Origin of the sequence: Sediminibacterium ginsengisoli (assembly GCF_900167075.1) — a bacterium.
Taxonomy (GTDB): Bacteria; Bacteroidota; Bacteroidia; order Chitinophagales; family Chitinophagaceae; genus Sediminibacterium; species Sediminibacterium ginsengisoli.
In genome coordinates, this window is the sequence record NZ_FUWH01000008.1 from 1 (window position 1) to 115,343 (window position 115,343).

General features: G+C 45.5%; 98 protein-coding genes, 1 tRNA gene and 1 other RNA gene (1 of these 100 running past the window's edge). 38 read left to right on the top strand and 62 right to left on the bottom strand.

Annotation, left to right across the window (positions count from 1 at the left end; genetic code table 11):
• A partial coding sequence (locus B5D42_RS12955; protein ID WP_139367153.1) for a transposase occupies nt 1-316 on the top strand: 316 nt, incomplete at its 5' end.
• Nucleotides 317-442: 126 nt separating this feature from the next.
• Here the strand turns inward: B5D42_RS12955 and B5D42_RS12960 are convergent.
• The 4 genes from B5D42_RS12960 to B5D42_RS12975 all read right to left on the bottom strand — a co-directional run bounded on the left by B5D42_RS12960 (nt 443) and on the right by B5D42_RS12975 (nt 6,775).
• Nucleotides 443-1,888, bottom strand: coding sequence for a TolC family protein (locus B5D42_RS12960; protein WP_078831949.1), 1,446 nt, complete (start codon nt 1,886-1,888; stop codon nt 443-445).
• Nucleotides 1,881-5,054: an efflux RND transporter permease subunit gene (locus tag B5D42_RS12965; protein WP_078831950.1), complete on the bottom strand. Its 3,174-nt coding sequence runs from the start codon at nt 5,052-5,054 to the stop codon at nt 1,881-1,883. The genes B5D42_RS12960 and B5D42_RS12965 overlap by 8 nt, the downstream gene beginning before the upstream one ends.
• Before the next feature lie 102 nt (nt 5,055-5,156).
• Nucleotides 5,157-6,284, bottom strand: coding sequence for an efflux RND transporter periplasmic adaptor subunit (locus B5D42_RS12970; RefSeq protein ID WP_078831951.1), 1,128 nt, complete (start codon nt 6,282-6,284; stop codon nt 5,157-5,159).
• 80 nt (nt 6,285-6,364) lie between these two features.
• Complete coding sequence (locus B5D42_RS12975; RefSeq protein WP_078831952.1) at nt 6,365-6,775, bottom strand: hypothetical protein; 411 nt, start codon at nt 6,773-6,775, stop codon at nt 6,365-6,367.
• Nucleotides 6,776-6,969: 194 nt separating this feature from the next.
• On the opposite strand from B5D42_RS12975, the gene B5D42_RS12980 reads away from it, so the two are divergent.
• On the top strand, nt 6,970-7,446 hold the full coding sequence (locus B5D42_RS12980; protein WP_078831953.1) for a GlcG/HbpS family heme-binding protein: 477 nt from the start codon (nt 6,970-6,972) through the stop codon (nt 7,444-7,446).
• A gap of 69 nt (nt 7,447-7,515) precedes the next feature.
• Here B5D42_RS12980 and B5D42_RS12985 read toward each other — a convergent pair whose 3' ends face one another.
• From B5D42_RS12985 to B5D42_RS12995, 3 genes are read right to left on the bottom strand one after another with little or no spacing between them, the layout of a single operon-like run.
• Nucleotides 7,516-8,769, bottom strand: coding sequence for a TlpA family protein disulfide reductase (locus B5D42_RS12985; protein WP_078831954.1), 1,254 nt, complete (start codon nt 8,767-8,769; stop codon nt 7,516-7,518).
• Between the two features lie 24 nt (nt 8,770-8,793).
• Nucleotides 8,794-10,590: a M56 family metallopeptidase gene (locus B5D42_RS12990; RefSeq protein WP_078831955.1), complete on the bottom strand. Its 1,797-nt coding sequence runs from the start codon at nt 10,588-10,590 to the stop codon at nt 8,794-8,796.
• Nucleotides 10,587-10,952, bottom strand: coding sequence for a BlaI/MecI/CopY family transcriptional regulator (locus tag B5D42_RS12995; protein WP_217698824.1), 366 nt, complete (start codon nt 10,950-10,952; stop codon nt 10,587-10,589). Before B5D42_RS12995 ends, B5D42_RS12990 begins: the two co-directional genes overlap by 4 nt.
• Before the next feature lie 183 nt (nt 10,953-11,135).
• Here B5D42_RS12995 and B5D42_RS13000 point away from each other — a divergent pair, with 183 nt between their 5' ends.
• Both B5D42_RS13000 and katG read left to right on the top strand, forming a co-directional pair.
• Nucleotides 11,136-11,858, top strand: a complete 723-nt coding sequence (locus B5D42_RS13000) for a 3-ketoacyl-ACP reductase (RefSeq protein WP_078831956.1) — start codon at nt 11,136-11,138, stop codon at nt 11,856-11,858.
• 267 nt (nt 11,859-12,125) lie between these two features.
• On the top strand, nt 12,126-14,411 hold the full coding sequence (gene katG / locus B5D42_RS13005) for a catalase/peroxidase HPI (protein ID WP_078831957.1): 2,286 nt from the start codon (nt 12,126-12,128) through the stop codon (nt 14,409-14,411).
• 17 nt (nt 14,412-14,428) lie between these two features.
• On the opposite strand, the gene B5D42_RS13010 is transcribed toward katG, so the two are convergent.
• The 7 genes from B5D42_RS13010 to B5D42_RS13040 all read right to left on the bottom strand — a co-directional run bounded on the left by B5D42_RS13010 (nt 14,429) and on the right by B5D42_RS13040 (nt 20,255).
• Nucleotides 14,429-15,352 (bottom strand): DMT family transporter, encoded by a 924-nt coding sequence (locus B5D42_RS13010; protein ID WP_078831958.1) that lies wholly within the window; start codon nt 15,350-15,352, stop codon nt 14,429-14,431.
• 34 nt (nt 15,353-15,386) lie between these two features.
• Nucleotides 15,387-15,938, bottom strand: a complete 552-nt coding sequence (locus B5D42_RS13015) for a GNAT family N-acetyltransferase (protein WP_078831959.1) — start codon at nt 15,936-15,938, stop codon at nt 15,387-15,389.
• Entirely contained in the window at nt 15,935-16,465 is a 531-nt protein-coding gene (locus B5D42_RS13020) for a GNAT family N-acetyltransferase (protein WP_078831960.1), read from the bottom strand. Before B5D42_RS13020 ends, B5D42_RS13015 begins: the two co-directional genes overlap by 4 nt.
• Before the next feature lie 6 nt (nt 16,466-16,471).
• Nucleotides 16,472-17,473, bottom strand: a complete 1,002-nt coding sequence (locus B5D42_RS13025) for a phosphotransferase enzyme family protein (protein WP_078831961.1) — start codon at nt 17,471-17,473, stop codon at nt 16,472-16,474.
• A gap of 375 nt (nt 17,474-17,848) precedes the next feature.
• Nucleotides 17,849-18,304, bottom strand: coding sequence for a GyrI-like domain-containing protein (locus tag B5D42_RS13030; RefSeq protein ID WP_078831962.1), 456 nt, complete (start codon nt 18,302-18,304; stop codon nt 17,849-17,851).
• 83 nt (nt 18,305-18,387) lie between these two features.
• A complete protein-coding gene (locus tag B5D42_RS13035) occupies nt 18,388-19,266 on the bottom strand; it encodes a class I SAM-dependent methyltransferase (RefSeq protein ID WP_078831963.1) in 879 nt (292 codons plus the stop codon).
• 62 nt (nt 19,267-19,328) lie between these two features.
• Nucleotides 19,329-20,255 (bottom strand): hypothetical protein, encoded by a 927-nt coding sequence (locus B5D42_RS13040; RefSeq protein WP_078831964.1) that lies wholly within the window; start codon nt 20,253-20,255, stop codon nt 19,329-19,331.
• 177 nt (nt 20,256-20,432) lie between these two features.
• Between B5D42_RS13040 and B5D42_RS13045 the strand changes: the two genes are divergently transcribed.
• The 3 genes from B5D42_RS13045 to B5D42_RS18230 all read left to right on the top strand — a co-directional run bounded on the left by B5D42_RS13045 (nt 20,433) and on the right by B5D42_RS18230 (nt 25,824).
• Nucleotides 20,433-20,930, top strand: coding sequence for a DinB family protein (locus B5D42_RS13045; protein WP_078831965.1), 498 nt, complete (start codon nt 20,433-20,435; stop codon nt 20,928-20,930).
• Between the two features lie 99 nt (nt 20,931-21,029).
• Complete coding sequence (locus tag B5D42_RS13050; RefSeq protein WP_217698825.1) at nt 21,030-24,542, top strand: RecQ family ATP-dependent DNA helicase; 3,513 nt, start codon at nt 21,030-21,032, stop codon at nt 24,540-24,542.
• Nucleotides 24,496-25,824: a 3'-5' exonuclease gene (locus B5D42_RS18230; RefSeq protein WP_217698826.1), complete on the top strand. Its 1,329-nt coding sequence runs from the start codon at nt 24,496-24,498 to the stop codon at nt 25,822-25,824. The genes B5D42_RS13050 and B5D42_RS18230 overlap by 47 nt, the downstream gene beginning before the upstream one ends.
• A 69-nt stretch (nt 25,825-25,893) precedes the next feature.
• On the opposite strand, the gene B5D42_RS13055 is transcribed toward B5D42_RS18230, so the two are convergent.
• The 3 genes from B5D42_RS13055 to B5D42_RS13065 form a co-directional block, all read right to left on the bottom strand.
• Complete coding sequence (locus tag B5D42_RS13055) at nt 25,894-26,964, bottom strand: hypothetical protein (RefSeq protein ID WP_078831966.1); 1,071 nt, start codon at nt 26,962-26,964, stop codon at nt 25,894-25,896.
• Nucleotides 26,965-27,127: 163 nt separating this feature from the next.
• Nucleotides 27,128-27,763, bottom strand: coding sequence for a DUF2306 domain-containing protein (locus B5D42_RS13060; protein ID WP_078831967.1), 636 nt, complete (start codon nt 27,761-27,763; stop codon nt 27,128-27,130).
• The gene (locus tag B5D42_RS13065) at nt 27,760-29,649 is read right to left on the bottom strand and encodes a YARHG domain-containing protein (RefSeq protein ID WP_078831968.1); all 1,890 of its coding nucleotides are present in this window, start codon (nt 29,647-29,649) and stop codon (nt 27,760-27,762) included. Before B5D42_RS13065 ends, B5D42_RS13060 begins: the two co-directional genes overlap by 4 nt.
• A 257-nt stretch (nt 29,650-29,906) precedes the next feature.
• Here B5D42_RS13065 and B5D42_RS13070 point away from each other — a divergent pair, with 257 nt between their 5' ends.
• Together B5D42_RS13070 and B5D42_RS13075 are read left to right on the top strand one after the other, a co-directional pair.
• The gene (locus B5D42_RS13070) at nt 29,907-30,701 is read left to right on the top strand and encodes a hypothetical protein (RefSeq protein ID WP_078831969.1); all 795 of its coding nucleotides are present in this window, start codon (nt 29,907-29,909) and stop codon (nt 30,699-30,701) included.
• Nucleotides 30,702-30,705: 4 nt separating this feature from the next.
• A complete protein-coding gene (locus B5D42_RS13075) occupies nt 30,706-31,488 on the top strand; it encodes a hypothetical protein (protein WP_139367155.1) in 783 nt (260 codons plus the stop codon).
• 120 nt (nt 31,489-31,608) lie between these two features.
• On the opposite strand, the gene B5D42_RS13080 is transcribed toward B5D42_RS13075, so the two are convergent.
• Nucleotides 31,609-34,056, bottom strand: a complete 2,448-nt coding sequence (locus B5D42_RS13080; RefSeq protein WP_078831971.1) for a bifunctional YncE family protein/alkaline phosphatase family protein — start codon at nt 34,054-34,056, stop codon at nt 31,609-31,611.
• Nucleotides 34,057-34,261: 205 nt separating this feature from the next.
• On the opposite strand from B5D42_RS13080, the gene B5D42_RS13085 reads away from it, so the two are divergent.
• Complete coding sequence (locus B5D42_RS13085; protein ID WP_176113011.1) at nt 34,262-35,794, top strand: serine hydrolase; 1,533 nt, start codon at nt 34,262-34,264, stop codon at nt 35,792-35,794.
• A 1,767-nt stretch (nt 35,795-37,561) separates the two neighbouring features.
• Nucleotides 37,562-39,319: a serine hydrolase domain-containing protein gene (locus B5D42_RS13090; RefSeq protein WP_139367156.1), complete on the top strand. Its 1,758-nt coding sequence runs from the start codon at nt 37,562-37,564 to the stop codon at nt 39,317-39,319.
• Nucleotides 39,320-39,471: 152 nt separating this feature from the next.
• On the opposite strand, the gene B5D42_RS13095 is transcribed toward B5D42_RS13090, so the two are convergent.
• The 8 genes from B5D42_RS13095 to B5D42_RS13130 form a co-directional block, all read right to left on the bottom strand.
• A complete protein-coding gene (locus B5D42_RS13095) occupies nt 39,472-40,740 on the bottom strand; it encodes an McrC family protein (RefSeq protein WP_078831974.1) in 1,269 nt (422 codons plus the stop codon).
• Nucleotides 40,733-42,691 (bottom strand): AAA family ATPase, encoded by a 1,959-nt coding sequence (locus B5D42_RS17920; RefSeq protein ID WP_078831975.1) that lies wholly within the window; start codon nt 42,689-42,691, stop codon nt 40,733-40,735. The genes B5D42_RS13095 and B5D42_RS17920 overlap by 8 nt, the downstream gene beginning before the upstream one ends.
• Entirely contained in the window at nt 42,688-43,752 is a 1,065-nt protein-coding gene (locus tag B5D42_RS13105; RefSeq protein WP_078831976.1) for a hypothetical protein, read from the bottom strand. Before B5D42_RS13105 ends, B5D42_RS17920 begins: the two co-directional genes overlap by 4 nt.
• The gene (locus B5D42_RS13110; RefSeq protein WP_078831977.1) at nt 43,752-45,299 is read right to left on the bottom strand and encodes a restriction system-associated AAA family ATPase; all 1,548 of its coding nucleotides are present in this window, start codon (nt 45,297-45,299) and stop codon (nt 43,752-43,754) included. The genes B5D42_RS13105 and B5D42_RS13110 overlap by 1 nt, the downstream gene beginning before the upstream one ends.
• Nucleotides 45,280-46,905 (bottom strand): restriction endonuclease subunit S, encoded by a 1,626-nt coding sequence (locus tag B5D42_RS13115; RefSeq protein WP_078831978.1) that lies wholly within the window; start codon nt 46,903-46,905, stop codon nt 45,280-45,282. Before B5D42_RS13115 ends, B5D42_RS13110 begins: the two co-directional genes overlap by 20 nt.
• Nucleotides 46,905-48,365 (bottom strand): type I restriction-modification system subunit M, encoded by a 1,461-nt coding sequence (locus tag B5D42_RS13120; protein WP_078831979.1) that lies wholly within the window; start codon nt 48,363-48,365, stop codon nt 46,905-46,907. Before B5D42_RS13120 ends, B5D42_RS13115 begins: the two co-directional genes overlap by 1 nt.
• A 30-nt stretch (nt 48,366-48,395) precedes the next feature.
• On the bottom strand, nt 48,396-51,650 hold the full coding sequence (gene hsdR / locus B5D42_RS13125) for a type I restriction-modification system endonuclease (RefSeq protein ID WP_078831980.1): 3,255 nt from the start codon (nt 51,648-51,650) through the stop codon (nt 48,396-48,398).
• A gap of 256 nt (nt 51,651-51,906) precedes the next feature.
• Nucleotides 51,907-51,979, bottom strand: a tRNA-Lys gene (locus tag B5D42_RS13130).
• 170 nt (nt 51,980-52,149) lie between these two features.
• On the opposite strand from B5D42_RS13130, the gene B5D42_RS13135 reads away from it, so the two are divergent.
• Together B5D42_RS13135 and B5D42_RS13140 are read left to right on the top strand one after the other, a co-directional pair.
• On the top strand, nt 52,150-52,956 hold the full coding sequence (locus B5D42_RS13135) for an SDR family oxidoreductase (protein ID WP_078831981.1): 807 nt from the start codon (nt 52,150-52,152) through the stop codon (nt 52,954-52,956).
• Nucleotides 52,957-52,985: 29 nt separating this feature from the next.
• Entirely contained in the window at nt 52,986-53,801 is an 816-nt protein-coding gene (locus B5D42_RS13140; protein ID WP_078831982.1) for an SAM hydrolase/SAM-dependent halogenase family protein, read from the top strand.
• 386 nt (nt 53,802-54,187) lie between these two features.
• On the opposite strand, the gene B5D42_RS13145 is transcribed toward B5D42_RS13140, so the two are convergent.
• Nucleotides 54,188-55,216: an aldo/keto reductase gene (locus tag B5D42_RS13145; protein ID WP_078831983.1), complete on the bottom strand. Its 1,029-nt coding sequence runs from the start codon at nt 55,214-55,216 to the stop codon at nt 54,188-54,190.
• Nucleotides 55,217-55,356: 140 nt separating this feature from the next.
• Between B5D42_RS13145 and B5D42_RS13150 the strand changes: the two genes are divergently transcribed.
• Nucleotides 55,357-56,184, top strand: a complete 828-nt coding sequence (locus B5D42_RS13150) for a ThuA domain-containing protein (protein ID WP_078831984.1) — start codon at nt 55,357-55,359, stop codon at nt 56,182-56,184.
• Here B5D42_RS13150 and B5D42_RS13155 read toward each other — a convergent pair.
• Together B5D42_RS13155 and B5D42_RS13160 are read right to left on the bottom strand one after the other, a co-directional pair.
• Nucleotides 56,181-57,530 carry an MATE family efflux transporter gene (locus B5D42_RS13155; RefSeq protein WP_245825677.1) on the bottom strand — a complete coding sequence of 450 codons (1,350 nt, stop codon included), beginning with the start codon at nt 57,528-57,530 and terminating at the stop codon, nt 56,181-56,183. The genes B5D42_RS13150 and B5D42_RS13155 overlap by 4 nt on opposite strands.
• Before the next feature lie 43 nt (nt 57,531-57,573).
• Nucleotides 57,574-57,873, bottom strand: a complete 300-nt coding sequence (locus B5D42_RS13160) for a hypothetical protein (RefSeq protein WP_078831986.1) — start codon at nt 57,871-57,873, stop codon at nt 57,574-57,576.
• 140 nt (nt 57,874-58,013) lie between these two features.
• On the opposite strand from B5D42_RS13160, the gene B5D42_RS13165 reads away from it, so the two are divergent.
• The 3 genes from B5D42_RS13165 to B5D42_RS13175 are packed head-to-tail and all read left to right on the top strand — an operon-like array spanning nt 58,014 to nt 59,460.
• The gene (locus B5D42_RS13165) at nt 58,014-58,517 is read left to right on the top strand and encodes a GNAT family N-acetyltransferase (RefSeq protein ID WP_078831987.1); all 504 of its coding nucleotides are present in this window, start codon (nt 58,014-58,016) and stop codon (nt 58,515-58,517) included.
• On the top strand, nt 58,510-59,016 hold the full coding sequence (locus B5D42_RS13170; protein WP_078831988.1) for a MarR family winged helix-turn-helix transcriptional regulator: 507 nt from the start codon (nt 58,510-58,512) through the stop codon (nt 59,014-59,016). The genes B5D42_RS13165 and B5D42_RS13170 overlap by 8 nt, the downstream gene beginning before the upstream one ends.
• Nucleotides 59,017-59,049: 33 nt before the next feature.
• Nucleotides 59,050-59,460 carry an SET domain-containing protein gene (locus B5D42_RS13175; protein WP_078832095.1) on the top strand — a complete coding sequence of 137 codons (411 nt, stop codon included), beginning with the start codon at nt 59,050-59,052 and terminating at the stop codon, nt 59,458-59,460.
• On the opposite strand, the gene B5D42_RS13180 is transcribed toward B5D42_RS13175, so the two are convergent.
• Nucleotides 59,432-60,613, bottom strand: coding sequence for a sensor histidine kinase (locus B5D42_RS13180; RefSeq protein WP_078831989.1), 1,182 nt, complete (start codon nt 60,611-60,613; stop codon nt 59,432-59,434). The genes B5D42_RS13175 and B5D42_RS13180 overlap by 29 nt on opposite strands.
• A gap of 87 nt (nt 60,614-60,700) precedes the next feature.
• Between B5D42_RS13180 and B5D42_RS13185 the strand changes: the two genes are divergently transcribed.
• The gene (locus B5D42_RS13185) at nt 60,701-61,099 is read left to right on the top strand and encodes a response regulator (RefSeq protein ID WP_078831990.1); all 399 of its coding nucleotides are present in this window, start codon (nt 60,701-60,703) and stop codon (nt 61,097-61,099) included.
• 18 nt (nt 61,100-61,117) lie between these two features.
• Here B5D42_RS13185 and B5D42_RS13190 read toward each other — a convergent pair whose 3' ends face one another.
• The 3 genes from B5D42_RS13190 to B5D42_RS13200 are packed head-to-tail and all read right to left on the bottom strand — an operon-like array spanning nt 61,118 to nt 64,297.
• On the bottom strand, nt 61,118-62,284 hold the full coding sequence (locus B5D42_RS13190) for a nucleotidyltransferase family protein (RefSeq protein WP_078831991.1): 1,167 nt from the start codon (nt 62,282-62,284) through the stop codon (nt 61,118-61,120).
• 1 nt (nt 62,285) lies between these two features.
• The gene (locus tag B5D42_RS13195) at nt 62,286-62,543 is read right to left on the bottom strand and encodes a hypothetical protein (protein WP_078831992.1); all 258 of its coding nucleotides are present in this window, start codon (nt 62,541-62,543) and stop codon (nt 62,286-62,288) included.
• Nucleotides 62,540-64,297 carry an ABC transporter ATP-binding protein gene (locus B5D42_RS13200; protein WP_217698827.1) on the bottom strand — a complete coding sequence of 586 codons (1,758 nt, stop codon included), beginning with the start codon at nt 64,295-64,297 and terminating at the stop codon, nt 62,540-62,542. Before B5D42_RS13200 ends, B5D42_RS13195 begins: the two co-directional genes overlap by 4 nt.
• A 299-nt stretch (nt 64,298-64,596) precedes the next feature.
• Between B5D42_RS13200 and B5D42_RS13205 the strand changes: the two genes are divergently transcribed.
• The 3 genes from B5D42_RS13205 to B5D42_RS13215 are packed head-to-tail and all read left to right on the top strand — an operon-like array spanning nt 64,597 to nt 67,906.
• Nucleotides 64,597-65,034 (top strand): response regulator, encoded by a 438-nt coding sequence (locus B5D42_RS13205; protein ID WP_078831993.1) that lies wholly within the window; start codon nt 64,597-64,599, stop codon nt 65,032-65,034.
• Between the two features lie 21 nt (nt 65,035-65,055).
• Nucleotides 65,056-65,643 (top strand): biliverdin-producing heme oxygenase, encoded by a 588-nt coding sequence (locus B5D42_RS13210; RefSeq protein ID WP_078831994.1) that lies wholly within the window; start codon nt 65,056-65,058, stop codon nt 65,641-65,643.
• 7 nt (nt 65,644-65,650) lie between these two features.
• Complete coding sequence (locus tag B5D42_RS13215; protein WP_078831995.1) at nt 65,651-67,906, top strand: ATP-binding protein; 2,256 nt, start codon at nt 65,651-65,653, stop codon at nt 67,904-67,906.
• A gap of 16 nt (nt 67,907-67,922) precedes the next feature.
• On the opposite strand, the gene rfbD is transcribed toward B5D42_RS13215, so the two are convergent.
• From rfbD to B5D42_RS13235, 4 genes are read right to left on the bottom strand one after another with little or no spacing between them, the layout of a single operon-like run.
• Entirely contained in the window at nt 67,923-68,792 is an 870-nt protein-coding gene (rfbD, locus tag B5D42_RS13220; RefSeq protein ID WP_078831996.1) for a dTDP-4-dehydrorhamnose reductase, read from the bottom strand.
• A 42-nt stretch (nt 68,793-68,834) separates the two neighbouring features.
• Nucleotides 68,835-69,812 carry a UDP-glucuronic acid decarboxylase family protein gene (locus tag B5D42_RS13225; RefSeq protein WP_078832097.1) on the bottom strand — a complete coding sequence of 326 codons (978 nt, stop codon included), beginning with the start codon at nt 69,810-69,812 and terminating at the stop codon, nt 68,835-68,837.
• A gap of 10 nt (nt 69,813-69,822) precedes the next feature.
• Nucleotides 69,823-71,124, bottom strand: coding sequence for a UDP-glucose dehydrogenase family protein (locus tag B5D42_RS13230; protein ID WP_078831997.1), 1,302 nt, complete (start codon nt 71,122-71,124; stop codon nt 69,823-69,825).
• Between the two features lie 2 nt (nt 71,125-71,126).
• A complete protein-coding gene (locus tag B5D42_RS13235; RefSeq protein WP_078831998.1) occupies nt 71,127-72,257 on the bottom strand; it encodes a DegT/DnrJ/EryC1/StrS family aminotransferase in 1,131 nt (376 codons plus the stop codon).
• A 143-nt stretch (nt 72,258-72,400) separates the two neighbouring features.
• Here B5D42_RS13235 and B5D42_RS13240 point away from each other — a divergent pair, with 143 nt between their 5' ends.
• Nucleotides 72,401-73,669, top strand: coding sequence for a 3-deoxy-D-manno-octulosonic acid transferase (locus B5D42_RS13240; protein WP_078831999.1), 1,269 nt, complete (start codon nt 72,401-72,403; stop codon nt 73,667-73,669).
• Here the strand turns inward: B5D42_RS13240 and B5D42_RS13245 are convergent.
• Nucleotides 73,642-74,340, bottom strand: a complete 699-nt coding sequence (locus tag B5D42_RS13245) for a DUF8457 domain-containing protein (protein ID WP_078832000.1) — start codon at nt 74,338-74,340, stop codon at nt 73,642-73,644. The genes B5D42_RS13240 and B5D42_RS13245 overlap by 28 nt on opposite strands.
• Nucleotides 74,341-74,419: 79 nt before the next feature.
• On the opposite strand from B5D42_RS13245, the gene B5D42_RS13250 reads away from it, so the two are divergent.
• Together B5D42_RS13250 and B5D42_RS13255 are read left to right on the top strand one after the other, a co-directional pair.
• Nucleotides 74,420-74,986, top strand: a complete 567-nt coding sequence (locus B5D42_RS13250) for a thymidine kinase (RefSeq protein WP_078832001.1) — start codon at nt 74,420-74,422, stop codon at nt 74,984-74,986.
• Nucleotides 74,949-75,635 carry a heme exporter protein CcmB gene (locus B5D42_RS13255; protein WP_245825680.1) on the top strand — a complete coding sequence of 229 codons (687 nt, stop codon included), beginning with the start codon at nt 74,949-74,951 and terminating at the stop codon, nt 75,633-75,635. Before B5D42_RS13250 ends, B5D42_RS13255 begins: the two co-directional genes overlap by 38 nt.
• On the opposite strand, the gene B5D42_RS13260 is transcribed toward B5D42_RS13255, so the two are convergent.
• Nucleotides 75,632-76,402, bottom strand: a complete 771-nt coding sequence (locus B5D42_RS13260) for an AMP nucleosidase (RefSeq protein WP_078832003.1) — start codon at nt 76,400-76,402, stop codon at nt 75,632-75,634. The two genes, B5D42_RS13255 and B5D42_RS13260, sit on opposite strands and share 4 nt — an antisense overlap.
• Nucleotides 76,403-76,488: 86 nt before the next feature.
• Here B5D42_RS13260 and B5D42_RS13265 point away from each other — a divergent pair, with 86 nt between their 5' ends.
• Nucleotides 76,489-76,923 carry a type I restriction enzyme HsdR N-terminal domain-containing protein gene (locus tag B5D42_RS13265; protein WP_078832004.1) on the top strand — a complete coding sequence of 145 codons (435 nt, stop codon included), beginning with the start codon at nt 76,489-76,491 and terminating at the stop codon, nt 76,921-76,923.
• Between the two features lie 65 nt (nt 76,924-76,988).
• Here B5D42_RS13265 and B5D42_RS13270 read toward each other — a convergent pair whose 3' ends face one another.
• The 3 genes from B5D42_RS13270 to ccsA form a co-directional block, all read right to left on the bottom strand.
• Nucleotides 76,989-78,410 (bottom strand): Glu/Leu/Phe/Val family dehydrogenase, encoded by a 1,422-nt coding sequence (locus B5D42_RS13270; RefSeq protein ID WP_078832005.1) that lies wholly within the window; start codon nt 78,408-78,410, stop codon nt 76,989-76,991.
• Nucleotides 78,411-78,490: 80 nt separating this feature from the next.
• Nucleotides 78,491-78,706: a CcmD family protein gene (locus B5D42_RS13275; RefSeq protein WP_245825683.1), complete on the bottom strand. Its 216-nt coding sequence runs from the start codon at nt 78,704-78,706 to the stop codon at nt 78,491-78,493.
• Nucleotides 78,699-79,382 (bottom strand): cytochrome c biogenesis protein CcsA, encoded by a 684-nt coding sequence (gene ccsA / locus B5D42_RS13280; RefSeq protein ID WP_078832099.1) that lies wholly within the window; start codon nt 79,380-79,382, stop codon nt 78,699-78,701. Before ccsA ends, B5D42_RS13275 begins: the two co-directional genes overlap by 8 nt.
• Before the next feature lie 173 nt (nt 79,383-79,555).
• Here ccsA and B5D42_RS13285 point away from each other — a divergent pair, with 173 nt between their 5' ends.
• Together B5D42_RS13285 and queA are read left to right on the top strand one after the other, a co-directional pair.
• Nucleotides 79,556-81,271, top strand: a complete 1,716-nt coding sequence (locus B5D42_RS13285) for an ABC transporter ATP-binding protein (RefSeq protein ID WP_078832006.1) — start codon at nt 79,556-79,558, stop codon at nt 81,269-81,271.
• An 80-nt stretch (nt 81,272-81,351) separates the two neighbouring features.
• The gene (gene queA, locus B5D42_RS13290; RefSeq protein ID WP_078832007.1) at nt 81,352-82,401 is read left to right on the top strand and encodes a tRNA preQ1(34) S-adenosylmethionine ribosyltransferase-isomerase QueA; all 1,050 of its coding nucleotides are present in this window, start codon (nt 81,352-81,354) and stop codon (nt 82,399-82,401) included.
• Between the two features lie 220 nt (nt 82,402-82,621).
• Here the strand turns inward: queA and B5D42_RS13295 are convergent, their stop codons facing one another.
• From B5D42_RS13295 to sppA, 3 genes are all read right to left on the bottom strand, one after another.
• Entirely contained in the window at nt 82,622-83,113 is a 492-nt protein-coding gene (locus tag B5D42_RS13295; RefSeq protein WP_078832008.1) for an SRPBCC family protein, read from the bottom strand.
• Nucleotides 83,114-83,115: 2 nt separating this feature from the next.
• Complete coding sequence (locus B5D42_RS13300) at nt 83,116-84,222, bottom strand: ABC transporter permease (RefSeq protein ID WP_078832009.1); 1,107 nt, start codon at nt 84,220-84,222, stop codon at nt 83,116-83,118.
• Nucleotides 84,223-84,290: 68 nt separating this feature from the next.
• Nucleotides 84,291-86,051 (bottom strand): signal peptide peptidase SppA, encoded by a 1,761-nt coding sequence (sppA, locus tag B5D42_RS13305; protein WP_078832010.1) that lies wholly within the window; start codon nt 86,049-86,051, stop codon nt 84,291-84,293.
• A gap of 59 nt (nt 86,052-86,110) precedes the next feature.
• Between sppA and folK the strand changes: the two genes are divergently transcribed.
• The 3 genes from folK to B5D42_RS13320 are packed head-to-tail and all read left to right on the top strand — an operon-like array spanning nt 86,111 to nt 88,532.
• Nucleotides 86,111-86,590: a 2-amino-4-hydroxy-6-hydroxymethyldihydropteridine diphosphokinase gene (gene folK, locus B5D42_RS13310; protein ID WP_078832011.1), complete on the top strand. Its 480-nt coding sequence runs from the start codon at nt 86,111-86,113 to the stop codon at nt 86,588-86,590.
• Nucleotides 86,591-86,637: 47 nt separating this feature from the next.
• Entirely contained in the window at nt 86,638-87,267 is a 630-nt protein-coding gene (locus B5D42_RS13315; protein ID WP_078832012.1) for a deoxynucleoside kinase, read from the top strand.
• Nucleotides 87,268-87,287: 20 nt separating this feature from the next.
• Nucleotides 87,288-88,532: an MFS transporter gene (locus B5D42_RS13320; RefSeq protein ID WP_078832013.1), complete on the top strand. Its 1,245-nt coding sequence runs from the start codon at nt 87,288-87,290 to the stop codon at nt 88,530-88,532.
• Here B5D42_RS13320 and B5D42_RS13325 read toward each other — a convergent pair whose 3' ends face one another.
• Nucleotides 88,533-90,767 (bottom strand): monovalent cation:proton antiporter family protein, encoded by a 2,235-nt coding sequence (locus B5D42_RS13325; protein ID WP_078832014.1) that lies wholly within the window; start codon nt 90,765-90,767, stop codon nt 88,533-88,535. It lies immediately after the preceding gene.
• A gap of 66 nt (nt 90,768-90,833) precedes the next feature.
• Complete coding sequence (locus B5D42_RS13330; protein WP_245825686.1) at nt 90,834-91,316, bottom strand: YkgJ family cysteine cluster protein; 483 nt, start codon at nt 91,314-91,316, stop codon at nt 90,834-90,836.
• 149 nt (nt 91,317-91,465) lie between these two features.
• Between B5D42_RS13330 and gcvP the strand changes: the two genes are divergently transcribed.
• Nucleotides 91,466-94,342, top strand: a complete 2,877-nt coding sequence (gcvP, locus tag B5D42_RS13335; protein WP_078832015.1) for an aminomethyl-transferring glycine dehydrogenase — start codon at nt 91,466-91,468, stop codon at nt 94,340-94,342.
• Between the two features lie 95 nt (nt 94,343-94,437).
• Nucleotides 94,438-95,223, top strand: a complete 786-nt coding sequence (locus B5D42_RS13340; RefSeq protein WP_078832016.1) for a M90 family metallopeptidase — start codon at nt 94,438-94,440, stop codon at nt 95,221-95,223.
• Nucleotides 95,224-95,228: 5 nt separating this feature from the next.
• On the opposite strand, the gene B5D42_RS13345 is transcribed toward B5D42_RS13340, so the two are convergent.
• Together B5D42_RS13345 and B5D42_RS13350 are read right to left on the bottom strand one after the other, a co-directional pair.
• Nucleotides 95,229-96,272 (bottom strand): Gfo/Idh/MocA family oxidoreductase, encoded by a 1,044-nt coding sequence (locus tag B5D42_RS13345; RefSeq protein ID WP_078832017.1) that lies wholly within the window; start codon nt 96,270-96,272, stop codon nt 95,229-95,231.
• A 72-nt stretch (nt 96,273-96,344) separates the two neighbouring features.
• Nucleotides 96,345-99,131, bottom strand: coding sequence for a S9 family peptidase (locus tag B5D42_RS13350; RefSeq protein WP_078832018.1), 2,787 nt, complete (start codon nt 99,129-99,131; stop codon nt 96,345-96,347).
• A 204-nt stretch (nt 99,132-99,335) separates the two neighbouring features.
• Here B5D42_RS13350 and B5D42_RS13355 point away from each other — a divergent pair, with 204 nt between their 5' ends.
• Together B5D42_RS13355 and B5D42_RS13360 are read left to right on the top strand one after the other, a co-directional pair.
• On the top strand, nt 99,336-99,704 hold the full coding sequence (locus B5D42_RS13355) for a hypothetical protein (RefSeq protein ID WP_078832020.1): 369 nt from the start codon (nt 99,336-99,338) through the stop codon (nt 99,702-99,704).
• Between the two features lie 59 nt (nt 99,705-99,763).
• Entirely contained in the window at nt 99,764-100,213 is a 450-nt protein-coding gene (locus B5D42_RS13360; protein ID WP_176113012.1) for a DUF1569 domain-containing protein, read from the top strand.
• 57 nt (nt 100,214-100,270) lie between these two features.
• Here the strand turns inward: B5D42_RS13360 and B5D42_RS13365 are convergent, their stop codons facing one another.
• From B5D42_RS13365 to B5D42_RS13390, 7 genes are all read right to left on the bottom strand, one after another.
• Entirely contained in the window at nt 100,271-101,317 is a 1,047-nt protein-coding gene (locus B5D42_RS13365) for an NAD(P)-dependent alcohol dehydrogenase (protein WP_078832022.1), read from the bottom strand.
• 89 nt (nt 101,318-101,406) lie between these two features.
• Entirely contained in the window at nt 101,407-102,651 is a 1,245-nt protein-coding gene (locus B5D42_RS13370) for a serine hydrolase (RefSeq protein ID WP_078832023.1), read from the bottom strand.
• Between the two features lie 195 nt (nt 102,652-102,846).
• A complete protein-coding gene (locus tag B5D42_RS13375; protein ID WP_078832024.1) occupies nt 102,847-103,218 on the bottom strand; it encodes a type II toxin-antitoxin system VapC family toxin in 372 nt (123 codons plus the stop codon).
• Nucleotides 103,205-103,369, bottom strand: coding sequence for a hypothetical protein (locus B5D42_RS17925; protein WP_176113013.1), 165 nt, complete (start codon nt 103,367-103,369; stop codon nt 103,205-103,207). The genes B5D42_RS13375 and B5D42_RS17925 overlap by 14 nt, the downstream gene beginning before the upstream one ends.
• A 191-nt stretch (nt 103,370-103,560) precedes the next feature.
• Nucleotides 103,561-104,163 carry a hypothetical protein gene (locus B5D42_RS13380; protein ID WP_078832025.1) on the bottom strand — a complete coding sequence of 201 codons (603 nt, stop codon included), beginning with the start codon at nt 104,161-104,163 and terminating at the stop codon, nt 103,561-103,563.
• Between the two features lie 23 nt (nt 104,164-104,186).
• Entirely contained in the window at nt 104,187-105,008 is an 822-nt protein-coding gene (locus tag B5D42_RS13385) for a hypothetical protein (protein WP_078832026.1), read from the bottom strand.
• A 175-nt stretch (nt 105,009-105,183) separates the two neighbouring features.
• A complete protein-coding gene (locus tag B5D42_RS13390) occupies nt 105,184-105,465 on the bottom strand; it encodes a hypothetical protein (RefSeq protein ID WP_078832027.1) in 282 nt (93 codons plus the stop codon).
• A 264-nt stretch (nt 105,466-105,729) separates the two neighbouring features.
• Here B5D42_RS13390 and B5D42_RS13395 point away from each other — a divergent pair, with 264 nt between their 5' ends.
• The gene (locus B5D42_RS13395) at nt 105,730-106,134 is read left to right on the top strand and encodes a hypothetical protein (protein WP_078832028.1); all 405 of its coding nucleotides are present in this window, start codon (nt 105,730-105,732) and stop codon (nt 106,132-106,134) included.
• A gap of 52 nt (nt 106,135-106,186) precedes the next feature.
• On the opposite strand, the gene fsa is transcribed toward B5D42_RS13395, so the two are convergent.
• Both fsa and ffs read right to left on the bottom strand, forming a co-directional pair.
• Nucleotides 106,187-106,837, bottom strand: a complete 651-nt coding sequence (gene fsa, locus B5D42_RS13400; protein ID WP_078832029.1) for a fructose-6-phosphate aldolase — start codon at nt 106,835-106,837, stop codon at nt 106,187-106,189.
• Between the two features lie 62 nt (nt 106,838-106,899).
• Nucleotides 106,900-106,998: signal recognition particle sRNA small type (gene ffs, locus B5D42_RS13405), an RNA gene on the bottom strand.
• A gap of 96 nt (nt 106,999-107,094) precedes the next feature.
• Here ffs and B5D42_RS13410 point away from each other — a divergent pair.
• The gene (locus tag B5D42_RS13410; RefSeq protein ID WP_078832101.1) at nt 107,095-108,192 is read left to right on the top strand and encodes a lipase family protein; all 1,098 of its coding nucleotides are present in this window, start codon (nt 107,095-107,097) and stop codon (nt 108,190-108,192) included.
• Here the strand turns inward: B5D42_RS13410 and B5D42_RS13415 are convergent.
• A complete protein-coding gene (locus B5D42_RS13415) occupies nt 108,189-109,469 on the bottom strand; it encodes a type IX secretion system plug protein (protein WP_078832102.1) in 1,281 nt (426 codons plus the stop codon). The two genes, B5D42_RS13410 and B5D42_RS13415, sit on opposite strands and share 4 nt — an antisense overlap.
• A gap of 196 nt (nt 109,470-109,665) precedes the next feature.
• Here B5D42_RS13415 and B5D42_RS13420 point away from each other — a divergent pair, with 196 nt between their 5' ends.
• Nucleotides 109,666-110,898 carry an ABC transporter permease gene (locus B5D42_RS13420; RefSeq protein WP_078832030.1) on the top strand — a complete coding sequence of 411 codons (1,233 nt, stop codon included), beginning with the start codon at nt 109,666-109,668 and terminating at the stop codon, nt 110,896-110,898.
• A gap of 2 nt (nt 110,899-110,900) precedes the next feature.
• Here the strand turns inward: B5D42_RS13420 and B5D42_RS13425 are convergent, their stop codons facing one another.
• Nucleotides 110,901-111,626: a TrmH family RNA methyltransferase gene (locus tag B5D42_RS13425; protein ID WP_078832031.1), complete on the bottom strand. Its 726-nt coding sequence runs from the start codon at nt 111,624-111,626 to the stop codon at nt 110,901-110,903.
• A 101-nt stretch (nt 111,627-111,727) separates the two neighbouring features.
• Between B5D42_RS13425 and B5D42_RS13430 the strand changes: the two genes are divergently transcribed.
• Nucleotides 111,728-114,040 (top strand): BamA/TamA family outer membrane protein, encoded by a 2,313-nt coding sequence (locus B5D42_RS13430; protein ID WP_176113014.1) that lies wholly within the window; start codon nt 111,728-111,730, stop codon nt 114,038-114,040.
• On the opposite strand, the gene truB is transcribed toward B5D42_RS13430, so the two are convergent.
• Nucleotides 114,029-114,712, bottom strand: a complete 684-nt coding sequence (gene truB, locus B5D42_RS13435; protein WP_139367158.1) for a tRNA pseudouridine(55) synthase TruB — start codon at nt 114,710-114,712, stop codon at nt 114,029-114,031. The two genes, B5D42_RS13430 and truB, sit on opposite strands and share 12 nt — an antisense overlap.
• A gap of 26 nt (nt 114,713-114,738) precedes the next feature.
• A protein-coding gene (gene proS / locus B5D42_RS13440; RefSeq protein ID WP_078832034.1) for a proline--tRNA ligase crosses the window boundary here: on the bottom strand, nt 114,739-115,343 show its final stretch. 874 nt of this gene lie beyond the right edge of the window; the window shows 605 of its 1,479 coding nt (coding positions 875-1,479); its start codon lies off the right edge, out of view; the stop codon is at nt 114,739-114,741.

The window sequence follows — 115,343 nt, forward strand, 5'->3', positions numbered from 1 at the left end:
GAAGGCTGAGGATGTGACGGAAGTATACCGCCGAAGGTGGGATATTGAAGTCTTTTTCAAATTCATCAAGCAATTATTCAATTTCAGTCACCTGGTGAATAGAAGTGAAAATGGGATTAAGGTTGTTCTCTATGTCACAATGATCGCAGCCATTTTATTAAGCGCTTATAAAAAAGAAACGAAACAACCGGGATATAAAATACCCAGGCTGAAGTTCGCCGCTGATCTCGAAGCAGAGATAATTAAATATCTGATTATCAAGTGCGGCGGTGATCCCGAAAAAATGAACGCTATTTTATTGTGTAACTCCTCATAAATATCTTTCGAACACCTGTGGTCAGGCGACCAACAACAGCAGCGAAAACTGCCAATAACGGCACAAATAAAACAACGGGCCGACATATCTCTATGCCAGCCCGCCTATCATAAACCAAAACTGCGCCTATTTCCAGCCCCCGCCAAGGGCTCTGTACAACTGTACCAAACCTACCCTCACGTTCTTCCTTGTTTCGTTCAATTCAAATTCTGCCTGCAATACACTTTTCTGCGCGGTGATCACTTCAAGGTAGGAAGCATAGCCCGCCACATAAAGATCATTGGCGGTGGCTACGCCGGATTGCAGTTCAGCCACTTCAAGTTCTTTCAGCTTTTCTACTTTGCGCTGGTTATCGATATGGTTAAGGCCCGTGTAAACTTCGTTGAAACCGTTGAGCAGGGTTTGCTGGTAACGGTAAAACGCTTCGCGCTGTGCTGCACCGGCAAACTGGTAATCGCTTTTGATCGCTTTACGATTGAGCAATGGAGCGGTAAGACCACCGATCATTCCATAAGCGACAGAGGCAGGATTGAACAGGACGCTGCTTTTGAAAGCATTCAGGCCGATATATGGCGTCAGCGTAAGTGCAGGCAATGCTGCGGCTTTGGCTACAGCTACATCGAGCTTGCCGGCTTCCAGTTCCAGTTCTGCCTGCTGTATATCCGGGCGGCGTGCGATCATGGCGGAAGGAATGCCGGAATGGATCACATCCGGTAATAACTGCGTGAGCGTTGTGCTGTCGCGGCGGATTTGTTGCGGATAACGACCGAGCAGATAGTTGATGCGGGTTTCCACGTCGATGATCTGCTGGCGCGTTGTATGCTCGTAACTCTCCGTGTTGTAAAGTTGTGCCTGGAATTGCTGCACTGCCAGTGCGGTACCACGGCCCGTTTCCAGCATCACTTTCACGATACCGAGCGCATCCTGCTGGTAACGGATATTCCGGCGGATGATCTGCAATTGGTTATCGAGCGCAAGCAGGCTGTAATAATTGCCGGCTATATCCGCGATCAGTGATGTGACCACGAACTGGCGCCCTTTCTCCGATGCAAGCAAACGTGCAGCAGATGCTTTTTTTGCGTTCTTCAGTTTTCCACGCAGATCAACTTCCCAACTGCTCCGCAGTCCCGCGAAATACTCCTGCACCAGCGGCTGTGTTACTTTCTGTTTCTCGTCGATATTGGGCGACAGATTCGTATCGAAATTACCAACGCCCGACATGGTGTATTTACCAAACTTGTCGAAGCCTGCAGTTACCACAGCATCTACAGAGGGTCTCAATGCCGCGTCATCTCTCATAAAACGCGCTTTTGCCGCTTCCATGCGCTGCCAGGCAATGAGCATATCCTGATTGTTTGCCAATGCAGTATCGATCAGGTTTACAAGAATCGTATCGTTGAAATAATTGCGCCATGGAATATCGGCAATACTGCTGCTGTCTTTAACCTCGCCTGCAAAAACTGCCGGTAGAGGTTTCTCCCCCGGCATGGTAACCGGCTGAAAGGTTTTACATCCGGATGCAAACGCAAGCATTCCGATACAACCGGCTATATATGGTTTTATCTTAATCATGAGTATGAGATGTATTTTCTGTTGAATCAATCACCGCTGCTGTTTGCGGTACTTTATTTTGCCGCTTTCCCATCATTCCTGCAAACAGTACATACAACCCCGGTATCAGGATCACCCCGAAGATGGTACCTGCAAGCATTCCACCTGCCGCTGCGGTTCCGATAGAACGGTTGCCCATTGCACCCGCACCGTTCGCAATGCATAAAGGGATCAGTCCTGCAATGAATGCGAAGGATGTCATCAGGATCGGACGTAACCTGGCCCTTGAGCCCTGTACGGCTGCTTCCAATAAAGCCACGCCGTTCTTTCGCTGCAGTTCCGCGAACTCTACGATCAGGATCGCATTTTTGCCTAACAATCCTACCAGCATAACCAGTGCCACCTGTGCGTAGATATTATTCTCCAGGCCCAATATTTTAAGGAAGAAGAATGAACCGAATATCCCTACCGGTAAAGAAAGGATCACCGCCAGCGGCAGCAGGAAACTTTCATATTGTGCAGCCAGCAGCAAATACACGAACAAGAGACAGATCGCGAAGATGAACACGGCCTGGTTACCGCTTTCTACCTGCTCCCTCGTCATACCGCTCCATTCAATGGAATAACCACGCGGTAGTTTTTCTTTGGCCAGTTTTTCTATGACCTGTATCGCGTCGCCGCTGCTGTAACCTTTGGCTGCATCACCGGTGATCATAGCCGATGTATACATGTTGTAACGCGTGATCTGTTCCGGGCCTAACACTTTTTCAAGGCGGATGAAAGTAGAAAATGGAACCATCTCCCCTTTATCATTTTTCACATACAACCGCATGATGTCTTCCTCCGTATTCCTGTAACCCGGAGCTGCCTGCAGCATCACTTTGTACATCTGGTTGAAACGGATAAAGTTGGTTGCATAATAACTTCCCAGCAAGGTTTGCAGTGTACTCATGGCATTATCGATACTCACACTTTTCTTCGCTGCCATATCCTGATCTACATGGATCACATATTGCGGGAAGTTGGGATTGAAGCTTGTATATGCACCGCCAATGGCCGGATGATCGTTCAGTGTTTTTACAAACTCTTTGGTCACGGCTGCTGTTTGTGAAAGGCTGTTGGTTTTATTCCGGTTCATCAACCGCAGCTCGAAACCACTCGCATTACCAAATCCTGGTACAGTAGGCGGCGCGAAATATTCGATCGAAGCATCGGCGATATGTTTGGTTCGTTTATTCAGCAGGTCGATGATCTCACTGATCCCTTCCTTACGCTGGTCGTTCGGTTTTAAGTTGATCATAGCCATACCATAGGATGCACCCGAGATCTCGCTCATCAGGCTGTAACCTGCCAGTGTACTGATATTATCCACCTGGTCCATATTACGCACAGACAATTCCACCTGGTCCAGGATCTTCTCCGTACGGTCTACGGTTGAACCCGGAGGCGTTGTTACATTCACATAGATCATGCTCTGATCTTCCGTTGGAATAAAACCTGAAGGCAATATGCGGCTGATCAATCCCGTCGCGGCACAGAATCCTATAAAGATCAATAGGGTTACCAGCCTTCTGCTCGCCACTGCTTTTACAAGACCGGCATATTTGTTCTCGGTCTTGTCATACCCTTTGTTAAATCCACCCAGGAAACGTTGCAAGAGATTTTTCTTTCCGGGTTTTATATTATGCTTCAGCATCAGGGCGCAAAGTGCCGGTGTAAGCGTCAATGCATTGATACCCGAGATCACAATTGAAATGGCTAATGTTAATGAGAACTGCCGGTAGAACACCCCGACCGGTCCTGACAGAAACGCCACCGGTACAAATACGGCCGACATTACCAGCGTGATCACCAGGATGGCACTGGTAATTTCTTTCATCGCTGCAATGGTTGCTTCCATCGGCGGCATATGGTGCTCCGTCATTTTTACGTGCACTGCTTCAACCACCACGATCGCATTATCAACCACAATACCGATCGCAAGCACGAGTGCGAAGAGCGTAAGCATATTCAGCGAAAAGCCAAGCGCCTGCATAAATGCCAGTGATCCGATCAGCGCAACAGGCACTGCAAGCGCCGGGATCAGCGTTGAACGGAAATCCTGCAGGAAGATGAATACCACGATAAAAACGAGTATAAACGCTTCTACAAGTGTGCGCAATACTTCATTGATACTTGCATCGAGGAAGCGTGATACATCGTAAGCATAGTTATAGGTCATGCCCGGCGGGAAAGAAGTTTCCTGCAGCTCGCTCATCTTTGCTTTGATATTGTTGATCACGTCCCGCGCGTTACTGCCTGGCCTTTGTTTGATCATTACTGATGCGGAAGGCCGGCCATCGGTCTTGGACGACATATCATAACTCTCCGTTCCAAATTCAACATTCGCAATATCTCTCAGTCTCAGGATCGTTCCGTTCGCATCTGCGCGCAGTACAACGTTCTCATATGCTTCAGGTGTATTGAACTTGCCGGTGTATTTCAATACAAATTGCGCAACCTGTCTGTCTTTCCCGGAATTCTCACCGATCACGCCCGGCGCCGCTTCAATATTCTGTGCACGCAATGCTTTGATCACTTCTTCGCTGGAAATATTGTAAGCCACCATGCGGTCGGGTTTCAGCCACACACGCATGGCATAATCGCGTACACCCATGATATCCACGAGGCCTACCCCGTCGATCCTTTTCAGTTCCTGCAATACATTGATGTCTGTGAAATTGTATATAAACTCTTCATTCGCTGTTGAATCCCTGCTGAATACATTCAGGAACAACAGCATACTGTTCACTTCTTTTTCGGTGGTCACACCTGCACGGATCACTTCCTCGGGAAGTTCATCCAGTACAGTGGTTACACGGTTCTGCACATTTACTGCCGCCTGGTCGGGATCCGTTCCTACCTTGAACATCACCTGCACCAGTGTAACGCCGTTATTACTGCTCACCGAGTTCATGTAAGTCATGCCCGGCACACCATTGATGGCACGCTCCAGCGGAATGGATACTGCATTCGCACATACTTCGGCATTTGCGCCGTTATAAACTGCCGTTACTACTACAGAGGGCGGTACGATATCCGGGAACTGCGTAACCGGCAGGCTGAACAATGCCAGTACCCCTACCAGCACCATCAGCAACGATATTACCAACGAAAGGACGGGCCTTCGGATAAACTTTTCAATCATTGAAAAATGCTTTAGAAAGATGATTCAATACCACGGACAGGCAGCACTGTAAACAATGCAGCTACTGTTCGCTGATCACAATAAGATGACAAAATGAGCGGCTCAGCGCATTCCCATCAGGCTGTCGGTTGCCAGCATGTTGGGTTCGATACGCATTCCGTCTTTGATGTTCTGGACACCCTCGTACACAATCCGGTCGCCTGCTGTAAGGCCGGATTCCACCACGAAATATTCATCGATCCGTGTGCGGGGTTTGAAAGTCTTCATTTTCACGGTGCCGTCGGTATTCACCACAAACACATAATTCTGGTCCTGTATATCGAATACCGCTTTCTGCGGAACGAGCAATGCATCCGCAACACGTGTTATGAGATTGATCTTTCCAGTTGAACCATGTTTCAGCATCTGGTCGGGGTTAGGGAATCTTGCGCGGAAAGCAATGGAACCGGTTCCCTGGTCGAATTCTCCTTCCAGTGTTTCGATCTTTCCCTTGCTTCCGTATACCGATCCGTCTGACAGGATCAGCTGCACGCCATTGCTGCCGGATATCGCTGCGGCTTTACTGTTCTTGCGCGCATATTCCAGGTATTCGTTCTCTGAAACATTGAAATAGGCATGTACTTCACTGAGATCCGATACCGTTGTGAGCAATGCACCTTCATTGACAAGGCTTCCCAGTTTCAGCGGGATACGATCCAGCACACCGCTGAACGGCGCACGGATCAAGGTATAAGACATACGGAGATTGGCATCATCTTCCAGTGCTTTGGCCTCGTTGAGACGGGCCTGCGCTCCTTTCAGTTTCGACTGTGCAAGATCAAGCTCGGTTCTGGAAATCACTTTTTTATCAACCAGCAGCTGGATCCTTTTGATCTCAAGTTCTGTAGCATGCACGTCTGCAGCGGCACTCGCCACTCCTGCACTGGCTTTGGCAAGGTCGAGCCTGAACTGCTGATCGTTGAGTTTGAATAATGGCTGGCCTTTGGTCACTTTACCACCTTCATCTACATAGATCTTTTCCAGGTAACCCTGTACTTTGGAACGGATCTCTACATTCTGAACGGCATGTATATCGGCCACATAACCCTGCTGCAGACTGGTATCGGCTGCTTTCAGCTGTATAACGGGTAAAACGGGAAGCTCTTCTTTTTTGGTATTGGTACTGTTACCGGAAGAACAACCGGCAACTGCAAGGATTACAAGGGATCCTGCAAAACTTTTCAGGTTCATTGTCACGATTTTTAAATGAAAAATGCCTGTACCCCAGCATGTGGGATAAACAGCAATGGTATCGGTATGTACAATGAAACTCAGAAGGGCGTTAGCCGGAAGAGGAAATGGTGATGTGGCGGAAGGCTGAATCTGCGGTTACTGCCCTCCAGTTTATGCTTGTGCACAATATCTGCCGAATAACAGAACACATCGAAATTGTGCTTCTCGATATCCTGCGCAAAACGGATCTGCTGGGAAGATAAACGTTTGTCTGTTTTGTAGTAAAACAACTCGCGGCCTTTTCCTTCCAGGTCGAGGTCTACATAATTGGCTACAATCCTTAAAAGCGAAAGCTCTTCTTCCTGCACAGAGACATTCTCGATTACAACGGGAATATCTTCCGTAACCGGATCAATGGTATATGGCTGAATGGCATACGTTATATTCTTCAGCCCGAGGCAGAAGAGCAGCAGTAAACAAAAACTTTTTTTAATACTGTCTGAACGCATACTTTTTAACGTCGTTATCCGATTAAAAACGAAAAAAATAAAATGCAAAGGTAGGGCAAGAGGCGTATATAGAAAAACGACAGTACGCATTATATTTATGTAAATGCATATTACTGGCCGGATCAGTATTGGCCGTTTACAATAAATGCCCCATGCTGAACAAAGAGTGTAGCTATTTTCATTAAAAAAAGGCTATGTCTACCCGGTGTCGTGTATTATTGATCATTCCATGCTTTTTCCTTGCTGCATCATGCTATGCACAGGAGCTTAAACCAGCACTTAACTTTTCAACCGCACAAAAGATCATCCAGGGCTGCCTTGCATTTGCAGACAGCGCCAGGCTGAATATGGCCATTGCAGTATATGATGCCCATGCACAGCTGGTGGCTTTTGCAAAGATGGACGGCAGTTCCGTTGCCACGGCAAAAGTGGCGCAATGGAAGGGGCTGTCGGCCGCATCCTATCAATTCTCTACAGAACAGACAGCCAAATGGAATGTGCCCACCGCTCCGGACATATCAGTGGCAACAGGCGGATTGCCGTTTTTTACAAAGGATGGAGCTATCCTGGGCGGAGTTGGTGTATCCGGTTCTGCCGCTTCTGTTGATGCACGATGCGCCGAAGCGGGCATCAGATACGCGGGCATGACATCTACCATCAAAAAAGATTGATGTCGCTTCTTTACAATTCAAAACTGTACGGACTTCAGACAAAGTCCGTACAGTTGGATCAGCAACCTGTTAAAGTGCTGCAAGGTGCTGTTCCAGTTCTTCGATGGTTGGATCAACAGCAAGGATCTTCCCGTTTTTATCTACGAGTACAAACATGCCGGCTGCATTGGGTATGCCGTATTTGCTCCAGATACTGTTTTTATCATCCAGCTCCACCAGATGTGTCCAGCTGAATTTTTCCATGGCCAGACGTTTATCCAGTTCCTTTGTATCACCGTATTCACGGGCTATTCCTACAACGGTAAATCCTTTGTTGCCGTATTTTTCATACAACGGAACCACTTTGCGTGATTTGGCAATACAGGGGCCACACCAGGAACCCCAGAGATCGATCAATGCCATTTTGCCTTTGATCAAGGCAGACAATTGCTGCTCCTTTCCTTTCAGATCGGGCGCGGTTACATCAACAAAAGCGTTGCCCGGAAACACCTGTGTTGCAGCAGCTAATCCATATTGTATCAGGCGTGTATATTTATGCTTGGGGTAAGCCAGTGCATATTGCTTGTAAGCCTGGCGAATAAACTGAGCGAGTTGCGGATTTGATTTGACACGGTTCTCCAGGTCTTCATATATGAAATAATAATTTGCAAGGTTCGGTTGTTTTTCAAACTGTTTGTATTTCCAGATGAAGATCGCACGCATCACACTATCGAATCTCTCCTTCCAGACAATTCCCCTCGGTGTAAGATGAGCGCCTTTCTTTTCCATCTGCTCGCGTTCTTCGTACAGTGCCTGGCGTTCATCCATATTTCCTGCTCTGCGGATCTTTGCCATGATGGTATCGGACGCTGCAGAGTTAAATAACCCCTTTTTCTTCAATTCCCGTTCCTCATCTCCTATTTCCTGCTGCCGCTTCTTAAAGATCTCGTCCTGCATTTTCCTGAATGCATAGAAGTCCCTGTTTATGCTGCCTCCTTTTACCTCATTTCCGGTCGCTTCCATGGGATACAGTTTAAAACTGATCTCCGTTGTATCCGGGAAAAACAGGATCGGGCGCCAGGCACCGTTTTCATATTCGTCACGAAAAACCAGCTCATATGCTTCTACTTCATCTGCTGCCAGTGTGTATTTGAATTGATGATCAATAATGGGTATTTCGATTTTATGTTCCCCGCGGATGGATTGTGTACGGGGTAAGAGGTAGATCGATTTACTGCCGCGGTCGTGAACAGTTCCTTTCAGCGTAACAGTTTGCTGGGCCTTTCCGCACAGGCAAAGGAATAGCAGCGGCAGTGCCGGGATCGTTACTTTACGTAAGCGCATAGTGGTTATATTTTTAGTGATTGATTACTTCTGAGACTTCAGTTCCTGTAAAAATTGACTGATACTGTTAATCGCGAGCCCGTTCTTCATCATCTCGGAAACGCGGGATGCTTTTATCGCTCTTTTTTTAAGCTCAATGGCCTGTGCCAGTGTGATATCTTTAAATCCGAGCTGCTGAAAAGATTGTATATAAGAAGGCCTTACCTCATTTTTCTCAAGTAATACAAATTCGTAACAGGACACATTTGTAAACCCGAGCTTTAATATTCCCTGCACATCGGCAGCCGATATGTTGTTATAACGCAGGTAATACAAACTGTCGACCGGAAGATTGGCAAGCCCTACATTATGGTAACCCTGGATACTGCCGGCAGAGAACTCCCAGCGTTTCAGTTGCACCAGCCGTTCTACCGTAAGATCTTTTAAACCGATGGCCTGATAACCCCTGATAAACGCAGGTGTGATCTTTTCCCTGTATAATTTAACCAGGTTCACGGCACCAGATTTGCCCCAGCCTATATCATAATATCCTTTTAATACAGCTGCACTGATGCCGGTCTTATTGAACAGCTCAACTTCTTTTACCGAATACGGCGAATAGATCCCTTCATTACTGACCGGTTCCCTGCTGTTAACAGGAACTGTATTAACGACCGGTTTATTTTCAATAAGTTTTGCAGTAAGGTTAGCAGTTTGTAATTCGTTTGTCTGATCGGGTACGTTCAACATCTGTTTTTCAGTAACAACGGCAATACCGGAATCTTTACGAAACGTAGTTACAGGTTCAGCTTTTTGCTTTTTTTCTGTTACCGGCGGCTCTGTATGCGTTTTTACAACAGGATCAGCGAGCGATTGATCAGCCTTTGTTGAAACAAGAGGTATTTGAGCAATTGTGCTAACAGGCTCTTCAACCGAACGGTTAATGAGCGACATCGTGAATAACAATACAGGTATTACTGCAAGGTATTTCCACGACTGGTGCAGTCCCGATCTGCGCTGCCCCATCATAAGTATTCGTTTCTGCAGCAGCGACTGGTTATAACCCGACTGGATCCGCAGCAATTCGTTAGGAACTGCAATTTTCAGCAGGTTAAGCTGATAGCTTGTTACATCGTAATGCTGCTCATCCAGCAGGTTACGGTCGGCCTGGTATTCCAGGTTGGCTTCGATTCTTTTACGCAGCAGCCAGGCAAATACATTGAACCATTGAAAGATCACGAGTAGTTCGGCAAGCAGCAGATCGATGGTATGTTTTTTACGTGCATGAATTTTCTCATGAGCGAGGATCTGTTCGTAGGTATCCCATTCATATCGACCAGGGTTGATGAATACCAGGTTCCAGAAAGAGCCTGGTGACCGGTCTCCTTTTTCTTCCAGTATCGTAATATCATGATCACGGATGGCCTGCAGCGTGAGTCTTTTGTACAGAACACTCAGCAGCTGAACCAGGAAATTCACGCCAAGAATAACCACACCAACCCAATAGATCACAAGCAGCCAGTAACTCCAGCCCCGTTCAGCAGCAGGAGCAGATACAGATGTTGTGGTCACGGAAGCGGCTGTACTTTGTAAACTATCCATTGTATGAACAGGCAGCTGAACAGGCACAGCCCGGGAGATCGGGATAACGCCGGGCTCCAGCCTTGCGCGGATGGAAAACTGTTGGGGGATAGTGAATTGCGGCAACACAAAAGCCATTACCACCAGAGAAAGCAGCAGGATCCTGTTCACCCCGAAAAATGTTTCCCGGCGCAACAAAACTGTATAGAACAGCCATGCGATCACAATCATCGCCGCAACCTCCAGCAGGTAACCGATCATTTCTGATTTGCTTTAATCAGTTTCAGAATATCTTTCAGCTCTTCTTCACTAACCTTATTCGATTTGGCAAAATGTGCCAGCATTTTGGAATATGAATTATCAAAATACTGCCCGATAAAATCGCTCGCCGCCTGGTCCTGGTAAACTTCCCTGCTCACCAGCGGCTTATAGCTATGCATGTTGCCAACCGTTTCACGCTCGAGAAAACCTTTTTCTTCCAGGATCTTGACCATGGTGGCCACAGAATTATAATGCGGCCTGGGTTCCGGCAAATGCGGGATCACATCCCTGATAAAAGCACTGCCAAGGCTCCAGAACGCCTGCATGATCTGTTCTTCCCGTTTAGCCAGTTTCATCATCATAAATCATTCTTTACAACAAACCTACTAATCAATTAGTAGTACTCCTAATTTAATAGGATATTTTTTTAAAAAAATATCTTCCGGGGCTATCAATCAATTGAGCATGTTTAAAAAAATGAAAGTTTTTACCGGAAAAGGCAAAAGCTTCAGGAAATTGCAGCAGGAGTAATAAAACGAAAAACTATGCAATCATTAAAAGGTAAAACGGCGATCATTACCGGCGCCGGAAAAGGATTAGGAAAAGCCATGGCACTGGCATTGGCTGCAGAAGGTGTTCATCTCGGTTTACTGGCACGGACAGTAACCGATCTTGAACAGGTTGCTGAAGAAGCAAAACAGCTGAATGCTGACATCAGAGTGGCTTTCAGCGCAGTTGATGTGAGTAATTACGGTGCTGTTCAGCAGGCCGTTACAACAGTTGCGGGGCAATTGAAGCAGGTTGACATTCTTATCAATAATGCAGGCATTTTTAAAACAGGCGGTTTTCTGGAATTGCCCGTGTCTGAATGGGAAGAGGTCTTCCGCATCAATGTGCTCGGTCCTTATTATATCGTGCACGAAGTATTGCCATTGCTGCAGCAGCAGGGCAGCGGCGATATCATCAACATTGCGTCAACTGCCGGACTGAAAGGTGCTCCACGTATGAGTGCTTACGGAGCATCCAAGGCAGCGCTGATCAACATGAGTGAAAGCCTGATGCAGGAAGTACGCAAGTCGAATATCCGCGTTACTACTGTAAATCCCAGCACCATTGCTACGCCGCTGACATTAAATGCCAGTCTTACTGATGGCAATCCTGAAAAGGTATTACAGCCGGAGGATCTTGCATTCCTGATTGTGCAGCACCTGAAACTGCCGCAGCGTGCTTTTGTAAAAGATTTCGGGTTATGGTCTACCAATCCTTAACCATAACAAAGGCCCGGCAAATTGCCGGGCCTTTGTTTATCAGCCACTATCCAGCTTCAAAACAGGAACAGCTCCCCCACCCCGCCCTCACTTCATTTAGCCATAACTCTTATAACCATCGTTATCAATACATTCACCTTTGTTTGATATGGATATCCGGACTGATAGGTTTTAACTATCGGAATATAGAATTAATTGATTGTGATTATTTGGACAATGTTTTAATTTTATCGCAAAGCAACTCATTCAGTACCTAAACCGATACACATGGAAAATGAATCAAAGGATCTCAGTAAATGCCCGTTTCACAATGGCACTATGAAAAACAATGTTGGGGGCGGCGGCACCAGGAACCGCGACTGGTGGCCCAACCAGTTAAAACTTAATATCCTGCGTCAGCACTCGTCCTTATCCAACCCGATGAACCCTGACTTCAATTATGCCGAAGCTTTTAAAAGTCTTGATCTTGAGGCCGTAAAAAAAGACCTGCATGCATTGATGACCGATTCGCAGGATTGGTGGCCTGCAGATTTCGGGCATTATGGCCCGTTATTCATCCGTATGGCCTGGCACAGCGCCGGAACTTACCGTGTTGGGGATGGCCGTGGTGGTGCCGGAGCCGGTCAGCAACGTTTTGCACCACTGAACAGCTGGCCCGATAATGTTAGTCTTGATAAAGCCCGCAGATTGCTGTGGCCTGTCAAACAGAAATACGGCAATAAAATTTCCTGGGCCGATCTGATGATTCTTACCGGTAATGTGGCGCTTGAATCGATGGGCTTTAAAACATTCGGATTTGCAGGCGGACGTGAAGATGTGTGGGAACCGCAGGAAGATGTGTACTGGGGTTCTGAAACAACCTGGCTGGGCGGGGATATCCGCTATGCACATGGTTCTGACGGCGTGGAAGCAGCTCATGGTGTTGTATCATCGGATGACGATGCAGACGGAGACATCCATTCCCGCAACCTGGAAAAGCCCCTGGCTGCAGTACAGATGGGGCTGATCTATGTAAACCCTGAGGGACCGGACGGCAACCCCGATCCTATTGCAGCCGCAAAAGATATCCGCGACACATTCGGCCGCATGGCAATGAATGATGAAGAGACCGTAGCACTGATCGCCGGCGGGCATAGCTTTGGTAAAACACACGGAGCCGCACCTGCAACACATGTGGGCAAAGAACCCGAAGCAGTTGATCTTGACATGCAGGGATTCGGCTGGAGCAATAGTTATGGTTCCGGCAAGGGGCCGGATACGATCACAAGCGGCCTTGAAGTAACCTGGACTACCACGCCTACCCGATGGAGCAATAATTTCTTCGAGAACCTGTTTGGCTTTGAATGGGAATTGACAAAGAGTCCTGCAGGTGCACACCAGTGGGTAGCAAAAGATGCGCAGGCAATTATTCCTCATGCATATGACAGTTCAAAAAAGCAATTGCCAACCATGCTCACCACCGATCTTTCTTTACGATTCGATCCGGTGTATGAAAAGATTTCCCGCCGCTTTTTGGAAAACCCGGATGCTTTTGCAGATGCTTTTGCAAGAGCCTGGTTCAAGCTGACGCACCGTGATATGGGGCCACGCGCAAGATACCTCGGCAATGAAGTGCCACAGGAAGAACTGCTCTGGCAGGACCCGATCCCGGCTGTTGATCATCCACTCGCTGATGCAAAAGATATTGCAGACCTGAAAGCGAAAGTGCTCGCATCAGGATTAAGTATATCAGAACTGGTTTCCACGGCATGGGCATCTGCTTCCACGTTCCGCGGCTCGGACAAAAGAGGTGGTGCAAACGGCGCACGTATCCGCCTTGCACCGCAGCGGTACTGGCAGGTGAACCAGCCTGCTCAATTGCAGAAAGTGCTTGGCACACTTGAAACCATCCAGAAAGAATTCAACAGTGCGCAAACAGGCGGTAAAAAAGTTTCAATCGCTGACCTGATCGTACTGGCAGGTTGTGCGGCAGTAGAGAAGGCAGCAAAAGATGCAGGGCATTCGGTTACTGTTCCTTTCACAGCGGGCAGGATGGATGCAACGCAGGAACAAACTGATGTTGAATCCGTGGGCTATCTCGAACCAGCTGCAGATGGATTCCGTAATTATCGCAGAACAAAATTCACTGTATCGACAGAGGAATTACTGATCGATAAAGCACAGCTGCTCACACTTACAGCACCGGAACTGACAGTACTCATTGGCGGTATGCGCGCCATGAATACAAATTTTGACGGCTCGGCCCACGGTGTATTCACAAAGCGGCCGGGTCAGCTTACCAACGACTTCTTTGTAAACCTGCTCGATATGCGAACAGCCTGGAAAGCAGTTTCGAAAGACCGCGAGCTTTATGAAGGTACCGACCGCAGTACGGGTGAAGTAAAATGGACTGCTACCCGCGCCGATCTCGTGTTCGGATCCAATTCGGAACTGAGAGCCATTGCGGAAGTATATGGCAGTGCAGACGGACAGGAAAAATTCGTAACCGATTTCGTTGCCGCCTGGAATAAAGTAATGAACCTCGACAGGTTTGACCTGCCAGGACATCAATAAAAACCACCCCTTGTCAATCATAGATCCTCATCCGGCCAATCCGGGCCGGGTGAGGACGACAGGGATTCTATTTTTTCAGAAACGGGTTTCCCCACTTTCATTTCTGCAATCAGCGTGGCAATAATAATCAGGCTTCCGCCAATAAACAGACGCCAGGTAAGGTTCTCCCCCAGCATCAGAAAAGCCGCGATCGCTGCAAACACAGGTTCAAAAAGATAAATAATGGCAACACGTTCTGCGCTGATGTATTTCTGCGACAGATTAGATACCGTGTACATATAGGCAGTAGAGAACAAGGCACAGAAAATTGTTCCGAGCCAGAATGCATTGCTTTGCGGAAACCAGTTGGCAGCAGGATCGATCAAGGCGAGGCCGCCTGTAACCAGTGTGCAGGTGGCAAACATCGGCACGATCACAGGAAGGATCTCTTTCGATCTTGCATATTTCTCTACCTGTATCAGGTAAACCGCAAACCCGAAAGCACCAGTAATTGTATAAACATCCCCGATATTGATGGTGAAATTTTCTTTGATCGAGATCACAAACAAACCCGCCAGTGCAATCAGGGCGGCAAGCCAGATCCTGGGCAGAACGGTGGTTTTGTAAAAAAACATTTTCATCACCGGTATGATCACCACACTCATACCGGCAACGAATGCACATTGCGATGCAGAAGTATGTTTTATCCCAAGGGTTTGTAACTGGATACCGAAAACCAACGGAATAGCCAGTGCAGCACCGTGTGCAATCACAGCATGGGTTGCGGCCCTTACGTATTTAAAGAAAATAACGGCCAGAACAATGGTTGCCGCCAGGAAACGGTAAAACAGGAATGTGGTTTGGGAAAAGTTTCCCATGGCCATTTTGGTTACAGGAAATGCAATGCCCCAGAAGGCTGTTCCCAATATCAATAAACCTAAAAAAAGATTTTTCTTCTGCATGAAGTCACATTCGTTTTATAACTGCAACCTGTGGTTATTGCAGTATTGAGTTTCTGAGTCCGGCCCATTTATCCCTGCTGATCTCATATACATAGTTCAGTTTTGAAGGCTCCCCGAAATAAGCCACTTCCTGTTCTGCGATCTTATCTGCACCGATACGACCGATCGCGATCTGGGAGCGGATATTATTGGCGCCGATATGAAAATGCACTTTTGAAACATGCTGAAAAAGATAATCCAGCATCATCGTCTTAACAGCGCGGTTGATATTCCTGCCCCAATAAGCCGTAGCATAAAACGTGTAGCCAATAAGAACGGTATCTTCTGCTTCATGATAATCATAGATGCGTGTACTGCCAATCGTTTCACCAGTGGCTTTATGAACAATCCTGAACGCCCCTTCGCTTTTCATGGCGCCATCAAAAAAATTCCGGAACACATCTTTCTGCCAGCGGTCTTTGTTGGGATGCTGCTCCCAGATCTCAGGATCGGAAGCTACTTTGTATAATACTTCAAAATCCTGTTCCGCCAGCGGGTAAAGGATCACCGTTTCATTTTCGAGTACCGGTTGTTTATTAAAGCTCATGATTTTTGTATTAAAGTCTTTTTCATCAATATATCTGTCTGTACATCAGCTCCTAACCTGAACAGGTGCTGACCGAAAGGTTCAAAACCGTTTTTCCGGTAAAAGCCGATTGCACGGTTGTTTTCTTCCCAGACACCCAGCCACACATACTCCGCATGCATAGCGCCGGCTACTTCCATCGCTTTTTCATATAATGCCTGTCCTACCTGTTTTCCGTGAAAAGCTTTCAGTACATAAATCCGTTCAATCTCCAGTCCTGCCTGCTCTTTGAGTTCTGTCTGTGCCTGGCCGCGGTTCAGTTTCAGATAACCGGCAATGGTAGTATCGGACAGGACAAAATAAAATTCCGATTGCGGGTTGTTCAGTTCGGCAGTTAATTTATCCGATGCAAAACCTTCCTCAAGGTATTGGCTCATATTCGCTTCCGAGTTTACAGGTGCGAATGTTTCATGGAAGGTTTGCCTGCCGATCAGCTGCAACTGTTCAACATCACTAAGGGTCAGTTTCCTGATGATAAGGTTATCCATACTGCTCTATACTTTGTCTTCGTTATTCCAATAAGCGTTTACCACATATCGTAAAAAACTCGCAAATACTTTCACCTGTGCGGGTTGGCTGAATGCGAAGAACTGATCGTGCGTAGTATGAAAGCCCATGTAGAAAAGCCAGAAACCGGGAGTAAGATACGGCACCATTCCGAGTTCGGCTTCGCTTATGGTCCGAACGGTGCGGTAACCTTCCAGGAAAGTACTATAATCGTTACGGGCGGCTTCAGGCGTTGTTCTTCCGGTGTATGCATCCAGGGCAAGGTGTTGCCAGAAAGACATGATATCGTTTACCAGCCAGCCATCACCCATGAAGTCAAAATCAAAAAATGTAACAGCATCGCCTTCGAAATGTACATTTTTAGGCAGAAAATCGAAATGGCAGTATCCTTTTGCAAAGGCATTTGTATCAGCATTGCTTAATTTTTCTGCTGCTTTTTTTGCAACCTTCAGTAACCAGTTATAAGTTTCCGGTTCATCCGCCAATACCGTCTTCAATAATTCCAATGGCCGGGAAAGTGTTGTGGCTGTATCAAAATGCCACCTGCTGTCCGTTCCCATTCCCTCCGAAACTTTATGAAAACGTGCCATTTCATATCCGAAATTGTACAGCTGCTGAGGATTCAATGCTTTTACCGTTTGTCCGGGCGCATAACTGAACAATACCGCATAACGTATTCCTTCAGCGGCTTCCAGTTCCCGGATGATCCGTCCGGACTCGTCTGCAATCGGGTAAGAAACGGATATACCCGCCTGTTTCAATACGAGCAGCAGTTCAGTTTCTTCCTTTATTTGTTGCAGGTTCCTGTGGGTGGACCGGTACACGCGGAGTATAAACCGGCTCTCGGCAGCCTCGGCCAGGTAGGTATCGCCCACTCCCCTGACCAGCAGTTTGCATTGTACATTTTCAATGGCATATTTCTCCGAGATCAGCTCAGCCAGCGCTGCAGGGCAAAGTGTGGAATAAGTGGCGGGGAAAGCGGGATGCATATCCCAAAGATATTGTAATATCGCCCGCTGACGGATAACAGTTCACAGGTGTTCGGAAGATATTTCGATTCTTTAAGTCGGTTCAAGTTCGTTGCTTTCGGTCGCTCAGGCCGTTGGGCCTCGTCTTTCTTCTCTCGCTGTTGTCTCCCGAAGGGGGACTCAGCGCATCACGCCTTGCGATTTCCAAAGCTGCTTATAGATTTTAACCTTCAGACGGTGCAGGCATCTGCGTCGCTCCCGGCCGCCGGGCACCGAACCCAAAGTGTCTCTGCAAAGACTGGTATGGTTAACTGTATCGGTTTTATAACCATCTCCCATGTCTCCCGGAGGGGTTCAGCAAAGTATCACTTGCTATTTTCCGGACTGCATTTTTCGTCAGGAAAGATAAATATCAACAGTAGCATCACTCCAGTCCCTGCTGCGCTCATCGTACACTTCAAAATCATAGCGGTAACCCCGTTCGAGATCAGATTTCCATATTTTTTTCCATTCTCCTGCCACACAATCAGGCATTGTCCCCCGGGCTACGATATGCCTGTATTCACCTGCCGGAATGAAAAGATGATCCATATCGCCAGGAACTGACGCTGCCTCTTTCACCAGGCAACCGATAAAATAGGAATAGGGCTGGGTATGATCACCCTCATACTCGAAGTATACGGCATAAATATCATCGTTTACCTTTTCGTGAATGCGTTCTGCATAATTACCTTTTTCAAAGGCCTGCCAGTGATTCCCGCAATCGATGCCTGAACGCCCGTTGGCATTGGTTGTTTTATCTTTCAGTTTGAGTCCGGCCAGGTGAAACCCTGCGAATGTGGCAGATGGCATTGTTGATGATTGAAGTAATGATTAAATATTAAATTAACGAAGCATTCAGATACAAACGATCCTGGCGGAAATGCGCTGATGTATTATTTCATGGCCACCAGCAAGCTACGCCCATAGAAATGCTCCGGATATTTTTCGTGAAAATCACCCAGTGGCATGGTCTGTTCTTCTACATTCCGGAAGCCTGCATCACGGACTGCCCTTAACAGTTCTTCCTTTGTGAACCAGAAAGACCGGTGATTGGAATAAGCTGTTTGGATTTTGCCTTCTACTTTTTCGCGGCTGATATCTTTATCCCATTCTCTGTACCAGCGACCTGCATAGCCTTCATTCCTTGTCAGCCATCCTAACTTGGTGCCTTTGATATGGGATGCGTATGAAGGCGTGCTGCTCCTCTCATCTGCTGTTATACCGATCTCCTGGTAAATTTCGCTGATATTCTTTTTTTTCCTGCCGGGGCGCAGTTTTTTCCTCAGCCTGGTTATTTCGGACCTAACATCATAAGCCAGGTCGAACCCCGGAGCGTAAAAAGAATACAGGACAAGCGTATGACGGGTCTGCCTGTACAACATTTTCAGGAATTCGGCGGGCTGATCAAGATGATACAGAATACCTGTACATAATACGAGATCGAATGTGCCGTAACGTTCAAGATTACGGACATCGTCCAATACAAAATTCAGATTATTGAGGCCTGTAGTAAATTTTACAAAATTGGCATTGATGAGATTTTCTTTCCTTGCATCGATCCCTAATGTATCAAAACCCATCCGGGCCAGTTCTACCGAGAAGCCACCTTCGAGACAGGCAAGATCTACCGCTTTCAGATTTTCTGCCTGCGGCAGTTGCTTTTTTATCGTGGTTCTGATAGCCTGCATAAAAACGGTATCTGCAAGGAGCATGTTGTCGCCACGGGTTTTGCGACCATCTGCCAGTAAGATATTGTGTGCTCTGAATTGCATGCGGGGTTCTAAGTTACATCATCAGCGGGCAATATTATCCAACATCTTTTTCGAGACAGTACTCAGGAATGGTGGGTATCGGTTTTATTTTCACTGGTGATGTTCAGGATAACCGTTGCCAGTTCAAATGGATCGCAGATTTCCGGCCGGGTAATTTCATAAATATTGCAGCTTTCTATTAAGGCTGCGATGGTTTTCATAAGTATCATGCGTGCTTCGATCGTGAATACCAGCATCGGTCTGTATAGCTGATTGCGGATTGCAGCAAAAGCATCTTTCCCGGTTAATGCGGTAACCGTAACAGGCCCTTCGGTTTTCCTTTTCAGCAAAACAATGTTCTTTACCTGTTTGCCGGTGCGGTCGAACGCATCATGAAAAAATATGCCGTATTTATCCATTCCGGGTTTGATGGGGAAAGAACGGTCGGAGAAACGATCCTGCTGAAGTTTCTCCAGTGAGTCGCTCCATAACTTAACCATCGGGTAAGAAGCAAATGCGAGGAGGTCTTCTGCATCCGGCATCTTCTTCATTACGATAATATCATCGCTGAAGATCTTATGCCCCAGGCCAGAAAGTGTGGCCAGTGTGACTGACTTACCGGCTCCGGAATCACCGGCTATAAGTGTAAGCCCTTCTCTTCCTTCGATTGCGGAAGCATGTAAAGGGATCTGGCCTCTTTGGGTAATGATTGCTGCAAATGCGGTGGAAAGCAGGTATAAACGGAGCGGGCGGAGTGCAGTAACATTGGTTACGTCTACCTGCTCAAGCGGTTCAGCCACGATTGTTTTACCGGAAGCAACATAATACTTCGCAACATCCCGGATACTGAAAGAGAATTCATCGGCTGAGATATTCCATCCTTTCCCGGCAATAGCTACTTCACCCAGCTGCACAATAACGTCAGCATCTCCGTTAAAGTTAAAAGGAAGCAGTTCGGGAAATGCTATATCTGAATGTATCCGGAGGCCAAATGCCCAATAATTATACATAAGGTTGCTCACCCAATACGATCGGGCTGGGTCAAAAATATGCATTTTACAGGCCGTATCACTGCCTTCCATGCAATTTCTTCATCAGGTTCAATGCGCCGCGTGTTTTCGGCTTCTTATATGCGGAAAAACGGCTGTCTTTAACATGTTCCGTATATTTATATCAAATCACACACTATGGTACTCCAATACCTTCTCCAGGAATTTGAACATGAAGTGAACAATACACGCAGGCTATTGCAGGCTGTGCCGGAAAAAGACCTGGCGTATAAACCAGCCGAAACATCCTGGACCATGGGTCAGCTGGCGCAGCATATTGCCACGATCTATTACTGGTATACCGGAACTTTTACACATGATGTATACGACATGGCTGCAGACCACCTGGAACGCGGTGATGTAAATGATATCAAAGCAACGCTCGCGTTGTTTGAAAGTAATGTTGAGAAGGCAAGAGCGGCATTAAAATCGACCACAGAAGACCGGCTTCAGGATAACTGGACCATGAAAGTTGGGGAAAAGACAGTCCTGGGTCCGCTTCCGAGAGGAATTGTGGCAAGGGGATTCTTATTCAACCATATTTACCATCACCGCGGTGAGATGATCGTTTACCTGAGAGCAACGGGGAACAAAGTGCCGGGTTTGTACGGGCCTACTTATGAGGAGAGTAAGTGAGCATTGCAAGCCCAAAGTAAATATTAGTGTCCTGATTAATGTATTTTAAAAAATCAGTATATTAGCTGGTACCAATCAACCGAAACCTGCCAGCGGAACATGAAGCCAATCGCTTTTTTGGATACTGAAATTGAACCCTGGAGTCAAAAAATTCTTGATCTTGGCTGCATTAAACAGGATAATAGCATACTTCACTCTAATTCTGTACCTCAATTCATTCAATTTATAAAAGATGCGACCTTTATCTGCGGCCATAATTTCATTCGCCATGATCTGATTTATCTGCAGGAGCCGTTAAAAACTATCGGATTAAACACATCGCATGTTATTGATACTTTGTTCCTGTCGCCATTGCTTTTTCCAAAGAAGCCATATCATAAACTGATAAAAGATGATAAATGGGAGCCGGAACAATCCAATAATCCTTTGAATGATGCAATCAAAGCGCGCGATCTTTTTTTTGAAGAAGTGAACGCTTTTAAAGCCAAAGACCCAGAACTACAGCAAATATTCTATTGCTTATTAAAACAACAGGCAGGATTCCAGGCTTTTTTTTCTTTTATTGGCTATCACCCGGGTGATGTGACTGTAAATCTGTTGATCCTTAAAAGATTTGAATCTCAAATTTGTGCACAGGCGGAATTGGATGTGATAATTGAACAATTTCCTGTGGAACTTTCTTATTCCCTGGCACTGATCGATTGTCAGGATCGCCACTCGATAACGCCGCCTTGGGTTATCAAAAATTATCCTGATGTGGAAAGGATCATGCGGCTTTTAAGAAATAAGCCATGCATCACGGGATGCGCTTATTGTGATAAGGCGCTGGATATTCATCGTGCTCTTAAAGATTTCTTCAGATTTGACGCATACCGTAAATATGCCGATGAGCCTTTACAGGAAAAAGCAGTTCAGGCAGCTGTTGACAACAAGTCTTTACTGGCAGTTTTTCCAACAGGCGGCGGCAAGTCTATTACTTTCCAGGTACCGGCGCTGATGAGCGGAAGGAATATCAAAGGGTTAACCGTTGTGATTTCGCCCTTGCAATCACTAATGAAAGACCAGGTGGATAATCTGGAAAAGGCGGAAATTACGGAAGCAGTTACAATTAATGGATTGCTGGATCCTATTGAACGGGCCCAATCTTTCGCCCGCGTAGAAGAAGGCACGGCTTCGATTTTATACATCTCTCCCGAATCTCTCCGTTCCCGTACTATTGAACGGTTATTATTAGGCAGGAAGATCGTACGCTTTGTTATCGACGAAGCACACTGTTTCTCAAGCTGGGGACAAGATTTCAGGGTTGATTATCTCTATATCGGAGATTTTATCCGGCAGTTACAGAAAACAAAAAATCTTGCAGAACCCATACCGGTTTCCTGTTTTACGGCTACTGCCAAGCAAAATGTGATTGAGGATATACAAGCTTATTTTAAACGAAAGCTATCGCTAGATCTCGAAATATTCCGAACCACAGCGTCGCGTACAAATTTACGGTACAAGGTAATGGAAAAAGGAACGGAGGATGATAAATATATTGTAACCAGAAATCTTATCGAAGAGAAAAAATGCCCTTCTATCATTTATGTTTCCCGCACAGGTACAGCAAATAAACTGGCTGCACGCCTGGAGGCAGACGGCTTTAATGCAAGAGCATTTCACGGGAAAATGGATGCACAACAAAAGACCATCAATCAAAACGATTTTATATCTGGCGAAGTACAGGTAATGGTTGCAACTTCTGCTTTTGGCATGGGTGTGGACAAGAAAGACATTGGTATGGTTATCCACTACGAGATTTCAGATTCGCTGGAGAACTATATTCAGGAAGCTGGCAGAGCAGGAAGAGATGAACATATTACGGCCGAATGTTTTGTCCTTTTTAACGAAGAAGATTTAACCAAACATTTTATCCTGCTGAACCAAACCAGATTGAGTATTAAGGAGATCCAGCAGGTTTGGAAAGCGATAAAAGATCTGACCAGAATACGGGCTTGCGTTTCACATTCGGCACTTGAAATTGCAAGAAAAGCTGGCTGGGACGATCACATCTCTGAAATAGAAACAAGGGTAACCACTGCTGTTGCGGCGCTTGAAGATGCAGGGTATGTGAAACGGGGGCAGAATATGCCACGTGTATTCGCTAACAGTATATTGACCCCTAATGCCCAAACTGCTATAAATAAAATAACCGCCTCTGGTAATTTTGACGAAAAAGAGCGCGGGTATGCCGAGCGTATCATCAAAAAACTCTTTTCAACCAAAAGCAGAAAACATACCACAGGAGAAGATGCAGAATCCCGTGTTGACTATCTGGCTGATGTTCTCGGAATTTCCAAAGAAGAGGTAATTCACATAATAAGCCTGTTACGGGAGGAAAAGATCCTTGGAGACACAAAAGATTTATCTGCCTATATAAAGCGAGGTGAAAATAAAAACCGCTCATTCAGTATATCAGAAGTATTTAACAAAGCTGAGGCGTTTCTGCTAACACAATTTGAAGAAGAAGAAAAGCTCTTTCACCTGAAGGATCTTAATGAACAGGCGGAACTATACGGCTGTAAGCAAATGAATCCCAATAAACTCAAAACTTTATTGAATATATGGGCAATTAAAGGATGGATCAGGCGGAATGCTTCTCCGCATTCACGAAATCATTTTATCGCTGTTTGTGCCCACTCAAAAGAGTTATTAGAAAGAAAACTTCAAATAAGACATGAACTGGCTAAATTCATCACCACATATTTGTATAACAGGGCTGCTCAGGTAAATAGTTCTGAGGAAGATATTCTGGTTGAATTCTCCGTACATGAATTGAAAGAAGCATTTGTAAAGTCTTTGACCTTGTTCCAAATGCAGATTACGCTGCATGATATTGAAGATACCTTATTTTATTTATCCCGCATTGACGCAATTAAAATTGAAGGCGGCTTCCTGGTTACTTATAACAAACTAATGATTGACCGCCTGGAGTATGACAACAAGATTAAATACAAAGTATCGGATTACGACAAACTGAATACTTATTATGAGCAGAAAGTACAGCAAATTCATATAGTGGGCGAATATGCAAAAAAAATGCTCTCTGACTATAAAGGAGCTTTGAAGTTTGTTGATGATTATTTTCAACTCAGGTATGATGATTTCCTTGCTCAGTACTTTCCCGGACGGCAACATGAAATTAAGCGGCATCTGACACCGGCCAAATTCAAACAACTCTTCGGAACATTATCTCCTGCACAGCTTGACATTGTAAAAGACAGTACATCCAGGTATATTGTGGTCGCAGCTGGCCCTGGCAGCGGAAAAACCCGTTTATTAGTTCACAAGCTCGCCTCTTTACTTTATCTGGAAGATGTAAAACATGAACAATTACTCATGGTTACATTCTCCCGTGCGGCTGCCACAGAATTTAAAAAACGGTTAATAGATCTTATTGCAGGATCTGCACATTTCGTAGAGATTAAAACTTTTCATTCATATTGTTTCGACTTGCTAGGGCGGGTTGGGAACCTGGAGCAGTCAAGCAACGTGTTGTCCGCTGCTGTCGACAAAATCAGAAACGGTGAAGTGGAAGAAAATAAAATCACAAAAAACAGTATTGGTGATTGATGAGGCACAGGATATGAATGCGGATGAATATGCGTTGATCAATACGCTGATTGAACACAATGAGGATATGCGGGTAATTGCCGTAGGTGATGATGACCAGAATATTTATACATTCCGAGGTGCAGACTCAGCTTATCTGGAAGATTTTATTAAAAAAAGAGAAGCAAAGAAATATGAATTAATTGAGAATTATCGCAGCAAAAAAAACCTGGTAGATTTTGCAAATCATTTTGTATCCGGCATCGGGCATCGTTTAAAGGAATTACCTATTCAGGCTAATAAAAAGCCAAATGGAATTATCGATCTCGTTCTATATCAAAGTAAAAATCTTGTTACACCGATCGTAAAAGCAATTACAGCTTCTGCAACACATGGTTCTGTTTGCGTTTTAACCAGGTTTAATGAGGAAGCCAGCCAGATTACAGGACTGCTGCTTAACCAGGGTTTAAGCGCAAAACTAATTCAGCACCAGGATGGATTCAACCTTTACAACCTGGCTGAAATTCGGTTTTTCATAAATGCGCTAAAGCTGGAACCAGACACTTTCCTCATCAGTGAAGACACCTGGAAGGATGCAGAAAGAAGCCTTATTCAGACATATAAACACAGTCCGAAGTTAGAGTTATGCCAATCAATCATACGGGATTTTGAAGCTGCGAATCCGAAAAAAAAATACAAATCTGATCTGGAAATTTTTATCAGAGAGTCAAAAATTGAAGATTTCGCTCATGAAGCAGGCGGAAGTATTCTTGTATCAACCATTCATAAAGCAAAAGGAAAAGAGTTTGACCACGTGTATCTCCTGTTGGACGGAATGAATATCAGTACAGACGAAGATAAACGTCAGCTTTATGTGGGTATCACCCGGGCAAAAGAGCGACTTTCGATACACACGAATGGTTCTTATTTTAATGATATCCGGGTAGCTAATCTTAACCGTACAATTGACCAGACAATTTATAAGCAGCCTGACCTGCTTGTTATGCAAACAACGCTTAAAAGTGTAATATTAAGCTACTTCAGCAGAACACAACACATAGTAAAAGGATTAATGAGCGGAATGTCATTGCTCATCACTGCAGAAGGTTGCAATGATCGCAACGAAAATGCAGTGCTCCGTTTTTCACAACAATGCCGCAATGAAATTGAACAATTTCGTCAGAAAGGATATCAGCTTAAACAGGCAAAAGTAAATTTTATTGTTTACTGGAAGGATGATACTACAGGCACAGAGTACCAGACAGTGTTACCAGAATTATATTTTGAGCGTAACCACCGATAAAGAAACCGAAACCGTCTTCGGAAAAAGGTATGCTTCTTAAAGAGCAGATCACCCGCGATAACAGCAGATTTAATTTAACATATACGGCTCTTTATGTTGTGTAACAGACATAGGTCGTTTCACAATCCTTGTTTCATAAACATCACTTTGTACAATAGCAACCACCTCAATCATCACTTCAATACCATATGTCAGATCATTATTTCTCATGCCAATAAAATAACGGCCGACTTTACAACAATCTTTAATTTTTACTACACCAGACATGAGATTTTCTCTTGTAGCTTCTGCATATTCCCTAAAGGGCTTTTTTTCAAGAAATGCCTGATTCGTTTCTTGCGATATAAGATATACATCACAATAATTAGCCCCCGGCGGTTCGGTAAGCATACTGATTCCCAAAGGTAATGCTCCTGTCAGACTTATTATCTTTGATAAGTCGGCCATCAATTTCATCTTCTGTTTTGTTTTATCTACATCAGCCTTATTCCTGGTAGCTGCAAAAGTATAATACCATTCTACTGTGTTTTCCGGAAGTATTATTGGGAAACTGATCCGGGTTTTACCTGTAAGATTGGTAACACTGTTTATATAATGATTGATTGGTGTTTGCAGACTTATTGTTTCGTAGGTGGTTTTTACTTTAACGGCCTCTTCTCTTTTATTAAAGACTGTATCGCTTATAATTTTCCAATTCACATTATAATTGAAATTCCCAGGCGCGTTAATACCTGGAATACGTCTGATCATCACATTACATTGTCTATCAAATACGTGATTGGTAGCAAATTCAAATTTATAAATACCGGTTTTAGGCACTTTGATTCTTATATCAGTCAATGTCTGAAAAGCATTATTTGAATATGCAACTGAACCTGATTCATATTCCGTTACACTCATTCGTTGTGTACCTTTACCATTTTTCGTGGTAAAATCTATTGCGATCTCATCACCTGCTGCAAATGCGTAATGCATTTTAGGATAGTCTGGAAAAGACTTATTATTGTTGTTATTCTGCCATACGCCAACAGCGATCGATCCGGGAATATTAATCTCTTGATTAGTCACAATAATAGAAGTTTGGGCTGTTACCAGCTTATCAAAGCTGATCAAACACAGAAGCAGGCAAAAAGTTCTCATGTGATATATTCTCATAGCAATCGATATTCCGATGCAAGATTTCACAAAAAACTGACCCGATATTACGGGAATCCGTAAACCTGCTGCATAAGAAAAAGATCTTACACAGATTCACAAACATATCGGGTAACCTGATGGGCGTATCATTTTACCAAAGAGAGTATCAGGCAGGGATTTCAGTTGACCGTTCCTTTTTCCTGTTGATCCACTCCACCAGCAACAGGTTAGGAACCCAGCTTAGAAAAGCGATAATGATATAGTTATTCTCAAAGTGTACGCCATTGCCGAATACAGTGAGCAGCCAGATATATAAACGCAGCGTTACCGCCGCAAAAGCCAGTGCATAACTCCGGCGCATCATTTTAACATGATCGGCCACGTTGCCTTTTACAATACAGATCCAGCCATAAAGTGTAAAGATGATCCATAGTGTATTCTGTGCAAGAAAAGATGACATTACCCAGGGACCGCGGTTAATAAATATGGTCATTATATAAGCTCCGGGAGCTGCGAAAAACAAAATACCGGATACATAGATCTTACCCAGCAACCTGTGTAAAGCGATACGATTCCGTACTTTCTCAGAGAACTGAAAGAAGCCGGTGATCAGGATAATGCTGCTGCCGATTATATGACAGTAAAAAGCCGGCAGGTACCAGCCGGTTGCCACGGCCTGCTGCTTGATCTCCAAAAAATCACTGTGATGCTTAAAATCATAATACTGCAGGAATGTACCCACGCTTAACACCAATGACCAGAAAAAGCCCACATACCATAATATCCTGGTTACCGGGTTCATTTCTTCGTTTTGCTGCTGCCGAGCTTCTGGTTAATAAAATCGATATTGTATTTATCGATGGCCGTAAGCGAATCCTCCGTGTTTTGGGAATAGTGTTTATTGTTGTAGTCGCCGCCTTTCTGATAATATGCGCTTCCTCCCTCCATGATAGCTGCCCAGCGTTTGTTCGTGAATTTGTACGCATAGTCGGCATAGATATCATTTTTGATCCACTCCAGTAATTCAGTATTCAGCGTACTCAGTTTATTTTTTTCGCTTTTCTCTCTTTTCGTTGTATACATTTCATAACAGCCGCTGAGGTAAGACTCGTCCATTTTAACGTATTTGGTAAATGCGAACCGCCGGTTGGTTTCCAGTGGAACGAGTTTATTGTTCCTGATGGTGAAATAGTAATAACTGGTGCCACCGTAAACATATTTCGTGCTATCATACAGGTCAACTTCCAGCCGGCCCACCGAACGTACTTCATACAGGGAATCCGTCAGGGCCCTGAATTTGATCGGAACCTGGCAAAGTTGTGCCGATGGATCCTCATCATATTCGGAATACACATCAACCGCAAGGAACCTGTTGTTTTTCTTGTCTACGATCACGAGGTTCTTTTTATCGTAAAATTCACTCCGCCCGCCAAGAAAATAATCACGGATAGAATAAAATGTCGTTTTGAGCCAGTCATTGCCCGAAGAAGTTTCTGCAGCATCGTCGGTTTTTACAATATAGTTTGTACTCACACCCTCCCAGGCCACATTCCGCCTTAAGGGGTTCTCGAAAGTCTTTACCGGTGATACAAAATTGAGATCTGCCAGGTAAGAAGACGGTATATACAGACTGCCATGTTCATAACGTGAATTGAATTCCGTAATATGATCTGCAGTAGGCTGTGTTAATGTGAACGACTTATCCTGTTTCAGCTTTTCGAGTATATCGCCGATCTTCAGGTCTGCTTTATCAGAAATAGTATAATCGTTCTTCAGCCAGTAAAAGTCGTTGCCGGTGTTTAATACTGCAATACCTTCCGTTGCAGTAACAGGGAAAATATGCTCGTATTCAACCGGAACAATTATTTTACCATTCAGATCATAAAACCCTTTTTTATTCCCTTTCTCCACTTCAACCAGGTTTTCAAAAGTAGCGCCGATCGTATGGACAAGTGAATATTCAGCGGGGATCCGCAATTTCAGGTCCGGGCCAACAAGTCCCATTTTATATAAGCCTGCCGAATCTCCCTGCACTTCACTGATATCCCATTTACCATTGGCAACATAATACCAGGTCTCATTTTTGATGTGCGAGAGCCATATTATGCTATCGTATTGTTTTTTCAGATCATCCGCTACTTTAAATGCTGCAAGCGTTACAGGACTGTAAATGTCTGCGTCGGTCAGTCCTCTTGTTCTGATCAGGTTTTCATAAGCAATGAAATCTCCAAGGAACTGGCGTGCGTCAACCTGTATGATTTTATATTGGTGCGCAGTTACCTTCCGGATTTTGAATATTAACCTGGATTGTTTTTTCTCCATATCGCCCTGGCTGAATGAAGCAGGTATCCCTGCGGTGATCATTTTATCCGTACCAAACCGGATATCCGATTCTTCAACAGCCAGGCTGATCGCAGCCAGCGGTTTATCGTCACTGTTAAACGCCTGCTTTCCTGCAAGCAAGCCAAGCAGGCGTTTAACTGACTTCATATTCTGCGAATGATCAAAACTGTTCACCAGGGAATCAGGCTGATCCTGTTTAAGCTGACGGTCGAATGCTGTCAGGAAAGCAATAATTTCTTTCTTTTCAGATAATTCATCAGTACCTGAACCTTTAATGAAGAAGAATATACCTGCCGATAACAGGACGCCCGCCAGCGAAATAATAATGACAGCTTTGGTTTTCATGGTGCCAAAATAAACATTTAACTGAAAAGCTTACAGTAAACGAGGCATCAAGTAAAATCAACGGCTATATAACATGCCCGGCGGTACCTGGAAATCGTCTTTACCAACCGGTTTGATATAAAGCGGTGATAGATTGTCATTGTTTTGAGATAGAGGTGTTCTATATGCACGCATAAAAGCCCTTTTGCAACGGTACCATATAAAATTGCATGATTTTTTTATTATTTTGTCTACGGAACTTACCATTACAGCATGCAATGAAATACTGTTTTATCCTTATCCTGCTGTCATTCCAATATGTGAATGGCCATGCACAGGCCCGGTATTACGACCAGAGTAATTGCCCGGCGGATATCAGCTACTGGTACGATAACTGCTATTATTTCAAGATGCCTGAGAAGATGTTTAATGACGGATGGTACAGCTATGTTTTATTCTATGAAAAAGCAGATGGAACCTGGGCTGAAGCTTATCCGACCGAGGGCGGTGCCATGAACCCTGCAGTGCATACATCGATCTGCAATATCGACCTCCGCAATCTCAGGTATTTCTTTTATTACAACAAAGGCCTTAACAATACAACCGGCTTTCCGACACTGGCCGAGATCCAGGCAAAATACGGGCGAAGGAATAACATAGTATGGTTGTTTTGCGTGGCCGAAGACAAAAGCACGGGAACCGTATTCGTATCACAATGTTTCAGGGCCGCAGAAAATCCAACACTGGGGAACATGAATGCGCGGATCCTGACAGCATTCAGAAAGCATATAAAAGACATCCTCAAAGACAATCCGGGATTAAAAATACCGTACGATGAAAGCCGGATCAATTTCTGGGTAGAATGTAAAATACGCAGCTATAGTAAGGCACCCGGCAATGGAATTCATACGGGTATGAATTACGCGCAGATCCGTGATTTTACTGCCAGCTGCGCTACTGCCGAAAGTACATTGAACGAATCCAGGCTGAATTTCATAAAATTCAAAAATGATTACGGCAATGTGGATGTGGTATATGATATAGATTTCGATTATAATAAGGTAAAAAACTAGGATTATGACGCCGCGCTGTATTATTGCAATGGCCCTGATTCTTTTTACCCAATCCGTTATTGCGCAAAATTCTACCCGCATCCGGAAAGCTTCGCTTCTTTACCCTGAAATCAACAAGGGCAATACGGTGAATGACGCCAACCGCAGCCAGGCGCTTCTTTATTCAAAGAATATACCTGCAGAACTAGGGAAAGAATTAAAACAGGCCCTCGCCAACAACAAAGGTTTAACAAACGTCATCATCGGTTCCGGCAATACCTATTGCTATACCTACGGCCGCAATGGTTACAGTGCTAACGATATCCCGGAAGACTTACTGAAAGAAATAGAGGAATCCAATCATAAGAATCTTAAACTGAGTATTGTAACCACCTATGGTACCAACGGCTGGGTGGTTATCAGCGATAATAATGGTTATGCATACCGTAATATTCCTCCGGGTGCGGCCAGGGCAATTGAAAAATGTAATGCCAATAAATTAACCATTGATGTTGTTGCCATTGCCCCCGATGGAGGCTGGGTGATCATTAACCAGGACTACGGGTATGATTACGATGCGATAGACCAGGAACTTGCGGATAAGATCGAAGCATGCAATAAACAAAAGAAACCCATTAACCATATTGTATTCACGCCGGGCGGAGGCTGGGTAATCATTTATGACAGCAACGGGTATCTTTACAAAGACATCCCGGCAGAAGCCGCTGACGCTATCAGAAAAATAAATAAATCCGGTGAAAAAATAAATGTTGTAGCCTTCAGTAAGGCAGGATTTGTGATCAATTAGGGCTGTTGCAGGAACCTGTCAGAAATGCTTATAAAAAAGCGGGCTGAAAGCCCTGCTGTTACTTTCATCCCGCTTTAAAATCCAATATTTTTCAATTACGGGTTACCCGCCACTCACATTTTAATTGTCGTCCTTATCTTTTTTCGCACTCACTTTCAGAAATGCCGCACGTGTGGGCGTGGGGGCACTTTCGCCTTTCAGGCCCTGCCAGAGAATTTCGTTGAAGATCAGATCCGGCACCGCATCTTCCTTAGACCAGTCGAACTTGCTGCTCAATACTGCGAGCTTGCCGGTTTCAGGGTTTCGTTCGTTGAGATCAACATTAGCGGGCAAATAAGTGAACGCAGTATAATCAGGCTTATTAGTAAACAATCTCCACATCGGTGTTGCTGCCGCATCGAACTGGGTCATGGGTTTCATGCCCAGGATCAATTCAATGGTCCTGAGTACACCGGAAGTAGAATACATTGTATGGTCAACCTGTTTTCTTTTCACAAAAGGACTGATCACATAAGCGGTGCTGCGGTGCGCATCGATATGATCCGGACCATTCTGGGCATCATCTTCGAGAATAAAGACCGCGCATTCTTTCCAGATCGGGCTTTTGCTGATATAATCTATGAACATACCTACAGCCAGATCATTATCGGCCACATGTGCATACGGTGTTTTTTTGCCGGCACGCATTCCTTCCGTATGATCGTTCCCGAAACGGAGTGTTGTCAGCTGCGGTACTTTCCCCTGCTTAAGCAGTTCATCAAAATCTGTCTTCCATTGCCTGAAACGCGTGGTATCGGCAATGCCCAGGTCATAGCCGGAATAGTTCTTCGCTACATGCCCTTCCAGTGATTTCACTTTCGCCTTACCATTATCTGCAAACTCACCGTAAGATCTGTACGTTACGTTATGACGTTTTGCGTTATCCCAGATAAAACCATCTTTATTATTGGCGATCTCTCTTTCGCCCTCACCGCCATAAGATCCGCCCCGGCCACCATAGCTGGATGGCCAGGTTTTTTCGAGATAATCGGTAGCATAAGCGCCCATGCTCCAGTTATGGCCATCTGCACTCACTTCCGCATCCACATAAAAATTATCCAGCAGCACAAAATCCTTTACGATCTTATGCTGGTTAGGAGTGATCTTTTCGCCGAACAGGCAAAGCTTCGGATCACCGTTTCCCTGCCCAATATCTCCCAGCACCTGGTCGTAAGTGCGGTTTTCCTTGATCACATAAAACACATATTTGATCGGGGACGGATCGCCCACTTTCATCGGAACCGGGTTTCCGGCCTCCCCTTCCGCATTCAGTTCCTTGTCTTTTGAATAGGGCGTATTCCGGTAAACCGCCTGCGAATAGACCGACAGTACATCAGCTGCCGGCTGATCGATAAAACTCAGCGTTCCTTTAAAAAGACCTGCGATGTACTGGATCTCCTTAGGCTTATTCTCATCGCCCAGGTGATGATCCACTTTCTCTTTTTTATCTGTAGGATTCGGTCCGTAAGGATTTGCCCGGGATGAAAGTCCTTTACCGTTTGTTACCAGTATCTTTTTGTTGACGAGTTTCACATTGGTCGGATACCAGCCTACGGGAATAAAACCTTTGGAAAATGATTTACCAGGATTGCTCACATCAAAAACAGCGAGGCAGTTGTTATCGGCGTTGGCGATATACAATGTTTTCCCGTCTTCAGAAAGTGCAACACCATTACTGGTAGAACCGCTCGGGGCATTGGGGTATAAAGCAGCATTCAGTGTTTCCACTACTTTTTCTTCCGCGGTGCTGATAATGGAAACTGAGTTATCATCGGCATTGGCAACATATAACCATTTGCCATTTTTGCTGTAAGTGATTTCGTTGGGATGGCTGCCCACAGGAATTTCCTTAACTATTTTCTGTGCAGCTGTATTCCATACCAGCAGTTTCTTTGCACCCCATACGCTGATATATAATTGTTTGAGATCGGGAGATAACTTACAGGTATAACCTTCCGCCCCAAGAGCCGTTTTCGATCTTACAGTTTTATTTTCGAGGTCTATCACATACAGTTGCTTGTCTTCCCTGGTAACAACATATAATTCCTTACGAACTTTATCATCCACATCCAATCCGGCGATACCTATTTTATTCGGCCAGGCTTTTCCCAATACAATAGAATCTTTGAGCGATAATTTTCCTTTGGCTACGCTGTATATTTTGATCATGTTATCATGCCCACCGGAGACATACAGCAGGTCATCTTTTGAGGAAAAAGCGAGTCCGTACCAGGATTTTGCGATAACGATGCTGTCGGTCTTCTTTTGCCGGGCGACATCGATCAGTTCGATCGTCTGCGTGCTTTGTCCGTTATTCGTAACAGCAGCCATTTTTTTATCGTGACTGATCACGAGGTTCAGCGGAAGATCGCCGAGCTGCAATTGGGAACCGGCGGGCGTGAGTGTCCAGCCGTTGGGCAGACCGGTTTTGCGGCTTTCCAGTTCCTGCACCATTTTATGCTGTGCAAAGATCAGGGCCGGCAATGTCAGCAAGCATAGGGCAAGTAATACAATTTTCATTTTTTTCATGGCACATAATTAAAAAACTCCGGGATATGACTACAGAATTGAAAGAAAGTTAATCATAAAATCATATTTCTTTTACTGTAGACCCTGCCATGATCTATTTCTATGGCCAGCTTTTTTACGGGCGGGTAGTTGGAAGACAATAGATCTTATTTTAACATACCTTCTATCAGATCAGTAATTATATTCGGAAAAAATATACATGAATATGTCCGTTTTAAAATGTCTGCCCGGATTGGTATTCTTTTTCAATAGTGCCACTATCCTTAAGGCACAGGAACACCCAAAACTCGACGCATTCTTTAAAAAAATGGCCGAAACCCGGCAGTTCAGCGGCAATGTGCTTGTGGCAGAGAACGGAAAAGTCGTCTTCCGGGGTTCATACGGTTATGCGGATTTTGTAACACACCAGCCTAACCGGGCAGACATCAGTTTCCCCATCGCATCCATTTCCAAAACCATAACGGCTACTGCCGTGTTGCAGCTTGCGGAGAAGGGCAAGCTGACCGTAAACGATCCTGTAAGCAGGCACCTTTCAGGTTTTCCTTATGCTGTTACCATCAGGCAATTATTGTCGCATACATCTGGCCTGCCCCCATACAATGCTTTTTTCAAATCGGCCCTCGCCAAGGATCCGAAGCGGATCTTTACGAATACCGATTTCCTGCCAGCTGTCATGCAGGAAAAGCCTGCACTGATTTATGAGCCGGGCAGCAGCGGGAATTACGACAATGTGAATTATCTCGTACTTGCGCTGATCATTGAAAAACTATCCGGCAAATCTTATCCGGCCTATATCCAGGAGCATATTCTTAAGCCTGCAGGTATGACTCATACGCGTTTTATGCCGCTGAGCGACCAGTTCAATACAGATACGCTGCGCCATTATGCATTTCCGCATCTGTACCGTGGCTTATTCGATGAAGCGCCGGTACGTTCCAATACCATACCCTATGTGAGAGACTATTGGCGCACATTTGCAGTGGTAGGGTTTGGTGAATACATCAGTACCGTTGACGATCTGCTGCGTTACGACCAGGCGTTGTATGAAAACAGGTTGTTGAAGCCGCAAACATTGAAACAGAGTTTTGATGTGGTAAGGCTGAATGACGGTAAACCCCAGCCCCAGTTATTCGGCCTGGGCTGGGAGATCGAAGCAGACAGTTCGCATGGGAAAGCAGTGTACCATAGCGGAGCGGCTACCGGTTTAAGTTCAGTACTTATCCGCAACATCGACAAACACCAGACGGTGATCCTCTTCGACAATTGTCATTTTAATGCACACGAAACCGGAGACCTTGCCATGAAAATACTGAACGGTGAATCGATTCCATTGCCGAAATACAGTATTGCCCGGGAATACGGGATCGCCCTGCAAAAGAACGGCGCCGATGCAGCCAGAACTTTGCTGAAAGAATTGATGCGGGATACGGTACGCTATCAGCTATCGGAAAGCGAAATGAACCAGCTCGGTTATGATTTTCTCGGCACTTCAAATCCCTATCACATGCCTGAAAGGCAATTGTATGCGCAGGCACTGGAAACCTTTCAATTAAATACAGAATTTTTCCCGGCGAGCTGGAATGCCTACGATAGTTATGGAGAAGCGTTGCTGAAAGCCGGTCAGGCGGATAAAGCCGCGGAAATGTACAAACGTTCGATTGAGCTGAATCCGGATAATAAAGGCGGGAAAAAAGCGCTGGAAGAGATCCTGGAAAAGAAAAAAAATGGTAACCGTTGATGTGACGCACAGGATGCATTAGTTTTATACGCAGGCAGGTCATTATCGCTGCCTGCTTTATCCATTAAATCAGCGCCATGAGCAATAAAAAAGGACTTTCACTTCCATTCTTAATTATAGCGATCGTTATAGGATCGGCCATTTACAGGGAATTTAATTTTGAAACATACCGGTTCGAAAAGCCAGCACTCGCGGTTGTGTATATACTGACTTTTGTGATGTGTGTTTATTTTATGGTGAGGGGAAGGAAATAATGCGCGCAACGTGCTGCCTGGTTGGTCGCTGATCTCACTCATTATATCCTGAAATTTTAGCAAGTGCCTGCCCGCTACGCTTCAATAAAATTATCGCCGGCACTGATGTCTCCCGGAGGGGACACAGCGCAGCACGTACCTGCTATTTCTAGAGCTTGTTAATAAATTCCAACTTTCAGGCGGGTGCCGGCATTCTCGTCGCCACTGATGTCTCCCGGAGGGAACTCAGCGCAGCATGTACCTGCTATTTCTAAAGCTTGTTAATAAATTCCAACTTTCAGGCGGGTGCCGGCATTCTCGTCGCCGCTGACGTCTCCCGGAGGGGACTCAGCGCAGCACGTACTTGCTATTTCTAAGCTTGTTAATAAATTCCAACTTTCAGGCGGGTGCCGGCATTCTCGTCGCAGCTGACGTCTCCCGGAGGGGACTCAGCGCAGCACGTACCTGCTATTTCTAAACTTGTTAATAAATTCCAACATTCAGGCGGGTGCCGGCATTTGTCGCTCAGGCCGCTGGGCCTCGTCTTTGCGCCAACGCTGCTTTGGCCTCTATCAAAATGTGCTGCGCATCATTTTGATTACCCGCGCTACGCTCGGTACCGAAGCCAAAGAGGCGTCTCTGCAAAGACTGGTAGATATATTCTTCAGAACACAAATATAAAAAGATCGATTTCGGTAATGATTGCCTGCGCTGCATAGATAGTTATTGAATATTTCGGCCAGGTTCAATAGCAATATACCCACTTCGTCGCCGCTGACGTCTCCCGGAGGGGACTCAGCGCAGCACGTACCTGCTATTTCTAAGCTTGTTAATAAATCCCAACTTTCAGGCGGGTGCCGGCATTTGTCGCTCAGGCCGCTGGGCCTCGTCTTTGCGCCAACGCTTCTTTGGCCTCTATCAAAATGTGCTGCGCATCATTTTGATTACCTGCGCTACGCTCGGTACCGAAGCCAAAGAGGCGTCTCTGCAAAGACTGGTAGATATATTCTTCAGAACACAAATATAAAAAGATCGATTTCGGTAATGATTGCCTGCGCTGCATAGATAGTTATTGAATATTTCGGCCAGGTTCAATAGCAATATACCCACTTCGTCGCCGCTGACGTCTCCCGGAGGGGACTCAGCGCAGCACGTACCTGCTATTTCTAAGCTTGTTAATAAATCCCAACTTTCAGGCGGGTGCCGGCATTTGTCGCTCAGGCCTCTGGGCCTCGTCTTTGCGTCAACGCTGCTTTGGCCTCTATCAAAATGTGCTGCGCATCATTTTGATTACCTGCGCTACGTTCGGTACCGTAGCCAAAGAGGCGTCTCTGCAAAGACTGGTAGATGTATTCTTCAGAACACAACTACAAGAAGATCGATTTCGGTAATGATTGTCCGCTGCATAAACCGTTATTGAATATTTCGGTCTGGTTTGATCATTATGTAAAATGGCATCTGTACAACCATGCCTTAACTTTTATTGAGAATAAAAGTTTGTACATTGTAATGCTAAAACCAATAATCAGTAATTGTGAAAAATACTTTCTTTTTTGTTCTTTCTATTCTCTGTCACACAGCAATGGCGCAGCAAAAGAATAATGCTTCTATTCTTACTAAGCAGGATCAGGCAATATTAATAGACTCTTCTGAAAAATATTTTGCTGACAGAATGGAGCAAGATAAAATTGTGGGACTATCTGCAGCACTGATTATAGGAAACAAGGTTATCTGGCAAAAGGGTTTTGGCTTTGCAGATCGCGAAAAGAAAATTCCAATGACGGTTAATACAGTAGTGAATATTGGTTCTATTACAAAAACCTTTACAGCACTCAGTATTATGCAGCTTCAGGAGCAAGGGCTTATTGATTTGAGCCAGCCCCTGAACAGGTATTTAAAGCAGTTTCACCCGAAGCTGCAAAAAGGCTTTAACCGGGATCAGGTTACGGTGAAATCAGTATTAACACATACTTCCGGCATACAATCTGACATTTGGAAAAACTCAGATCTTGAATCCGGGAAATATACGGATGTGGTTGATTTTATTAATGATACCTATCTGCTTTATCCGCCCGGAATGATTGGTCTTTATTCAAATGCAGGGTATAATCTACTCGGCCATACAATCAAAGAAATAAGCAAAGAAGATTATCCTTCGTATATACACAAACACATTTTTTCGAAATTAGGTATGAGCCGTAGCGGGTTTGCCCAGGACAAATTATCCAATCGAAGTAAACTATATGCTTATGGTGAGGTAGTAAAAGAATACGAACTAAGGGATGTTGCATCCGGAGGGATTTATACCGACATGGAAGATTTTACAAAGTATGCCATTGGCCTGCTGGATGCATACCAGGGAAAAAATAATGGTCTCATTGAAGAAAAAACAATTAAAAAAATGTTTTCGCTTCAAAATGCTGACATCCCCCTGGAAACAAACAAAAAAGGTTTAGGCTGGTTCATGTTCAGGAATGATTCTGTTACTGCCATGTACCACGCCGGCAGTGCAGGTTTTGCCCAGGCCAAATTATTGTTGTTCCCTGAAAAAAAAGCCGCAGTGATCGTAATGACCAATACTGCCGAAGGCGGCAGTGCAGCTGAAGAATTTTGTTTTGATCTGTTGCCCCGGTTTGGACTTAGCATACCAGATCTCTTCCCTGCCCCGATTGCTGACCGGATCCATGATTCCAATCCGGCAATCAATCCTGCAAAAGAATCCCTTAAAGCGCATGAAGGTAATTATGCTGTATCAGGATCTTATGTTTCGGTTTCTTCCAATGGTGAGAATTTAAAGATGAGGAATGGCGATAAACTCTATATTCTGAAACCGGCAGGCCGGAATGAATATATACCCTATATCGTTAAAGAAGGCGATACGGTTGCAGAAAACAATAACAATCGTTATTTCTTCAGGAATATCAAAGGCTATCATTTTCTCATTAAAAGAATAAAACAAAGGGAATACAATCTGGGCTATAAATTAAAACCTGTAACTGACGAATTATGGCTGGACAGGCTCGGCCTGTATAAACAGTCTGGCTACCAAATGCTCATAGGCGACAGTAAATTCAAAAGTTTAGAACTTTACTTTTCCAAAGATCACGTGCTCATGTGCCGGTTAAAAACAATGGGCAGCACCAATGAAATTCCATTGGATGTAATTGATGATCATACGGCAATGTCCAGCGGGGTTAATTCAGGCTTTGGAGGTTTTACTGTTACTTTTAAAAAAGAAGGGCAAAACAGGATTGCTGATTTTGCGGGGATTAGCTTTTTAAAGTCGGAGTAGGGCTGATAGACATCTAAGTTTAGCAACATAACCTTTTTAAACAATATCATATAAAAAAAATCCTAAACTGTCAGATCAACTACCAACTATTAAATATAATGTACATTTATTTTTATGGTGAGGGGAGAAATAGATTTTTATTATTTGCACGATTATTTGTTAATATCTAATAAATAATCAATTATTTTTTTTCCAAGATTTTTATCTACTTGTTCGCAGTCAAACAATTCAGCAAAATACATCTCACAAGAATGCAAGAAATCATTTTTTGATTCAGAGATATTATAGTCCTTTTTCCCGTTATTACTTTGCCCTGTTGAAGGATATAGTAAAATAGCATGTATCGAATTGAACTGAACATTATAGGTAAACATTTGTTGAAGGTCGCGAATAGACGGATAACCTTCGTTCACTATCTTCCATTTCGTATCTATAATTAATCTCTGCTCAATATTTCTTTTTTTAAAAGTAATCAAAATATCAGGTCTAATAGTATGGTTATTCCAGAACTGTCGACTATTTTGAGCAGTAACACATAATTCATTTTGATAAAACTGCTCCTCTGTTGCTTTAAGTATTTTATATATGAACGTTTCAAAAAGAATATTCATGTTAAATAATAAGGCAAGTATCTGTTGCTGGCCTGCTTTAAAGGCGGGGCAATAATTAAGGATAATCATCTCAGCCAGAACTAAAGCATCCTTATAAACAAAAGTTTTGCGGTCCAACTTTAATTCTCCAAAATCAGAAGCGTCTTGCCTCCACGATTCAACGTCTTCGAAATACAGTAACAAGCGCTTGGCAGCGTGTACGATATCGCTTTTAAATGAAATATCGGCAACGATCTCTAATGCACTTTTCAAAATCCGGTTATAAAGATTATCCTTGGTGTAGCTTGTATACTCTGTAAATAAGCGCTCTTTATGTAATAGGTTATGCTGTAATTGCTTTCCGATCAATAATCTCCCTTTCACTACAGATAAATTAGCTTGTGCTTTCTTATATTTTTTCACCAGGCCTTTATGTACCAATCGCTCTACCTCTTGCAGGAATGTACGTAAGTAAATGTCTAACAGGTTGGCATTTTGTGTGTGCTGCAGCGCATTTGAGGTCTCATTGATTTTGATATATCCTGCTCTGCTCAACATAAAAAGTAATGCCTTTTGCCATTTGGTTACATTTCTTTCATCATCGTTAGTGTTTCTGTCAGCTTTAGGCAGTATCTCAATAGTCTTATTACCTACCTGTATTAGCCCTACATAAGATTTGAATATGACTTTCTTATAGCCTATGTTGAAATACTTGCCTTTATGCAAGTCATTATATTTAACCAAGCTTTCGAAATGATGAGTGTCAAATCCCTGCTCTCCTATATTGAGTCGGGAATGTTCAAAAACAGTGATAACATGGCTACTATTCATAGATGGTTTTTGCTGCTGTTATAAATGTTTCATCGTTAGCAAAATCCCGGATGCTTTTCAGGTGATAAATCTTATCCTCATTCAGATTCTGAACATCATAACCCGCGACTTTCATGAAGTTTACGCTGTTCTTAGTTGTCTCATCCAAGAAAGACATACCGATGACCAAACCAATACGGCCATAATCCCTATAGAAATATTCTTGCAATAGAGGTAATATCTTATTGAAAAAGATAGCTTTTAAATGTGCAATGGAACGGACATTGATAAAGTAAGCATGACCGAGCATGTAATCTCGTCCCAATAGTTTTTCAATACGCATATTGATAGCATCAAGCAATAAGCAAAGATTGATACCTGAAAATTGGCTTGTCAAGTCAGCCAAAGCGTCAATCTGGCTTTTCAATGGTGTATTCTCCTTACGCATAGGCCCCCAATAGACCTCTTTATCTTTCTCGTTATTTTTGTCTTCCGGAAATCCCAATAATTGGTAAAATGGTGTTTCCAATGCTCTATACTCCTCATCGTCCCAGGAATATTTTTCATTGTCCCACCAAAATTGCCACAGCATTTGCTCCGGTTTTAACAACGATGATTCCGGTGCCATTTCTTCAAAGACAAAACGACGTCTTAATGCGGTGTCCAACGCCTCAACGCTACGATCTGCCGTATTCATTGTGCCGACAATATACAGATTGGGTGGCAGTGCGAATTTTTCTTTACTGTAGGGAAGTATTGCGGTTATACTTTCCTTCTTGCTTAGGCGTTTATCGTCTTCCATCAGGGTAATCAACTCACCGAATATCTGGGCAATATTACCTCTGTTGATCTCGTCAATGACAAGAACATAATTTTTTACGGTTTTATCATTTGTATTATTGCCTACAAATGACTTCAGTTGTTCCAGTATGCCAGGATAATAAATACCTATACCTGTCGGCCTCACTTCCTTCCGTTTATAATAGTAGTCTCGTAGCGTACCGATACTGAGGGTATGTCCCGTACTGCCATTGGCTTTTTTGAACCGGATGGATGATTTCGTAAAGTCCGCAATGGTAAATTCCTTCCCCTCCGTTTTCATACTGAACTTCATAGACGGACTCTCTTCCCATTTTTCCCGCAAATGACTGAAGGCTTCCTCAAATGAGAGCTCTCCCTTGGCTTCGTTCTTAGAATCCAGCCAATTGCTTAATGCCAGGTCGGCAATGTTTTTCAAAATGCCTGGTTCTACGTCATAAGTAACTTGTTCTTTGCCGTTTGCCATTGGTTTAATGCCTTCTACAAAGTCCTCATAGCTCATACTCTGGTGAAACGTAACAAAAGCTATCTGACCATCTCCCGGGTTATCCCAATCTTCAATTAGCAATTCGTCAAACCGGTCCTTTAATTCCGTTCGGTTGCTAAAGCGTTTAAACAAACGATTTTCTTTTATGCCATCGGCAATAGCCACAGCCTTATTAATAGTATGATAAGTTTTTCCTGTTCCGGGCGGTCCGTAAAGGATAAGATTTGATGGAAATTCATTAGTCAGATCTTCCGGATCAAACGATAAAGCCAATTCAGTAGCCGGACTATCAATGCCACCCCGGTTAAAAATAAGCCTGACATTATCCATATTATTAACACTGCTGATGGTAGAGCGATAAGCACCCCGGCCGTCGATATCAAAGCGTTTGAAAGCTTTGTCCCAATCAACTTTCAGGCTTTTACCATCTTGTTTATTTTCTGTTACAGTGCCTAATGCATGTACACCTAATACAGAAATGATTTTTCCATTTTCTTTACGGGTATAGGTTGTTTTTGCTGCCAGGCGTGCTCCTGCCGGGACAGCATTGACGGTATGTTGAAACTTATCGTTATAGCCGTTTTCCCATATTCCTTCTTTTAAAAAGCGCTCGAGCTGACTTTCTCCGTCCCACTGAAAGCCGACGCAATAGTATCTGATATTCACAGTTTAACTTTTACGTTATTAATTGTGTCCATAAACGATTTAATGAAAATGTCTGGTGCATTACTCCCAATCCATTTAAATAGGTCTGCTTTTAAATAATTACACTCACGATATCTGTGGTTGTCAAATTGGCTGCCAAAATCTATAAATGAAGTTCTGACTTGTTTCAAAGTTTTAAGATCTGTTCTTGATTGTACAAAACCAAGATATAAATCAAGCCAAGATTGATAGTCAGAAGCTTTACCAGCAAGATAGTCTTTTACAATTCGGTCTGAAATACAATAAACAAATTTCCATCTTTTAACTTCATCGCAATCTGGAAGAAACTTTATATCCCATACTCCTTTATCATCTCCACGCTTCGGCAGTGTTGTATTTGTAAAATCAAGCTTAACGTTAATCTTTTTATTATAAGGGTTAACAGCTTTTATTTGTTTTTTATCGTCCCAAATCAAATCTTTCGTCTTTTTATAAACACTATTGCAGTTGTGCCCCATCGGAGCTAGATTCCTCATATTAATCGCTGCAAAAGGATATTTTGATTTAGGAAGCAAGTGGTCATAATCTTGTTTCTGATGTGTGAAATGTAATAATTTTTCCATTCCACAAAATGGGCACCAATTGTTGCCCTGCGCAGTGTAAAAATCTTCGTAATGTTTGTGAATGTTATAATCCGTTAACGTATTCTCATACAGGAAATAAAATAAATCGAGAGTTTCCTTTTGAATTTGAGGTGGAATGTTATCTATTGTAATCCTAACAGTACGTTTATCGAATAAATTCTGAACGTCATTCATTCGCACAAACGCATTAAAGACCTTAACTTTTCTAACTCCTAGAGCTTTGTATTTATTGAAAAAGTCATTTAATAAGGTGAAAATCTTTACAGGTGCTCCTTTATGTCTACGCTTAACCTTTGTTGCAAAGTCTGGATTTAGATAAACATCGGGATCAAAAACATCTGTTGATTTAACATGTCGTATTAGATGAATAAAAGTTGATATTTCTCTTTGTAATTTATGTACGTCCTGTGTCCGGACAAAAGAATATTTCTGAAGCATTATTTTTTCCTTTTTGAAACTGCTGCTTTAGACCTTATTTCCTTAGATGCCGTCAATTCATTCAGTCGATGAAACAAATAAACTTTTTCAAGTGATTCACCGAAGTCGTCTATCCTATCAACTATCTTAGTATAGCTTCTTGATTTTTGAAGATCTTGAATGTCACTAAGAGATTTCTCAGACATAGGTGGTATTACACCAAAGGCTTCTTTCAGAAGCTTATCCATAGATACACCATACGTTTGAATTTTAGGTTTTGATGCCTTCCCGCCTTTAAAAATGAGCACATGCTCTGTGCTACAATCACCTAAAAGGAAAGGCGAATGTGTAGAAATGAAAAAATCCTGCTTCTTTGTATGAGCTATCATATTCAATGTAGAAATAAATTTTGATCTCCATTGTGGATTAAAATGTGTTTCCGGCTCATCCAATAAGAATAGAACATCAGGATCTTCAATCATCAATAGACTCCCAATGATATGTATGAGCTGATGCTCTCCGTCACTTAAGTCATAGTAGTCGATATCTTCTTTAACTCCTTTTAAATTTACCCTTACACTTTCTACATTGAAAACCTTGTCTTCCGATGATAACTGAGGGTAAATGTGTTTTTGATTCGGGTACTCTGCTTCTTTTATCGTATTTCTTTTCTCTCTGCGCAACAGAATATCATTCAATAAGTCTAGTTTATACAATGCGCTGTATAAATGGAAGGGGGAATCAAAATATTTTTTAAAGAGCCTCCTACTGTTGGGATTGATATAAAAATCTAAAATCGTCTTGTCATTTTCTTCATCATAGTGATAACAGGTAGCACATTTTTTTAAAGCGCCGATGTACTTATTCAATTCAGGAGTTAATCCAATAGTAATACGATTCTTATATCTGGGCTTTAATTGAACAATTATTCTAAATGACTCCAAAGAGTCCCACTGGGCGATCTTATCGGATATTAGCTGCAGCTGGCTGGTGCTTCTGAAAATACTATTTGCTATAAGAACAAAGGAATTCACTTTATAATCCAGGAATACAAGCCTCGTATCTGGAACAATGGTACCATCCGGGTTTTTACTTAAGTTGGTAACAGCATCTGAGTATTCAATGTAGGTTTCCTCAAATCGTTTACTTATGGTTTGATTGTCTCCGGAAGTATAACCTACAACAAACTTGGGCAATAGTGTTTCCGCTTCTAGCCTATCATCCACAGTTAATATGCCTTTTGCAGTTATTATTTCAAATTGGGGAAATCCTTCTTCTTCGGGCTGACTGATTTTTACATGAATCCGTTTGGGACTTTCCTTTACGTATTCCAGTTCGAACTGAATTTTTGTTTTTTCAGGTTGGCTATCACTGGTGCAATAGCCATTCAGATAATAAAAGATGTCACTAAACACTTCTAAAAGCTTAGACTTACCGGAACCATTGACTCCGGCCAGACAAATAGGTGTCGTTTTGTTCAAGTCTTCTTTTAAATGAAAAACTTGTTCAAAACCATCAACAGGTGTAGCGTATCTACCCTTAATGAACTTAAGCCTTAATAGTTTCATGTTTTTGGAGTTTGTATCTCATAGTGCCGGAAGGCGTATCAATAGTGGTAGTGATCCTGTCCGCTTTCCTTTTGTATTTGTCATTACGAAGCAATTCAAAGAATTGCTTTTTTAGTTGAACATAATTACTCTTTGATAACTGCTGTAAGGAGTCATTTAATTCTTCAAACGAGAAATCCTGGTCCTGGAATGTATTTTCAATTATTGTTAGTAAGGAAATTTCAGCCATTCGGATATGTTTATTTTGTACTCTTTTTGTGTTTGATTGGATTACGCGCGGGTTGTCCTGTGGTTTATCTTTTATCGGCGTTTGACCTTGTAATATTCGTTCTAATAGTTTAGCTGCCGGTTCATCTGTCGGATCAGCATCTACTAGCTCTCCACTAAATGCCTTCGCTAAAATATTAGGAGGAAGATTGTTAATTTTCGTTTTGACATTGGCATAAAGTTTTTCCAAACTTTCAATACTCTTAAACAGAGTATCAATTCTACGTACAACTTCATTCTGTTCTACGAGTGAGGGAACGGAGATTGGTATTATAGATAGTTCCTTTTGATTGATTTTGGGTAATACACTTCTTTCGCCGGCCGATGTTGCATAACTTAGGAAAGCTTTAGATAACATGTAATAATAAAGGTATCTAGTGTTCAATTTTGTAGATATTGGATACATGTCGGCACTACATAAACCTGGGAAATCAGCTACAATTACTTTCGATAAATAAGGCCGAATTTTAGAATATAAGATACTACCTTTCTCAAAGTAGTGTTTTGCGCTTTTCGGCATTATATCAGACACGGTTGGTTTATCAATTAATCTACCAGTTTCCGACTGAATATTATCAGGAGCAATCAATGGGTAGTCTAGAAATTTACTAGGTTCTACGAGGTTTGAATCCACAGACGCTATACTGCTAAACGGTAGCCATTTCCATGAATCAGGCAGTGATATATTCACCTCTCTCATTTCTTCCTCGTCATCATTGTTAAAATCCAGAATCAAATCCTTATTTCTTCTCCATTCCTCTGTCAATTTTCCCGTTACTGCCTGCATAAGAACATTCTCTCTAAACTGTTTTAGCAACGAAGGGATTTTATCCAATCGTTCATTAAGTGAATCCAAATGGAGATACAGATTATCAAGCTTATCGGCTATTCGCCTTTGTTCAGATGAAGAAGGAATTGGCACCTCTACTGTTTTGAGTAAAGAATAATGTCGACTATAGCCCAGCGATGGAATCTTAAGCGATTTCAAATAGTAAAAGAAAAACTTGAAGTCCAATAATGAAGAAGGTCGCAATATTTTTACACCATCTGCCCCCACAGCAAATTTTACGTCGACGTATTTAATGTTTCTGGTGTGATCCCCAAAAACAATGACAGGTAATGATCCTTTATAAATGAGACTTTCATTGTCAACGTATCCTGCTACATCAGATTCTCCCTGATCTATAACAGGAAAAAGACCATTTTCTAAATAATCATTTGACTTGAGTTTGGTAAATGAACCCGCTTTTTCCAAAGTGTCAAATAAAGGAACGGTCGGCCAGTCTTTAAAAAGCTTAGGTTGTAAATTGTCTTTATTAATATCACCTCTTGATGCCATTATCCTAGTAATTCTAAAATTTTATTCAATTCCAACTCAATGGCTTTTATTTCGCTCAAGGCTTCACGAGCAATGTCTGCCGGTTCCATTATTTCACTTTCGCCATTTAAAGCTCCTTCGTTCATTAAGCCTATATCCAACGAATCCTTTTTAGCCATAATTTCTTCGCGTGTATAAGAGCTCCAACGGGCATTTTTAACCTGCTCACGTTTATTGAAATCAACTATGCCATTATATTCTTGCTTTACGTTATCAATGCTTATGCCGCCTGTATAGGCTAAGACAAAATCAGCAAAGGCATCCCTTTTGAATGGCGTTCGTTTACCATAGGCCGGCGCATTCGTTCGCATATCGTAAAACCAGACTTGTTTTGTATTGCCAGTTTCCGTTTTGCCGCGTTCAAAAAAGAGTACATTGGTTTTTACGCCCTGTGCGTAAAAAATGCCGGTCGGCAAGCGCAGAATGGTATGCAGGCTGCATTTGTCCATTAGGTCGCGTCGTATTTTCTGCCCGTCATTATCTTCAAACAATACATTATCCGGTAACACTACAGCAGCCCGGGCTCCCCCTCTTTTATGCAGGGAACGGTAGATGTGCTGCAGGAAATTAAGTTGCTTGTTGCTTGTCGGGAAAGTAAAGTCATCACGTGTAGGGCGCTCACCACCTATCTTGGTACCAAAAGGAGGATTAGCTAATACGCCATCATAATTTTTAAAGCTCTTTCCCAACTCGCTCAGGGTATCTCCTAAAATAATTTTACTGTCCTGTCCGTGCAATTTAGCATTCATCAGTGCCAGCCGATGTGCATCCTGTACCAGCTCACAACCACTGAATGCCTCTGTAAGCTGAAATTTTCTTTCCTTGGTATCCAGGTCATAATAGTTGTCTGTTTTTTCGCGCAGGTACTGGTCTGCCGCGATCATAAACCCGAAAGTGCCTGCTGCCGGATCATTCCAACGTTCGCCAATTCTGGGTACCAGCAAATCAACCATTACATTGATTAAGGGTCTGGGTGTAAAATACTGTCCGGCGCCGCTCTTCTTTTCGCCTGCATTGCGTTCCAGCAATTCCTCGTAAATGGTAGCGATCTTGTCTTTTTCATGATCGTCGAACCAGTCAATATTATCAATACTGGTGATCAGCGTACGCAGGTTAGCCGGTTTGCGTAAGGTTGTTGCCGCATTGGTGTAGATCTCGCTGATGGTGTCATTTTCACTTTTGGCAGCAATGGTGGCTAATAACTCCCGGTAAGTATCAAAAAGATCTTTATTATCTTTAATGCCTTTCAACCGGCTCCAGCGGTACTCTTCCGGAATTTGTTCTTCAAATCCTTTTACTTCGGATAAACGAAGAAAAAGAATGTAGGTCAGCTCATTTAAGTATTGGTGATAGGTCACCCCATCGTCGCGTAATACATCGCATAAGCTCCATAATTTCCGGGCAATATCTTCTGCACTCATAAATCTGCTATTGTTCTTTTAAATTGTGTTTTATGCCGATTGGGCATATAAGTTATCATTAATGGTATCCAGTATCACCTGCAACTGGTGTTCGAATATTTTATCTAATCGCTGGAAGCCTCCTTCTTCTTTAAACGGCTCATCATCCAGGTCTTTTATTTGTAAAATTGTTTCTTTCAGCAACTGCTTTTCAAAACGATCCAGCCATTTACTTTGCACAGCATTCCATTGTTTCATGTTTCTTACCTGCTTCATCGCCCGTTTAATCCTGTCTTCATGGCTTTCCAGCGATGTGCCTATAGCAAGTGTGCGAATAAAGGAAATAATATCTGCAGCGATATCTTCATTTTTCGCTTGTTTCCAGGCTGTGCGTAAAGATACCGTATTGAACCCTGCTGCATCTAAAATCATGAGCAGCTCTTTTAATGATTTTCGATCCAATTCCTTAGGTCGGTTGCATACAATGGATAGTGCTGCTACCTGGTTCAGGTTGTTTTTGATAAAATTGGTGAAACTATCCAGATAGTCTTCCGGTTTGCTACCTTTCCCATAACCGCGTGTCGTTTCGATATACTCGTCTGCATGCTCTGATACCATTACGTAAGCCGGAGCAGGTTTGAATTCGTCTAAGAATTTCCATAGTCCTGTTTTACCCTGAATCGTCTTTTGTATAGCGGGGTTATTCAACTGATTCTTTAGAAAATCAATGAACTGAGCCGTATCATTCCCTTCGGCATAATATTTAAAGGTACTTGCTGCATCCTCCGCATCTTCGATATAGCGTCGTTTCCTTTGCAGTTTGGCAATGATCTGTTCTATTTGTTTCTTTACCCGTTCCTGCGTTCGTATGACATCCAGCTCCTGTGACAACTGTTGAAAGGACGCCTTTGCATTTACAGAAACAGGCTTCATTTGTGTATAATCGCTAAGCGTTTCATATAAGCCCACCGCATCATAAATCTGGAAAAATTCTTTATTGATATCATCGCATTTGCGCGTGGCACGTCCTAACATCTGTTCATATAAAATACGGGATTTTACCCGGCGCATAAACACCAGGTTACTGATACGCGGCACGTCGATCCCCGTAGTCAATAAATCAACGGTGACGGCTATATTAGGGAACTGTTCATTTTTATAACAGTTCAACAATTCTTGCGGGTTATAGGATTTACCGGTAATCTTTTGGATCGCATTATCCGGCACATCAATCCCCAATCTGCTATATTCTTCCTTAAATAAATGAACCAGGGTATCAGCATGTTCATCGGTAGCTGCAAATACCAGTGTCTTTGCATCGCCTTCCGGGTCCAGTGCTTTTGCCAATTGTGCCACCACTGTCCTGTTGAAGTTCTCGGAAAGTACCAGTTTGTTAAAGGCCGATACATCAAAATGCAACTCATCCTCCAGTGCTTCCAATTCAATAATGCTATTCTCTTCCTGGTCATAAGCTTTGGGCTTTTCTCCCTTTTCCCAGGTGATGCCTTCTTTGCTCAGCGTGGTTTCTATCTGGTGTGGCGGTTCATGATCTATGAGATAACCATCTATCACAGCTTCTCTGTAAGAATAGAAATAAACCGGGGCGCCGAAAATTTCGGTGGTGTGTAACGCCGGCGTTGCGGTTAGTCCGATTGCATAAGCATCGAAATAATCCAAAACCATACGGTATTTGCTTACATAATCATTCTGATCTTTGAATACTAATTCCTCGTCATCCATTTCCTTATCCATCAGGTAGCCCCGATGTGCCTCATCAATGATAATACAATCGTACTGATCTACCGGAAGGACATCTCCATCGTCTTCCTTGTAAAACAGGCGTTTTACCATACTCTGCACGGTAGAAAAATGCAGCCGAGTATCCTGTTCCGGCATTTTCTCTTTCAGCTCTTTCACATCGTAGATCTCTGCGAATGTGTTCAAGCCTACCACTTTATTATCCTTGAAAGCATTAATCGCTTGCGTACCTAAAAGATTGCGATCCACGAGAAACAATATCCGGTTAAACCTGTTCGCCTGTATCAAATGATAACATAGGCCGATAATAGTTCGGGTTTTACCGGTACCCGTTGCCATGGCAACTAAGGCTCTGTGGTTGTCGGGTGCTGTTACAATCCTGTGTTCAACGGCTCTGATAGCATCAAGCTGATACGCACGAAGTCCTAAGCCTGACTTGCTTTCCAGGAAATCGAGGCTCAATGATAATAGTTTCTGGTTAGCCTGCTGAATGTCCTTTTCCCTCAGTTTAATGAGCCCTTCCGGGGAGTACCATCCCTGCAACGGACGAGCATTGTTCGTTTTTTCGCGTACATCCAGAAACCAGATGCCACTCTTTGTCTTGATCTGTTCCAGATAGGGACGACCATTGGTTGAAAATAAAAATGGTACTTTATACCTGTCCCATGCGCCTAATAATATAGCTTCGTGATCAGCTTCCACCAATTCTGCATATACCTTTGCTTGCCGGAGATCTGTGGAGATATCCTGCCCATATTTTTTTGCCTCCACAAATCCATATAACTCGCAACCAATAAACAAAGCATAGTCCACCCAGTTAGGACCGGAAGGCCACTCCGCAATAGCGATATTTTTACCTCTTTGCGGAAGCGTTTTATGTTTTTTATAATTGAGCGTTTCAGTATTCACCAGCCAGCCTGCATTTTTAAGCTGCTCATCTATTAGTGCCCTCGTTTCTGCTTCAGACATGCTGATTTTTGCAGCTGCTCTTGTCGCTCTTTGCCTGATCGTCGCTCGTTTTTCTTCACTCAGTTCATTTACATGCCGTTCTTCAAGCAATTTATTAAACGCAGCTTCCAGCTGCGCATACTGCATTTCAAGTTGCTTTAACTGGGTGTCTTCTCTGGCATCCTCCGGAAGAATAAATTTAACCTGGTCTAAGGACTGATCACGTGATGAATAGATTTCGCAGAACCATTTCGAGAGTTGGAATGCAGCATATAAACATGATTTGGCTTCATCAAACGTACCTGTGCCTTCATGAGCTGCAGCATTTCCTTTTTTTTTAACCAGGAAGAATATGTCCGAAACAGTAGTAGATAGTATTTTTTGTTCTTCCAGTATTTTAATACGGTTGTGAAATGTATTAACCCAAGGAAATGCTAATTTGTGTTCTTCAAATAAGTGTTCGGATATCTTTTCACCTAATTGCCTCAACTTAATCAGGCATACCACTGGATCATTGTACAGGTAATATTCAGCAGTTTTGCCAATATTACACAACAGCGGAAACTCCTGCTCTAGGTATATAAAATTAGATGGAGCCATAAATGCGATATTTAAATACAGCAAGGGTGCTACAAATTAAACTATTTTAATACGATTTGCATAAAATAGCGCAGACAGAATATAAAGATTTATCAGCATACACTCATACAGACGGACACTTGAAAGAAAAAAGTGAACATTGTGAAATTAATTACCATCCAAAGCCGCGTGCTCAAATAATCAGGAAGGAAGCTCTCGAACAAAAGCACAGAAACGACAAAAGGCTTCAGATATCTGAAGCCTTTTGTCGTTTCTGTGATCCCGCTGGGACTCGAACCCAGGACCCATACATTAAAAGTGTATTGCTCTACCAACTGAGCTACGGAATCATCCCTTTTAATTCACTCACAAAGTGTTCACCTTGTTTGTTTTGGGAGTGCAAAAATAGGGGAAATTAAAAACCAGCCAAATTTTTAGAGAACTTTTTTCGGGCTTTTCTGAAGATCGCTTATCCGACTCTAATACTTACTGCCTATTTTTGCGGGATAATGCTCTGTTTATGTCTGATTTCAAAAATAAAGTAGTGGTGATCACCGGCGGCTCGGAAGGGATCGGTAAAGCACTTGTTGATATTTTCCTGCAGCACGGCGCCAAAGTGGCTACCTGCAGCCGTAATTACGACAAATTATACCAGCTGCAAAAGACTTATCCCGGTCAACCACTGTTCATCCATACCGCAGACGTAAGCAAAGAACAGGATTGCCAGATCTTTATCGATGCCGTTGTCAAAAATTTCGGCACCATCGATATCCTGATCAATAACGCCGGCGTTTCCATGCGTGCACTGGTTCAGGATGCAGAACTGGATACCATCCGTAAAGTGATGGACATCAACTTCTGGGGCACTGTTTACTGCACCAAATTCGCATTGCCCTATATCCAGCAGAACAAGGGCACTATTGCAGGCGTTTCTTCCATTGCAGGCTTCAGGGGCTTACCCGGCCGCAGCGGTTACTCTGCTTCCAAATATGCCGTTACCGGCTTTCTCGAAGCGTTACGTACCGAACTGCTGAACAGCGGTGTGAATGTGATGTGGGTATGCCCGGGCTTCACCGCTTCCAATATCAGGAATGCTGCCCTCAACAAAGACGGCCAGGCACAGGGTGAATCTCCGCTCGACGAGAAAAAACTGATGAGCGCTGAAGAATGTGCTTCCTATATTCTCAAAGCCATTGCCAAAAGAAAAAGAACCCTGGTACTTACCATGCAGGGCAAGCAAACAGTTTATCTCAACCGCTTCTTTCCTTCACTGGCTGATAAACTGGTCAGAAACTTTTTCTTTAAAAATGATGCACTGGTGAAATAACTGTCTTATCTGATCGTTTATTTACCGGCATGCCCATCTTAACTCTTACAACTGATATTGGCCAGCGCGATTTTCTTGTAGGCGCCATCAAAGGGCAGTTCCTTTCACTGGACCCTTCGTGGATCATTGCCGACATCTCCCATTATCTCTCCCAGACCAATTACCCGCAGGCTGCCTATACCTGCAGCAATGCCTTTAAATATTACCCCACTGGCAGTTTTCATTTTGTAATCGTGAACCTTTTCGGCGCTCCATTGCATCACCTGCTGGTGGCGCGTTATAATGATCAATATATCATCTGCCCGGATAACGGCCTGCTCACCATGATAGCCGGCGAAAAACCACGCGAGATCGGTGCCATTAAAGTTGACCGCCGGCATACGCTACTCGAACTTACCCAGCTGGTGGCCGAAGCAGCCTGCGGCATTCATAAAAAAGGCCTCGGCATGCTGGAACCGATACAGGAGATCGAAGAGAAATATCCTTTACGTCCTACATCCGGCCCCGACTGGATGGAAGGTCAGATCCTCTTCATCGACAATTTCGAGAACGTGGTGATCAATATCACCCGGCAGGAATTTGAAGAACAACGCAATGGCCGTGCCTTCAAGATCGTATTCAAACGCAACGAGATCATCGAAACGATCAGCGATAATTACAACTCCGTATCCGAAAGCGAAAAACTCGCCTGGTTCAATTCTGCCGGCTACCTCGAAATAGCACTGCGCAACGGTAATATGGCCGGCCTTTTTGGCTTGCAGGGCTATAACGAACAAATGCAGCAGGCGGGTACTTCTACTGATAACAAATGGTTCTACCAGACGGTGCGGATCTTTTTTGAGTGAGGGATACCTGCGGTATTGGGTGAGGGCGAAGTGAGGATGCCTGGGGCATTGGGTGAGGGCGAGGTGGGGATGCCTGGGGCATTGGGTGAGGGTGAGGTGGGGATGCTTGTGGCATTGGGTGAGGGCGAAGTGAGTGAGGATGCTGCATCATGAGATTGTGTCGCGGGTTATAGGTGCACGCGAGGGGCTATCCCATTAAGTGTGTAAACTTGCAAATCGGGGCTTACGAGTTTAAATTCTGCACTGTTGGCAAATCCAGTTTCGCACACACTGTGCAGCAAGCACACCCTCACCAAGAGCGCAGCTCCCTCACCGAAGCGCAGCTTTCCCTCACTCAAGAGCACAGCTACCTCACTTCGCCCTCACCGAAACGCAGTTTGCCCTCACTATTTTATAGCTCTCGTATTCAACTCCGGATTCCCGTTCTGATGCCAGTAAGGGTAAACCGGTGGCACTTCACTTACCGCATCCAGTCGCTTCACCTGTTCAACTGTAAGGTTCCAGCCTACGGCACCGAGGTTTTGCTTCAGTTGCTCTTCATTTCTTGCGCCGATAATGATATTGGATACAGTTGGTCGTTGCAGCAACCAGTTCAATGCTACCTGGGGTATCGTTTTACCTGTTTCGCCTGCGATCTCTTCCAGCACATCAACAATATTGTACAGCAGCTCCGGATCTGAAGCAGGACCATGACTGCCCAGCTGACCAAACCTTGAACCTTCCGGCATAGGCTGGCCTCTCCTGATCTTGCCCGATAACTGCCCGCCTGATAAAGGACTCCACACAATCGTTCCCACACCCTGGTCAACACCGAGCGGCATCAGTTCCCATTCAAACTCACGGCGCAGCAGAGAATAATAAGCCTGGTGTGCCACATAACGGCTCCAGCCATAACGCTCGGAAACCGACAAGGATTTCATCAGGTGCCAGCCGGAAAAATTAGAACAGGCGATATAACGCACTTTGCCTGACTGAACCAGCGTTTCCAGTGCACTCAACGTTTCCTGCACGGGTGTATTCCCGTCGAAACCGTGCATATGGTAGATATCGATATGGTCAACGTTCAGCCGCTTCAGGCTTGCTTCGCAGGAACGGATGATATTGAAACGGGAAGATCCGATATCATTGGTATCATCGCCCATCCTGAAAGTCATTTTGGTTGAGATCAGTACTTTATTACGCAGCCCGCTGATCGCTTTACCCAGGATTTCTTCGGACATGCCCCGCGAATAAGAATTCGCCGTATCAAAAAGATTAACACCTGCATCCAGGCAAAGATTCACCATCCTTGTTGCTTCATCCACCTGCGTTGCGCCCCAGGCTTTGAAAAACTCATTCCCACCGCCGAATGTGGCTGTTCCAAAACTCAATACCGGTACCCGCAAACCTGAACTTCCCAATTGTCTGTACTCCATAGTCCTATATTTTGATTTGAATGAATAATAATCAAAAGTAAAACAACTACCCCTACCCGCCCCTAAAGATCGTCGATTACCTGTACAATTCCGCGGCATCAACCTGCAGGGGATTGCTTAACTTTATACAAAACCTGCCCATGAAGTTTTTTCTCCCCTGCATACTTGTTGTTTCAATTCTGGTCAGCACTGCAACATACGCACAGCAGCCTTTTAAAGTAATTGCGTTTTATACGGCAAAACAGGATCCCGCTCATATCAGTTTTGTACACGAAGCCAACCGCTGGTTTCCGCAAATGGCAGCCGCTAACGGTTTCGTTTACGACTCTACCAATAACTGGAATAATCTCAATGATAGTTTTCTCACACGTTACCAGGTTGTCCTTTTTCTCGATACCCGTCCTGAATCCGATATACAGCGCAGTGCTTTTGAAAGATATATGAGGAAGGGCGGCGGATGGATCGGTTTTCACTTTGCAGCTTTTGCACTTACACCTTCTTCATATCCGCAAAACTGGGATTGGTACCACAATGAATTCCTGGGTTCGGGCAGTTATGGAAGCAATACCTGGCGTCCTACTTCTGCCATTGTTAAAACAGAAGCACGGGATCATCCCTTCCTGAAAAATATTCCTTCTACTTTTACAACAGCCCCCAATGAATGGTACCGCTGGGAGAAAGACCTGCGGAAAAATGCAGACATCGAGATCCTGCTTTCGATCGACCCTTCCAGTTTTCCTTTGGGAACCGGACCTAAAGCACATGAGATCTGGCATAGCGGCTACTATCCCGTAGCATGGTCGAACAGGAAATACAATATGCTATACCTGAACATGGGGCATAACGATATCGACTACGAACACAAGACCAACAGTGAATTATCCTTCACTTTTTCGAATGAAGTACAGAACAGGTTTTTGCTGAATGCACTGACCCGGATCGGGCAGCGTTCGATGCAGAAAAATTAATCCCTGGCAGGCTGAAACAACCGGCCAGACATACGCAGGAAACGGTAGATCAGTAAAACAGACGCCACAGTAAGCCCGGCAATCAGGCCCAGCCACATTCCCTGTGCGCCCATATCTGCGTGGAAAGCGAGGTAATATCCAAACGGCAGCCCGATCACCCAATAGGCAATAGTAACATATACCGTAGGCAGCTTTACATCTTTAATACCCCGCAACAATCCTGCTCCGATAGCCTGCGTACTGTCAGACACCTGGAATACGGCTGCATACAGCAATAAAGTTGCTGCCAGTGACACCACTTCCGCATTCTCATTGAACCAGACCGGTAATATATGCCTGCAGAGCGCAAAGAACAAGGCACAAAGTCCGCCATAAATCAATGCCGTAACAATGGTGCTCCTGCCGATCATATTGATCAGTTTCCCATCGGAACGGCCATAAGCATTGCTGACGCGGATAGAACCTGCCTGTGCCAGCCCCAGCGATACCATGAATGTGAACGCCGCGCAGCCGAGTGCGATCTGGTGCGCCGCCTGCGCCACGGCACTGATGGTTCCGATGATAATACCCGATACCGCAAATGCCGCCGTCTCCATCCCTAACTGCAGGCTGCTCGGCACACCGATATGCAGCAGTTCTTTCATGCTCTTCTTCGACAATTTCCACTGGGCTGAGGCAACTAAAATATATTTCCGGAAAGTCCTGTGTTTCAGGATCACGCCGCCTAGTAACAGGAAGATAAAGCAACGGGTGATAAAAGTAGCCCAGCCGGCCCCGGCCAGCTCAAGCCTCGGGAAACCCAGGTTACCGTAGATGAGCAGCCAGTTCAGTACAATGTTCAGCGGCAGGGCCAGCAGCGACAGTAACATGGCCGTCCTGGTAAATTCGAGCCCGTCCGTGAACTGCTTCAGTGTCATGAACAACAGCATGGGAATGATCGACAGGCCCACCAGTTTCAGAAATGGCAAGGCCAGTCTTACCACTTCAGGGTCCTGGCCGAGGTGGTACAAGAGGTTCTGACCATAGATCAGTCCGCCGGAGATCAGCAGCGCAAAAAGTGCACAGAGACAGAAACCGTTGAAAAAATAATGCGATACCTGTTCCGTATTGTTCCGGCCATTGGCCATCGATACCAGCTGAGACACGGAGATCGTCATGCCCACACCTACCACGAAAGGAATATTGATCACGTTCAGCACAAGGGCTGCTGCGGCGAGCTGCTTATAACCGATCGCTCCTACCATTGCCATATCAATAATATGCAGCGCCATCTGCGCCAGTTCCCCGATAATAATGGGCAGGCCTAACCTTAAGGTGCTGAATGCTTCCTTTCTCATCGTCGTCATGTCCGTAAAAATTAAAGAGGGCGAATTTACGTGTAATTGGCACTCAGAGATTGGCAATTACAAGACCGGCACTGATCAGCTGAAGTTCGGCCGGCGGGTTCTGTGCAGCATCGGTTGCCGCTTTTGCAACGCCTTCGGGTGTAAGGGAAAAATGAAGCGTATCCATCTGTTTGAAAACAACCAGTCCTTCTTCTGCCAGCGATGTCAGGTGCGCATGGATCAGCTCCCAGCCGAAAGTAGAATGCAGGATCATTTCGCGCGTACTGCATACATACTGATCCGGATGAGGCTCATCCTTCACCATATTGTAAAGCGTCTGGAGGGTAATAAACCGGTTATCCATACAGGAAAGATACTTATTCGTTTTTCTCCATCCGGCATCCGGTACATTCAAGTTGTCAACATCGTATACACGTGAGCAGGTGAAAAAAATTTTTGAATATATGTAGTCAACTACGTAATTTTATACATAAATTGATTTTTATGGAGGACAACATAATAATTCGTCCGCTTACGAACGGTGATTGTGCAGCTATTCAGGCACTTATATTACCGATACAGCAAATCGAGTTCAATATTCCCATTACGCTGGAGAAGCAGCCCGATCTTCTCAATATTGAAAAAAATTACCATGCAACAGGGGGCGGCTTTTGGGGTGCGCTGGCCGGAGAAAAGCTGGTAGGCACTATTGCTATGATCGGAATTGGCGGCGGCGCGGGGGCGATCCGTAAAATGTTTGTGGAAAAAGAATGGCGGGGGAAGGAGAAACAGATCGCACAGCAACTGCTGGCCGCGCTTATCGGCTATTCCCGCACAAACGGGATCACAAACCTCTACCTCGGCACGGTTGATGTACTCAAAGCTGCCCAGCGGTTTTATGAACGGAACGGATTTCAGCCTATTCAGAAAAGCGCGATGCCTGCAAACTTTCCGTTCATGGCGCCGGATACCGTATTCTATCATCTTGATCTTACCACTTATGCCTAAATCTTCGATCATCGACGGGCTCGGACTCCTCGCTATTTCTACCCGCCTGCAGCGCCTGAGCGAACAGCTCCGTAAAGACGGGCAACAGATCTACCGTTCTTACGGCATCGACTTTGAACCAAAATGGTTCCCGGTGGTATATTCCCTTCATGTGAAGAAAACTCTCAGTGTGGTGGAAATCGCGGCGGAAATCGGTTATACGCATCCATCCACCATCAGCCTGCTGAAAGAGCTCGAAAGGGAAAAGATCATTTCCTCCCGGAAAGACAGCAGTGACGAACGGAAACGGCTGATACAACTGACAGAAAAAGGCAACAGTCTTGTGCTGGAGATGCAACCGGTATGGGACACAATGACCCGCGCTATCGCTGCGCTTACCTCCACACCCAATAACCTTCTTTCTGCCATTACAGAAGTAGAATCGAAGCTGGGTGAAAAAAGCTTCCTGCAGCGAGCGGAAGAAATCAAATCAGGGCTGTCACCTTTTACCGGGCAATAAAAAAAGTATGTATTTAATGTTGTACCATTGCATATGGCATTATTGGAAAAACACCTGTTTGTAAAACCGTCGCAGCTGCCGAATTCCGGCAACGGCCTTTTCACTAAAATATTTATTCCCAAGGGTACAAAGATCGTAGAATATAAAGGGCGCATCACTACCTGGAAAGCTGTGGAGAACGATGCCGACAACGGCTATATCTTCCAGGTAAACCCGCAACATGTAATTGATGCATTGCGTACCAAAAGAGCGCTGGCGAGATATGCCAACGACGCGCGCGGATTAAGCAGGGTAAAGGGTCTGACCAATAACTGCGATTATGAGCTCGATGGCTTACGCGCTTATATCACTTCCAAAAAAGATATCCAGCCCGGCGAAGAGATCTTTGTGGCATACGGGAAAGATTACTGGGATACTATCCGGGCCAACCTTGCATCATCATAGAATTTTCCTCCGGTCCTGATTCGCAAAGCAGCATATGAATAGTGGTGCCCTCTCCTTCTGTTGAAGAAGCCCAGATACGGCCGCCATGTATCATCACTATTTTACGGCAGAGTGCCAGCCCTATTCCCGTGCCTTCATAAGTATGCTGTGCATTCAGCCGCTGGAAGATCATAAAGATCACTTCCGCATATTCCTGGCTGAAACCGATGCCGTTATCAGCAACTGCTATATGGTAACATTTACTGCGTTCGGGATAACCGTACCTTATTTTTTCACCTGAATTGAGGAGCCTGCACGTGATGCGGATCACCGGCGGTATACCAGGTCTGGTAAACTTAAGCGCATTTCCTACCAGGTTATAAAGCAGCTGGTTCAGGTACAGGGGCAGTCCCACCACTTCCGGCAGCCTGTCTGCTTCTATTACCGCCTGCTTTTCATGGATCTTCAGGTCAAAATCACTGAGTACGTCCTGCAGTATTTTGTTCAGGTCTGTCGGCACAAAAGAATCTTCGATATAAGTAAGTCGTGAATAGTTCAGGATGGCTTTCATCAAAGACCCCATCCTTCCGGTAGCTGCGATGATCTTTTCCAGGTAAAGCCTGCTCTCCGGTTTCAGTTCATCCCCCGCTTTATCGAGCAGGCGGTATGCAAAGGTTTCAATTTTTCGTACCGGCTCCTGCAGATCGTGCGAAGCCAGGTAAGTGAACTGCTCCAGTTCCTGGTTATGGAATTCAAGTTTCTGTGTGTATTCTTTGAGCCGGTCTTCCCCAAGTTTTCTTTCAGTGAGGTCGCGGGTCACTTTGGAAAAGCTCACCACATCTCCCTGTTCATTATGCAATGCAGTGATCACAGTACTTCCCCAGAAACAATTACCATTTTTGCGTACACGCCAGCCTTCGTGTGTTGCCTTGCCTTTTGTTACCGCCTGGTTCATCAATTGTTCCGGCAGGGCCGATGCCTGGTCTTCCGCTGTATAAAAGATGCGGAAGTGTTTACCTACGATCTCATCTGCCGGATAACCTTTGATCTTTTCAGCACCCAGGTTCCAGTTCTGTATCACACCATCCGCATCCAGGCGGATGATTGCATAGTCCTGCACCTCCTCAATCATCTGCCGGAACCAGTCTGTCTGGGTATTGTTTTTTTCGCTCATAATCACTTACTTAGTCCGCGATCAATATTATTGTTTGCGGTTTTTTAAACCTACTGTTAAAGTTAATGTCTAAATTCGTGCAGCGCTATGAAAAAAATTGAGAATATCCTGCTTATTGACGACGACACCGATGATATTGAGATATTCCGTGAAGCGGTGGGCGAGGTAGTTCCCGACGCGCATTTCGATGGCATCACCAATTGCGAAAAGGCGCTTTCCCAGCTGAATAACAGCCTTACCGGCCTCCCCGACCTGATCTTTCTCGACCTGAACATGCCGCTGATCAATGGCAAACAGTGCCTTTCCGCCATGCGGAAAATGGCTCACCTGAGTAATATTCCCATTATCATCTACAGTACGTCCTCTTTTCAGAAAGATATTGATGAGACAAAACAACTGGGGGCCTCCGAATTTCTTACCAAAAGTTCCCGCTTTGAGGAAACCTGCAACCTGCTGAAGCGGATGATCAGCAAATTCACTGCCTGATCTGCAATATTCCCGGTTTTATTTGTTAGTCCCCGCTTTGCCGGTTGCCGCTTTTACAAGCAGCCTGAACGGGCGGCTCAGGTAGTACAATGTCCAGAAGGGCAGGTAATGTGAATCGATATCTCTTCCGTTGGGTGTTAATGCAAAATGAATGGCCCTGCGCACCGCACTCATTTTCTGTGCGATGTTTTCCGATAATCGTATGTTATAATAGAAAGCTTTTCCAAAAGAGACCCGTTGCTTTTGCTGCATCGTCAGCAGCCGTTCTCGAAGAGCCTTGCTCACAGATCTTACAGATTCCGGAACGGCTTTTTCATCAGCTGCACCCATCCCGAGCAGGTCTTTTATCAACAAGCTGCTTAACTGGCTGTACACAACAGGAATATCACCCAGATTTCCGGCAGCATTACCCGTTTTTTGATACATCATTGCAAGATCTAGCACGGAACGGATATCAGGAAAATAATCTGCAACGGCGCTGTTTACCAGCATCAGTTTTAAATAATCATATTCATTAAACCTACGGCTGGCCAGCAGGTATCCATCGTCCAGCATTTCGCTGAAAGTGCCGGTGTAATTCATATAATACTTACTGGGTCTGTAATGCAGATCTGCCTGCATAAACCCTTTTTCAGCATTATAATTGAACACGGCTTCTTTTTCAGCACTTAAATATCTTTTGCGAAAGCGCCTGTAGTAAAGCGTGTCGTCCATCATAAAACCATTGGCTTCCATAATGGGTATAATCCGGTCAAGATCTGACTGGTTGATCATGATATCAATATCTGCCGATTCCCTCAGACTTATATTTCCATAAGCCACTTTGGCAAAATCGCTCCCTTTATATGTTTTTACCGTAATTCCCTGTTCTGCGAGCAAAGCAGTTAAGCGTTCGGATTCATTGCATTTTTTTAATGCAAAGGCAGTGTGAGACATGCAGAAAGAACGTAAACGTTCTTTTACGCCTGTATCTGCGTTAATGCCCGTATCGCTGAATACCGCATGCAATACAGGCCTGATACGATGCGCAGCAGCCAGCTGATAAAAATGAGCCCAGTCAACAGGTGTACCGGCAATAAAATCGTTGATCGCCCCGGCATTTACGCTACCTGTAAATACCCGGCAACACAGCAAGAGCAGTGCAATTTCCGGGTTATACCTGTTTTTGATTACTTCGATCTCCATATCACGCGGTAACTATACGAACGGTTATCTGCTTATTTTCTTCCTCTACCTCAATAGATGCTGCATTACAGGAAATGTGATGTTTGATGCCATGCCCTGTTACTTCTTCTGTTGAGGTAAAAACTTTTCCCGCTACTTCAATATGATCTGCCAGCTGCTCTGTATCGTTTACAAGCAGGCGCCACTTTTTATCGCTCTGTAACGGATAAGCTGTGTTGAAACGTATCCGCACTGTTTTAAATACCGGCTTGTCTGTCATAACTGTTGTTTATCATACATTTCCCTGAAAAATCCGTTCGACTGAACCAGTTCGCTGAAACTTCCTTCTTCCGCAATACGTCCGTTCTGCAGAAAATAAATATGATCCGCGATCTTGAGGTTATACAACCGGTGCGTGATCAGTACGATGATTTTACCTGCTTTATGTTTCCGTATATTATCAAAGATAGCAAATTCGGCAGCAGCGTCAAGGGCGCTGGTAGGTTCATCCAGTACAATCAGGTCGGCATTTTTATAAAACAGCCTTGCGATGGCAATTTTCTGCCATTGTCCGCCGCTCAGTTGTACGCCGCCATGAAAAATATGACCGAGTTTTGTATGGTATCCGGCTGGTAATGTTCTGATGAAAGAAGCCGCTCCCGACATTTCCGCTGCGGCTTCGATCGCTTGCTGCTGAGCGGCTGTTACATCTGTTTGAAAAGCGATATTATCATTGATGGATAAAAAATATTTTTCGAAATCCTGAAAAACGAATGCACTCTTACTCCTGAATATTTCTTCGGATATATCTTCCAGCCGGTTGCTGCCGAGCTGAATCCTTCCTGATTGCAATTCATATAATCTTGCCATCAATTTTACAAGCGTAGACTTCCCTGATCCGTTTTCGCCCACAATGGCAATGATCTGCCCGGGTTCGCAATCGATGGATATGTCCTTAAGCACAGGATGACTGCCTCCCGGATAAGTGAATGAAAGGTCTGAAATATGTAATCCGCCATTCAGATCCTGATCCTTTGTACCAGGTCTGGAAACCGACGGCATATTGAAAAACGAAAAAAGATCGCCCAGGAAAACCCGTTGCTGAAAAAGTTGCACCACTGCCTGCAGGAAATTTCTTGATGTGGTTTGCAATCGCTGGAAACCCTGTATATAAATGACCAGCACGCCTATTGTAATGGTGCCTTCCCACGCATTTTTTGTGAGTGAAGCGAAAATAGAGACCATTACAACGATCTCCAGTGTTTCTGCGATCAGGCTGTACAGCATCCATCTGCTATGCTGTTTTTTTCTTTCCGCGGTAATATAAGCCCTGATCCGTCTGAATCGTCCGGTAAAATCAGCAGCAAAACCGAATAAACGAACTTCCTTGGCAAAGCTTACCCCGCTTAATACCTGGTGATAATAACCGGCCTCTCTCTCCTGCTTTGCCAAACGGTGATCTGTTTTCACCAGTGCATGCCCCGAATACCATTTTACAACCGCAAGCGGAAGTGAAAGCAGCACGAAAAGCGCGGCAAACAATGGTTCTAGGGTAAACAGGAAACCGGCCAGGAATAAAACAGAAAGGCTGTTGGTCAGAATACTGTTCAGACTGGCAGGCAGTGCTGCGGCTTTAAACAGCGATTGCTGCTGGGCCAGGTGAAGCCTGTCGTGATAAGCAGGATTCTCATAATAACTGTACGCCACACCTGTTGCCTTTTCCAGTACCTGTGCCGAAAGATGATCCGTGAGCAATTGCTGCTGCAGGGTTCCTATATAAACAGCATATTGAGTTGCAAGGGCCTGCAGGAACTGGATGATACCGAAAGCGATGATGACGGGAATGATTTCGGTATGCCCGGTTACCGCTTCTATCAGCAGTTTCAAGGTGTACAGGGAAAGTACCGGTAATAAGGCCAGTGCAACCTGCATGATTATATTTACACATGCAATTCCCTTACCTGCATTCCATACCAGCGATATTGTCTTGTACAGGTCGCGCTTTAATTGTTTGATATTTGCCAGGGTACTCACGTTCCGGTAAAGTTGCCATCTTTCAGCTTAAATACCAACTATACCGGTGCAGGATGTTCAATTATTTGAATGATATCCTGCAACAGGCAGATCCAATGCCCCCGCCAAGCCGGTTTGGGTGAAAAAAAACCGGATTTAACAGGATCCCTGCATTTCGGCATAATGCGCAATGCAGCAAGGTTTTCCATGCCGGGTTGCGGAAGAATAAAACCGCAAATGCCTGTATTACAAATAGTTTGAGCAACTATTTCCACACCTCATCCGGAAAAATTTCCGGTTCTTAAGATTATCTTTAATGCATGAAATCAGACTATAATATATTTTATACTGACGATGATAAGGATGATCAGGATCTTTTTAAAAGTGTAATAGATGAGATGAATCAGTCTCTGTCGCTGCACCTGCATAGCACAGGTGATGAATTACTGCACGCCATAAAGAATCCGCCGCCCCGTCCAAGCATTGTTTTCCTTGACCTCAATATGCCGGAGAAGAACGGTTTTGAAGTATTGAAGGAATTGCGCTCCTACCATTATTCGAAGCAGACACCCGTGGTAATTTTTTCCACTTCAGACGATTCGAAAGCCATAGCACAATCAAAAGATTTAGGTGCTAACATGTATGTTACCAAACCCGAATCCTACGAAGTGCTGAGAGGTATGGTTGCCCATATTATATCCATTGACTGGGAGAATTTTGCTTCCAGCGATAAAAGCTTTGTTTACAGGCATAATTAATGCTCCAATTGCCGATAGAATATGATGATCCAGACAGACGCCGAACAGGCTTTCCTGCAAAGATTGCGTTCCGAAACTGCCCCACAGCACCAGCAGCTGGAACAGAATCCCCTTTCCGCTGCGCTGATGCGGCCGGATGTGCGTAAAGATGATTACGCTGCCTACCTTTCTTATATGTATCGCGTGATCGAATATTGCGAGCAGACTGTTTTCCCTGCTATAAAAGATATTGCTGATACATCAGGCCGCCATAAGCTACCGGCACTTGCAGCCGATCTTGCCTTTTTAGGCAAAACGCCACATTCTGAGGATTTCGTTATTACACCTGGCCCGCTTTCTGCAGCACAGGCCATGGGGTATATGTATGTGATTGAGGGTTCTACCCTGGGCGGCAGGGTAATCCTCAAACATATCAGTAAGACCATCCCGGTAAATGCAACCGCAGGAGCTGCCTATTTTCATGGCTACGGAGATGAAACGGGCAGCCGCTGGAAAAATTTCCTGCAGGAATTAACGGATTTTACTGTGAACAATCGGTGTGAAGAAGCTGTTATTACAGCAGCAACTCATGCATTTACCGCTATCGGTCATTATTTCTCACGGAAATAGTAACGGTATGAAGATCAAAGACATTGTAAATAAGGATATAGTAAACCTGGAGAACTGCGACGAGGAACCTATCCATATCCCGGGCAGTATTCAGCCGCATGGTTTCCTGGCTGGCATTACGGCGTCAGGAATGATCGATTTCTGCAGCGCGAACGTCAGCAATTTTATTTCTTTGGATTACCGTTCCCTGCTCGGAAAACCGGCAACGGCCCTTTTTGATACGGAAGATCCTTTGCAACTGCTTGCAACGGCCGCTGCACAGCCACAATCGTCCGTTACCGTAAGCTGCGCCGGTAAAAGCTTCAGTTGTTTCGTGCACAAAAGCGGTGATACTATTATTGCAGAACTCGAGCCTGCACAGGCAGACAGCCTGCAGCTTACAGCATTATACAACCTCAGCCTGGACTCCATCCACGCATTGCAGTCGTCTGATACCCTGCAGAAACTCTGCCAGAACGTGGCTTCGCAGATCAGGAAAATAACGGGTTACGACCGCGTGATGGTGTATCGTTTTGATGAGGATTATAATGGTGAGGTTTTTGCGGAAGAAAGGGAAGAATACCTCGAACCTTTTCTGGGCTTACGTTACCCGCATACGGATATACCGGCACAGGCAAGGCAGCTCTATATCAAGAACCTGCTTCGTGTGATTGTTGACGTTGATTATACACCGGCACCGCTTTTCACCATCGACGATGCAAAAGACAAAAATCTCGATCTCGGAATGGCATCGCTGCGCAGTGTATCGCCCATACATATTGCTTACCTGCAGAATATCGGCGTTCGTGCCACGCTTACCATTTCACTGCTGCATGAAGGAAAATTATGGGGCCTGATCGCCTGCCATCATTACAGCGGACCTAAACATCTTTCAGCATACACAAGAGTGTCCGCCCAGCTCATGGCTCAATTGCTTACTTCGCAGATCCGGGTACGGGAAGTGGCAGAAGAATACGAAATAGCCAAAAGGGTGAATACTTCACTCGAACAACTATTACTGTATCCCAATGAACTGAACCGGCTTTCATTTGCAGATATGGTACAGCGTCCTGAATTGCTGGAAGTATGCAAGGCCGGAGGTATTGCTATTATGCACAATGATGTCATTTATAAAGCAGGAAACACACCGGCTGATGATAAAATCCGCCAGCTGCTGCAATTTCTTGACAGTAATAACCACAGACCTTTTTTCCAGACAACCCGTTTATCAGCTGTATATCCTGAAGCCGGCAATGATTGCAATACCGCATCGGGCATTCTTTATTATGCGCTGGAAGGACATGGGCAGAACTGCATTATCTGGTTCAGACCCGAAACGAATGAAGAAGTGCATTGGGCCGGCGATCCGGATAAAGCCATCATCAAAAATGAAAAAGGTTTGTCGCCGCGCAATTCTTTTGCTTTATGGCGTCAGATCATCAAATGCAGGAGCCTGCGCTGGGAAAACCCGGAGATCAGTGCTACCGGTACTTTTGCCAATGCGCTGCAGAAACATATTCACATGCTCGCACTGAGCGAAGAAGAAATCAAATACCGCGAATTAAGCGTGCAGCTGAAAGAAGCTAATGATGAACTGGAAAACATCAACTGGATCAGTACCCACGATCTTAAAGAACCTTTACGCAAAATCCAGGTCTTTTCATCCCGCATACTTTCAAGGGAACAAAAAGATGTTTCAGAAGTGGTGATTGATTCATTGCGTAAAATGAATGCTTCTGCCAACCGCATGCAAAGACTCATCACCGATATCACCTCTTATGCGCGGCTCAGGCATACAGACAACCAGCACCTCGATGTAAACCTGAATGAACTGCTCAAGGAAGTGATCGCCGAAATAAAAGAAGACGTCAACGATCTTTCCAGGTATGTTGTTATCGATGACCTGCCGGTGGTAAAAGGCGTTGAACTTTTATTGCACCAGCTGTTTGTAAACCTGATCCGCAATGCTATCAAATTCCGCAGGAAAGATGTTGAACTGCGCATCAGGATCAGCTGCCTGGCAGATCAGCCTTATGAGGCTGCACCGGATCCGGCCAGACGCTTTTCAAAGATCACCATATCCGATAATGGCATAGGACTCGATAATATTCATAAGGAAAATATCTTCAAAGTCTTTACCAGGCTGCATAACCAGAGCGAATATGCAGGTTCAGGCGTAGGACTCGCATTGTGCAGGCAGATCATGCAGATGCATAACGGCTATATTACAGCAGACGGAACCCCGGGTGCCGGCACCGATTTCCATTTGTATTTTCCCGCTTAACAGGCTTCTGTCAGGATCATGACAATTGCCGGATACATTCCTGCAAAGCTGTGTTCCAATCTTTGGGCAGTATACCGTAATCTTTTGTAAAAGCAGCTGTATCCAGTGCTGAATAAGCGGGGCGTTTTGCCGGCGTAGGATATGCAGAACTCGGTATCGGAAGCACTTCGCAGCTGAGCTGTGCAGTATCGCGGATCGCCAATGCAAAATCATACCAGGAAATAACTCCCTTGCCGGTATAATGATAGATACCATAGACCGCTTTGCCTGCTTCTATCTGCTGTATCACCTGTACAATGGCAGCCGCAATATCTGCTGCCCAGGTAGGCGAACCAAGCTGATCGTTGACCACCCTGATCTCCGGCCTTTCTTTCATGAGGCGCAGCATCGTCTTCACAAAATTATTTCCATACCTGCTGTACACCCATGATGTTCGAATGATGATGCTTTTACTGCAAAACTCCCTTGCCAGTTGTTCACCCATATATTTCGAGTAACCATAATAATTGACAGGGTCACAATCTGCAGTTGTAAGATAAGGCGATGTACCATTGCCGTTAAAGACATAATCCGTCGAAATCCCGATATACACCGCATTCAATTCCTCGCAGGCTTTTGCAATATTACCGGCAGCAACAGCATTCACCGCATAAGCCGTTTCCCTTTCGGTTTCTGCTTTATCAACTGCAGTATAAGCTGCGCAATTGACAACATAAGCAGGCCGGTGTTCTTTAAAGAATGCAGGAATACTGTCAGGATTGTTCAGATCAAGTTCCTCACGCCCGGTAAAGAGAAAATCCAGCCCGGTAAAAGATGCTGCAAGTGTTTCCAGTTCTCTGCCCAGCTGTCCGTTTTTACCGGTAACAACAATCAATGGTTTTGCCATAAGCGATAAATAAAGGCCATGAAATTCATGGCCTGTGTTGAATTATTTTTTGAACTCCTTGGGTTGCCTTGACCATTCTTCTTTGGGTAAGGATTTAAAATACTCGTACGTTCTTTTCAATCCTTCGGCCCTGTCAACAGTGGGTTCCCAGCCAAGCAGGCTTTTTGCTTTGGTAATATCCGGCCTTCTTTGTTTGGGATCATCAACCGGAAGTGGTTTATAACTGATCTTAACTGAAGATCCCGTCAGCTTCAATACTTCTTCTGCAAAATCTTTCAGTGATATTTCGTTCGGGTTCCCGATGTTGACAGGCTGCGCGTAATCGCTCATCAGCAAACGGTAAATACCTTCCACCAGGTCGTCTACATAACAGAATGAACGGGTCTGGCTGCCGTCGCCGAATACAGTCAGGTCTTCACCGCGTAAAGCCTGGCCGATAAAAGCAGGCAATGCGCGGCCGTCGTTAAGGCGCATTCTCGGGCCATAAGTGTTGAAGATCCGTATGATCCTTGTTTCCACATTATGGTAAGTATGATAGGCCATGGTGATGGACTCCATGAACCTTTTTGCCTCATCGTATACGCCGCGCGGACCAACCGGGTTTACATTGCCCCAGTATTCTTCCGTTTGCGGATGCACCAGCGGATCGCCGTATACTTCACTGGTGGAAGCTACCAGGATCCGGGCTTTTTTTTCTTTTGCGAGGCCCAGGCAATTATGTGTTCCCAATGCCCCCACTTTAAGCGTCTGGATCGGGATCTTGAGATAATCGATAGGGCTTGCAGGCGATGCAAAATGGAGTATATAATCAAGATGACCCGCCACATGAATGAACTTGCTCACGTCATGATGAAAGAATTCAAAATTTTCCAGTTTGAACAGGTGCTCGATATTACGCAGATCACCGGTGATCAGATTGTCCATAGCAATAACATGGTAATCTTCTCTGATAAACCTGTCGCAGAGATGCGAACCCAGGAAACCGGCCGCACCGGTGATCAATATTCTTTTTCTGCTCATGTGGTATGAATTATGGTCTTCCGATACTTTCATAATGGTAGCCCAGTTCAAGAATGTATTTGCTGTCGAAAAGATTACGTCCGTCAAAAATGACCTTAGCCTTCAGGTTGCTGCCGATCATTTCAAAATCGGGGGTTCTGAATTCACTCCATTCAGTTGCAATGATCAGGGCGTCTGCATTTTTCAATGCATCGTACTGACTGGAAGCATAAGAGATTTTATCGCCGATCAGTTTTTTTACATTCCCCATTGCTTCAGGATCAAAAGCGGTTATGGTAGATCCGCGTGATACCAGTTCATCAATAATGCTTAAGGCGGGTGCTTCGCGGATATCGTCCGTATTCGGTTTAAACGCTAGTCCCCACAGTGCAAAATGTTTACCGGACAGATCATTATTAAAGAATGCGCTGATTTTGGGTATCAGGTGTTTTTTCTGGATAGCATTTACATCCTCTACTGCTTTCAGTATTTTGAAATCATAGGAAGCTTCTTCGGATGAGCGGATCAGTGCCTGTACGTCTTTCGGGAAGCAGCTGCCGCCGTAACCGATACCCGGGAACAGGAATCGTTTACCGATACGTTCATCACTGCCGATACCCCGGCGTACCATATCCACATCTGCGCCCAGTCTTTCGCAAAGCTGCGCGATCTCATTCATGAAAGATATCTTTGTAGCAAGGAATGAATTCGCCGCATATTTGGTAAGCTCGGCTGATTTTTCATCCATAAAGATCACGGGGTTGCCCTGTCTTACGAATGGTGCATACAAATCGCTCATTGCTTTTCTAGCTCTTTCGGAATTGGTACCCACCACTACCCTGTCTGGCTTCATAAAATCGTCTACTGCCACACCTTCGCGCAGGAATTCGGGATTGCTCACTACGTCGAAAGCTCCTTTATAATTTGCAGCAATGGCGGCATGTACTTTTTCTGCCGTACCTACCGGAACGGTGCTTTTATCAACGATCACTTTATAATCAGTCATAATCTTACCGAGATCATCTGCAACGCCCAATACATAACGCAGATCTGCTGATCCGTCTTCGCCGGGCGGCGTTGGCAGTGCCAGAAAAATGATCTCTGCTGTATCTACTCCCGTAGCCAGGTCTGTAGTAAATTGAAGGCGACCTTCTTTCAGGTTACGCAGGAATAGCTTTTCAAGACCTGGTTCATAGATAGTGATCTCTCCGTTAGACAGTTTGTCAACTTTCGCTTTATCAATATCAACACAGATCACCTTATTTCCGGTTTCTGCAAAACAGGTTCCTGTAACCAGCCCTACATAACCGGTTCCGATAACGGCTATTTTCATAATTATTGGTTTATATAAGTCAACACATGTTCCGCAATATAGTTCAATTGTTCTGTATCCATTTCGGTATGAACAGGCAATGAGATCACACGTGCTGTTAACCAGTCGGTATGTTTCAATTCCAGTTCGGGCAGGCCGAAAGAAGCGAACATCCGTTGTTTATGTCCCGGAACGGGGTAATAGATCATGGAAGGTATTTTCTGTTCTGCCAGGTATTTGTTCAGTCCGTCGCGATCCACACCTTCAAGCACCAGTGTATACTGATGATATACGTGGTTGGTATAAGCTGCCACATGCGGTGTAATGATCCTGTCGTTATCTGCGAATGATTTGTTGTAATGATCTGCAACTGCCTGCCTTGCCGCACTGTATTCATCGAGACGTTTCAGTTTTACATTCAGGATAGCTGCCTGCATGGAGTCGAGCCTTGAGTTACAGCCTACCACTTCATGGTAGTAACGTTCTTTCTGCCCGTGATTGGCGATCATTCTGATCTTTGCCGCCAGTGTTTCATCATTGGTGAAAATGGCACCGCCGTCACCGTAAGCGCCCAGGTTTTTGCTCGGGTAAAAAGAGGTTGTTCCAATGGTGCCGATAGTGCCGGTCTTTTTCTTTGTGCCGTCGGAAAAGGTATAATCACAGCCGATAGCCTGTGCATTGTCTTCTATTACGTAAAGCCCGTGTTCTTCTGCAATAGCCATGATCGCTTCCATAGGTGCGGCTTGTCCATACAGGTGAACAGGCACAATTGCCTTTGTTTTGGGAGTAATGGCTTTACGTACCGCTTCCGGATCGATACAGAAGGTCTTCGGATCTACTTCCACAAATACCGGTTTCAGGCGCAGCAATGCTACTACTTCGGTTGTAGCGATATAGGTAAATGAAGGAGTGATCACTTCATCGCCCGGCTGCAGGTCCAGCGCCATCATGGCTATCTGCAATGCATCAGTGCCGTTTGCACATGGTATTGTATATCCGGCACCGGTATAAGTGTTTAATGCGGTTGTAAAATCCTGTACTGCCTTGCCATTAATATATGCAGCACTGTCCAGTACTTCCTGTAAAGCGGCATCTACTTCCGTTTTGATCTTGAGATACTGGCTTTTAGTATCCACCATTTGTATTGGTCTCATATCACAGCTATTCTTTATAACAACAAAACTACTGCAAAAAGCGCTTGTTAGCTCCTGCTTACGGTATCCCGGGTAAGGTATTTCTGTTTACCGGCTACCTTCCCCGATATAATTTGTTTATTTGTACTGCAAATCATTTACCGTTGCGGCTGATCTACCATATTTTCATTTTACTTTACCCGCGTCTTGCCTGGGTTACAGGGCTGTATAACCGTAAGGCAAGGTTATGGTATAAAGGCCGCAGGCGTGTGTTCAGAACGTTGTCTTCTTTTTTTCACACCAATCATCAGCCGGTGATCTGGATGCACTGTGCCTCGCTCGGTGAATTTGAGCAGGGCCGGCCATTACTGGAAGCCATCCGCAAACAATACCCCGGCTATAAGATCCTGCTTACATTCTTTTCGCCCTCGGGTTATGAAGTGAGGAAATCCTATGAAGGTGCAGATCATATCTGTTACCTGCCCATGGATTCTCCTGCCAATGCCAGCCGTTTCTTCCATATCGTTCAGCCTTCGCTTGTACTGTTTGTGAAATACGAATTCTGGCATTATTACCTGCAGGAAGCAAAGCAGCGTAATATTCCCCTGGTACTGGTATCCGGTATCTTCAGAGCCTCCCAGCCTTTCTTCAAATGGTATGGCGGCTTTCACAGGAAAATGCTGAATGCTTTCAGTTTCCTGTTTGTTCAGAATAACGAGTCGGCCGGCCTTTTGCAAAGTATCGGTTTCGGAAAGAATGTACAGGTAAGCGGCGATACAAGGTTCGACAGGGTCATCAGTATTGCTGCCGGTTTTACACCTGTTGCCGCAGCTGAACATTTTTGTAAGGGGCACAGGGTTATTGTGGCCGGCAGCACCTGGACAGACGATGATGAAGCCCTGGATCATTATGCCAATACGAGAACAGCACTAAGGTTTATCATTGCCCCGCACGATATAGAACCCGGCAGGCTGCAGGAATGCCTGCAACTCTACAAACATGCAATGCTGTATTCGCAGTATACACAATACCTGCAGCAGGAGCAACCGTTACCGGAAGGAATCAATACACTCATCGTAGATAATATAGGTATGCTCAGCAGGCTGTACCATTATGCTGATATCGCTTATATCGGCGGCGGGTTTGGCGACAGCGGCATCCATAACTGCCTCGAAGCAGCTGTATACGGCATACCGGTTGTATTCGGACCTGTCTATGATAAATTTATAGAAGCTGATGAACTGATAGATGCAGGCGGAGCATTCAGCATTGCGGATGCCATTCACCTGGAGCAACAGCTGGATATTCTGCTGAACGATAATGAGGTATTCGGAAAAGCTGCAGCCGCAGCCGGGAATTATGTACGCACGCACGGGGGCGCAACAGATCAGATCATGCAGGTGCTTCAGGAAAACCGTCTTTTAACGATCTGATCGAACAGTTTAACGGTTTCACTGCCTTCGTTCCAGCCCATTTTTACTTTCAGTTCACGCTGGATCCAGTACTGGGCTTCAGGATAAATATTGAATCCATTGATCGTCTTCATGCTTCTTTCATACATGTTCTCATCGCCGCGGAACAGGTCGTTTACAAAAAGATAACGGTCGTTGATGCCGATGACTTTCTTAAGATCGCGGATAGGAGCGCCCTGCAGAGCAGCGGCTATTTCAACACGCTCTTCGCGCAGTTTTTCATTCATACTGTTGCCGCCATCAGACATCATGGATTCATTCAGCTCATATACTTCCTTCACAGGAACGGCCACCGGTTCCTGGTGCATCAGTGTAGGAATTTCAACCGGGGTATCGTATAACCAGCCATTCGGCTCTTCGCTGAGTTCGCGGGCCTCTCTTACAGGTTCAGGTTCCCGTACAGGGACTGGTTTGGCAACCGGAGCCATTACAGGTTGCGGTGCCGCGGGAATGCTGTTCGTAAAGCCGGGCATCACCACGGCCACTTTACCGGTCCTGGTATTACCCACCTGTTGCTGCAATAACTGCAGCTCGGCCAGCAGCAGGCTTGCGGTAACGGTCAGCCTGCCCGCATCAGCATGCTGATCGTACTGTTCTTTCAGTTTATTGATTAACGTGCCCACTCTTTCCATAGTATGTAATACATTTGGGGGTTACCAATTACAGGACGGTTAAAGTTAATAACGTTTTATCTCATAATTTATTATACAGATGTTTATTGAACCTAATTTAACAGGTGAAAGAAGGGGCTGGATTGAAGTGATCTGCGGCAGTATGTTCAGTGGTAAAACGGAAGAACTGATCCGCAGACTGAAGCGGGCAAGGATTGCCAACCTGAAAACGGAAATATTCAAACCGGCCATTGATACGAGATATGATGAAGTGGAAGTGGTAAGCCACGACTCCAACAGCATCCACTCTACCCCCATCGAAAATTCACAGACGATTTTACTGCTTGCGCAGGATGTGGACGTGGTAGGCATCGATGAAGCACAGTTTTTCGACGATGAGATCATGAACGTATGTGAAACACTGGCACTCAGGGGAATACGGGTAATTGTGGCAGGACTGGACATGGACTATCTCGGCCGCCCGTTCGGCCAGATGCCCAACCTGCTTGCCATTGCAGACTATATTACCAAACTCCACGCGATCTGTATGAAATGCGGCAATATTGCCAACGTTTCTTACCGGAAAACACAGGACGAATCCCAGGTGCTGCTCGGCGAAAAAGATACTTATGAACCCAGATGCCGTAAATGTTACCATGAAAAGTAAGCCCACAATACTGACCCTGGTAAAAAAAGACCTGCTGCTGGAAATACGGCAACAGTATACCATTTATGGTATACTGCTGTATATCGCATCCACTACATTCGTGGTATACCTCATTATGGGTGAACCGGAAGATCATGTATGGAATGCCCTGTTCTGGATTATCCAGCTGTTTGTATGTGTAAACGCTGTTGCCAAAAGCTTTCTCCAGGAAAACCGGGGCAGGATGCTCTATTTTTATTCGATAGCCGGACCCCGCGATTTTGTATTGTCCAAGCTGCTTTTCAATATGGTGCTCATGATGGTTATGAGCCTGCTGGGGCTTGCCGTATTCACGGTACTGCTCGGAAATCCGCTGAACAATGCACTTCAGTTTGTGGGGATCGCATTCCTGGGCGGGATCAGCCTGGGTATGGTATTTACCTTCCTGGCGGCTATTGCAGCGAAAGCCCAGCAGCAGAACGCATTAATGGCCATTCTGGGTTTTCCGATCATCATTCCGCAGCTGATGCTGCTCATGAAGTTATCGCAGACTGCCTTCTCCGCTGTAGTGCAGGATAGCTTACTGCAGATCGTATTGCTGCTGACCGGTCTCGACCTGATGGTTGCAGTGCTTGCGGTGATCCTCTTCCCTTTTCTCTGGAAAGATTAAAAACGCAGGTGCCTTACGGTAAGGCCGTTATTGATCAGCTGTTTGAGTGAATCGATGCCGATCTTCAGGTGTTTTTCCACGAAAGTAGCCGTGATCTTTTTATCGCTTTCTTCTGTTTTTACACCTTCAGGTATCATCGGCTGGTCGCTGACCAGCAGCAATGCTCCGGTCGGGATCTTATTGTAAAAACCTACCGTGAAAATGGTGGCGGTTTCCATATCGATGGCGTAAGCACGTACTTTGGTTAAATAAGCTTTGAACTCTTCGTCGTGCTCCCACACGCGGCGGTTGGTGGTATATACGGTACCGGTCCAGTAGTCTACCTTATAATCGCGGATTGTGGTTGAAATGGCTTTCTGCAAAGCAAATGCCGGCATTGCGGGTACTTCTGCAGGGAAATAATCGTTGGAAGTACCTTCACCCCTGATCGCCGCGATCGGCAGGATCAGATCACCCAGTTTATTCCTTTTTTTCAGGCCGCCGCATTTACCCAGGAAAAGTACCGCTTCGGGCCGGATCGCGGTAAGCAGGTCCATTACAGTAGCTGCACCCGGACTTCCCATACCGAAATTGATGATGGTAATGCCTTCAGCCGTAGCACACTGCATCGGCCTGTCGGCCCCAACCACTTTTACTTTGTTCCATTCGGCAAACATGTGCACATAGTTGCTGAAGTTGGTCAGCAGTATGTACTTGCCAAAGTTCTCGAGTTTCTCACCCGTATAGCGCGGAAGCCAGTTGTTAACGATATCTTCTTTCGATTTCATAGTGCATTTATATTATGACCTTACAATGGGTATATTTGAAAAGTTAATTGGCTAAAATACAAAAAAACAGCCCGGTTTCAACGGTAATGATTAAAATAACCTATCCTTCATACGATCACAGGATAAAGAAAGAAGGAGAAAAAGCCTTTATTTTCGACCCGCTCCGCAAACGCTGGATCAGGCTTACGCCGGAGGAATGGGTACGTCAGAACCTGCTTCAATACCTTTTGCAGACCAAACAATACCCGGCATCTCTCATCGCTGTTGAAAAAGAGATCCGGCTCGGTGAAATGCGCCGGCGTTTCGACCTGGTGGTCTACAAAGATGCCAGGCCCTGGTTACTGATCGAATGCAAGGAACCGGATGTTCCGCTGAATGAATCGGTACTCAGGCAGATCCTTCATTATAATACAGGTTTGCAAACCAGTTATCTTATACTTTCCAATGGTCATTATACCCGCGGTTTCAGTATTGCCGGCGGCGTGGCCACCGAGCTCAGCAGTTTCCCCGATTTCATCTGACCATCATAAAACAAAACCCGGCACCATGCAGGTACCGGGTTTCAATTTCAGTATGTAAGCATGCATTATGGGAAGATACCCAGTTCTGCATAAGAGGTCCCAACTTTGTTGATCGCGCAAACATACGCAGCGGTACGCATATCCGGAATTTCAGGATTGTTCTTCCAGATCTCCATGATTTCGCGGGTTGCGGTGATCATGGTTTCTTCCAGTCCACTGTGTACCAGGTCTACTTCCTCAGGTCCGTGCATGATGAACTTACGCTCTGTATCGGTTACACTTTTGCCTGTGAGTGATTCGATCTGGCCCAGGATATGGCTGTTCATGTTCTCGGTGAATCTTTTTTCCATACGTCCGTAACGTACGTGACTGAGGTTTTTCAGCCATTCGAAATAAGATACGGTTACACCACCGGCATTCAGGTACATATCTGGTACAACCAGTACACCTTTGCCTGCCAGGATTTCATCTGCTTCAGGAGTCAGCGGACCATTGGCTGCTTCGCCGATGATCTTTGCCTTGACCTTTGGTGCATTCTCACCATTGATCACGTTTTCCAGGGCAGCAGGGATCAGGATATCGCATTCCAGTTCCAGCGCTTCATTGCTTGAAGGCAGGTTCTGTGCACCAGGGAAATTAAGGATAGAACCTGTTTTTTTCCTGTGCTGGAATACTTCTTCTTCGTTCAGGCCGTCTGCACTGTAGATAGCACCTTCATATTCTGCAATAGCTACTACTTTGGATCCGTGTTCACGGAAAAATTTGGCACTATGGTAACCTACGTTACCCAGGCCCTGTACTACTACGGTCTTTCCTTCCACACCTACAGCAAGACCTTGCTTCTGCATAATGTCGGGCATGTTACATACCTCGCGGATACCATAGAAAACACCCAGACCGGTTGCTTCTTTTCTGCCGCGTACACCGCCCTGTGTAACAGGTTTACCGGTAACGCAACCAGCCGCATCTATCTCACCTGGTTTCAGTGAAGCATATGTATCAACGATCCAGGCCATTTCACGTTCGCCGGTTCCGTAATCAGGAGCAGGAACATCGATACCAGGACCGATAAAGTTTTTCTTAACCAGTTCGCTTGTATAACGACGTGTGATCTTTTCCAGCTCATACACACTGTGCTCGCGGGGATTGATCTTGATTCCACCTTTACCACCGCCGAAAGGCACGTTTACGATGGCACATTTATAGGTCATGAGCGATGCAAGCGCCATCACTTCATCCTGGTTCACTTCTTCACTGAAGCGGATACCGCCTTTACAGGGAGATTTATGCTGTGAATGCTGAACACGGTACGCTTCGATAACTTCGATACGACCATCGTCCATTTTCACAGGGAAACGCATGCTGTAAATACTGTTACAGGCTTTGATCTGTTCCAGTATCCCCTTTTCCCATTTTGTAAATTTGGCCGCTTTATCAAAACTTCTTTCCACGCTCTGAAAGAAGCTGTACGGTTTTTGATCTGACATAGAGCTAATCGTTTAATTGTTTTTTGACTTTTATTGAGCAAGGCAGCGAAGTAACTGCCTGGTGAGCAAACATTATTGAGCTATCCTTTCTTCTCCATTTTGCTGATCTTGCGGTCGAGCGCCAGCAGGTAAACGAACATACCTGCGAGAATGGTAACAACACAGGCGATCACCACATATATCTTGCCATTGCTGTGCATGAGATCCGTTCCTGTTTCTGCTGCAGACTGTGCCTGAACTGTAAGTGCGGCTACGGCCATCACAACCAGCATCATTATTTTTTTATATTTAACCATTTGCTAAACGTTTTTGTTGAATGATCTGAACCCTTATCCGTAAAGTTGTTATCCATACGCCCAGTAATGTCCAGCCGATAAAAGCCGGGTACATCACACTGCGCATGGCCGGTGTACTGTCTTTCGGGTTTAAACCGGGATTGCCTTCGCTTCCCTGTCCGCCCGGATGCAGACTTTCTGTTAACCTGGGTAATATCCAGATCGTGGGGAAGAGCATGAAAAAGGCAAAAATATTATAGACCGCACCAACACGTGCTTTTTTCTCTTCGTCCTGCAGGCTGCCGCGTAATACGAAATAAGCGAAGTAGATGAGTACCGCAATGGCGGCGCCATTCTGTTTGGCATCGCCGCTCCAGGCTTTACCCCACTGGGCATTGGCCCAGATCATGCCGGTGATCAGCCCGAGTACACCCAGGAAAGTACCGCCGCGTGCAAATTCCGCGGAGTAGATATCATCGGTCGCATTAGGATTCCGCAGGTACCTGATGGCATAAACGATAGATACCAGGTAAAGCACCATCATCCCAATCCACATAGGCACATGGAAAAACAGGTTACGTATTGTTTCCTGTAACGGTACGCCGGGAGGTGCAGGCACTTTTACGAGGAAACCCGCCGAACAGGTATAAAGCAGTAAAGCAATACATAATAACTTCCACCAAGATATACGGGTCATAATCTTCTGTTTTCTTTCGGTATCCTTCGGCAAACCAACAAATGTGAGGGCAAAATTAGGAGAAAGCCCCGCAATAAAATCTTAGTTGTGTAAAAATTACCGGAAGATGCAGATTGCATAACAAAGCCTTGCTGTTTTGGGAAATTGCCCCGCTCCGTTTAACTTGTGGCGCAATGGCAATCAATCCTTTATTAGAGATCCGGCAGCTTTGTGTGGATTTTACCAGCAACGGCAATACCAGCAGGGCCCTGCACCATGTGGATCTCACCGTTAATCCCGGTGAGATCGTTGCCATCGTGGGCGAATCGGGCTCCGGTAAATCGGTCACTTCGCTGTCTGTACTCCGCCTGCTCCCCCAGCCACCGGCTATATACTGTTCGGGGCAGATCCTGTTCGATACCGGCAACGGGGTCACCGACCTGCTGAAAGCAGATGAAGAAATGCTGCAATCCTTAAGAGGCAGCCGTATTGCCATGATCTTCCAGGAGCCGATGACCTCCCTCAATCCCGTACTCACCTGCGGTTACCAGGTAACGGAAGCCATCATGCAGCACCGGAAGATTACAAAAGAAGAAGCCCGGGAACGGGCGCTGGCACTTTTTGAAAAAGTACAACTACCCGATCCCGGCCAGATGTTCAGCCGTTACCCGCACCAGCTCAGCGGCGGCCAGAAGCAAAGGGTCATGATCGCCATGGCTATGAGCTGCGAGCCCTCCCTGCTGATCTGCGATGAGCCTACCACCGCACTCGACGTGACCGTTCAGAAAAATATCCTGCTGCTGATAAAGGAATTGCAACAGCAGAATGGTATGGGGGTGATCTTTATCACGCACGACCTTGGCGTTGTTGCAGAAATAGCCGATCGCGTAGTGGTCATGTACCGCGGACGAATAGTAGAAGAAAATACAACAGCCGCGCTGATGAACCAACCGGCGCATCCCTATACCCGCGCCCTGCTCGCCTGCCGCCCTGCCCGCCATCCGAAAGGTGAACGGCTGCCGGTTGTAAGCGATTTTATGGATGCGGATGGCAATGAGAAACCTCCCCCGTCGGTTTTACCTGCGGCGGAAGATCACTTTATCAGCAAAAGCAGCGACGCTACATTGCTGAAAGTGGAAGACCTCCATGTTTATTATCCCGGCAGGAAAACTTTCCTCGGGAAAGTGACGAGCTACACCAGGGCAGTGGATCATGTGAGCTTTGAACTGAAGGAAGGAGAAACACTGGGACTGGTAGGCGAATCCGGTTGCGGGAAAAGTACGTTGGGCAGGGCAATACTTCAGCTGCAGCCTGCTACAGGCGGACGCATCTTTTATAAAGGCACGGAACTGCTCGGTGCAGCCCCGTCAACCATCCGCAGCCTGCGCAGGGATATGCAGATCATTTTCCAGGACCCCTATTCATCGCTCAATCCGCGCATCAGTATCGGCAGCGCTATCGCAGAACCGCTGGCCGTACACGGCATCATCAAAGACGCACGGCAACGCAGGGAAAAAGTAAATGAACTGCTGGAGAAAGTAAACCTGAGCCCGGATCATTATAACCGTTATCCGCACGAATTCAGCGGCGGTCAGCGACAGCGGATCGTGATCGCAAGGGCACTGGCACTGAATCCATCTTTCGTGATCTGTGATGAAAGTGTATCGGCACTCGATGTAAGCGTACAGGCACAGGTACTCAACCTGCTGAACGACCTGAAAAAAGAGTTTGGTTTTACGGCCATATTCATATCCCACGACCTTTCGGTAGTACGTTATATCAGCGACAGGATCATGGTCATGAATAAAGGAAAAATAGAAGAAAGCGGCCTGGCAGAAGAAGTATATAACAGCCCGCAGAGTGCTTATACCCAGCGCCTGATCGCGTCCATACCGGGCGGAAAAGCCTGATACGCAGGAGCCGGAGCACGGGAAATCCGGTGAAAATTCCTTACCTTTGCCGACTTCACTAAAAAAAATCATGCCGTAACATGAAATTATCTCAATTTAAGTTTGACCTCCCTCTTAACCTGATCGCACAAAATCCAACCAAAAAAAGGGAAGACAGCCGTATGATGGTTGTTGACCGTAAAACCGGCAGCATGGAAAACAAGCATTTCCGTGATATCCTGGAATATTTTGACGATAAGGATGTGTTTGCAGTGAACAATACCAAGGTATTTCCTGCAAGGATGTATGGCAGAAAAGAAAAGACCGGTGCCAAGATCGAAGTATTCCTGCTTCGCGAGCTCAACAAACCGAACCGTTTATGGGATGTGATCGTTGATCCCGCAAGAAAGATCCGTGTAGGTAACAAATTATATTTCGGCGATAACGAAGAACTGGTAGCAGAAGTGATAGACAATACTACCAGCCGCGGCCGTACCATTCGTTTCCTGTGGGATGATGATGACGAGAGCTTCAAGAAAATGCTCGAATTCCTGGGTGAAACACCTTTACCAAAATACATCAAGCGCAAGCCGGATGAAGAAGATAAAGAGCGTTACCAGACCGTGTATGCCAAATATGAAGGCGCTGTTGCAGCACCCACTGCCGGCCTGCACTTCAGCAAGGAACTGATCAAACGCTGCGAGATCCAGGGCATCCGCTTTGCAGAAGTAACATTGCACACGGGCCTGGGTACATTCCGCCCGATTGAAGTAGAAGATCTCAGCAAACACAAGATGGATGCCGAATACTACCAGATCACGGAAGAAGCCTGCCGTATCGTAAATAAAGCAAAGGAAACCGGGCACCGCATCTGCTCTATCGGTACCACCACCATGCGTGCCATGGAAAGCAGTTTTACCGCGCAGCGCATGCTGAAACCAAGCGAAGGCTGGACCAACCATTTTATCCATCCGCCTTATAATTTCAACGTGGCCGACAGCCTGGTGACCAATTTCCACCTGCCTAAAACCAGCCTGCTGATCATGACCTGCGCTTTTGCCGGTTACGACCTTGCTATGGAAGCCTATAAAAAAGCAATCAAAGATAAATACAGGTTCTTCAGCTATGGAGATGCGCTGCTGATCATCTGATCTGACAACGACATAAACAAAGGGCCTTTAACTGAATAAAAAAGCCACTCTGAATGGAGTGGCTTATTCATTTTTAACCAACGTTCTCATGTGCTTTATAAGAAGGTGGATAATCCTGGGAACAGGACTATTACTAAATTAGACAGATTTGAACTTTAAATAAAAAAAAAGTTAATTTTTTTCAAAAAAACCGTAAAAACACGGTAACCGCGCGAGGAAATCACCGGGAAGCTTCGAGGTAATCCCTGAGACGGGAAAGGTTCTTCTCCATCATTGTTCCCATGATTTTGTCATTCATCATAGAACCCAGCTTTTCCCAGGGATACCATTTCAGCTTCTGAACAAACTGCCATTGAACGATGGTTACCTCGCCCGGACCTGGTATGATATTGATGGTACTCTGCTGAATAGTGCCGTTCCGGGTTTCCCAGGTAGACAATACGGCGCTGTCGGAAACACCGGTAATAGCCACAGCAGTATTACCCAGCACGGCATTGCGCGGAGAACTTACCATCATGGTGGTATCGTTCAGTCCCTCTATCCAGTTTTTCCATTCGCGGATATCGCTGGTATATTTCAGAACGGAATCTGCAGGCACATGGATGTTCACAGCCCTCGATACCAGAACGGTCGAAGGAAGCAATGCCCCGATAAACGCCGCTACGGCAAATAATACTACTACACTGATAACAGCCAGCTTGATCAGCCTCATCGTTATTCCCATTTAAATGTTCTGAATGCAATGGCATATACAACTACCGTCCAGATGCCTAAAACTCCCAGTTCTTTCCAGCAGGAAGCAAGTGTTGCGCCTTCAAAAGCGATATTACGCATGGCCGTATTGAAATGAGTGAGTGGCAGCACCCTGCAGATCGGCTGCAGCCAGGTTGGGAATGCTTCAATGGAAAAGAAGGTTCCGGCCAGCAGGAACTGCGGCAATGTTACCAGGTTGGCAAATGGCGGAATCGCGCTTTCGTTCTTGGCTACGCTGCTCACAATAAATCCGAATCCCATAAACAGTACGAGGGCGATAAAACTGAGCAGCATGATCTCTGCAAAAGTTGTAAGCCCGTGCACCAGGGTGAATTTGAATATAAAATGCCCCACACAAATGATGATCACCGCCGTAAGCATCTGGAAGATGACACGGCTGATCGCCTCACCCAATACTATATAGGAACGCCTTACCGGCGTTGCATAAAACCGCTTTAATACCAGTTGCTGCCGCAGGTTGAAGAACAGGAACGCCACACCGAAAACACCGGCACTGAGCAATGAAAAACCGAGCTGCCCGGGTAAAATAAAATCGATCGTGCGGTAAACCCTGCCCGGTATCTTTTTGACATTATTGTTCAGTACCGCAATGGTCTGGATATTGGTATAAGTCCGCTGGTTAATACCTGCGATCACCGCGTTAAGGATGGATTGAAGTACCTGTATATTCTGCGGGTTGGTTGCTTCCGAACTGGTGAGGCTGATGCGGTAAGGCGGATTCTCCAGTCCTGTTTTACTGATATTGATCACAGCAGTGATCCTTCCTTTTTCGAGGTCTTCCTGCAGTTCTTCGGCCGATTTCGGAGACACATTGATTCCGGCAATGCTCCTGATGGCAGGATAAAGCGGGTTGGTTGTATCCGTCTGCCTGTCGAACGCAACCGTGATCGACACCCGGCTTCCGCCACCTATGAAACCAAATACGAGTATAAAGATCAGGGGGAAAGCAATGCTGAAAATAACCGCGGAGGGACTTCTGAATATAGCTCTCAGGCTGCCTTTCGTGATGGCCATCATGGCCCTGAACTGGCTGTATTTACCTTTCATAATGATCGATTGCGGCAACAAATCTATCCTTTTATTCACCTCATGCAAAAGATAAGGCAAAAAACAGGTTAGTTAAACCCTAACAGGAACGGTAATCTCGCCTGCGGTATGCCTATCATCTTTTCTGTGTTCTTCACTTCTTTCAGCATCCGGAACTGCTTTTCGCCAATCTCCTGGCGGATGAGGTCTTTGCTGATGGCTCTTTTATAATTACCTACCAGTTGTTCCAGCAAGCCTTTCTTTTCGGGATATTCGCGTGTCTGGTATTCTTTCAGACCTGCCATCCTTACCGCGCAATCCAGCGCATCCTGCAAAGTTCCGATCCGGTCTACGAGGCCCACGTCTTTTGCCCTCCGCCCTGCCCATACCCTGCCCTGCGCAATACTGTCGATAAACGCTATATCCTTTTTTCTTCCTTCGGATACCCTGCTTTTGAATGTGTAATAGATAGAATCGACGGAAGCCTGCAGGAACCTCTTCTCCGTTTCTGTCAGTGGCCTGTCGGAACTGCCCATATCTGCATAAGGTGCTGTTTTCACACGATCGAACGTAATGCCTAGTTTATTTTTAAAGAACGACTGGAAATCAGGAATAATACTGAACACGCCGATCGAACCTGTAATAGTAGCAGCGCCTGCAAAAACAGAATCTGCATTGCAGGAAATATAATAACCACCTGAAGCCGCCACATCGCCCATACTTACCACTACCGGTTTTTCTTTACGGAGCAGCGCCAGTTCGCGCCAGATCACATCACTTGCCAATGCGCTTCCGCCTGGCGAGTTTACGCGGAATACAACTGCTTTCACATTCTTATCGAACCTTGCCTTGCGTACGATATTTCTGAACTCGTTGCTTGCCACCTGGTTCTCGTCACCCTTTCCATCCACGATATCTCCCTCTGCATAAATGATAGCCACTTTATCTTCCGAATACTCCGATTTTTTGAAATCGGCTGCCTTGGCATAATCGCTCAACGTTACAAAATTGATCGCAGCTTCCTCATTCAGTTTCAACCTTCTGAATATTTCCGATTTTACTTCATCGTCATACCTGAGTCCATCCACCAGTTGATGCTGTAATGCATCATGCGCGGTGCGGATGGCACCGTTCACTGCCAGTGCACGTAATGTTGCAGTATCGGTCTTGCGCGTAGCTGCTGCTGCGGCAAGGAATTCGTTGTAAAGATCGCCGAGCCATACGGAAGTCTGCAGCTTGTTCGCCTCTGTCATCTGCATTTCACGCAAAGGTTCTGTAGCGCTTTTGAATTTACCTGCGTAGAAGATCTGTGGTTTGATCTCCAGTTTATCGAGCAGTCCTTTCATGAAAAGCGTACCGGAAGCAAAACCATCCCATTCCACCCCGCCCTGCGGATGGCAATACAACCTGTCTGCGGCATTTGCCACATAATAGGCTTTCTGGGAGATCGCTTCGCCGTAAGCGATCACGAATTTATTGCTGCGTTTGAATTCGAGCAGGGCTCTGCGCAGTTCTTCACTGGCAGCAAAACCATTGTTATCGCTTCCGCAGATCACATAGATCCCTTTAACGGAAGAATCTGACCTGGCCGAATAGATCATCCGCACTACATCGTAAAGACCGGGAATATCCGCTTCGGCATCGCCCATCAGCGAAGCGATGGTATTATCCTGTTTCTGCTCACGGAAATGATCAGCCAGGTTGAGCACGAGCACTGCATTTCTGCCGATAACAGGTTTTTCTGCACTTGTAGCGCTGGCAATAAAACCGATCAGCACAAAAATGCCGATCACTGTAAACACCACGAGCGCCAGCAGTGATGCAAAAAATATCTTGAAAAAATTCTTCATGCTTTGATTTGGGCTTATATGAATTTAAAGATATTTGAACATTAGTATTCCACCAATTTATGAGCACAGCTTATTTACTGATAGGCGGCAACATGGGCAACAGGAGCGCCAGTCTTCAGCAGGCAACGGATGAGATCAACAGGCTATGCGGTCAGGTAACTGCTGTTTCATCCATTTATGAAACGGCCGCCTGGGGCAAAACGGACCAGCCTTCTTTCTACAATCAGGCACTGGTACTGGAAACAGATCTTGAACCCGCCATGTTGCTGACCATGCTTTTACAGATCGAAAAACAAATGGGCCGTGAGCGGAAGGAACGCATGGGGCCAAGGGTGATCGACCTGGATATTATCCTGATCGATGACCTGCAGATCCACACCCCGGAACTGATCGTACCGCATCCGGCCATGGCGGCACGCCGGTTTGTACTGGAACCACTGGCCGAAATAGCGCCGCAGGTTCAGCATCCGGTACTGCACAAAACCATCGCCACATTGCTGGAAGAATGCACCGATACACTGGATGTGCAAAAAAAATAGCCACATACAAGAAGAGGGCCGTTAATTTTGGCGGTCACGGACTTATCATGAAGTATCAATTCATTACTGTAGAAGGAAATATCGGGGCGGGAAAAACAACGCTTACCCATTTGCTGGCCAAACATTTCGATGCGAGGATCGTGCTGGAAGAATTTGCAGACAACCCGTTTCTTCCCAAGTTCTATGATAACCCGCAGCAATACGCATTTCCGCTGGAGCTTTTTTTCATGGCGGAACGTTACAAGCAGCTGAAGGAAATGGTGCATAAAGACCTGTTCCAGCAAACCACCATTTCAGATTACCTCTTCACCAAATGCCTGCTGTTTGCCAAAGTGAACCTGCCGGAAGAAGAGTTCAGGCTGTACCAGAAACTGTTCGACATCATTCACCAGCAACTGGTGTTCCCCGATATACTGATCTACCTGCATGCGCCGGTACAAAAGTTGCAGGCCAACATCAGGAAACGGAACCGCGAATACGAGCAGTCGATCCCGGACGAATACCTTTTCAATATCCAGGAAACCTATACCAGCTATATCAAGCAGCATAATATCAAGACCATTTTCATCGATGCCAGCAATGCCGATTTTCTTGGGAATGAGAAGCATCTGCAGGTAGTACTGGATGCGCTTGAACGGGAATACGAGCCCGGTCAGCATTATTTCACATTGCCTTAGGGCAATAACAACATACCACTATGGCTAAAGCAGCAAGGACCGATCCGTTTGATGCAGTACGCATACCAGAATTCAGAAATCTTGTGATCGGCCGGTTCTTCTTCATCATGGGGCTGCGGATGATGAGTACGGTTGTAGGCTGGTGGATCTACCAGTTAACCAATGCTCCTTTTGCCATCGGTCTGATCGGCCTTTCCGAAGTGATCCCGGCATTATCCATGGCATTGTATGCCGGTCACGTGATCGACCTCAGCGAAAAAAGGAGACTGCTGCTGCGCGGTGTATCGTTGTACCTGCTCGCAGCACTGACATTGGTGGCATTGTCTTCATCATTCACAGCACATCATTTAACCAATCACTGGATCGCGATCTGTATTTATGTTGTCATCTTTTGCACCGGTATCATCCGCTCTTTCGCAGGCCCTGTTTTCAATGTAATACTGGCGCAGGTGGTTCCGAAAGATAAATTGCAGAATGCCACTACCTGGAACCAGGGCGCATGGCTTTCTGCATCGGTAACAGGACATGCGGCCGGTGGATTTATGATTGCCGGGCTGGGTAATACCAATACCCTCATCAGTATTGCCATGCTCATGACACTTTCACTGGTATTATTGTTCCAGCTGGGACCAAAGCCAGCGCTGAACGAACGTGGTGAGAAAAAGACCTGGGAAAGTGTGAAGGAAGGCATCCATTTTGTATTCCGGACAAAAGAAATTCTCGGGGCGCTTTCGCTGGACCTGTTTGCCGTACTGTTTGGCGGCGCTGTAGCCATGGTACCCGTTTATGCCCGTGATATTCTGAAAGTTGGCCCGCAGGGTTTCGGCTTTCTCAACGGCGCTTCCGATATGGGTTCTATCTGTATCGTGATCTTACTAACCCTCTTTCCGCTGCGGAAACAACAGGGGCGGAAACTGCTGTTCGCCGTTGCGGGGTTTGGTATCTGCATCATCACATTCGCTATTTCAAAAACATTCTGGTTATCCTTTTTTGCACTGATGATCGCTGGAATGCTGGACGGAATCAGCGTGGTAGTAAGAGGAACCATCATGCAATTAAAAACACCCGACAACATGCGTGGCCGGGTGATGAGTGTAAATTCGATGTTTATCAACAGCAGTAATGAGCTGGGCCAGTTCGAAAGCGGGCTCAGTGCAAAACTGATGGGTGTTGTTCCTTCCGTCATTTTCGGTGGCTGCATGACCATCGGTGTGGTAATCGCCACCTGGTTCAAAGCGCCGGCACTACGGAAAATGGAATACTAGTTAACGCTGACCCAGGTTATACAGTTGCTGGATCTTTTTGCGTTCACCCACGATCCATACCACATCATCCCATTCAAAAATGGTGTCGGAGGAAGGATTCAGCAAGCGTTCGCCCTGTCTTTCTATTCCCACAACCAGACCATTGGTTTTTTCCCGGATACCGGAACCACGGATGGTTTGTCCTTTTAAACGTGTGTATTCGTCTACAACGATATGTTCCAGTTCTACGTTTTCTTTTACGGTTTCATCAGCCGGTTCATTTTCTTCGATGATCTTGCCGAATTCCAGGAGTTGCTGGTCGGTACCGATCACGCCGATCATATCGTAAGGATAAACCCTTTCATTACGCGCCGGGGCATACAGGATCTGGTTTCCTCTTTCAATAAAAGCCACATTGATACCAAACTGTTCGCGCCATTGTAATTCTTCCAGTGTTTTACCGATGAATACGGCCAGCGGGCTGATCTTGTACCTGGTAATGTGCGCATCCCAGGGAGAAAGACGGGTTTGCCTTTTATTTTCTTCGATCGTTTCCTTCTCGTTCAGGTTGGTAAGAAAACGTTCTTCTATCCGCTGGTAGAACCGCTGCAGACGCTGCCTGAAGATCACCAGCACGATCAGCATAAAGAACACCGTTCCGCCCACCGCAACCCAGAAAGGAAAGATCTGACGCAGCATTCCGCCTACGAGCAGTATCGCCAATACGTTCCGTACCACTTCCAGCATCACGAGCGGACCTTTACTGTATTTCGGATCCAGCCAGAGTGCTGCATAGGTACCGCGGCGGATCTTTTTTACCGTGAGGGCCCAGATGAACGGCGACATAAACAACAGGCTGAGCGCTGCCGTGAGTATACGCCCGATCAGTTCATTCTGGAAATGTTTCAGCACAAACGGCAACAGGAAATAAGAAGTAAGCAGGATCAGCGCAACGATCACCACACCGTTGATGATCACCAGCTGGATATAATAATGCAGTAACTTTTTCCAGTTGCTTTCCGCCTCAATGATCTGCGAACTGCTGCTGTAACGCTCCAGTGAATCGAGCCATTTCTGCGGCAGCACACGTTGCAGCAGACGAAGCAGCGGATCTGCCAGCCTGATCATATAAGGCGTGGAGAATGTAGTGATCACCGAAACCCCCACCGCAATCGGGTAGAGATAAGAACTCGTTACGTTCAGCGATACACCGAGCGTTGCAATAATAAAGGAGAACTCCCCTATCTGCGACATGCTCGTTCCTGCCTGAACCGACTGCTTCAGCGTCCGGCCCGACAACAGCGCACCGGTACTTACAAACAAGGTCTTGCCAATGATCACACTTAATGTAAGCAGCAGCACCGGCACAGCATACTGCACCAGGATGGCCGGATCTATCAGCATTCCCACAGATACGAAGAATATAGCACCGAACAGGTCTTTCACGGAAGTGATCAGGTGTTCGATCTTTTCTGCCTGCGTTGTTTCCGCCAGGATCGAACCCATGATGAATGCGCCCAGGGCCGCAGAAAAACCTGCCTGCTCTGCCAGCACCACCATACCCAGACAAAGCGCCACCGATACTACCAGCAGGGTTTCGCTGTTCAGCCATTTGCTCATCTTTTTAAAGAACGTAGGCAGCAGGAAAATTCCCATCACAAACCATAAACACAGGAAGAACAGCAGCTTTGAAATAGAATATACCATCTGTGTGCCTTCAAACTGACGGCTTACTGCTACGGTTGATAACAATACCATCAATAAGATCGCAACCAGGTCTTCAATGATCAGGATACCAAGTACCAGGCCGGTGAACTGCTTGCGTTTCAGTCCCAGTTCATCAAATGCCCGGAAGATGATCGTTGTGGAGGAAATAGCGATGATTCCACCGAGGAAAAGGCTGTCCATATACGGCCAGCCTAACGCCTGTCCCATCAGGTAACCCAGTAACATCATGCATGACAATTCCACCACACCGGTTATTGCTGCCGAGCCGCCTACTTTTACCAGTTTTTTAAAACTGAATTCTATACCCAGCGCAAAAAGAAGGAATACTACCCCGATATCGGCCCATATGCGGATACCTTCGAGATCGGAAATAGTAGGGAATAATTTAAAATTCGGTCCTACCAGCAGTCCGGCTATAATATAGCCCAGTACCACCGGCTGTTTCAATTTCTTAAAAAACAAGGTAATAACACCTGCAGCTACAAGTATCAATGCCAGGTCTCTGATCAATGGGGGTAAATGACTCATAGGCCTTTTTTTGACGGTTATTAGATTGATTTTTGCAAGAATATACAAAAAGAAATGGAAAAAAAATTAGAATTTCATCAGTTTTTCTAATACGTAATATACTGCCGGACAAAATGTAGCATTTTTTAATGTGATAGCAGGACGTTTCAGTAATACGTCTTCGTCGGTGTAGGGAAACCGGTGGCAATCGGATGGACGGTCTTCGTAAATGCTGCAATAATTATCGGCACCGAGAAACGGGCAGGGCGAGCTTTTCACCACGTAATCGCCATCTTCATCCAGCCGCAGGTAAGTGTCGATGAACACACTTTCCTTCATCCGCAGCTGTTTGCTGATGCGTTTGATATCCGGTGTTTTAAACCTGGGTGAATAGTTTTTGCAGCAATTGGCGCAGCTGAGGCAGTCGACCTTGCTGAAAGCCTCCTCATGCAGGTCGGGCAGCTGGCGGTATACTCGGGTTTTATCGGCCTTCTGCAAGAGCTGCCGGTACTGTTTCTGGTGATCGGCGCTTTTTTTTTGCCAGTTTTCGAGATCAACATTACCCATCATGCAGCAAAGATAGCCCTTTCGGCAGCCTTTCCCCACAGTTTCCCCCGTCAGGAATCGCTGCTCATTTTACAATGGATAAACGTAACTTTGCGGCGTTGAAAAACTTCCTTGGGAAAATCTACATCACTACCTAAAGCTTGACGTTAATTATGAACCTTTTCGAACAGCAGTCTTCTGAATTCCAGCGCAGACATATCGGACCAAATGCAGATGATACCAAAGCCATGCTGGCTACAATCGGCGCATCATCTCTCGATGAACTGATCAGTAAAACCGTTCCGGATGCCATCCGCATCAAAGAACCGCTCGCGCTGCCACAGGCGATCAGCGAGTTCGAATACCTCAGCGAGCTGAAAAAAACAGCGTCAAAAAATAAAGTATATAAAAATTATATCGGCCAGGGGTACTATGGCACCATCACACCGAGCGTGATCCTCCGTAACGTATTCGAGAACCCGGGCTGGTACACCCAGTATACACCGTACCAGGCCGAGATCTCTCAGGGACGCCTGGAAAGTCTCCTGAACTTCCAGACCATGGTGGCAGATCTTACAGGGCTGCCTATCTCCAATGCATCATTACTCGATGAAGCCACTGCCGCAGCTGAAGCCATGGCAATGGTATTCCATCATATCAATAAGACCGACAAGATCACCAGGCCGCGCTTCTTTGTTGACAATAACATTTTCGCACAAACCAAAGATGTACTGGTAACACGCGCAGAACCGATCGGCATTGAGCTGGTGTACGGTGATTATACAGATGTGGCTGCTGATGAAACTTATTTCGGCGCCATCCTGCAGTACCCTAACAGCAACGGATCTGTAGAAGATTACCGTTCATTTATAGAAAAAGTGCATGCCGCCGGCGGACTGGTAGTAGTAGTAACCGATCTGCTGGCACTCACACTGCTTACCTCGCCCGGAGAACTTGGTGCAGATGTAGCCGTGGGAAGCGCACAACGTTTCGGCGTACCGATGGGTTACGGCGGTCCGCACGCAGCATTCTTTGCCACACAGGATGATTTTAAAAGAGGAATGCCCGGCAGGCTGATCGGTGTGAGCATCGACGCACAGGGAAACAGGGCATTACGTATGGCGCTCCAGACCCGCGAGCAGCATATCAAACGCGAAAAAGCAACTTCCAATATCTGTACAGCACAGGCACTGCTGGCCAATATGGCTGCGATGTACGCAGTATACCATGGCGCTGCAGGACTGAAAGATATCGCCACCAGGATCCACCTGCTGACCAAATCGGTTGCAGAAGGACTTTCAAGGCTTGGCATTGAACAAAACAATAAGTACTATTTCGACACACTGCATTTTACGAGTGTGAATGCTGTTGCGGTTAAAGCAATGGCGGAGAAATACCATTCCAACTTCCATTATTCACCGGACGGATCTTTCAGCATTACGCTGGATGAAACAACATCCGTTGAAGACACGAATACGATCCTCAAAATATTTGAATCACTGGCAGAAAAAAGCACCGGTCATCGGATCGAAGCTGCTTCCTTTACAGAAACAGCTTACCAGTTGCCTGAAGCATTACTGCGTACTTCAGAATACCTCACACATGAAGTATTCAACGTGCACCGCAGTGAAAGCCAGATGATGCGTTATATGAAGCAACTAGAGAACAAGGATCTGTCGCTGAACACCAGTATGATCAGCCTCGGAAGCTGTACCATGAAACTGAATGCAGCCACTGAAATGATCCCGGTAAGCTGGCCGGAATTTGGCGGTCTCCACCCATTTGCACCGGCAGAACAGGCAGGCGGTTACCAGCAGATCGTTGAAGAGCTGGGCGAATACCTTGCAACCATCACCGGCTTTACAGCCTGCAGCCTGCAGCCAAACAGCGGTGCTCAGGGTGAATATGCCGGTCTGCTGACCATCCGTTCCTACCATGCCGCAAGAAATGAAGCACATCGTAATGTAGTACTGATCCCGATCAGTGCACACGGTACCAACCCTGCCAGTGCAGTGATGGTTGGTTTTAAAGTGGTGGTGGTGAAATGTGATGAAGCAGGTAATATCGACGTGGCAGATCTGAAGGCAAAAGCTGAACAATATAAAGATACACTGGGTGCGCTGATGGTAACTTATCCGTCTACGCATGGTGTATTTGAAGAGACCATTAAAGATATCTGCCAGATCATTCACGACAACGGCGGCCTGGTATATATGGATGGCGCCAATATGAACGCACAAGTAGGACTGACCAGCCCGGGTATGATCGGTGCGGATGTTTGTCACCTGAACCTGCACAAAACATTCGCTATTCCGCATGGTGGTGGCGGACCTGGTATGGGGCCGATCTGTGTGAACGATAAACTGGCGCCTTACTTACCCGGACACGCTGTACTGGGCGATAGCAAGAATGCCGTAAGCGCTGCACAATATGGTTCAGCGAGCATCCTGCTGATCAGCTATGCCTATATTAAAATGCTCGGAGCCGATGGTGTGAAAATGGCAACCGAGTACGCGATCCTGAATGCCAACTATATGAAGGCAAGACTGGAAAAGCATTACAAAGTATTGTATACAGGAAAGAACGATACCTGTGCGCATGAGTTCATTGTGGATCTGCGTCCGTTCAAGCAAAGTGCAGGCATTGAAGCAGAAGATGTGGCCAAAAGGCTGATCGATTACGGCTTCCATGCTCCTACCCTCAGCTTCCCTGTACCTGGTACGATCATGATAGAGCCTACAGAAAGTGAAGACAAAGCCGAACTCGACCGTTTCTGTGATGCCATGATCTCCATCTGCGAAGAGATCAAAGCGGTGGAATCAGGTAAATCTGATAAGACTGATAATCCGCTGAAAAATGCACCACATACACAACAAGTGGTTTGCGCAGACGAATGGGCACATCCTTATACCAGGAAAGAAGCTGCATTCCCGCTGCATTATGTAACACTGAACAAATTCTGGCCGAGTGTGGCAAGGGTAAACAATACTTACGGCGACAGGAACCTGATCTGTACCTGTGAACCAACATCGTCTTATGCAGAAGCATAATGATGGTTCATCTTTACTGAATAAAACAACGCCCTGTGATGATCACAGGGCGTTGTTTTTTAATCTTTATTGCTAATCCTTGTTTAACTTGTAGTATGAGCGGACTTATTCTGGTGATCATCGGGGCTTTGGTACTGGCCTATTTCCTGTTCCGGAAAAAACCGGCGGCAGTTATTCCTGCCTCGGAAATCCCTGAACTGGAGCCGGTACTGCAGCAACATGTGGCTTATTTCAGAGCATTGGAAGTATCGGAAAAAGAAAGATTCAAAACCCATGTCAGGAAATTTCTTGCGTATGTACGTGTACATGGCGTGGACACAACGGTAAGCAACGAGGAGAAGATCCTGGTAGCCGCCGGAGCGGTAATCCCGATCTTCGGTTTTAAAGACTGGCATTATTACAACCTGAAAGATGTGTTATTGTATTCCGACACATTCAATGCCCAAAGTTTTGAAACAAGTGGTGAACACAGAAATACGCTGGGCATGGTAGGCGATGGCACACTCAGCCAGATGATGCTGCTATCAAAAGCATCCGTTTATGCGGGATTTGACAATACTTCCGACAAGAACAATACCGTGATCCATGAATTCGTGCACCTGCTGGATAAGGCTGATGGCGCTGCGGATGGTGTTCCGGAAGCCTTGCTGGATAAACAATACGTACTCCCCTGGCTAAACCTGATCCATCAGAATATCAGACAGATCACAGAACATCATTCCGATATCAATCCTTATGCTGCCACAAACCAGGCAGAGTTTTTTGCAGTGGCCTCGGAGTACTTTTTTGAGCAGCCGGAAATATTCAGGCAAAAACATCCTGAATTGTACGAGCTGATGGAGAAAATGTTTTTACAGGATCCTCCGGCGCATCACAATTAACCTCATTACAAGCGGATCACACGCTGTTCCTGACTACTGCGGACAGCCGTTTCAATCACCTGCATCACCTGTATACCATCCGTTACAGTTACCGGCATTTCAGCCTCTTCTCTTAAAGCGCGGTAAACACCGTCGTAATATGCATAGTAATTACCCTGTTCGGAAGGAATCGTTTTCCTGATCACAATCCCGTTTTTTTCAGTATGCAACAGACCGCTTTCTTCTTCCGGTTCCCGGCCCCATTGTTCACTGCCAGGTTTATCATTTGCTGCAAGTCTTTCCTCCTGGATATCTGCGCGGCTTTTAATGAATGAACCCTTATGTCCATGAACGATATAGGATGGCAGCGCTTCACGCACAAGATAGCCGCTTTTCAACCGCACGCGCAACTGGTTATAATACAGCAACAGTTCGAAATAATCATCCACCTGCGATACAGGCCTGGTAATACGCAGATCGGCAAAAACAGCTTCCGGCATACCGAAAAGAAACAGTGCCTGGTCAATGATATGCGGACCAAGATCGTAAAGAATACCAGCACCCGGACCAGGTAATTCCTTATGCAGTTTGGGGCTCAGTTCTTCTTTATACCGGTCGAAATGAAATTCAGCTTCCGTAATATCACCCAGCCATTGCTCATCGATCACTTTTTTTACGGTTTTGAAATCACTGTCCCACCGGCGGTTCTGGAACACGGAGATTTTTCTGTTCATCCGCACGGCAAGATCACGCAACGCCATTGCTTCCGCAGCCGTTGTTGTAAATGCTTTTTCTACCACGATATGCTTACCGGCCTCAAGTGCTTTTTTTGCATATTCAAAATGTGTGTTGGTAGGCGTATTTACGATTACAAGCTCAACAGCTTCATCGGCCAGCAATTCCTCCAGCGACCGGAAGATCCTGATCTCCGGATAAAACTTCACCGATTCCGATTTTGTCCGCTCCCATGCGCCATATAATTCGAGTCCGGGATGCAGGGCAATGAAGGGAGCATGGAATACACGGCCCGACATGCCGAAAGAAAGGAGTGCGGTTTTTACAGGTATCATACAGTAATTGGTTTAAGAACATACAACTCAGGATCAAAAATAAAAAACCTGCCGCGGGGCAGGTTTTTTATTTTAAGGCATTGCCGGAGTTGGTGTCTGTTTTTCTCTTTCCTTCATCTTATCGAGGTAGCTTACGCCATCTGTGATCCATTTCTCAGCCGGTTTACCCAGCAGGTAGTGATCAAACCATTCGCGCTGGCGTTTCTGGTAATCGATCTGGTTTTCCTTTTTGGCCAGTCCGTGGTTCTCATCGGCATACACAAGCATCACGTGTGGTTTTTCCATACGACGCATGGTTCCGTACATTTCAATACCCTGGTGCCAGTCAACCGCGCCATCTTTATCACCGAATGCAACCAGTAACGGGGCTTTGATCTTTGAGGCATTGAACATGGGTGAGTTACGGATATGATGATCGGTCCTTTCATACCATGGGCCATCGAAACGTCCCTGGCTGGTTTCGAAGATCTTCTGATCCGGCGTACCACTGTTCCAGTAAATAGACAGTGACATACTGATCAGGTCAGTGAGCGGCGCACCGGCACATGCTGCTTTGAAAATATCAGTCTGTGTAACCAGGAATGCTGTCTGGTATGCACCCCAGCTATGTCCCATCAGGCCAACCTTATTACGGTCGATCATGCCGGTTTTAAGTACCTGCTCTACTGCCGGGATCACGCAATTGGCAGCGCTCATACCAGGCTCATTGGTATCATAAACGATATCCGGCCTGAAGATGAAATAACCATTGGTACTGAAGTTGGTGGTATTGTACGGACTTCTTACAGAAGGTGTCACATAGCTGTGAACAGTGTTGGACAGCAGTTCATAAATGTAAACGATCATCGGGTATTGTTTGCCCGGCTCGTAGTCTGCAGGATAGAACAAAGCACCCTGCATCTTTTTTCCTTTCTTGTTGGTAAAACTGATCAGCTCACTTTTACCCCAATAGTAATTATCCTGCTGCGGATTGGTAGCTGCAACTTTCTTTTCACCTGCAAAATTGTCTGTTACATATAATTCAGGAGAAAGATTGTAATCCTGTTTTACATAAGAGAACACATCGCTGTCTTTCGCTTTGATGAGTCTGCTTATCGAAAGCGGTTCAAACATGAGTGGTGTTACCTTGTTGTTCTCGAGCTTTGCATAGCCGAATTTCTTACTCTTATCGCCGTAAGCAGATAAGTATAAAGCTTTGCTGTCGTCTATGTAAGGATCTTCAAAATCAACCCTGTTGAGACGGTAAACGATCTCTTCTTTTTCTCCGCTGGTCAGTTTGCGTGATGCGGAACCATCAGGTTTAACTGCCCAGATATTGAATTCATCGTACAGTAAAACTTCACGGTCATCTTTTAACCAGCCGCCGATACCGAACGGAGGTTTGCTGGCAGTATGGTCATCTTTCGTATTCCAGAAAGCACTGCCGATCTTACCGGTAAGATTGGTTTCCTTTTGTGTGGCGATATGATAAGACCACCAGTTTTTATCCCTGAAGAAATACAGGTACTGGCCATCCGGTGAAGATTGCGGACCGGTATAAAATCCGGAAAGCATTTTTGTGTACAGTGGCTTCTCTTCGCCTGTACGTGCATTCACGAGATAAAAATCTGCATAATCTTCCTTGAATGCCGGTTTGTACATTTTATCTGTAGCGATCACTGCATATTGCTGCTTCCCGCCCAGTTGTGCAACCGGTGTGTTTTCTTTTGCCAGCTGGTGGAAAGCGTTTGAGCTTATATTCCAGACAGACAGGAAACTTGCATCCTTATCCTGACCAAATGTGATCTTTTGTCTTGGCTGGATCTCAGGATCTTTCCAGTGCCAGATATCAACACCCGGCAGTTTTTCATCCTTGTTATCCTTTTTCACCGCCAGCGTTTTGACAGAATCTGCTTTTGCCTTTGTTGTATCCCCGGGTTTGCGTTCTTCTTTTTTAGGTTTGGGCGTCCAGGCTTTCAGTCCGAAGAAAACGGCGTTCATATCATCGCTGAGACGTAATGCAGAACCGTTGAATACACGCATGTCTTTAGGGAATCCTGCTGCAGTAAGCGGATCAAAGATCTTAAGCGTTGGTGTCTGGTAAATACCGGTATACACGTACACCATAGCATTTTCCTCTTCGTAAGTATCTTTTTTGAATGTTTTGTAGAAGCTGAGCCCTTCACCTTCTTTCTGCCAGTTCAGCCTGGAGAACTTTGAGGTATCGCTTGCAACAACCTTAAGATTATAAGATGACAGGTTCAGCAGTTCCACTGCATTACCCGCGGTGTTGGCAGACTCAACTATATAAGCCAGGTAATCGCTTTTTTTGTTGAACAGGTATTCTGTTACGTTACCGATGGTGTGTGTGCTGTTATCAGCCATATTTTTCACCAGCAGTACACTGCCTTTGTCTTTATTGTCTTTAGGAGGAGTAAGAGATACCGCGAGGAATTTTCCATCGCGTGAAAAAGAGAACCGGCTTACATTCTGGATCACTTCTTTTTTACCGGTCTGCAGGTTCAGCAGGCCCATTTTGTATTCGATGGGACGGTTCTGATCACGCAGTTTCTCCGCTTCCCTGAAAGACAGGCCAATGCGGTACGCGAGCCACTTATTATCTTTCGAGAACTCGAAGCTGCTGGCAAATTCCAGCTTATAGGACTGGTTGCTGGCACGGTTAACAACATACAGTGTATCGTTGTCTTCCTGCACGGTGATCTGGTAAGCGAGCCATTGGCCGTCCGGCGAAAGGTCACTGGCACCGATCGCCTGCCATTTTCCATAGTCTTCCTGGGGAAGTTTTTTCTTCTGCTGCGCCTGCACGGTACAAGTGATGCAGAGTGCGGGTAACAGCAGCCATAATAAACGTTTCATCATAGCAGTAGTGTTTCCGGACAAGATAATTAAAAAAGCAGTACATAGTCTGCTTATTGCGGTAAGAGGCTTAATAACAGCCAGTTATTTTGATAAACGGATTGCATGCAGGATAACCGTTTATGAACATATTATTAAATCATCGGCCGGCACTTTCAACAGCCGCGGCAGGAGCCTAACATTGCACGAGCAACAAAACAGGCAGGCATGGTGAATATAACGGACAATCACGGTAATACGGTCGCATTTTTACATTCCAACATCATCATTGATGCAGCGCAGGAAAATGTGCTGGGATTATTATTAGGCAGTTGCATATTCGGCATGGGCGATGCGCCGATCGGAAAGTTCTTCAACGACACATTCAGGTTAACCGATGGCAGGATCATGGCAAGAATGGGCAACGAGATCATTCCTCATAAACCCAGCAATGAAAAAGATCTTTTTGCAGCGGCATGGCAGTTGCTCACCAATGTAAAAGACCATGTATGCATGTGGATCGTTGAAAAAGACGAATGGACAGCGGCACCATTCTCAATGCATCTTGCAGCCAATCATGCTTTGGCAAAACAGTAATATGCGGTCGGTTTGTAATTATTGGCAGTTCTTACTACTTTCATTGCCAAACCAACTGCATGAAAGATATCTTCGACCCGGCAGAAGCTGCTGCCCTTAAACAAAGAATTGAAAATTTGCTCCCCGACACTAAACCCGTTTGGGGCAAAATGAATGTAGCGCAGATGCTGTCGCATTTACAGGCGGCGATTGAAGTGGCACTGGGTGAAAAAAAACTGAAGAAGAGCCTGATGGGCATGCTGCTCGGTTCCTTTGCGCGCAAGGTATTGCTGAATGAAAAACCTTTCGGAAAATCACTTCCCACCGATCCTTCTTACATACGTGCGGGGCAGCATGATTTTGATACAGAACAGCAAAAATTACTGGCGCTGATCACAAAGCTGGTGGTAGCGGGAAAAGACGGACTGATCAAAGAAGCGCATCCCTTTTTCGGAAAAATGACGCCGGACCAATGGAGCTGGAGCCTGTATAAACATGTTGATCATCACCTTCGCCAATTCGGAGCCTGATAAAATAAAAATCCGCTGCAATAATTACAGCGGGATTTTTATTTAAAATGAGTTGCTTTATTTCAGCGAAGCGATATCGATCACAAAACGGTAACGTACATCACCTTTCAGCATTCTTTCATATGCGTTGTTGATGTCTTTCACATCGATCACTTCCACATCAGAAACTATATTTTTTTCTGCGCAGTAATCGAGCATTTCCTGTGTTTCTTTAATACCACCGATGAGTGAACCGATAATACTTCTGCGGTTGCTGATCAGGTTGAAAGCAGGCACCTGCGAAGGTGTTGGCGGAACACCCACCACGATCATGGTACCATTGGTGCGCAGCAGGTTCAGGTAAGTGCTGTAATCGTGTTGCGCCGATACGGTGTTCAGTATAAAATCGAAAGAGTTCGCCAGCTTTTTCATGGTCGCTTTATCCGATGTCAGCGCAAAATAATGTGCGCCCAGCTGTTGTGCATCCGCTTCTTTGGAAGGTGAGGAACTCAGCATGGTTACTTCCGCGCCAAAAGATGCTGCAAACTTTACAGCCATATGACCTAACCCGCCAAGGCCTACAACACCAACCTTATGCCCCTTGCCTACTCCAACATATCGCAGCGGAGAATAAGTGGTGATGCCTGCGCATAACAAAGGCGCAACGGCATGCAGCGGTAATTTATCCGATACGTGCAGTGTGTATTTTTCATCTACCACGATCTGCGTGGAATAACCACCGTAAGTGGGCAGTTGTGTATCGCGTTCGCGGGCATTGTAGGTACTGGTCATACCTTCATGGCAGTACTGTTCCAACCCCTCTTTACAGTTGGCGCAAGTGCGGCAGGAATCTACAAAACAGCCTACGCCCGCAAGATCTCCTTCCTTGAAAGAAGTTACTTTGCTGCCCACTTTCACAACGCGGCCAACGATCTCATGGCCGGGAACCATCGGGAAAATAGATCCGCCCCATTCGTCCCTCACCTGGTGTATATCGGAGTGACAAACACCGCAATACAATATCTCAATCTGAACATCATGTTCACCCGGCTCGCGCCTTTCCATACTGAAAGGAGCCAGTGGCGCCGAAGCGCTTTGCGCCGCATATGCATTCGTTGCTATCATATAATTATTGTTTAAACAACAAAGTACGGTTAGCCATGCACAAAAGGGCTAAAAAAGATTGCAACTGTTTTGCAGAAATCAAAAGGTCATTAATAATTGAACTTCCATTGTGAGAGATCAGGCTGGTTGGTTCTTTTACGGTTCAATTCATATTCGTACAGGATCCGGCCTGTTTCTTTGAAATAAGGATAACCCAGCTCGTTATACTCGTATTTATCATCGTTCAGCACCCCATCCCTGTTGGTATAGATCACACCGCTCAGCATGAATTCGACATTGTTTTTAAAATCGACGATATAACAGGCATCTGTAAGAAACCCGTACGACCAGCCCGTTTTATTGAACGAACGGATATAAGAAGGAATGGCCTGCTTACCCGATTTGAAGAAAAAGAACTTGGTATAGCTGTCGAAATAAGTGGCAGTATCGTAGCTCGGATAACGGCTTTCGGAAGGATATTCAGACATGTATTGATACAGGAAACGGTAATCAGCTTCCGTGAGTTTGAACCTTTTTTTAGCCGGGACCGACTGCGGGAAAAGAACCGATTGCAGGATCTGCTGCAGGTCTTCCAGCGGAAGATTGTTATGCCTCGTAAAATCCATTGGTGCTTTGATCAGTGAATCATCACGGTTATAATGCGCATTACCCACCAGGATACTCTTGCTGAAATCAAATGTGAGATTACTGTATGCAGGAGGCTGCGCGTACATCACATTTCCATCTTTCATAAAACGGATCGGGTTGGTATGCCTGTTCTCCTCTTCCGTTGCAGTTACAAAACGGCGTGTGATGCGGACATCTTTATACCCCTTTTTCCATAAGGATTCATTCTCCCACTCCTGTCCGTTAAACTCGTACAAACGATTGTATGCGTCATTATCGCTTACCAGGAATATTTTGCGGATATACTGCGCAACCGATGGCAGCCCGTTCTCTGCGGTTTTATCTTCCTTTACAGAGGTCTGGCCATTGAAAGCACTGTCTGTGAGCATCGGTGAATATTTATCAATTCCTTTCGATGCCAGTGTATTCATTTTTTCAAGTGCAGCCACTGCAGTAGGCAACTTCACGGTAGAAGCCGGGTTGAAGTACCGGTTACGGTCTACATTCAGGTAATGATTTTTAAAGTGCGGCACATTCCTGCTGTCGCGGTTGATCTCGGTATAGATCAGCTGGTATTGAAAACTATCCGAATGCTGCAATATATGTTGCAGCAGCGGACTTGCCTTTGACGAGATCAGTTCGGCCAGCCAGGGGTCTGTTTTTACCTGGGCGTTTATTGAATACAAACAAAGAAGGGCAGCAATAACGGAAGCGATCTTTTTAAACATAGGAATTGATTTAACAAGAACATTAAAGGCTTTGCGAAAATTGGGTGATCCGTGATCCCACAGTTGGATTGGTCACTACAACCCGCATTAGCTGCAGCCAAATTACAAAAGCCGATTAATTTCTCCCGTTTAAACGGGACTGATGGATGATATTCTGTCGCCTAACTTTTGTAAAAAGCACTGTTGGCTTCAGTACTATTTTTCATAGAGTACAATATCCAATCCGGGAACGGAACTTAATTGTTTGTCTGATGTAACAAGTGGAATATTCAACGCGATCGCGGTCGCAGCAATGATACAATCCGGAAGTTTCAAGTGTGTCGACTTACGTATTTCAATTGTAAGCTTCTTGACATTTTCAGAGATGTTTTCAATCCTCATCTCTTCCAAAAATGAAGTAATTACCTTGGTTTCTTTGGGGGTTATCTTTTTATAGGAAAGTAGTTCAAGCTCGGATATAACGGACAAGTAGAGATCTTTGCCATTTAAAAATGATGCCAATGTTTCATCGCCACCTAAAACATATAGGATTGCGTTGGTATCTAACAGCAATTTATTCCCATTCATCTCTCAAACTCTTTTGAATTGTCAAAGCATCTGCATTAAGCTTGATTTTGCCACAATACTTCAAAACATCGACATTACTTTTACTCTTAAGCTTTTTCTCAAGGGACTCCATCTCTTTTCGTGAAGCACCCTTTTTTAAAATCAAAACCATATAGAACTATTTGTTATAAAGATAGCGAATTTCACGATTAAAAATCCCTGAATCATCCTGGATTGTAGGCGTATTGCAGCCCACAACAAAATATACGAAGCACTTCACTTGCTAAACACCTTCTTCTAAAATTCAAAAGCCCCTCACTATTAAAAGCAGGGGCTTTCTAAATAAATGTACCTCACTTATACCTATTGCAACAGCTGCGAGATCTGGCTCACAGGTATTGTATTGGCGAATGCAAGCATTTCTTTTTCAGAACTGCTGTTACATTGCAAAGTCAGCAATGCATTGCTCAGTGGAATTTCAATCCGGTAAGAAGTTGTTTTCTGGTCTTCTGAAACGGATTCTTTGGTGAGCCTTCCCTTCTGGCCATTCACTTTGATCAGTTTTGAATTCGGATCACCGCCGAAAGCGCCGAGGATCGGAGACGACAGGTAAGCATTGAGGCTATTGAGTAAAGGAGAATTGATCACAATGTTCAGTTCCGCTTTATGGTTCTCGCTGCCGTATTGCCGCTGGATGCTCACACCTGCAAAGCCGCTGCTTCCGGATACATTATCAGAATTGGCGATAGCCTTGAGAGAGTCCAGTGTTGCCGGATAAAGTTTCATGATCTCTTTACCAAGAGTAATATCGAGATCCTGCATGATCTGCTGTAAAGCAAAATGTGCGTCCTGTAACTTACCTGCAGCGTAAGAGGTTTGTGCGGTGGCCAGGTTCTTCTTAAATTCCTGTGCCTGTGCCGAGGAAATAAAAAGAACGGCAATAAAAGCTATGATGATTTTTTTCATGATGATAATGATTGAAATGATGATTATTCGCCAAGCATTTTCTTGATGCTGTCCACATCAAACTGGTTAACGGCATCTGTGATCTCCTGTTCTGTTGCGTAATTGATACCCTGCCAGCTGATCATGCCCGACTGGCCCAGCTGGATCAGCACGGTATAACCTTCGTCCTTGTCGAATTTGATGATCCCTTTGTTGCCTTTTACACGGATCTGTTTGGCATTCTGCGTTTCGCCGTTCGATTGTGCAACACCGAGACCGAAATAGAGATCGATCATACCCATGTAAATGGGGTTGTTACCGATGGTTACAGAAAGTTGTTTATCATCTTTCTGGTAAATGCGCTGAATAGTAAGGTTGGCCCAGCCATAGCGGGTACTCACCACGCGGTCTTCGGCCGTGTCTTTCGGAAGCTCGCCGATCTTTTCAGGTAAGGATTGCAATACCTGCCTGCCGATCTGCAGTTCAACACCTAACAGTGCCTGCTGAACAGAGAAACGTGCATCGCCGTATTTGCTGGATGAAAATGCTTTATCTGCATCCGTAAGTTGTTGTAATACATCGGGCGGGGTAGTATTCTTCAAACCTTCGCCGCCTTTGTTGGAAGGTCTGCCGTTGCGGCCTGAAGAGGTATTACCCGAGACATTGCCACCAACAGTGTTTGTATTACCATTACTGTTACCGGAAGAAGGGAGCCCGGTTTTATCGCTGATCTTTTTATCGATCATTTCTTCTGCTTTCTTTTCCGCTTTCTCCTTCAGCTTTTTCAGAAAACCCTGGGCCTGGGTGTTCGTGTGCAGTAATAGGCCTGCCACCAGCAGCAAGGCCGGTATTTTTCCTGGTTTCATGCTTGTGATTTTGTTTTAGATGCTGCAAAACTAAAATCCGCAAGCCTGAATCTCAAGCCATTCATCAACCGCTATTAACCGGTTACATTTTTCCGATGCCTGAAAACTGGGTTAAAACACGGTATAAAACAAGGCCGCAGGAAACCCGCGGCCCGTTGCGTTGCAGCGTTTGTGTTCAGTTGTGACCGGCTTTGTGGCGTATATGCAGGATATGTGCCGCTTCAATGGTTTTCAGCACCATATCATACAATGCCAGCATAGAGGTTCTTTCGCGCAGGTCCAATGCCGGGTAATTACCGCTTACCGTTGTCTTCAGCCAGTCCCAGAGCAGGATCCTCATTTCGGGCAGATGTGCATAATCGAATAACTCATCCAGCACCTGGTAAGGATTTTCCGCTTCGTCCTTGCTGAGTTTATGCGGCAGCATTTCCCATTCCGGGTACTCAGGTAAAAGCATAACAGTCGGTTTAATCGTTAATTGGCATCTACGTTTAACTCGTTTCCTGCTGCCTTTAAATACACGGCTTTTCCGTATTTGCCGCATGCCGCTTATTCCTACTTTACCATGCCATGGCCATAGCAAAATCAGGTATAAACCGCAATACTGCTGAGTCGCCGGATCCCCTTATTTCGTAAACATGATCCGTTCTGCAATACTACACAAAAATACCATTATACTAATTTTTTTAGCATTATTTTTTTATTCAAAAATTCTCGTGTTATGAAAGTGATAGACAGGTTATACCAGTATATCAATGCAAAGCAGACTACACCTTACATGGTCGCCAAAAAATGTGGCATTTCCGGCAGTTATCTCGGTAAACAATTAAAAGGTAAAGGATCTGTCGGCTCCGATATTCTTCTGAAGATCAAAGAAAGATACCCCGACCTGAGTATATTATGGGTAATGACAGGCAAAGGCAGCATGATCATAGAACCGCAGCTTTCGGAACAACAGGCCATTGCCTATGAGCTGCGCGAAGAACAGGCCGCTTATTTTACTTCGAAAGACGAAATGATAGAATTACTGAAAGGCCATATATCCGAACTGAAGAAAGCACTGAGCAATAAAGACAAACTCATCGCACTGCTGGAAAAGCAATCCGCCTACCCCGATGAGGAATAAAAAAATCCCGGTGGGTTACCACCGGGATCCTTATACTATAAATCGTTTCTGGTTACATTTTCTTCGCGTCTTCCACGAATTTAGCCAGGCCGATATCTGTAAGCGGATGTTTCAGCAGACCGAGGATTGAATCCAGCGGACAGGTACATACATCTGCACCCAGTTCCGCCGCTTTGATGATATGCAGTGCATTACGGATCGATGCTGCAAGGATCTCGGTTTTGAAATTCTGGATGTCGAAGATATGACGGATCTGACCGATCAGCTCCATACCGTCCCAACCGCTGTCATCTACCCTGCCGATGAACGGAGACACATAAGTAGCGCCCGCTTTCGCTGCAAGAATAGCCTGACCGGCAGAGAATACCAGCGTACAGTTGGTGCGGATACCATTATCCGTAAACCATTTGATCGCTTTGATACCGTCTTTGATCATCGGAACCTTTACCACGATGTTCGGGTGGATGGCTGCGAGCTTTTTACCCTCTTCTACCATAGAAGCAAAATCGGTAGACAAAACTTCAGCACTTACATCACCGTCGGCAATTTCGCAGATGGCTTTGTAATGAGCTGCGATAGCAGCTTCACCTTTGATGCCTTCTTTGGCCATCAGCGATGGATTGGTGGTAACACCATCCAGTATGCCTAAGTCGTAAGCTTCCCTGATCTGCGCAAGGTTTCCTGTGTCGATAAAAAATTTCATGGAGTTGTTTATTATAGGTACCCTCCTTGTGCGAAGTTCCCAATCGGGAACAGAGGGGGAAAAAATGGCAGGCTACTCACATCGCACCGCTCAACCGCTTATCCTTGCTGCATTCCTGCCCTGGGGAGGTTCAGCAGGAGCTGGTCGTGTAAGACCTGCCGGGTGCAAAAGTAAGGGAAGGCAACTTATTTTCCCGTTTTTTTTGAACAAAAAACAATTCCCCTGATGGATTATATTTGATCATCATCTTACTGCTTATGAACTGCCGCCGGTTTCTCATTCTGTTCCTGCTGGTTGCCTCTTATCTGCAGCCCGCTGCACAGTCGCCACTCCATCTTTACCAGGGTTTCGACAAAACCGAATACAATGAACTGCTCCGCATCACTGCGCACCAGGCCGATTCTTTATGGGAACCCAAAGTACCTGCGCCGGCACATTCTAAACTGATTTATCGTTCTCCGGTTACCGGTCTCGACAATCGCTGGTTTCTCTGGAAATTCAGCGACTCCATTGCTGTGATCAGTATCCGCGGCACCACCGAGAAAGCCATCAGCTGGATGGAGAATTTTTACGCTGCCACCGTTCCGGCAAGCGGTACGCTGCAATTATCGGATTCTGTTCTGTTCAGCTATCATCTTGCCGATAATCCTGCTGCTGCTGTTCACGCCGGCTGGCTGATCGGAATGGCTTTTCTTTCAAAAGATATCTTGCCACGCATCGATTCCTGTTATAAAACCGGCATCAGGCAATTTATTATTATGGGACACAGCCAGGGCGGCGCTATTGCTTACCTGCTCAGCTCCTATCTCCGTAACCAGCAAAAATCACAGCAATTGCCTGCCGATATCCGCTTCAAAACCTACTGCAGCGCTGCACCCAAACCCGGTAATCTTTATTATGCCTATGAATTCGAATCGCTCATGCAGTATGGCTGGGCTTTTACGGTAGTGAATACCGCCGACTGGGTTCCGGAAACACCTATCTCCATCCAGACATTACAGGATTTTAATGTAACCAATCCTTTTATCAATATTGACCCGATCATTAGAAAACAGAAATTCCCGCGCAACCTGGTGATGCGGCATATGTACAACCGCCTGAACAAATCCACCCGTTCTGCGATGAATACCTATCGGAAATATTTAGGTAAAACAATGTCGGGGTTGCTGAAGTCTTCGCTTCCGGGTTATAAGTCGCCCGATTATACCAATGCGATGAATTACATGCGTTGCGGAACACCCGTGATCCTGCTGGCAGATACAGCATATTACCAGCAATTCCCCGACAGTAAAACGCAAGTATTCATACACCACAGCCTCACCGCTTATCAGTTCCTTTTGAATAAGCTGCCTTAATTACGCACAGCCCTTGAGTTGATGGTATTAATACCCAGCAGTTCATCATGCCTTCCGCCCATGGAACGGAAATAAAAGAAGATCGTGTATTCATTCTCCGTCTCCCAGTAATTGCCTTCTGTAGCTGAAACATCCGGCCTTGCCTGGCGGTCTGTTTTGTCCAGTGTTACATAGCAGTAACTATAATAACCCTGCTTCAGGAAAAGTGTTTTGGTATAGGCGCCCGTTGCTTCATCAAAACGCATGAGTGAAGTATCGCCTACCTGGTTACCGGTAAGTTCTCCAACCATATATACATTTTTCCCCTGCAAAGGCTTTTTATCCGCTGTTGCGAGTGTGAAATGCACATTCGCATAATCACTCTGCCACCATGGGTTTACCGATTCCGTATTGTCTATTTCATCCCAGCCATTCCGGTCGCTGAAAAAAGCATAGCGGAGGTTGTTGCGGATCGCGTCGGGCTTCATATATATATCCAGTGGCCTGGCAAACCTGTCCACACGTTCTACCCTGTCGCTCTCAAATCTGAAACTTCTGAGGTCTGCCCAGCGGTATTCTTTTCCTGCAGGGAAAATAAACTCCCAGCCTCCGCTGTATTCCAGTACACCATTCCTGATGAAAGGTGGCTGTACATTGGTCTGCGCTTCATCCCAGCGGTTATTCTGTACCACCCATACTTTCGCCTGCTGCTGCGGATTGAGTATGTTCAGATCGCGTGCACCTACCGAAAACTGGATTTTCTGGTGTGTCTGCATGAGCTGATTGTCCATCGGCTGCACTACCCTCGCGCCAACAGTAGTCCGCTGATCCACCACCATGAACCGTTTGGTAAAAGCAACCTGTGATGTATCGCCATTCAGGAAAACCCGGAGCAGGTAATTACCGCTTTTGGTAGGTACACAATTCCGGTCTGGCATTGTTGCCTGGTAATGCACATATTTTGCATTGGCGATGGAAGACATGCGGTATTGTGTTAATCTGTTCTGCTGGAAACCTTTGATATAATCGAAGGGACTTACCTGGTCGGCCGGTTTCCAGTCTGCATTACAGAGTTCAATGGTGTAATAATAATTTTTAGGGAAGCCCGACATATCATCGAAATGCAGTTCGAGCAGATCGGCGGAATTGAGCCTGATCAGCGGCATGGCCTGCTGGTTATTCTGCGGGAACAGTTTTACCGTTCTGATATCATTCATATACACATGATCTGGTTTTACCTGGCCTGTTGCGTTCAGGCAAAACCGGGCGGTCACGATAAACAGGATGAGATATTTCATATATGATGCAAGATACATTTGGATGTCTGTATGCTCCATAATATCATGCCAAACTCAATGTTCAATAAAATAAACCACTGATCATAATGCGGTCCGTTGCATTTGAATCAGGCATATATGAGAAGGAAGCATGCCTAATTTAAACTATTTATATAACATATTCCGTGTAGTTTTGACTCTAATAAAATCAGGTTTATTGAGTTTTGCCTTTGATATCGCCAAACGGATTGCCTTTAACAGGCAGCGCTCTTTTTCGAGATTCATCATCCGGCTGTCGGTTGCTGCCACGGCGGTAAGTGTGATGACCATGATCATTACACTCGCATTTGTGAACGGCTTTCAGCATACGGTTTCAGAAAAAGTGTTCAGCTTCTGGGGGCATATCCGTGTGCAGAAATACGAAGCAGGCAAATCACTGGTAGCGGAAGAGACGCCCTTACACAGGGATACAGCCGTGGAATCCATCATCCGCCACCAGCCCGGTGTTGTACAGATGCAGCGCTTCGCAACAAAATCTGTGGTGCTGGAGAAAGACAAAGAAATAGAAGGTGTTCTGTTAAAAGGTATTGAAAACAATTACGACAGTAGCCGGCTCGCCCCTTACCTGAAAGAAGGTCGCTGGCTCAATTTCAGCGATTCGCTGTACAGCCGCGAGATACTTTTGTCCGCACCGCTTGCCAGTCAGCTACAGGTGCACCTGAACGACACCATTACAGTTTATTTTATATCATCTCTCGATGGCAGCCGTACATTCCGCAAACTGACCGTAACCGGGATCTATAAAACCGGCATCGAAGAATATGATAAATTATTTGTGCTCGGCGATCTGCGCCTGATACAGCGTGTGAACGACTGGCAACCCGAAGAAGCCGGTGGTTATGAGATCTTCGTGAATAAATACAAGAATATCGATTCCATCAACAACATGCTTACAGATAAAATGCCTGTTGAATGGATGAGCCGCAGTATCCGTGACGTTTACCCGAATATTTTCGATTGGCTGAATATCCAGGATGTGAACCGCAATGTGATCTTTATCATCATGGCAGTAGTAGCCATTATTAATTTAGTTACCTGCCTGCTGATCCTCATCCTGGAACGTACACGTATGATCGGCATATTAAAAGCGCTCGGAGCGGCCGACGGTGTGATCCAGCAGATCTTTATCTATTATGCTTCCGTGATCACTTTTGCGGGAATTGCCATCGGTGCCGCAGCAGGGCTCGGCCTTTGCTTTTTACAGCAGTATACCGGTTTCATAAAGCTCGACGAAAGTTCTTATTATGTATCATCAGCTCCTGTGATGATCGTATGGTGGCAGGTAATACTTATCTGTTTCTGTACTGCCATTGTCTGCTACCTGGCGCTGATCCTCCCTACAATACTGATCAAAAAGCTGAAGCCTGTAAAAGCGATCCAGTTCAGGTAAACTTATCTTCTTGTAAGATGAGACAACAGTATCCCCGTTGCTACGGCAGCATTCAGCGATTCAGCCCCACCAATACGCGGGATGGTCAACGCATGCTGCACCAGCGGCAGTACATCTTCCCTGATCCCCTTCGACTCGTTACCGATGACCAGGATGCCATTGGCAAGCGGGGCTTGTTCATGAATAGCAGTACCGTTCAGTAATGCGCCGTATACGGGCAGCTTTGAATCTGAAAGAAACGAAGCCAGCGGCTTGTACCATAGCTTCACCCGCATAAAACTGCCCATGGTAGCCTGGATTACTTTCGGGTTGTATAATTCTACCGTATCCTCATCTGCTACAATCTGTGAAATCCCGAACCAGTCGGCGATCCGGATGATGGTTCCCATATTGCCCGGGTCGCGGATACCGTCAAGTGCCAGTATAATACCAGTTTCCGGCACCGGCTCATCTGCATGAACCCTTTGTTCTGCAACGGCAAGCACCTGGTTGGGCGCCTGCAAGGCACTGATCTTTTCCAGAATCTCCGGTGAAATTTCCTTTGCCTGCACCCCGGGGTTGGCGCTGATCCATTCCTTAACCGCATACACATCCCGTACCTTATAATCACTTTTCAGCAGCTCCGTTACCACCTTCGGGCCTTCGGCAATAAACAAGCCCTCGGCCTGCCGGTGTTTTTTGTGGCATAAAGATTGAATATATTTGATTTCATTTTTGCTCAACATCATGTATGCATTTGACCGGTAACAGATTTAAATTCCCTGCTTTTTTTACTTTACTGCTGTGCACTGTGGTATTGTTTTCCTGCTCCGAACAACGAAGAACTTCGGTGCGTAACTATCCTGCAGGACAGCCTTTTGTATACGAAAGCAAGGTCGTACTAAACGGCGATCTGGCCAAAGATGAGAAAAATCGTTTAACCACCGAACTCGATAATTACTGGGATGACAGCCTGAAAGCACGTAAGCTGCAACAGTTCGGCTTTTTTTACCGCATCAAGAACCCACCGGTTTTTGATACGGCCAATATTGCCCGTTCGGTTAATTATATGAATGCCTTCCTGCATTCGCAGGGTTATTATTACGCTTCATTCTCCGATACGGTCCGCATAGATACCGTAAAAGACCAGATGCGGACCAATATTACCATGTACATCGATGCCGGTAAAAACACCACCATCGATTCCGTATCTGCAAACCTCGGCGATTCTACCCTGCAGAAGATCACAGACGAGAACAGGAAGAATACCCTGCTGAAGAAAGGCGCACCTTATACCAAACAGACCATCAGCTCGGAGCTCGACAGGCTGGTGGGCCTTTACCGTCAGAACGGTTACTATGGTTTCACAAGGGATGATATTTATGCACTGGTAGACAGTACAGATATCAGCCTGCTTACCCTTACCATCGATCCGTTTAAACAGGCGCAGCTCATTGCAGACGCCGCCAAAAGAAGAAAAGAAAATCCTGCATGGGATATTTCCATACTGACCAGGCCCGTAACCGATTCTTCGGTAGTAACGCAATATCATATCGGCCACCTGTATTATTTCCCCGAAACACGGCTGAGCGATAATACCGACAGCCTGATCGCGCATCACGAAGGTATGCAGCGCCAGGATTTCAGCCGCTCGCAGGCCACCATGTTCTACCGCAAAGGGTCATTCCGTTACCGGCCGATGCGGGAGCATTCCTATATTAAAAACAAAGAGCTTTTTAACGAAGAGCTTTACCTGAAATCATTGAGTACACTCGGACAGATCGGTGCCTGGCAACAGGTGGACGCGATTCCACGCGTACGCGGGAAAGACAGTCTCGACATTTACTTCTTTCTTACCCCCGCAGTGAAGCAAAGCTTTACGGTAGACCTGGAAGGAAGCCGTAATACTTCGGAAGTATTATTCGGTAATACCTGGGGCGTATCTACCAATTTTTCTTACCACAACAAAAATGTGTGGAAGCAGGCCATTCAATCTGTTACTACTTTGCGTACCGGTGTGGAGCTGAGCATCTTCTCACAGAACAATACCGGTGGACTTGCACAGAGTTTCCTCACAAGTCTTAGTCATACTTATGTATTTCCCAGGCTCATCCAGCCTTTCAAGAACTGGCGTGCACTCAATCAACTGGAGAATAAACGAACCCTGGTTTCCATCAACGGGTCTTATGTGAACCGTAAATATTTCTACGAACTGAGATCACTCGTATTTGGCTGGGGTTATGAATGGAAAACCAAACGCGGCATGGGCGATAATATCTGGCTGTATAAACCACTGAACCTGGAATTATACGGACTCGACAAACTCGACAGCCTGAAAAGCCTGATCGCAAAAAATCCCTTCCTTACCTCTTCTTTCAATGAGGGCAATGTACTTAGCCAGAGCTTCTCACTGATCAGAACAAGTATCAGCCCGAACAATAAAAACAAAACACATTATTTCCGTTTAGGGATCGAAGAAGCGGGTGGTTTATTCGGTCTCATCCCGGGATTAAGGGATAATATTTACCGGTATATCAAAGCGGAAGCCGAATACCGCCAGTCGATCAAATTTCCGCATGCAGAACTGGCTTACAGGGGATTTGCGGGTGTTGGTTATAACTACGGCACCGATCCTGTGATCGGGAACACACTTCCTTTCTTCAAACAGTTTACGGCCGGTGGTCCGTACAGCATGCGGGCCTGGGGCCTGAGACAATTGGGATTAGGCAGTTCCATCAGGAATGATACCATATCCACAACCACTTACCGTGACCGTTTCGGCGATATGCAGCTTGAAGCCAACTTCGAATATCGTTTCCCGCTTGCAACCATAGCCGGGTTTAAAGTAACCAGTGCACTTTATACCGACATAGGTAACGTATGGAATGTAAAAAGCCGTGGTGCCACGGATCCGGATCCTTCTTCCCGGTTCTCTTTTAAAAATATCGGTAAGGACCTGGCCATTGGCGTAGGCACAGGCGTGCGGATCGATTTCTCGTATGTGCTGCTCCGGCTTGATTTTGCATACAAGGTCAAAGATCCTGCAAGACTTCAGAACGGCGGCTGGATGAGCATCAAAAATTTCGAATGGACAGAAAACAGGCAGAACGGACTGAAAGTAGACAACTATGCATTCCAGTTCGGTATCGGTCTACCCTTCTGACGCCAGCCTATTTTTAATATCAGCCTCGAATGCCTCGAGCGAAAATGCATCATCTACACTGAACTCACCGATACGTGTGCGGCGCAGGCTGCTCATATAACCACCCACGCCCAGTGCAGCGCCGAAATCGTGCGCCAGGCTCCTGATATAGGTGCCGGTGGAACATACAACTCTGAAGTACACTACAGGCAGTTCTATTTTTTCAATGCTGAATGCATAAATAGTTACCGGTCTTGGTTCCAGCTGCACGTCAATTCCTTTCCTCGCTGCGAGATACACGGGTTTTCCATCTTTTTTGATGGCTGAATGTGCAGGCGGCACCTGCAATATCGGCCCGGTAAACGGTGCTGTTGCAGCAGTGATCATTTCTTCTGTCAGGTGTGAAATATCTTTCTGATTGACCGGTTCACTTTCCAGATCGTAGGTCGGCGTTGTAGCACCGAGCGTAAATGTACCCGTATACTCTTTTTCCATACCCATGTATTCATTGATCTTCTTCGTGAACTTGCCCGTACACACGATCAGTAAACCGGTAGCCAGCGGGTCGAGTGTGCCGGCATGCCCTACTTTGCTGATACGGGTAAGGATCCGTACTTTCTTTACCACATCGAAGGAAGTCCAGTCAACCGGCTTATCAAATAATAAAACCTTACCGTCAAGGTAAGGTTGCATGGAAGGATGTATTTCTTTCTGTTTCATTAATAAGCCCTCGCAAATAATACACGCTGTTCTGATGGTTTACCTGTGAGTATGCAGGTACCATTTTCTTTTTCGCCATCCAGCGGTATGCAACGGATCGTTGCTTTTGTCAGTTCTTTTATTTTCTCTTCGGTTTCAGCGGTGCCATCCCAATGCGCGGAAACAAAGCCGCCTTTGCTGTCGAGCAGGTATACAAAGTCATCCCACTTGTCAGCTTTGGTGATATGTTCATCGCGGTATGTTTTCGCTTTGTTGAATATATGCAGCTGGATCTCATCAAGCAATGTTTTCACATAGAACTCGATTGCGTCCATGCTTACGCTCATTTTCTGCTTGGTATCCCGGCGGGCAACTTCCACTACATTATTCTCGAGGTCTCTTGCCCCGATCGCTATACGGACAGGAACACCCTTCATTTCATACTCCGCAAACTTCCATCCCGGGCGGCTGTTGTCGTTGTCATCGTATTTAACGCGGATGCCCAGTGCTTTCAGTTTGGGAAGCAGTTCATTCACTTTATTATCGATCATTCCTTTCTGCTCATCTCCTTTATAGATAGGAACGATCACTACCTGTAAAGGTGCGATCCGCGGAGGAAGGATCA

What these genes read in the sequence shown, in the direction of transcription:
- B5D42_RS12960 (WP_078831949.1), bottom strand. Translation starts at nt 1,888, where the DNA reads ATGATTAAGATAAAACCATATATAGCCGGTTGTATCGGAATGCTTGCG.
- B5D42_RS12965 (WP_078831950.1), bottom strand. Translation starts at nt 5,054, where the DNA reads ATGATTGAAAAGTTTATCCGAAGGCCCGTCCTTTCGTTGGTAATATCG.
- B5D42_RS12970 (WP_078831951.1), bottom strand. Translation starts at nt 6,284, where the DNA reads ATGAACCTGAAAAGTTTTGCAGGATCCCTTGTAATCCTTGCAGTTGCC.
- B5D42_RS12975 (WP_078831952.1), bottom strand. Translation starts at nt 6,775, where the DNA reads ATGCGTTCAGACAGTATTAAAAAAAGTTTTTGTTTACTGCTGCTCTTC.
- B5D42_RS12980 (WP_078831953.1), top strand. Translation starts at nt 6,970, where the DNA reads ATGTCTACCCGGTGTCGTGTATTATTGATCATTCCATGCTTTTTCCTT.
- B5D42_RS12985 (WP_078831954.1), bottom strand. Translation starts at nt 8,769, where the DNA reads ATGCGCTTACGTAAAGTAACGATCCCGGCACTGCCGCTGCTATTCCTT.
- B5D42_RS12990 (WP_078831955.1), bottom strand. Translation starts at nt 10,590, where the DNA reads ATGATCGGTTACCTGCTGGAGGTTGCGGCGATGATTGTGATCGCATGG.
- B5D42_RS12995 (WP_217698824.1), bottom strand. Translation starts at nt 10,952, where the DNA reads ATGATGATGAAACTGGCTAAACGGGAAGAACAGATCATGCAGGCGTTC.
- B5D42_RS13000 (WP_078831956.1), top strand. Translation starts at nt 11,136, where the DNA reads ATGCAATCATTAAAAGGTAAAACGGCGATCATTACCGGCGCCGGAAAA.
- katG (WP_078831957.1), top strand. Translation starts at nt 12,126, where the DNA reads ATGGAAAATGAATCAAAGGATCTCAGTAAATGCCCGTTTCACAATGGC.
- B5D42_RS13010 (WP_078831958.1), bottom strand. Translation starts at nt 15,352, where the DNA reads ATGCAGAAGAAAAATCTTTTTTTAGGTTTATTGATATTGGGAACAGCC.
- B5D42_RS13015 (WP_078831959.1), bottom strand. Translation starts at nt 15,938, where the DNA reads ATGAGCTTTAATAAACAACCGGTACTCGAAAATGAAACGGTGATCCTT.
- B5D42_RS13020 (WP_078831960.1), bottom strand. Translation starts at nt 16,465, where the DNA reads ATGGATAACCTTATCATCAGGAAACTGACCCTTAGTGATGTTGAACAG.
- B5D42_RS13025 (WP_078831961.1), bottom strand. Translation starts at nt 17,473, where the DNA reads ATGCATCCCGCTTTCCCCGCCACTTATTCCACACTTTGCCCTGCAGCG.
- B5D42_RS13030 (WP_078831962.1), bottom strand. Translation starts at nt 18,304, where the DNA reads ATGCCATCTGCCACATTCGCAGGGTTTCACCTGGCCGGACTCAAACTG.
- B5D42_RS13035 (WP_078831963.1), bottom strand. Translation starts at nt 19,266, where the DNA reads ATGCAATTCAGAGCACACAATATCTTACTGGCAGATGGTCGCAAAACC.
- B5D42_RS13040 (WP_078831964.1), bottom strand. Translation starts at nt 20,255, where the DNA reads ATGTATAATTATTGGGCATTTGGCCTCCGGATACATTCAGATATAGCA.
- B5D42_RS13045 (WP_078831965.1), top strand. Translation starts at nt 20,433, where the DNA reads ATGGTACTCCAATACCTTCTCCAGGAATTTGAACATGAAGTGAACAAT.
- B5D42_RS13050 (WP_217698825.1), top strand. Translation starts at nt 21,030, where the DNA reads ATGAAGCCAATCGCTTTTTTGGATACTGAAATTGAACCCTGGAGTCAA.
- B5D42_RS13055 (WP_078831966.1), bottom strand. Translation starts at nt 26,964, where the DNA reads ATGAGAACTTTTTGCCTGCTTCTGTGTTTGATCAGCTTTGATAAGCTG.
- B5D42_RS13060 (WP_078831967.1), bottom strand. Translation starts at nt 27,763, where the DNA reads ATGAACCCGGTAACCAGGATATTATGGTATGTGGGCTTTTTCTGGTCA.
- B5D42_RS13065 (WP_078831968.1), bottom strand. Translation starts at nt 29,649, where the DNA reads ATGAAAACCAAAGCTGTCATTATTATTTCGCTGGCGGGCGTCCTGTTA.
- B5D42_RS13070 (WP_078831969.1), top strand. Translation starts at nt 29,907, where the DNA reads ATGAAATACTGTTTTATCCTTATCCTGCTGTCATTCCAATATGTGAAT.
- B5D42_RS13075 (WP_139367155.1), top strand. Translation starts at nt 30,706, where the DNA reads ATGACGCCGCGCTGTATTATTGCAATGGCCCTGATTCTTTTTACCCAA.
- B5D42_RS13080 (WP_078831971.1), bottom strand. Translation starts at nt 34,056, where the DNA reads ATGAAAAAAATGAAAATTGTATTACTTGCCCTATGCTTGCTGACATTG.
- B5D42_RS13085 (WP_176113011.1), top strand. Translation starts at nt 34,262, where the DNA reads ATGTCCGTTTTAAAATGTCTGCCCGGATTGGTATTCTTTTTCAATAGT.
- B5D42_RS13095 (WP_078831974.1), bottom strand. Translation starts at nt 40,740, where the DNA reads ATGAATAGTAGCCATGTTATCACTGTTTTTGAACATTCCCGACTCAAT.
- B5D42_RS13105 (WP_078831976.1), bottom strand. Translation starts at nt 43,752, where the DNA reads ATGCTTCAGAAATATTCTTTTGTCCGGACACAGGACGTACATAAATTA.
- B5D42_RS13110 (WP_078831977.1), bottom strand. Translation starts at nt 45,299, where the DNA reads ATGAAACTATTAAGGCTTAAGTTCATTAAGGGTAGATACGCTACACCT.
- B5D42_RS13115 (WP_078831978.1), bottom strand. Translation starts at nt 46,905, where the DNA reads ATGGCATCAAGAGGTGATATTAATAAAGACAATTTACAACCTAAGCTT.
- B5D42_RS13120 (WP_078831979.1), bottom strand. Translation starts at nt 48,365, where the DNA reads ATGAGTGCAGAAGATATTGCCCGGAAATTATGGAGCTTATGCGATGTA.
- hsdR (WP_078831980.1), bottom strand. Translation starts at nt 51,650, where the DNA reads ATGGCTCCATCTAATTTTATATACCTAGAGCAGGAGTTTCCGCTGTTG.
- B5D42_RS13135 (WP_078831981.1), top strand. Translation starts at nt 52,150, where the DNA reads ATGTCTGATTTCAAAAATAAAGTAGTGGTGATCACCGGCGGCTCGGAA.
- B5D42_RS13140 (WP_078831982.1), top strand. Translation starts at nt 52,986, where the DNA reads ATGCCCATCTTAACTCTTACAACTGATATTGGCCAGCGCGATTTTCTT.
- B5D42_RS13145 (WP_078831983.1), bottom strand. Translation starts at nt 55,216, where the DNA reads ATGGAGTACAGACAATTGGGAAGTTCAGGTTTGCGGGTACCGGTATTG.
- B5D42_RS13150 (WP_078831984.1), top strand. Translation starts at nt 55,357, where the DNA reads ATGAAGTTTTTTCTCCCCTGCATACTTGTTGTTTCAATTCTGGTCAGC.
- B5D42_RS13155 (WP_245825677.1), bottom strand. Translation starts at nt 57,530, where the DNA reads ATGACGACGATGAGAAAGGAAGCATTCAGCACCTTAAGGTTAGGCCTG.
- B5D42_RS13160 (WP_078831986.1), bottom strand. Translation starts at nt 57,873, where the DNA reads ATGGATAACCGGTTTATTACCCTCCAGACGCTTTACAATATGGTGAAG.
- B5D42_RS13165 (WP_078831987.1), top strand. Translation starts at nt 58,014, where the DNA reads ATGGAGGACAACATAATAATTCGTCCGCTTACGAACGGTGATTGTGCA.
- B5D42_RS13170 (WP_078831988.1), top strand. Translation starts at nt 58,510, where the DNA reads ATGCCTAAATCTTCGATCATCGACGGGCTCGGACTCCTCGCTATTTCT.
- B5D42_RS13175 (WP_078832095.1), top strand. Translation starts at nt 59,050, where the DNA reads ATGGCATTATTGGAAAAACACCTGTTTGTAAAACCGTCGCAGCTGCCG.
- B5D42_RS13180 (WP_078831989.1), bottom strand. Translation starts at nt 60,613, where the DNA reads ATGAGCGAAAAAAACAATACCCAGACAGACTGGTTCCGGCAGATGATT.
- B5D42_RS13185 (WP_078831990.1), top strand. Translation starts at nt 60,701, where the DNA reads ATGAAAAAAATTGAGAATATCCTGCTTATTGACGACGACACCGATGAT.
- B5D42_RS13190 (WP_078831991.1), bottom strand. Translation starts at nt 62,284, where the DNA reads ATGGAGATCGAAGTAATCAAAAACAGGTATAACCCGGAAATTGCACTG.
- B5D42_RS13195 (WP_078831992.1), bottom strand. Translation starts at nt 62,543, where the DNA reads ATGACAGACAAGCCGGTATTTAAAACAGTGCGGATACGTTTCAACACA.
- B5D42_RS13205 (WP_078831993.1), top strand. Translation starts at nt 64,597, where the DNA reads ATGAAATCAGACTATAATATATTTTATACTGACGATGATAAGGATGAT.
- B5D42_RS13210 (WP_078831994.1), top strand. Translation starts at nt 65,056, where the DNA reads ATGATGATCCAGACAGACGCCGAACAGGCTTTCCTGCAAAGATTGCGT.
- B5D42_RS13215 (WP_078831995.1), top strand. Translation starts at nt 65,651, where the DNA reads ATGAAGATCAAAGACATTGTAAATAAGGATATAGTAAACCTGGAGAAC.
- rfbD (WP_078831996.1), bottom strand. Translation starts at nt 68,792, where the DNA reads ATGGCAAAACCATTGATTGTTGTTACCGGTAAAAACGGACAGCTGGGC.
- B5D42_RS13225 (WP_078832097.1), bottom strand. Translation starts at nt 69,812, where the DNA reads ATGAGCAGAAAAAGAATATTGATCACCGGTGCGGCCGGTTTCCTGGGT.
- B5D42_RS13230 (WP_078831997.1), bottom strand. Translation starts at nt 71,124, where the DNA reads ATGAAAATAGCCGTTATCGGAACCGGTTATGTAGGGCTGGTTACAGGA.
- B5D42_RS13235 (WP_078831998.1), bottom strand. Translation starts at nt 72,257, where the DNA reads ATGAGACCAATACAAATGGTGGATACTAAAAGCCAGTATCTCAAGATC.
- B5D42_RS13245 (WP_078832000.1), bottom strand. Translation starts at nt 74,340, where the DNA reads ATGGAAAGAGTGGGCACGTTAATCAATAAACTGAAAGAACAGTACGAT.
- B5D42_RS13250 (WP_078832001.1), top strand. Translation starts at nt 74,420, where the DNA reads ATGTTTATTGAACCTAATTTAACAGGTGAAAGAAGGGGCTGGATTGAA.
- B5D42_RS13255 (WP_245825680.1), top strand. Translation starts at nt 74,949, where the DNA reads ATGAACCCAGATGCCGTAAATGTTACCATGAAAAGTAAGCCCACAATA.
- B5D42_RS13260 (WP_078832003.1), bottom strand. Translation starts at nt 76,402, where the DNA reads ATGAAATCGAAAGAAGATATCGTTAACAACTGGCTTCCGCGCTATACG.
- B5D42_RS13265 (WP_078832004.1), top strand. Translation starts at nt 76,489, where the DNA reads ATGATTAAAATAACCTATCCTTCATACGATCACAGGATAAAGAAAGAA.
- B5D42_RS13270 (WP_078832005.1), bottom strand. Translation starts at nt 78,410, where the DNA reads ATGTCAGATCAAAAACCGTACAGCTTCTTTCAGAGCGTGGAAAGAAGT.
- B5D42_RS13275 (WP_245825683.1), bottom strand. Translation starts at nt 78,706, where the DNA reads ATGGTTAAATATAAAAAAATAATGATGCTGGTTGTGATGGCCGTAGCC.
- ccsA (WP_078832099.1), bottom strand. Translation starts at nt 79,382, where the DNA reads ATGACCCGTATATCTTGGTGGAAGTTATTATGTATTGCTTTACTGCTT.
- B5D42_RS13285 (WP_078832006.1), top strand. Translation starts at nt 79,556, where the DNA reads ATGGCAATCAATCCTTTATTAGAGATCCGGCAGCTTTGTGTGGATTTT.
- queA (WP_078832007.1), top strand. Translation starts at nt 81,352, where the DNA reads ATGAAATTATCTCAATTTAAGTTTGACCTCCCTCTTAACCTGATCGCA.
- B5D42_RS13295 (WP_078832008.1), bottom strand. Translation starts at nt 83,113, where the DNA reads ATGAGGCTGATCAAGCTGGCTGTTATCAGTGTAGTAGTATTATTTGCC.
- B5D42_RS13300 (WP_078832009.1), bottom strand. Translation starts at nt 84,222, where the DNA reads ATGAAAGGTAAATACAGCCAGTTCAGGGCCATGATGGCCATCACGAAA.
- sppA (WP_078832010.1), bottom strand. Translation starts at nt 86,051, where the DNA reads ATGAAGAATTTTTTCAAGATATTTTTTGCATCACTGCTGGCGCTCGTG.
- folK (WP_078832011.1), top strand. Translation starts at nt 86,111, where the DNA reads ATGAGCACAGCTTATTTACTGATAGGCGGCAACATGGGCAACAGGAGC.
- B5D42_RS13315 (WP_078832012.1), top strand. Translation starts at nt 86,638, where the DNA reads ATGAAGTATCAATTCATTACTGTAGAAGGAAATATCGGGGCGGGAAAA.
- B5D42_RS13320 (WP_078832013.1), top strand. Translation starts at nt 87,288, where the DNA reads ATGGCTAAAGCAGCAAGGACCGATCCGTTTGATGCAGTACGCATACCA.
- B5D42_RS13325 (WP_078832014.1), bottom strand. Translation starts at nt 90,767, where the DNA reads ATGAGTCATTTACCCCCATTGATCAGAGACCTGGCATTGATACTTGTA.
- B5D42_RS13330 (WP_245825686.1), bottom strand. Translation starts at nt 91,316, where the DNA reads ATGATGGGTAATGTTGATCTCGAAAACTGGCAAAAAAAAAGCGCCGAT.
- gcvP (WP_078832015.1), top strand. Translation starts at nt 91,466, where the DNA reads ATGAACCTTTTCGAACAGCAGTCTTCTGAATTCCAGCGCAGACATATC.
- B5D42_RS13340 (WP_078832016.1), top strand. Translation starts at nt 94,438, where the DNA reads ATGAGCGGACTTATTCTGGTGATCATCGGGGCTTTGGTACTGGCCTAT.
- B5D42_RS13345 (WP_078832017.1), bottom strand. Translation starts at nt 96,272, where the DNA reads ATGATACCTGTAAAAACCGCACTCCTTTCTTTCGGCATGTCGGGCCGT.
- B5D42_RS13350 (WP_078832018.1), bottom strand. Translation starts at nt 99,131, where the DNA reads ATGATGAAACGTTTATTATGGCTGCTGTTACCCGCACTCTGCATCACT.
- B5D42_RS13355 (WP_078832020.1), top strand. Translation starts at nt 99,336, where the DNA reads ATGGTGAATATAACGGACAATCACGGTAATACGGTCGCATTTTTACAT.
- B5D42_RS13360 (WP_176113012.1), top strand. Translation starts at nt 99,764, where the DNA reads ATGAAAGATATCTTCGACCCGGCAGAAGCTGCTGCCCTTAAACAAAGA.
- B5D42_RS13365 (WP_078832022.1), bottom strand. Translation starts at nt 101,317, where the DNA reads ATGATAGCAACGAATGCATATGCGGCGCAAAGCGCTTCGGCGCCACTG.
- B5D42_RS13370 (WP_078832023.1), bottom strand. Translation starts at nt 102,651, where the DNA reads ATGTTTAAAAAGATCGCTTCCGTTATTGCTGCCCTTCTTTGTTTGTAT.
- B5D42_RS13375 (WP_078832024.1), bottom strand. Translation starts at nt 103,218, where the DNA reads ATGAATGGGAATAAATTGCTGTTAGATACCAACGCAATCCTATATGTT.
- B5D42_RS17925 (WP_176113013.1), bottom strand. Translation starts at nt 103,369, where the DNA reads ATGGTTTTGATTTTAAAAAAGGGTGCTTCACGAAAAGAGATGGAGTCC.
- B5D42_RS13380 (WP_078832025.1), bottom strand. Translation starts at nt 104,163, where the DNA reads ATGAAAAAAATCATCATAGCTTTTATTGCCGTTCTTTTTATTTCCTCG.
- B5D42_RS13385 (WP_078832026.1), bottom strand. Translation starts at nt 105,008, where the DNA reads ATGAAACCAGGAAAAATACCGGCCTTGCTGCTGGTGGCAGGCCTATTA.
- B5D42_RS13390 (WP_078832027.1), bottom strand. Translation starts at nt 105,465, where the DNA reads ATGCTTTTACCTGAGTACCCGGAATGGGAAATGCTGCCGCATAAACTC.
- B5D42_RS13395 (WP_078832028.1), top strand. Translation starts at nt 105,730, where the DNA reads ATGAAAGTGATAGACAGGTTATACCAGTATATCAATGCAAAGCAGACT.
- fsa (WP_078832029.1), bottom strand. Translation starts at nt 106,837, where the DNA reads ATGAAATTTTTTATCGACACAGGAAACCTTGCGCAGATCAGGGAAGCT.
- B5D42_RS13410 (WP_078832101.1), top strand. Translation starts at nt 107,095, where the DNA reads ATGAACTGCCGCCGGTTTCTCATTCTGTTCCTGCTGGTTGCCTCTTAT.
- B5D42_RS13415 (WP_078832102.1), bottom strand. Translation starts at nt 109,469, where the DNA reads ATGAAATATCTCATCCTGTTTATCGTGACCGCCCGGTTTTGCCTGAAC.
- B5D42_RS13425 (WP_078832031.1), bottom strand. Translation starts at nt 111,626, where the DNA reads ATGATGTTGAGCAAAAATGAAATCAAATATATTCAATCTTTATGCCAC.
- truB (WP_139367158.1), bottom strand. Translation starts at nt 114,712, where the DNA reads ATGCAACCTTACCTTGACGGTAAGGTTTTATTATTTGATAAGCCGGTT.